Source organism: Arthrobacter sp. MDT2-3, assembly GCF_059090465.1.
In genome coordinates, this window is sequence record NZ_JBNHFS010000003.1 from 112,164 (window position 1) to 227,506 (window position 115,343).

Genomic DNA, 115,343 nt, shown 5'->3' on the forward strand with positions numbered 1-115,343 from the left:
GGGACGCGCACGTCCTTCAGCGTCAGCGGGTGGGTATCCGACGCGTTCCAGCCCACCTTGTTGTAGGGCTTTTCCGCCTTGAAGCCGGGGGTGTCCGTGGGCACCAGGATGGTGGAGATGTCCTTCTGGACGCTGCCGTCCGCGCGTTCCTTCTGGCCGGTGACGGCGGTGACGGTGACCAGTCGGGTGATGTCCGTACCGGAGTTGGTGATGAACTCCTTGTTGCCGTTGACCACCCAGTTCCCACCCTCACGCCGGGCGTGGGTCTTGGTGCCGCCCGCGTCCGATCCTGCTTCCGGCTCCGTCAGGCCGAAGCCGGCGAGCGCCTCGCCGGTTGCCAGCATGGGCAACCACTCCTGCTTCTGCTCCTCGGTGCCGAAGCGGTAGACCGGCATGGCGCCCAGGGAGACACCCGCCTCCAGGGTGATCGCGACGGACTGGTCCACCCGGCCCAGCTGCTCCAGTGCGAGGGCAAGGGCGAAGTAGTCGCCGCCCATCCCGCCGAACTCCTCGGGGAAGGGCAGGCCAAACAGCCCCATCTCCGCCATCTGCTTCACTACCTCGTACGGGAAGCTGTGCTCCTCGTCGTGCTTGGCCGAGACCGGGGCGACGACGTTGTCCGCGAAGTCCCGGACGGTGTCGCTGAGGTCCTGGTATTCCTCGCTGAGTTCAAAACCTGTCATGTCTAGGCTCCTTTGCCCTGGGGTGAATCGGTGCTTGCAGTGTTGACGCTGCCGTCGGGGCCGCCGCCACTGTGGGCGGCGGTTCGGGGCGGACTGTCGTTGGAAACATTGGTGGGATGCGGATGAATCGTGGCCAGGACCTGGCCGACTTTCACCAGGTCTCCCGGCCGGGCGTTGAGGTGGACCGTCCCGTCCAGGGGGGCCGGCAACTGGTGCTCCATCTTCATCGCCTCCACCGAAACCAGCACCTGCCCGGCCGTGACAGTGTCACCGTCGCTGACCGGAACGGATACCACCGTTCCCGGCATCGGCGAGCGCACCGCCGGATCCGCGGCGTCCTCCTCCCGGTGGATGGCTGCAAGGACCCGCTCAAGCCGCGCCTCCCGGTTCAATACCTCGAGCCGGCAGGACCAGCCCTCATTGCCCAGGAACAGTTCGGCAGGTACCCCAACGACCGGGGAATCACGCGTCGGGACCACCGGGCCGCGGAACACCGGTGCGATGGCGTACGTCGTGGCCCGGCCGTCGAGGGTCAGCACAGCCTGCCGGCGGGACAGGAACTCGAGCCGCGCCGGACGCGAGGGGCCCTTGTCTACGGCCACAAGGAACGTTCCGTCGGAGGCAGTGCCGCCAGCCGCGGAGCCGCTGATGCGCACCAATGCCACCCCGCCGTCGGGAGTCCCCACATTGATGCGGCGGGGTGCCGCTGCTCCCAGCCGCCAACCATTGCGCGCGTGCCAGGGTCCGGTCGGCAGGGGTGTGTTGGTCTGTTCCTCCGCGGAAAGACTGAAGAGTGCTGCCGCTACCAGTTCAGCCTTGGCGACCTGGCGGAACGCAAGATCCGGAAGAGTGCGTTCGATCAGGCCGGTATCGAGCCGGCCGGCGCGGACGTCGGGATCGTTGATCAGCAGCCGCAAATACTCCACGTTGGTTTCCAGTCCCAGCGCCGTATACCCGGCGAGCGCGCCGTCGAGGGTAGCCAGGGCAGCCGCGCGGTCCTCTCCCCAGGCGATGACCTTGGACATCATGGGGTCGTAGCTGGACGAGAGCACCAGCCCTTCCACCAGGGACGAGTCCACCCGCACTGTCCCGTGGGCGGCGGATACCAACGACCGTGCCGGCGTGCCCGGCACGGCGGGCCGGCCGGGCAGTTCGTCCAGCAGGAGCACTGTCCCCGTGGACGGAAGGAAGTTCTTTTCGGGCACCTCGGCATAGACCCGCGCCTCCACGGCATGGCCCGTAAGTTCGACGTCGGCCTGCCGGACGGTGAGTTCCTCGCCGGCGGCGATCCGCACCTGCCATTCGACGAGGTCGATGCCGGTCACCATTTCCGTCACGGGGTGCTCCACCTGCAGCCTGGTGTTCATCTCCATGAAGTAGAACTCCTCCGGCGAATCATCGGAGACGAGGAACTCCACTGTTCCGGCGCCGCTGTAATTCACGCTGCGGGCGGCGTTACAGGCGGCCTCGCCGATGCGGGCGCGGATCGCACCACCCTCCGCCAGTGATTCGAGCAGCGGCGATGGTGCCTCTTCGATGACCTTTTGGTGGCGCCGCTGCAGCGAGCATTCACGCTCGCCGAGGTGGATGACGTTGCCGTGGTTGTCCGCAAGCACCTGCACCTCGATGTGCCGCGGGGTGGACACCAGGCGTTCCAGGAACAGTGTGTCGTCGCCGAAGGCGCTCGCCGCCACCCGCCGGGCCGTGGCCAGCGTAGTCTCGAGGTCCTCCGGCCTTTCCACCACATGCATGCCCTTGCCGCCGCCACCCGCGGAAGGTTTGATCAGGAGCGGAAAGCCAACGGCGGCGGCGGCTTGTACCAGCTGCCCGTCGCTCATTCCCGGTTGCGCTACCCCGGGCACCACGGGGACGCCGTAACCGGCCACGTGGTTCTTGGACCGGATCTTGTCCCCCATCATGTCCAGGGCCTCTACTCCGGGGCCGATGAAGGTGACGCCCGCCTGGTCCAGGGCACGGGCAAAGTCCACGTTTTCGCTCAGGAAGCCGTAGCCCGGGTGCACGGCTTCGGCTCCGGTCTTGCGGCACGCCTCAAGGATGGCCTCAATCTTGAGGTAGCTCTCCGTAGCAGCGGCGGGGCCGATACGCACTGCTGTGTCTGCTTCGCGCACGTGCCGGGCGCCGGCGTCGGCATCGCTGTAAACGGCGACGGAGCGGATGCCCAGGGCGCGGAGGGTGCGGATGACGCGGCAGGCGATCTCGCCGCGGTTGGCCACCAGGACTGTGCTGAACAGGGGCTGGTGCCCTGGGGCTGCGGCGGCAGCCGTCTCCTGCCGGGTGGCGGGCGATAGGGGAAGGGTCATTGCGGGCTCACATCCTGAAGAGGCCGAAGGAGGTTTCCGGCAGCGGCGTGCGGGACACCACGTCCAGCGCCAGGCCAAGGACAGTGCGGGTGTCGGCGGGATCGATCACGCCGTCGTCCCACAGCCTGGCCGTGGAGTAGTAGGGGCTGCCCTGGTCCTCGTACTGCCGCCGGATGGGCGCCTTGAAGGCTTCCTCGTCCTCGGCTGACCACTCCTGCCCGGCTGCCTCGTACTGGTCACGCTTCACCGTGGCAAGGACGCTGGAGGCCTGGTTGCCGCCCATCACCGAAATCCGGGCGGCCGGCCACATCCACAGGAACCGCGGCGAATAGGCGCGGCCGCACATGGAATAGTTGCCGGCGCCGAAGGAGCCGCCGATCACCACTGTCAGCTTTGGTACCCGCGCCGTGGCCACGGCGGTGACCATTTTCGCGCCGTTCTTGGCGATACCGCCCTGCTCCGAGTCCCTGCCCACCATGAACCCGGAGATGTTCTGCAGGAATACCAGCGGAATGCCGCGCTGGTCGCAGAGCTCGATGAAGTGGGCCCCTTTGAGGGAAGACTCGCTGAACAGCACACCGTTGTTGGCCACGATACCTACCGGGTGCCCGTGCAGCCTGGCGAAGCCCGTCACCAGGGTGGTGCCGTACTCCTTCTTGAATTCGTGGAACCGGCTGCCGTCCACCAGCCTGGCGATCACTTCGTGGACGTCGTAGGGGGCATTGACATCAGTGGGTACCGCCCCGTAGACCTCCGCCGGGTCTGCGGCCGGTTCGACGGCGGGTTCCACCTCCCATGCCGGCGGCGCCGGGGGTGGCAGCGTAGCCACGATGTCCCGGATGATCTGCAGGGCATGTTCGTCATTTTCGGCGAGGTGGTCGGTCACGCCGGAGATCCTTGAGTGCACCTCCCCGCCACCGAGCTCTTCCGGGCTGACGATCTCTCCGATCGCGGCCTTCACGAGCGGCGGCCCGCCAAGGAAGATCGTTCCCTGGTTCCGGACGATAACGGTTTCATCGCTCATGGCCGGAACATAAGCGCCACCCGCGGTACAGGACCCCATAACCGAGGCGATCTGGGGGATCTTGGCGGCCGAGAGCCTGGCCTGGTTATAGAAGATTCGGCCGAAGTGGTCCCTGTCCGGAAAGACCTCATCCTGCTTGGGCAGGAATGCTCCGCCGGAGTCCACCAGGTAGATACAGGGCAGCCGGTTCTCAAGGGCAACCTCCTGGGCCCGCAGGTGCTTCTTCACCGTCATCGGATAGTACGTTCCGCCCTTGACCGTGGCGTCGTTGGAGATCACCAGCACGTGGCGGCCGTGAACCAGCCCGATCCCGGCAATGACGCCGGCGCCGGGTGCTTCGTCGTTGTACATGCCATTGGCGGCCAGCGGTGCAATCTCAAGGAACGGGCTGCCGTCATCCAGCAGCTGGTCAATGCGCTCGCGGGGCAGGAGTTTGCCCCTGGCCATGTGGCGTTCCCTTGATTTTTCCGGTCCGCCCAGCGCGGCGTCGGCCAGCCTTTTCCGCAGCTCGTCGGCGAGCGACAGCTGGGCGGTACGGTTCGAGGCAAAAGCCTCGGCTGTAGCGTCGAGCCGGGTGGCAAGGGTCTCCATTGACGGTCCGTTCCTGTTCCGATCCGAGCCGCCAAAAGCCAACTCGGTTAGCGCCCAATAACTGAAAATCAGGTTAGTCTGTATTAACTGTGAAGTCCAACACATACCGCCCTGGCTAGGTCTGCGGGTGCGAGGAGGAATTGTGGCCAGCACTAACGCCACGCGGACGGCCGGGCGCGGCTCCCCGCTTGAGCACGCCACCGCGGCGGAACCCGCTCCCCCTGCGCCCCGGGTCCCGGCCTCCCAGCGCAGCTCATCAACCCAAGGCGGTTCTTCAACCCAGCGCAGCTCATCAACCCAACGCGGTTCTTCAACCCAGCGCAGCTCATCAACCCAACGAGGCCAGGCGAAGGAGAACCGGCGGCAGGCCCTGCTGTCTGCCGCGGCTTCGCTCTTCGCCGTCAACGGGTTCAACCGTGTGTCCCTCGAGGACCTCGGAGCGGCGGCAGGAGTAAGCGGCCCGGCTGTCTACCGTCATTTTCCCGGGAAGCAGGCGGTCCTCGCCGACCTCCTGGTGACCGTAAGCCAGGAACTCCTCGACGGCGGCCGCGAGGTGGTGGCCCGCAATCCCGATCCTGCATCCGCCCTGCGTTGCCTGGTGGAGTTCCAGGTGGACTTCGCCCTGGGCAAGCCTGACGTTATCCGGGTACAGGACCGGGATTTCAACAACCTGTCCGAAGCGGACCAGGCGGCTGTGCGGACCCTGCAGCTGAGTTATGTCGAGGCCTGGGTGGATGTCCTTGCAAGGCTGCATCCGGACACGGAGATCACGGAGCTCCGGATGCGCGCACATGCCACGTTCGGGCTCATCAATTCGACACCCCACTCGGTGCGCAGCCACGGCCGGAAGATGGCCGCTCAATCCGCCCGTCCCCTGCTCGAGAGCATGGCCCTGGCCGCGCTGCTGGTGGACGCCCCTGAAGCCTCCCCCTAGTGCTCGGGTTTTTGTCCAGATATGCAGGGATAAACCGTTCGGAACCCTGCATACCTGGACAAAAACTCCCTGGGTTAGACCATTGTGAGGACCATACCGGGTTCCGCGAGGATGGCGCCCACGTCCGCAAGGAAGCGTGACCCCTGCTCCCCGTCCACCAGGCGATGGTCAAAGGACAGGCTCAGCGTGAGCACCTGGCGCAGGGCTACCTCGCCCTGGTACTCCCACGGCATGTTCCGCACGGCCCCCAGCGCAAGGATCGCGGCCTCCCCCGGGTTGAGGATGGGGGTGCCGGCATCGATCCCGAAGACGCCGATGTTGGTGATCGAGATGGTTCCCCCGGACAGGTCGGCCGGCGTGGTCTTGCCGGAGCGGGCTGTCTCGGTGAGTTGGGCCAGCGCCTCGGCGAGCTGCAGCAGGGACAGCGAGTCTGCGTCCTTGATGTTGGGAACGGTCAGTCCCCGTGGTGTTGCAGCGGCGATGCCCAGGTTTACGTAGTTGAACGTCACGATCTCCTGGTTCACCTCGTCCCAGCGCGAGTTGAGGGCCGGGTTCCGCCGCAGGGCGATGAGCACAGCTTTTGCCGCCAAGGTGAGCGGGGTCAGCTTGTGCCCGCTGAATTCGCGGTTGCCCTTCAGCTTGGCCAGCAGCTCCATGGCCGGAGTGACATCCACGGTCAGGAACTCGGTGACATGCGGTGCTGTGAAGGCGCTCGCCACCATGGCGGCCGCCGTGAACTTCCGCACGCCCTTGATGGGCATCCGGGTTTCCCGCTCCCCCTGACGGGCCTGAACCCCGGCCGGCGCTGCTTCAGGTGCTGCGCCGCCGGAACGGCCATCGAGAAAGTGTTGGACGTCCTCACGGGTGATCAGGCCCTCCGGCCCCGTCCCTGCCACCAGGGCCAGATCTACACCCAGGTCCTTGGCGAGCTTACGCACGGGCGGAGTGGACCGCGGGCGCGTTTCGGCAGGCTCGACCCCCGGGGTCCGGGCCTCGACGGGCGTGGCCACGACAGGCTTCGTTTCGACGGGCTCAGCCACCGGGAAACGGGGTGCACGGGAGTCAACCACCGCACGGAGGTTGCGGAGGCGCCGCGCCGGCCGGGCGGAACTTTCGACGACGGCGCCGTACCCCACCAGGTTAGGTTGCCTCTCGGCCTCCTGCGCCGCCTGCGCCCCCGGTCCCGGCGCCGGGGCTGCCGGGAACGAAGCAGGGGCGCCCGGCCCTGGCGAGGGGGTCGCGGCGTCGTCCGATACTTCGAACGAAACGATGGGCTTGCCCACCTCCACGATGGTGCCGGGCTGTTCGTGAAGTTCCCGGATGACCCCTGCGAAAGGGGACGGGAGCTCCACCACGGCCTTGGCGGTTTCCACCTCGGCGATCACCTGGTTGAGGCTGACGGTATCCCCTACCCCAACCTTCCAGCTGAGGATTTCCGATTCAGTAAGCCCTTCGCCCAGGTCCGGGAGCCGGAATTCCTTGATCATGGTGGCGCTCATCCTTCCAGCCCGCTGAGGGAGTTCGGCCGGCCGAGGGCACGGTCCACGCCGTCAAGGATGCGGTCCAGGCCCGGCAGGTGGTGCATTTCAAGCTTGGAGTACGGATACGGGATGTCGAAGCCGGTCACCCGGACAGGGGCCGCCTCGAGGTAGTAGAAGCACCGCTCGGTGATGCTGGCCGCCACCTCCGCGCCGATTCCTCCGGACTGGCCGGCCTCGTGCGTCACCACCAGGCGGCCGGTCTTGCGGACCGAGGCCACGACGGTCTCGTAGTCCACTGGTGCCAGCGAGCGCAGGTCGATGACCTCGATGGAAATCCCTTCGTCTTCGGCTGCCAGGGCAGCGTCCCGGGCGGTCTTGACCAGGGGGCCGTAAGCCACCAAAGTGACATCGGTGCCTTCGGCCAGAACCCTCGCCTGACCCATGGGCACTGCGGAGAGCGGATCAAGGGACTCGTCTACCTCGCCCTTGTCGTGATAGCGGCGCTTAGGCTCGAAGTACAGGACAGGATCGTCGCAGGAAATGGCCTGCTGGATCACGGTATGGGCGTCCTGCGGGTTCGAGACTGTCACCACGCGCAGGCCGGAGGTGTGGGTGAAGTAGGCTTCCGGGGATTCCGAATGGTGCTCCGGTGAACCGATGCCGCCGCCGAACGGGACCCTGATGGTAATGGGCATTCTAACCGCCCCGCGTGTCCGGTAGTGGAGCTTGGCCACCTGGCTGACGATCTGGTCGAACGCCGGGTAGATAAAACCGTCGAACTGGATCTCCACAACGGGCCGGTAGCCGCGGTAAGCCAGTCCCACGGCCGTCCCCACGATTGCTGACTCTGCCAGTGGCGTGTCCACCACCCGGTGCTTGCCAAAGTCCTTCTGAAGGCCGTCCGTAATCCTGAAGACGCCACCCAGTGCACCGATGTCCTCGCCCAGGAGGACTACCTTGGGATCGTTCTCCAGGGACTTGCGAAGGCCGGCGTTTATTGCGCGGGCAAAGGTCATCTGGGTCATCAGCGTGCACCTTCTTCTGATACGGCTTCCGCGGGATCACCGAAGGAGGCCAGGTAACGGGCGTAATGGTCCTGCTGCCGGTCCAGCCACGAGTTGGGGGTGCTGTAGACGTGTTTGAAGACGTCCATCGGCTGCGGCTCCGGCATGGTGGTGCAGCCCGTGCGCATGTCCCGGGCTACGGCGTCGGCCTTGTCCTTGACCTGTTGTTTCAGCGCTGCCGTCAGCAGCCCCTTGCGGTCCAGGAGTGCCTCCACCCGGCTGATCGGATCCTTCGCTGCCCAGTCCTCCAGTTCGTTGGCGTCCCTGTAACGTGTGGGGTCATCGGCCGTGGTGTGCGGACCCATCCGGTAACTGACGGCCTCGATAAACGTGGGACCCCCGCCGCGCCGGGCCCGGTCCAGGGCCACCCTCGTTGCGGCCATCACGGCAAGGACGTCGTTGCCGTCAACCCGGAGGCTCGGGATGCCGAACCCGGCCGCCCTGTCTGCCAGTTGGATGTGCGATTGAAGCCGCACCGGTTCGGAAATAGCCCAGTGGTTGTTGGTGCAGAAGAACACCACCGGCACCTGGAAGCTTGCGGCAAAGACCATTGCCTCGTTGACATCACCCTCGCTGGTGGCTCCGTCGCCGAAGTACGTCACCGCCACGGAATCGGCGCCGTCGTTTTGGATGCCCATGGCATAACCGGTGGCATGCAGGGTCTGGGCTCCGATAATGATCTGTGGCGTGGCCATATTGATGGAGTACGGGTCCCAACCGGAGGAGGCGTTCCCGCGCCACACCCGGACGATGTCCGTCAGGTCCACTCCCCTGCAGTACGCAACACCGTTCTCGCGGTAGCTTGAGAACACAAAGTCGTCCGTACGGAGGGACCGGCCGGAGCCGACCTGGGCTGCTTCCTGCCCCAGCAGGGGCGGCCACAATGCGAGCTCACCCTGCCTCTGCAGGGCCGTGGCTTCGACGTCGATACGCCGGATGACGGTCATGTCCTCGAACAGCGCGCACAGCTGCTCGTCCGTGATGTCCTGTACCCAGGGGTCGAATTCGGGGTGGCTCACCCGTTCCCCCGACGGAGTAATCAGCTGGACGAGGCCTTTGCCCTGTCCGTGGATGTCCGCCTTGGCAGCAGCACTATGGGCACCTGTATTAGGGGCACCTGTGCCGTCCTGGCCCGTTTCGTCTGTAGACACGATAGCCGCACCTTCTTACGTCGTTGACCAGCGGCTCCGGGACTTGTGATCCCGCTGGCCGCCGGCCTGCCGGGCGCCGTTGCTCCGGATACTGTGACCCTACTCACAATGCTCATTGGGTACAACCACCACGGCTATCACTGAGCACAATGCTCTGTCGGACGGCTCATGACGGTGCTACCGTTGCGCATTATGCAAGCTCTGGATGGCACTGACACCCGCCTTTTGTCCGCCTTGGCGCAGGACCCACGGCGAACGGTTGTGGCGCTGGCCCAGAAGCTTGGCCTCTCCAGGAATACAGTGCAGGCGCGGATGGCCCAGCTGGAGAAAAAGCACGTCTTTCTTTCCTTCGAACGCAGGATCAATCCGGCAGCGCTCGGGTATCCGTTGATGGCATTCATTTCCGTCCATGTCCAGCAGCAAAAGCTTTCCCGGCTGGCCGCGGACTTGGCGGACGTCCCGGAAATCCTCGAAGGCTACGGGCTCACGGGCTCCGCCGACCTGCTGCTCAGGGTGGTGGCCCTGGATGCCGAAGACCTCTTCCGCATTAACGGAAAAATCCTCGCCTGCGACGGCGTGGACCGGACAGACACCGCCCTGGCGATGGGTGAACTCATTCCCTTCCGGGTGCAGCCCCTGCTAGACCGGGGCCCGCAGGGCACCTGAGCGTGCCGGCAGCCGCCATGAAAGTACGACGGCGGCGGTGCGGGCTATAGGCTGTTGCAAGTTATTCACGGGGTTCGGAGGGCCCCGCAACCAGGCGGCGTCCAGCACGACGCCGGAAAGGCTCCATTTTTGAGCAATCCTCAGGAACCGTACCAGCAGGGGCAGCACCTGGATGCGCCGCAGCAGCTGCCCGGCCAGAGCGTGCCGGCTTACCAGGCTCCTGCCGGCTCCTACCCGGAACCCGGCCCATTCGGGCTGCCCGGCCAGCAGCCGCCAGTGAAAAGCCGCCGGAAACTCTGGATCATCCTGGCGGGCATCGGCGGCGTCCTGCTCCTGGTGGTCCTGGGCATCATCATCCTGGTCACCGTGGTGGGCAGCGCCACCAACCAGGCCAGGGGCCTTGCTGACAGTTTTACCAAGCTGGTCATCAGCGGCCAGAGCTCGCAGGCCTACGATGAGTACCTCGACCCCGCACTGAAGGAACAGCTGTCCAAGGAAGCGTTCATTACTGGAGTGGGAACGCTGGAGATGAACGACCAGTGCAAGCCGTCCTACAACGACCTCCAGGTGAGCACAGAAAACGGAGTCAAGACCGCGGACGTGGCGGGTGTTATCAGCTGCGAAGGCAAGGAAGTGGATCTGGCGTACCGCTTTGAAGGCACGGACGACCTCAAAATGACCAACATCAAGCTGCGGCCCAAGGCCTAGCTTCCTCAGGCCGGTTGCGCGCTGCCGTTCCGTAAGACCAGCCATGCAGACACAAAAGAGCCCCGGCGCCGCAACGCCGAGGCTCTTTCTGTAGTGGCAGGTGACTGGTGCGCGGGGGCCTAGTGGTTCACTGCCTTCTCTGCCCCGACTCCCGTGAGGGACCGGACTTCCATTTCGGCCTGCTTGGCGGGATCTTCGTGCTTCTTGTCCAGGACGGTTCCGAGCCAGCCCAGGAAGAACGCCAGCGGAATGGACACGATGCCGGGGTTGCTCAGCGGGAACAGCGCAAAGTTGGCGTCCTTGATCATCGAGGTTGCGCCGCCGGAGACAACCGGCGAGAAGATGATCAGGACAATCGCGGCGCCGAGTCCGCCGTACATGCTCCAGACGGCGCCCTGCGTGGTGAACTTCCGCCAGAACAGGGAGTAGACGATCGTGGGCAGGTTGGCGGAGGCGGCGACGGCGAACGCGAGCGCTACGAGGAACGCCACGTTCTGCCCGTTGGCGAGGATCCCGCCCAGGATGGCCAGGATGCCGATGACCACCACGGTGCGCCGGGCCACCTTGACTTCGGTGTCGGCGTCGGCCTTGCCTTTGGAAATGACACTTGCGTAGATGTCGTGGGCAAAGGACGCGGCCGCGGTGATGGTCAGGCCCGCTACGACGGCGAGGATGGTGGCGAAGGCCACGGCCGAGATGAAGCCCAGCAGAAGCGGACCGCCCAGGTAGAAGGCCAGCAGCGGGGCTGCGGCATTCACGCCGCCAGGTGCGCTCCGGATGGTTTCGGGGCCGACGAGTGCGGCTGCACCGTAGCCGAGCACCAGCGTGAAGAGGTAGAAGAGGCCGATCAGCCAGATGGCCCACACCACAGACTTGCGGGCTTCCTTGGCCGTGGGGACGGTGTAGAAGCGCATCAGGACGTGCGGCAGGGCGGCGGTGCCCAAGACCAGCGCGAGGCCCAGGGACATAAAGTCGAGCTTGGAGGTGTCCGTCTTGCCGTACTGCAGGCCCGGGTTGAGGACGGCCGGGTTGTTGGCCGTTTCCACTGCCGCGCCGAGCAGGCTGGAGAGGTTGAAGCCGTAGATTGCCAGGACCCAGAGGGTCATGACGGCGGCTCCGGCGATGAGCAGGACTGCCTTGATGATCTGCACCCAGGTGGTGCCCTTCATGCCGCCGATCAGGACGTACATGATCATCAGGCCGCCGACGACGATAATCACCAACGCCTGGCCGCCCCAGTCGCTGATGCCCAGCAGCAGCGAGACCAGGCTTCCGGCGCCGGCCATCTGCGCCAGGAGGTAGAAGAAGCAGACGGCGAGGGTGGAGATGGCGGCCGCGATGCGGACGGGCCGCTGCTGGAGGCGGAAGGACAGCACATCCGCCATGGTGAACTTGCCCGTATTACGGAGAAGTTCGGCAACGAGCAGCAGCGCCACGAGCCAGGCCACCAGGAAGCCGATGGAGTACATAAAACCGTCGTAGCCGTTGACGGCGATGGCGCCGGTGATACCCAGGAACGAGGCGGCCGAGAGGTAGTCCCCCGCGATGGCGGTACCGTTCTGCGAGCCGGTGAAGGAGCGGCCGGCCGCGTAATAGTCAGCTGCGGTTTTGTTGTTCCGGCTGGCGCGGAAAACAATCACCATGGTCACGGCGACGAACAGGCCGAAAATGCCCATGTTCAGCAGGGTGCTGTCCTTGAGGGCGGCGACGTCCACCGCTGTGGCGATCCCGATCATTTGTTTACCCCGCCCACTCGGTTGCCGTCCTTATCAAATTCGTGCCCTTCGATCTCGTCGCGGATTTCAGCGGCGATGGGATCCAGCCGCCGGTTGGAGTAGCTGACGTACCAGCTGGTGATCGCAAACGTCGAGACGAACTGGAGCAGGCCCAGGATCAGGCCAACGTTGATGTTGCCCCAGACCTTGGTGGACATAAAGCCCACGGCGTAGTCCGCCAGCAGGACGTAAGCGAAGTACCACAGCAGGAATGCGACTGCCATGGGGAAGACAAAGCTGCGGTGACGCTTGCGCAGTTCCTGGAACTGCTGGGTCGACTGGACCTGTTCAAAGTCCACGGACGCCGCTGCGTCCGGAGTATGGGCATCGTTACCCATCGTTCCTCCTCGTTGAGACTTGCCTGAACACACCCAACGGCGTGCCCGGTAAAAGGGGTACCGCAAATGTGACTGCAATCACTCTGCTTTCTGCCGGGCACCAAATTCCAGAGCCTACCGGTGGGCGGTCGCTCAACGGTCGGGATGCTGCGACAAACGGCACCCGCAGCTACGCTGGGCACCATGCCGGACTCCCCCCTCCTGACCGCCGCGGCTGTTGCCGTGATCGCCATGGCCGTCGCCGTCGTCGTCGGTCTGGGGCTCAAGGTGCTGCGCTCCTTCAGGGACCTCGGCACGGACGCCGAACGCGCCACTTACCACACCCTGCACGCCGCGTCCCAGGCCGGGCAGCATCTCCGGCGCGGGCTCAATCCCGCAGGCGCGGCTAAAGCCAGCCGCCAGCTGCGCACGCTGCTGGCCTGCGAGGCATTCGCCATCACCGACACCACCGGGGTTCTTGCCTGGGATGGCGCGGGAGAGGAGCTGAAGCCCGAGTTGATGCGCCTGGCCGAAGGGGTGCTGGCGGGCGGGCGGACTGCGGTGCTTCCAGCAGGGCGCCCCACGGGGCCAGGCGGCGCTCCACGGGACGGTACCGGCGGCCCTCTCGCCGCGGTGATCGCCCCGGTGCGGGCCGGGACGCGCGTCGTGGGCGCCGTCGCTGCCTTCGCGCCGTCGGCGGGTGCGGGACTGGTCCGGGCCACCGGCGAGGTGGCCGACTGGGTGGCCGTGCAGGTGGAGCTCGCGGAGCTGGACGCATCCCGGACCCTGCTGATGGAGGCGGAAGTACGGGCACTCCGCGCCCAGATCAGCCCGCACTTCATCTACAACTCGCTCAACGCGATTGCCTCCTTCATCAACACCGATCCCGCCCGCGCCCGGGAACTGGTGGTGGAGTTCGCCGATTTCACCCGCTACTCCTTCCGCCGGCACGGCGACTTCACCACGCTCGCCGAGGAGCTTCGGTGCATCGACCGCTACCTCCTCCTGGAACGCGCCCGGTTCGGCGAGCGCGTCCAGGTCAGCCTGCGGGTGGCGCCGGAGGTGCTCAGCACCGTCATCCCCTTCCTCAGCCTGCAGCCGCTGGTGGAAAATGCCGTCCGGCATGGGCTGGAGGCCAAGGAAGGGCCTGGGCACATCAGCATCAGCGCGAACGACGCCGGCGCCTTCGCCGAAGTGACCATTGAAGACGACGGCGTGGGCATGGACCCGGCCCAGCTGCAGTCCGTACTGGCCGGCCACACCGACGGCGAGCACGTGGGCCTGCGGAACGTGGACGCCCGCCTCCGCCAGGTCTACGGCAACGACCATGGCCTGGTCATCGACACCGCCCCCGGGGAGGGAACGCTGATAAAAATGCGCGTCCCGAAGTCACAGCCGGGCAACGATGCCTGATGTGCGGAACTGATGAGGCGCCCTGGAGCTCGCCCTGATCCGGCTGCGGGCGGCGGAAGCTAACCTAGGAACATGATTAACGTCCTCGTCGTTGACGATGAGCTGCCCGCCGTTGAGGAACTGGCTTTCCTCCTGGGGCGGGACGACCGCATTGGCACCGTCCTCCGCGCCACCTCCGGCAGCGAGGCCCTCCGGGCTTTGGCAGCCGGTCCGGTGGACGCCGTATTCCTGGACATCCATATGCCGGCGGTGTCCGGGCTGGATATTGCGCGCGCCATCTCCGCCAGCAGGAATCCCCCTGCAGTGGTCTTTGTAACCGCGGACGAGGACCACGCGCTGAAGGCCTTCGAACTCGCCGCCGTGGACTACCTGCTCAAGCCGGTCCGGGCCGAACGGCTTGCACGATCGGTGGGACGGATCAGCGAACTGCGCGACGGCGGTACGGCGCCTGAGATGATCACCGTCGACCAAGGCGGTACCACCAGGATGATCAGGCGTGACGACGTCACATACGTACAGGCCCAAGGCGACTACGCAAGGCTGCACACCGCCGATGCGAGCTACCTGATCAGGGTGCCCCTGGCCGACCTCGAGCAGCAGTGGGCGGACGCCGGGTTCATCCGGACGCACCGCTCCTACCTCGTTGCCCTGAAGCATGTGACGTCCATGAAGCTGGCTGCGGACGGGCCCAGTGTCACCGTTGCAGGTGCCGGCCTTCCCATCAGCCGGCGCCACCTTCCAACGGTGCGGGAGAAGCTGGGCGCCACCCGGATCAGGCCGCACGCATGACGAGGGTTCGCGTCACTGCACCGCGCTCCGCGGCGCTTCCTCCGAGGGACAGCCGCGAAGCGGCGCAGGACTCCGAGGTGGGACAGGTCTTCGTCCGGTCCCTGATCCGTTCCCAGCTGCGGCTGGCCCTGGTAGTCGCCGGCGGTTTCCTGCTGATCCTTGGCGCATTTCCGCTGCTGCTGGCCGTGGTTCCCGGCCTGACGGAGACGCGTATAGCGGGTATCCCCTTCGACTGGATTCTCCTGGGGGCAGGCATCTACCCGCTGATCGGGCTGAGTGCCTGGCTGTACGTCCGGACTGCCACCCGCAATGAGGCGCGGTACCGGGACCTGGCTAAGGACCAGTGACGGAACCATGAATCCAGGCGTGGCCGTAGCCGCGCTCGCAGTGGTGTCCGTGGCCACCGCTGTCATCGGCTTCTATGGCCTGCGGATCTCGCGGACCACGGGCGATTTCTATGTTGCTTCCCGGACTGTCCGGCCCTGGTGGAATGCCTCGGCCATCGGCGGCGAGTACCTCTCTGCGGCAAGCTTCCTCGGGGTTGCCGGCCTCATCCTGTTGTCCGGGACGGACGCCCTGTGGTTTCCGGTGGGCTACACCGCCGGCTACTTGATGCTGTTGCTCTTTGTTGCGGCCCCGCTGCGGCGCTCCGGTGCGTACACAATTCCCGACTTTACTGAGGCCAGGCTGGATTCCCGGGCTGTCCGGAAGGTCACCAGCCTGGTGGTGGTGCTGGTGGGCTGGCTGTACATTGTGCCGCAGCTCCACGGCGCCGCTTTGACCATCCGGATCACCACCGGGTTGCCGTCCTGGGTGGGATCGGTGGCTGTGGTGATTGTTGTGTGCCTGACGGTGGTTGCCGGCGGCATGCGTTCGATCACCTTTGTCCAGGCTTTCCAGTACTGGCTCAAGCTCACGGCCTTGGCGGTTCCCATCCTGTTCATCATCTTTATGCTGGCTGGAAACGGGACTCCTGCCCTGTCTCCGCCTGCCGTGAACCCCACGAATCTTGCCCCCGCCGGGCTGTACCAGAACGTGTCGTTGCTGGTGGCCCTGCTCTTCGGCACCCTCGGGCTGCCCCACGTGCTGGTCCGCTTCTACACCAACCCGGACGGGCAGTCTGCCCGACGGACAACGCTGATTGTCCTGGGCCTGCTGTCCGTGTTTTACCTGTTTCCCACCGCCTATGGACTTGTGGGCAGGATGTTTGCGCCCGGACTCGCCCGCGCCAACCAGGCCGATGCCATGGTGCTGCTGCTCCCCGGCGAACTGGTGGGCGGTGCCGCCGGCGATCTGCTGTCAGCCTGTGTGGTGGCGGGCGCCTTTGCCGCCTTCCTCTCCACCACGTCCGGCTTGGTGGTATCCCTTGCCGGCGTCATCAGCCAGGACGTCCTGGGCGCCGGGGTTGGCGGCTTCCGGCTGGCGGCGGTGATCTCCATCGTGGTGCCCCTGGGGTTCGCCCTCATGACGGATTCGCTGGCCCTGGCCGGAAGTGTGGGTTTGGTTTTCGCGTTCACCGCGTCCACTGTCTGCCCGGTGCTGCTGCTCGGCATCTGGTGGCGGGGACTGACAGACGCCGGCGCCATCGCCGGGATGGTGACGGGCGGCGTTCTCTGCGGCGGCGCGATGATTGCGGGCTCCGTAGCGGGCGCCAACAACCTCGCGCCCTGGCTGGCCCAGCCTGCAGCATGGACAGTGCCGGCGGCCTTCGCAGTGATGGTCCTGGTTTCCCGCGCCACTGTTCAGCGGGTCCCGAAGACCATGCCCCGGGTGATGACCCGCCTCCACACTCCGGAACGGCCACTCGCCACCGAAAGATGACCCCGCGATAGTTCTCCCCCGACACCGCCGGTGGGAGCCTGAAGACGGGTCAGTCGATGGCTGCCATCAGCTCAACCACACGGTCCAGGAAGGCGTCCACCTGGGTTTCCTCGTACCCCTCCCGGCCAACGGCGGGACGGAAAACTGCGCGGCGGATGTTGTCGACGCTGAGCGGCTTGTCCTGTTCGAGATAGGCGATGAGTTCGTGGCACAGCCGGTCGACGTCGGCCGTGTTGTAGCTCCGCACTTTCTTCTTCGCCGGACGGCGGAAGCGGTCGCCGTCCGGGCGGTGCAGCCGGCCGCGGAGGATGCCGGACAGGTTCCCAATCTCCCGCAGCCAGGCTTCCTCACCGTGGGCAGCGATCAGCTCGTCCCGCTCGCGGCGGGCGAAGGCGTCTTCGAGGCGGTCCAGTGCTGCGTCCACGACGGCAGCGGAGTAACCGCCTTTAACGGGGTCGAAGGAAACTGCCCTGACAACGGCACTGGTGACAGGCTGCGCCGCAGCCTCCGGGGTTTCAAGGGACACCCGCGCCCGCTGCAGGAACTGGTCCACCTGCTTGGCGTTATAGCCGTAATCGCTGCGCTGCACGCGCTCAAAGGACGCAGGGATTTGCCGATGAATGTCCAATGCCACTTTTGATTCCTTCGATGCTCTTCAAGCCGTTACTCTGCACCAGTCTATTGGCGCCTGGGCCCGGCGGGGGTTGTGTGTCAGGCCCCGGAAACGAGCCCATACAGGACAAAGGCTGCCGGGGCTGCAAAAACGATGGAGTCCAGCCGGTCCATCACGCCGCCATGTCCCGGCAGGATACTGCTCATGTCCTTGACGCCCAGTTCGCGTTTCACCATCGACTCGGCCAGGTCACCTGCCGTGGAAGCCGCCACCAACCCCACCGCCAAAACCACGCCCACCCACCAGGGCTTGTCCAGCACAAAGAGGCTCGCAAGGATGCCGATCAGTATCGCGCCGCCGATGGAACCGGCAAATCCTTCCCAGGATTTCTTTGGGCTGATCTTGGGCGCCATCGGATGCTTGCCCAGGGAGGCGCCCACCAGGTACCCGAAGGTGTCGTTGGACACCACCAGCAGCAGCATCACCGCCACCTGCCATGCTCCGTCCGGAATTGTTCCTCCCGGCCAAAGGCCCAACGGAGTAGCGCCGCCCGAAGCGTGCAGCGGGAGCGCCGCGAAGCTGATGAAGAACGGCACCCAGCCCAACGTGAAGACACCTGCGAAGATGCTGTTGGCCGAGCCCGCAGCGCTTTCGATGGAACGCCACAACAGCACTGCCACCGAACTTAGCAGCATCGCAAAGAGCAGGCTTTCGATCCCGCCGAGGTAGGCGGCAAATGGCATGGCCACTGTTCCGGTCATGACCGGAACAATGGGCATCCTGGTGCCGTTCGCCTCCAGGGCGCGGTAAATTTCCCACACCCCAAAAACAGCGAACGAAGTGGTGACCGCAACAAATCCGAGCGGGAGGAACAGCAGTCCGCCGAGCACTGCGAAGAGCATGGCCAGACCCACCACCACCGCGGCCGGAAGGTTCCGGCCGGCCTTCGGCGTGGGGTTGGTCCTGGGCTGCTTCCCCCGTGTGCGCGCCCGTTGTGCCGGGGCCTGCTCTGCCTGGCCCATCAGACTTCGAGCAGCTCTGCTTCCTTGCGCTTGAGCAGCTCGTCGATGCCGTCCACGTGCGCCTTGGTGAGGCCGTCCAGTTCCTTTTCGGCGCGGGTGCCCTCATCCTCGCCGGCCTCGCCGTCCTTGACCAGCTTGTCCAGGGTTTCCTTGGCCTTGCGGCGGATGTTGCGGATGGAGACCTTGGCGTCCTCACCCTTGGTCTTGACGATCTTGACGTACTCCTTGCGGCGTTCCTTCGTCAGCTCGGGAATGGTGATCCGGATGACGTTGCCGTCGTTGGACGGGTTGGCGCCGACTTCGGAGTCGCTGAGCGCCCGTTCAATGTCGCGCAGGGCGGTCTTGTCGAACGGGGTGATGAGGATGGTGCGGGCGTCCGGGATGGCGAAGGACGCGAGCTGCTGCAGCGGGGTCGGGGAACCGTAGTATTCCACCAGGACCTTGTTGTAGAGTCCGGGGTTTGCGCGGCCGGTACGGACGGCAGCGAAGTCTTCCTTGGCTACCTCAACGGCCTTGTCCATCTTTTCTTCGGCTTCGAGCAAGGTTTCTTCGATCACGGTCTCTCCTGACGATTCTGGTGCAGTCCGGGACGCCGGGTCCATGCACAAACGTGGTTCTCTGTTGCTGCTTCCGCCCCTGGTCCCGAAAGGCAGGGGCGGAACTGTCCTGAAAACATCCTAGCCGTAGCTAGGCGGTAACCAGGGTGCCCAGCTTTTCGCCCAGGATGGCCCGGGTAACGTTGCCTTCACCCTCCATGCCAAAGACCACCATCGAGAGATTATTGTCCTTGCACATGGTCATCGCCGTCTGGTCCATCACGCGGATGTCGCGGCGGAGGGCATCGTCATAGCTGAGGGTTTCGAGCCGCTCGGCGGAGGGGTCCTTCTTCGGATCTGCCGTGTAGACGGCGTCCACACCGCTCTTGGCCATCAGGACGACGTCGGCATGGACTTCAAGTGCACGCTGGGCGGCAACGGTGTCGGTGGAGAAGTACGGCAGGCCGGCCCCGGCGCCGAAGATGACCACGCGGCCCTTTTCCATGTGCCGGATGGCGCGGCGGGGAATGTAGGCTTCGGCTACCTGCCCCATGGTGATGGCGCTCTGGACGCGGGTTTCGACGCCGGCCTGCTCCAGGAAGTCCTGCAGGGCCAGGCAGTTCATCACCGTTCCGAGCATGCCCATGTAGTCGGCCCTTGAGCGGTCCATGCCGCTCTGGGAGAGTTCTGCCCCGCGGAAGAAGTTGCCGCCGCCAACCACGATCGCCACTTCCACCTGGGGGACGGCGGCCGCGATCTGCTTGGCGACATCGCGGACAGTTTCCGGGTCGACACCAAGCTTCCCGCCGCCGAAGACCTCGCCGGAAAGCTTCAGGAGGACCCGGCGTCGACTTTTCTCTGGCTGGATTACAGTGTTGACGGCTTCCATGATGCCTTCCCGTTGGTGAGTCTGAAAAAAGGTTATCCTGCTGGGGCCAATGCTCGGAACCGGCCCCGTGCATGCAAAAGGGGCGGCCACCGAAGTGGCCACCCCCTTGCAGTTTCGACTAGGAGCCGACGCGGAAACGCGTGAACGCGGTTCCCTTGACACCGGCCTCTTCGAGGACCTGTGCCACGGACTTCTTGGCGTCCTTCGCGAATGCCTGGTCAACCAGGACCTCACCCTTGTAGAAGCCGGTCACGCGGCCTTCGACGATCTTGGTGAGTGCGGCTTCGGGCTTGCCCTCGGCCTTGGCGGTCTCTTCGGCGATGCGGCGCTCGGACTCAACCAGCTCCGACGGAACGTCGTCGCGGGTCAGGTAGTTCGGTGCCATGGCAGCAATGTGGACTGCAACATCGTGGGCGGCAGTGGCAGCGGTTTCGCCTTCACCGTCAACGGCGAACAGCACGCCAACCTGGGCCGGGAGGTCCTTGGAGGTCTTGTGCAGGTAAGCGTCAACCGTTGCGCCCTCGACGCGGGAGATGCGGCGTACAACAACCTTCTCACCCAGGACAGCGCCTTCTTCGACGACGGCCTCGGAGAGCGGCTTGCCGTCAACTTCGGTGGCGAGCAGGGTCTCGAGGTCGGCTGCGCCGGACTCAACGGCAACGGCCAGGACCTTGTCAGCCAGCTGGATGAACTTGTCAGCCTTGGCCACGAAGTCGGTCTCGCAGTTGACCTCGATCATAACGCCGACGCCGTTGCTGACCTTTGCGGCCACCAGGCCTTCAGCGGTGGAGCGGCCCTCGCGCTTGGTAGCACCCTTGAGGCCCTTGATGCGGATGATTTCGATGGCCTTCTCGGCGTCACCGTTGGCTTCGTCAAGAGCCTTCTTGACATCCATCATGCCGGCGCCGGTGCGCTCGCGCAGGGCCTTGATGTCCGCGGCAGTGTAGTTCGCCATGTGAACCCCTCTGTCTAGAAATTTGTTGTGGTGTACGGACCGACAGGACAGCAGCCCACGTGGTGGGCCGCCATCCTGTCAGCAGCTCCGGCACCGCAGGCGGCGCCGGAGAATCCGGATTTACTTGTGTTACTTGGCGTCTTCAGCCGGAGCAGCGTCTTCTGCTGGAGCAGCTGCCTCGGCAGCAGCCGGTGCTTCAGCTTCCTCGGCGGGAGCAGCGGGAGCAGCAGCTTCTTCAGCCTTGCTGCCTTCGAGGAGCTCGCGCTCCCACTCGGCCAGCGGCTCTTCCGGAGCTTCGGTGGTGCCGGTGGCGCGGTTGTTGCGGGCGATGAGGCCTTCGGCAACGGCGTCGGCAACAACGCGGGTCAGGAGGTTCACGGAGCGGATGGCGTCATCGTTGCCCGGGATCGGGAAGTCGACCTCGTCCGGATCGCAGTTGGTGTCCAGGATGGCGACAACGGGGATGTTCAGCTTCTTGGCCTCGTCAACGGCGAGGTGCTCCTTCTTGGTGTCCACGATCCACAGCACGGAGGGTGCCTTGGTGAGGTTGCGGATACCGCCGAGGTTGGACTCGAGCTTGGTGAGTTCACGCTTGAGGAGCAGGAGCTCCTTCTTGGTGTACGCGGAGCCGGCGACGTCGTCGAAGTCGATCTCTTCGAGTTCCTTCATGCGCTGGATGCGCTTGGCGACCGTCTGGAAGTTGGTCAGCATACCGCCGAGCCAACGCTGATTCACGTAGGGCTGGCCGACGCGGGTTGCCTGCTCGGCAATCGCTTCCTGGGCCTGCTTCTTGGTGCCGACGAAGAGGACGGTGCCGCCGTGTGCAACGGTGGCCTTCACGAACTCGTAGGCGCGGTCGATGTAGGACAGCGACTGCTGAAGGTCGATGATGTAGATGCCGTTGCGCTCGGTGAAGATGAAGCGCTTCATCTTCGGGTTCCAACGGCGGGTCTGGTGTCCAAAGTGGACGCCGCTGTCAAGCAGCTGGCGCATAGTTACGACGGGCATGCCGACGCTCCTTCCGGCAGGTCATTCATGAGAAAGCCCCAAGGCTTCTTACCCTGCCAATAGTTGACGGTTGATTAGCGTGGCCCGGGCGGGCCGTGCTCCTGGCATCCATCGCGCTTCTCATCAGCACCCGGGGGCGCTGACCGCAAGAAGCATGATCCTCCACTGGAGGGCTGGATGCGCGTAGTCAGCTGCCGCTCCCCCACACTCCTGAATGAGACGTGCCGACGCAAACCCGGACAGGGGCGTATACCGTTGGAAAAACCGTTGGGATAGCCGCCGGACGGAAAGCGTTGAGGGCGCAGCAAACTGCTCCATCAAGTGTACTACAGGCGCCCGTACCCGGAGGACAGCAACGACCCCGGCCGGCAGCCTTATCCACATAGGCCAACCTGCCCCTGCCGGCCCTTTTCGAACCGGCGCAGGCTGGGCATATGACACCACCGGCACTGCTTGCAGCCCTGCTCCTGCTGCCCGCTTCACTTACCCCCACCGGGGAGACGCTGGCCTTCGCTCCGGTACCCACGCGCACGGAGGCGGCACCCTCCTGGCAGTGGCCGCTCTCCCCCCGCCCGCCCATTGTGCGGGACTTCGACCCGCCGCCCAAGCCATGGCTCAGCGGCCACCGCGGCGTGGACCTGGGAACAGCGTCCGACGGCATCCAGGTCACCTCGCCGGCGGCGGGCACCGTGAGCTTCGTGGGAATTGTGGTGGACCGGCCGGTCATTACCATCGACCATGGCAACGGCCTTCGCAGCAGCTTTGAACCGGTAGAGAGCAGCCTCGCGGCCGGCAGCGCGGTGGGCGCGGGCCAGACGATCGGCACGGTCCTCCCCGGCCATTGCCCTGCCGCTTCGTGCGTTCACTGGGGCGTTCGGCGCGGCGAGGACTACGTGAATCCGCTGCAGTTTGTGATGGACCTGCGGCCATCCATCCTGCTGCCGCTCGGAGCGCCGCCATAGGACCCGGACAGTGCAGGCGGGACCGGATGGAAGCGCCTCAGACGATGGCGGAGATACCGGTGATCGCCCGGCCGGTCACCAGGGTGTTGATTTCATGCGTCCCCTCATAGGAATAGATGGCTTCGGCGTCGGCGAAGATCTTGGCCATTTCGAAATCGGTCACGATGCCGTTGCCGCCCAGGAGGTTCCGGCCGATAGCCACGCTTTCACGCATCCTTGCGGTGGTGAAGGCTTTCGCCAGGGCGGACTGCTCGTCCTTGGCCGTGCCGGCGTCCTCCAGCTGGGACAACCTCACCATCATGCCCATGGAACTGACGGCGTTGCCCAGGATCTGCACCAGCTGGCTTTGGACGAGCTGGAAGGAGGCCAGCGGCCGGCCGAACTGGTGACGCTCGACGGCATAGCGCCGGGCTACATCGAAGGCGGCCAGCTGCTGCCCCACGGCCTGCCAGGCGACACCGAGGCGAGTGACTTTCAGGACTTTGTTGACGTCCCGGAAACTGTTGGCGTGGGCGAGCTTGCAGAAGTCAGGCACCACCACATTGTCCAGCGTGATGTCGGCGTTTTGGACGGTGCGGAGTGCAATTTTGTTCTCGATCTTCTCCGCACTGAAACCCTCCAGCGTGGTGTCTACCAGGAAGCCCTTGACCTTGTTATCGTCCAGGTCCCGCGCATAGATGACTACCCAGTCCGAGAAGGTGGCGTTCCCAATCCAGCGCTTGGCGCCGTTCAGGATCCACGTTTCACCTTCGCGGCGTGCCGTAGTCCGTGTTCCGCCGGCCACGTCGGAGCCTCCGAGGGGCTCGGTCAGGCCAAAGGCGCCGATCTTCTTGAGCGCGTAGATGTCCGGCAGCCACGCGTCCTTCTGCTCCTGGGAGGCCAGCGCTTCGATGGAACCGGTGAAGAGACCGTCGTGGACGCCCATGAAGGTGGAGATGGACGCATCAGCGCGCGTCACCTCGGCGTGCATCAGGCCCGCAAACAGGTTGGAGTGGCCCTGCCTGCGCACCGGACTGACCAGGTCGATGTCCGCCAGCTTCGGAATCAGGTCCATGGGAAATTCGCCGCGGTTCCAGAAGTCAACAGCGATGGGACGGACCTCGCGGGCCAGGAAATCCCGGACCTCTGCCAGCCGGTCCTGCTCCTTTCCGCTCAGCAACTGCTCGAAGGAATAGAAGTCGCCATCGGCGTAGGGAAGGTTGTTGAGGTCGGCGGCAGGAGTGGACATGGTTACCTCGCAGGTGATCAGCGGTGATCGGGGCTCTCCGGAAGGAGCACCGTATGTTACTGCTCAGTAACATACCTCAGATCGGAGGCTTAGGAAACAAGAACCTGCTCGCGCTCAAATGCCCCAAGCGGAAACACGTCGCTGTCCTTCTTGGCGTCGCTGGGAAGTGGTTTGCCCACAAGGGCAACGGCACATGCCCGCCCCCTGCCTCTTTGGCTCGGCAGGAGCTGCCCGACGAGGGGCGGTGGCCCGATACGTCCAGAAAGTTAACGACCGGCCAACGTCGCGCTAAGACCCATCATCGGCTGCTTCGCCGGCCGCTATCCGCTCAGCAGTGACCCGGTATGCCTGCTCGATGTAGTCCTCCAGATCCCTGGCAGCTACGCGCCAGGTACGGTGGACGCCGATCTGCAACCCCCGCAACTCACCCGCGGTCAACAGTTGGCGGACAGTCGGCTCACGGATAGCCAACTCCTCGGCTACCTGCTCAACCGTCAGGAACCTCGAGCGCTTCGGCATTACTTCATTAGTTACAGTCATCAGGCCACCATAACCAAGGTCAGGGGGCCTTGGAACTACTCGGCACCATCACCGATTCGGGCGTCAGGCGACAGAGGTAGTTCCATGAACTCATACAACTCCCGCCATGCGTTATCCAGGCGCATCTCAGCCAGGACGACCTCTTCCTTGCCTGCAGCCGTGCCGCGCTGCCGCAACTCTTGGAGCTCGTTGTACAACGCCTCCACCTGGTCCAACCGCTTTTTAAACTCCATGTCAGCCATCGCAAAAGACTAACTGACAAGCCCGTGAGAGTGCGCGTCGTGCCGGTGCTGTCTTACACAGGCAGTCTTATGAAGCTACAGGCAGTCTCAGGAAGCGCGAGGCAGTATTCCAACCGAAGCGCTGTTTGCCGTTCTTAGCGTCCAAGGGCAAAAGAGCCCTGCTTCCCTTCTTTACAAGGGAAGCAGGGCTCTTTTGAGGTAGGGCTACTCGGACTTGAACCGAGGACCTTAGGATTATGAGTCCCGCGCTCTAACCAGCTGAGCTATAGCCCCCTATGCCCTTGCTGGTCTCCGAGAAGGGGATGTGCCTGCAGGGCAGAATTACTCTAGCAAATCCCGGAAAGCGTTCAGACCACTTTGTCCTCGAAGCGCGCGCCCCGGTACAGGTCTTCGAAGGTCTGCAGGGTCCCCTCGATGCTGTGGGGTTCCACCATCTGCCGGCTGACCTGGCCCATGGCGGCGCGCTGGTCGGCCGGCAGCTCAAGAATCATGGTGATCTTTTTGGCGAGGTCATCGCTGTCGTTCGGGGTGAACAGGTACCCGTTCTCGCCGTCGCGCACCAGGTGCGGCAATGCCATGGCGTCCGCGAGCACAACCGGCGTCGAGGCGGACATCGCCTCCAGGGTTACCAGGGACTGCAGCTCTGCCGTCCCGGGCATGCAGAAGAGGTCGGCCCTAATATACGTCTTCCTCAGGTCCTCGTCGCTGATCAGGCCCAGGAACTTCACCCTGTCCCCCAGCCCGAGGCGCTGGACGAGGTTTTCGAGGGAGGAACGGACCTCGCCGCCGCCCACGATATCAAGGTGCACGTTCAGCTCGGGCGGTGTTTTGCTGATGGCCTGGATCAGCACATCCACATGCTTTTCCTCGGCGAGGCGGCCGGCAAACACGACGGTGGGGTGGGGGTGCGGTTCGATGTGCTCGCCGGGCTGGAGTTCGTAGGCGGCCGAATCGATGCCGTTGGAGAGCGGGAGGACCTTGCGGAGGAAGGCGTGCTGGTGCATGGCCTTGGCCGCGAGCGGGGTGGGCGTGGTGACTACGTCAGCCCGCCCCATGACTTTGCCCATGTCCTTCCAGGAGATCCGTCCGATGATGTTTTTGAACCACTGCGGAAACGGCAGGAACGGGTTGAGGTTCTCCGGCATGAAGTGGTTCGTGGCGACGATCCGGATGCCCCGCTTGGCGGCCTCGTACAGGACATGCTCGCCGATCATGTAGTGGCTTTGGATGTGGACGACGTCGGGTTTGACCCGGTCAAAAAGGAGGCTGATCTCCTTCTTGATTTCCCACGGGAAGCACAGGCGGAAGTACTCATGGGTGGGGGCGGCGTGCGAGCGGAGGCGGTGCACGGTGGCCTCTGACCGGAACTCGGTGAAGCTCTTCCCGTTGTCCGCACGGCAGGCCAGCACGTGTACGTTGTGGCCCCGGCCCGTCATTCCCTTGGCCAGGCGGTAGCCGAACTGCGCGGCCCCGTTGATGTGGGGCGGGTAGGTGTCCGCGGCGATCAGGATGGTCAGAGGTTGCTGGTCTGCGGGCGTGGTCACGTGGAGAACTCCTGATGGTCACGGTGCGGACAGTGGCACTGACAGCACGGTTGGCCGCTGGCATGGCGCCGGGGCTTCGTGTAGTTGCTGGCGAAGGGACTAGTGGGACGGCCTGCCCGCGGCCTTCCGAGCGTCTTTTTTGCGCTTGGTGACCTCGGGGTGGTGCCGGGACAGGGCTATGACTCCCACGATAGCAAGGGATGCCGCCGTTCCCATCGCAATGGCCATGACGGCGTGGACATCGGGGCGGAGTTCGCCGAGGATGACAATGCCGATGGCTATCCCCACAAGGGGATCGATCACCGTGAGTCCTGCGATCACCAGGTCCGGCGGTCCCGCGGAGTAGGCGTTTTGGACAAACCATGACCCCAGCCCACCCGCAGCAATAAGGGCCACCACGGAGTACCACTGCACGTTCAGCAGGAACAGCCCGTTGGGGTCGAGCAGGTGCTTGCCGATGATCCGGGTGAGGACGGCCACGAATCCGAAGAGGACGCCGGCGCCCAGGATGTAGACGAAAGCGTTGATCCGGTGCTTGAACATTACGGCCAACGTGCCGAAGAGTCCGACAGCGAGGGCGAGCAGCAGCACAATGGTGAGTTCGGCCTCGAGGCTTACATGGTGGTTTTCCTGGGTGACGTTGACGGCCAGGAGGACAAAGAGCGCAGAGCCCGTCACACACGCGGCGATGGCCACCACGGTTGCCCGGTTGATGGTGAGGTCCTGGTCCTTGGCGTTGATGACGGTTGTGATGACGAGCGCGATGGCGCCGATTGGCTGGACTACGGTGAGCGGGGCGGACACGAGGGCCACCGCGTTCATGGCCATGCCCGCACACAGCAGCAGGAGGCCGAAGACCCAGCGCGGGTTCCGAAGGAGGCGGAGGAAACCATTCGAGCTAAGTGCCAGGCCGCCGGTGTCGGCTTTGACGGCGCTTCCCTGGCGCTGGGCTCCAAGGGCAAGGCAGAAGGCTCCAAGCAGCGCAAGCACAACGGCCACCCACACCATCAGGCGGTCCCGCCGTCGTGATGCTGCTGCATCCTGCCTTTGCGCAGGATGGCCCAGAAATAGTTGTAGGCGGCGATCCAGTGGCCGATCAGGCCAAGGCCCAGCACTATCCACGCGGCCACGAACAACTCATCCGAAAATGGGGTGTCCAGCCGGGACAGGACCAGCATCGGCGTGCCCAGGAGCAGCAGCCCGGTGCGCACCTTGCCCACTACGCTGACGGGAAGGTCCGGATGGCCGCCGAAGAAGGACAGGGTGAGGACCAGCAGCACGGCGTCCGGAATCACCAGCGCGGCCAGGTACAACCAATGCACGACTCCGGCAATCACCAGGGTGACGGCGACGGCGATCAGCGCCAGCCGGTCGGCAATGGGATCGAGGACCCTGCCGAGCTTGGAGGCCTGATCGAAGCGCCGGGCGACGTAACCATCAATCCAGTCGGTGCTTGCCATCACGGCGAGCACCACCACACCGGCGCCGTATTCCTTTTGGGCCAGGACCAGCCAGACAAAGAGCGGCACCCCCATGAACCGTACGACTGTCAGCAGGTTGGGGATGGTGAATACGCGGTCGTGATCCACCTGGGGGCGTCCGGGACGGGAGCCGGCACCGATGAACTTCACGCCGTCCCCCTTTCCTTCCTGCTGCCCTTCGGGCGCGGACTCATGATTTCTGCCTGTGCCCCTGCAACGCGCTGCCCGGCGCCAGCGCCGTCGAAAAGGCCGCTGCTAGTAGGTCCGAAGGAGCTTGCGGACCAGGACTACGAACACGGTACCGGCGGCCGCGAGGACAGCCAGTGGTTTCCACCGGCTGCCCAGGCCTCCTGAGGACTCCGACAGAGCTGCCAGCCGGTGCCCGGCAAGATCCTTGCCCCGGACCGCGAGAACCTGGCCCTGGCGGAGTTTGCCCTGAGCGGCAGCCAGCAGGAACTGCGCCTGGGTTTTGACGTCGAGCTCTTCGCCGAGGTCGTCGCGGACCTCGGTGAGGTGGTGGCGGCGCTGGTTCAGGCGGCGGGCGAGTTCCGGCTCGGATGCCTGCGGGAATTCCTGGTTGTGCTCCGCCGCCTTTGCTTCCTTTTCCGCCTTGGCTTTCGCGGCGGCCTCCGCCTTGGCCGCTTTGGCAGCTTTGGCTTCGGGGCTCTGCGGATCGAGGATTGCGGGGTTGAAGGCCGAACCCTCCTTCGCGATACCGATGTCGTGCTTAATGCCCCGGATGGTTTCCTCGGGCAGCAGGGGCATGGCCTTCTTGAACTTGCGCATGCCAATCAGTCCGCCGATGAGTGCTATCAGCAGGAATGCTGCGGATACCAGGAGGGCGGCCAGCCACGCGGGCATGATGGTGGCCAGGCCCATGATGGCGGCAACAATGAGTCCGACCACAAGGAAGAGGAGGAAGACCAGGGCCACGGCGAGGAAAGCTGCGGCAACCCCGACCTGGATGCCCTTGCGCTTGAGCTCTATTTTCGCGAAAGCGACTTCGTCGTTCAGCTGGCGGGGCGCCAACCGGAAAAGGAGTTTAAGCGTCCTGGGCAGCGCAGCGATACGCAATCCCTGGCTGGTCCGCCCGCTGTGACGTCCGCTCATCGGTTCCGCCTTACTGTTTCATGGTCGATTCGGCTTCCATGTGCTGCGGGACGTGCAGCTGCACAGTCCCCGGCACCAAAACTATCATTCAGGTTAAGGGCGAACCTCCGGGCTTACCGGACGGCGCGGCCTACAACGCTGCAGAATTCCTGCCTGCCCCGGCCTAGGATTGATATCCGTGACCATCCCCAGCAATCCGGGCGATCTGTTGAGCCGCCGACGGAAACTCCTGTACATCCTCCTTCTCGGCGCCCTGACGGCCTTGGGTCCGTTCACGATCGACCTCTACCTTCCTGCCTTTCCCGCGCTGGAAGCGAGCCTGGGCGTAACCGAGGCCCAGGTCCAGCTGACCTTGGCCGGGACCACCGTGGGCTTTGCCATTGGCCAGTTGGTGGTAGGCCCATTCAGCGACAAGTTCGGCCGCAGGAACCCGCTGATCCTGGCCACCGCCCTCCACATTGCAGCGTCGCTCGGCGCCGCCCTGTCCCCGGACATCACCACCTTGGGCATTTTCCGCGTCCTCATGGGCGTGGGCGCCGCCGGCGGAGGCGTCGTGGCCATGGCTATGGTGCGGGACCTATTTTCCGGCTATGCCTTGGTCAAGATGTTTTCCCGCATGTCCCTGGTCAGCGGGCTGGCACCGATCCTTGCCCCCGTCATCGGCTCACAGCTGCTCCTGGTGATGCCGTGGCCGGGGATCTTTGTGTTCCTCGCCGCCTACGGCACTTTGGTCATCGTGGCCGCCCTGTTCCTGGTGCGCGAGACGCTGCCGCCGGAAAAGCGCCAGCAGAGCGGATTGACGGCGCGCCAGCGCTACCGGATCCTCTTCAGCGACAGGATCTTTGTTGGGCTGCTCATGGTGGCTGGCCTGAATTTCGGCGGCCTGTTCACGTACCTTTCGGCATCACCCTTCCTGTTCCAGGACGTTTTCGGTTTTTCAGCCCAGGAGTACGGCCTGCTCTTCGGCATCAATTCACTGGGCATCGTTGCAGGCATCCAGACGAGCTCGCGCCTCATCCGGCGGGTACCGCCACAATGGATCGTGGCGGGCGCCACGGCCTGGATGTTCGTTATGGCCATGCTGATCGTGGTGTTCGACCAGCTGGGATTCGGGCTCTGGGGCGTGTTGGTGCCGCTGTGGTTCTACATCATGGGCACCGGCTTCATGTTCCCCTGCGTGCAGGTGCTGGCACTCGCCGGGCATTCCGCCCAGGCCGGCACTGCCGCCTCCCTGCTCGGTTTCTCAACCTTCATGATGGCCGGGCTCATCTCCCCTGTCGTTGGCTGGCTGGGCATCACCAGTGCCGCTCCCATGGGCGCCGTCCAGGGAGCCTGCATCCTGCTCGCCATCGCGGCCCTGTGGCTTGTGGTCCGGCCGCGCACCGTGCCATCGATCCACTGACGCCATGAAGCAGAGTGCAGGGCGCAAGCCGCACCGGAACCGCCGGGGACTTTTCCTGGGGGCGGTGCTGGGCACCGTCGCCGGTTATTTCGCGGGCCGTGCCCTGGGCAACCCGGCGATGGGAATTGTACTGGGCATGGTGGCGGGATCTGCCTTGCTGTACCGCGTCAACCCCGGGCCGTGGAACCGGCCCTGATTCCTCCCGCCCGGGCCGCCACGGCGCTTCCCGCACGGTGCTGCCCGCACGCCTGAGCCATGGCCCCGGCGTCTGCCGCTGTGGACCTGTCACGGGATAAAATGGTGTCCGTGCCCAGCTGGCAGGATCATCCGCCACGTCCGGCCACGTGGCAACGGTGCGATACCGGCATACTGCCACTGTGGTGGGACCGGTTGTGTGCCCAGAGCGGCGAGCAGTCCGCAGCCCTCTACGCGGCAGGACTCTTCACTGAGGACCGCCGCCGGCCCATCGCCCAGTGGTACAACCCCGCCTTCGCAGCGGCCCTGCTGGTGGCTCCTGAAACCTCCCCGGAATGGCCTGTGCAGCGCTTCGGCATCTTCTACGCGCCGCCGGACACCGGCTTCGTCCGCGTCCATTCCGCGCCCCATGAGTGGAACCCGCGCCAGCCGCGGAAGTCGCCCACCGAAAAGGAGGCGTTCCTCGCCGCGATCGCCGAGGCCGAGCGGTTCCTTCAGGTAGAAATGGACTTCGTCTAGGTAAAGAAAAATCCCCGTCCCTCCGGTGGAGGAACAGGGATTTTTCTGTTGGCTCCTCCTGCTGGACTTGAACCAGCAACCCTTCGATTAACAGTCGAATGCTCTGCCAATTGAGCTAAGGAGGAATGAAGCAGGTATGACATTAGCAAAGGATTCGCACCAAAGTGAAATCGGCGGTTTTGCGGGCAGATTTACGGTTTCGAGGGCAAAAAAATCCCCGTTCCGGAGGCCCGGAACGGGGATTGTGCGCTCCTCCTGCTGGACTTGAACCAGCAACCCTTCGATTAACAGTCGAATGCTCTGCCAATTGAGCTAAGGAGGAATGAAGCGGGTATTAGCCTAGCAAACACCCCTGCTGGAAGCGAAATCGGGAACAGCAGGGGTGCGGCCTAGGCATCAGAGCGCAGGGCACGGCGTTCCATTTCCAGCATCATGAGCTCTCGGTTGAGCCGCTGGTACGTTTCCGGATCTGCGGCCGGGTCCAGCCGTTGGAGCTGGCCCATCTTCTCGGCCTTGACCCGGGTGATCTGGAGCTCGAAAAGCCGCGACAGGATGTCCCGGCAGTATTTCTGCACTGCTTCCTCCGTGCTGGCAGGCAACGGCACCACGGCCAGTTCAGAGACCAGCGGCCGCAGCGGCTCGGGGACCTCGTGCATCACGTGCTCCACCCAGCGCACGGGGTCAGCGGTGAGGGCAGGGTCGGTGGCCCGCATGGCGTCATGGACCGCCTGGAAGGCCGGGGTAGCGAAACGGGCCGCGGCGAAGCGTTCCCAGATTCCGCCGGCAAGCAGAGCCGGCTCCTGCAGTGCAACCTCCAGCGCCTGCCGCTCCATGGAAGCCACCGGATCGCGCGGGTCCGGGCGGTGGAAGGACGGGACAGCGCCCGACGGCGGCCCGGCAGCTACCCCGGGGCCGCCCGGTTGGGCGGCGCCTGAGGGAGTCCGGGGACCGGGGGCGGGAGACCCGCCCTGGTCGCCACGCTTCGCTGCGTTCTTGACTTCTGCCGTGACCAGGCGCAGCACCTCGTTGGGGTCCGGCATTCCCAGCCAGCCCGTGAGCGCCTGGCAGTAGCCAGTGCGGGTGGAAGCGTCCCGGATGGCGGCGACCACCGGAACTGAAGCCTTCAGTCCCTGCACGCGGCCTTCCACGGTGTCCAGGTTGAACTGCTTCAGCGTGGTGCGGATGGCGAATTCAAAGAGCGGACGCCGGGACTGCACCAGCGCGTGTACTGCATCATCACCCTTGCTTTGGCGCAGGTCGCATGGATCGGCCCCCGAGGGCTCCACAGCCACAAATGTCTGCGCGGTGAAGCGCTGGTCCTCTTCAAAGGCGCGCAGGGCTGCCTTCTGGCCGGCGGCGTCGCCGTCGAAGGTGAAGATCACCTCTCCCCCGGTGCCGTCATCCGAAAGCAGCCTGCGGGCAATCCTGATGTGCTCGGTGCCGAACGCGGTGCCGCAGGTGGCCACCGCCGTCGGAATCCCCGCCAGGTGGCAGGCCATAACGTCCGTGTAGCCCTCCACCACCACCAGCTGCCGGTCCTTGGCGATGTTGCGCTTCGCGAGGTCAATCCCGTACAGCACCTGGGATTTCTTGTACAAGGTGGTCTCGGGCGTGTTCAGGTACTTGGGGCCCTGGTCGTCCTCGTAGAGCTTGCGGGCACCGAAACCAATGGTGTCCCCCGCGATGTCCCGGATGGGCCAGATCAGGCGGCCACGAAACCGGTCATAAATACCCCGGTTTCCTTCAGAAAACATGCCGGTGAGCTTCAGCTCGGCGTCCGTGAAGCCCCGGCCACGGAGGTGCTTGAGCAGCGCATCCCAGCCTTGCGGTGCGTAACCCACGCCGAACTGTTCAGCGGCAGCACGGTCGAACCCGCGGCCGTGCAGGAAGGTCCGGGCCTCCGCGGCGCCGGGTGTCAGAAGCTGCGCCTGGAAAAATTCGTCGGCGATTTTGTGGGCATCCAGCAGCCGCTGCCGCCGCCCCACTTCTTCCCGGCTGGGACCGGTCCCGCCGTCCTCGTACCGGAGCTCATAGCCAATCCGGGAAGCCAGTTTTTCCACGGCCTCCTGGAAGGAGCTGTGGTCCTGCTTCTGGACGAAGGCAATGACGTCGCCGTCCTCGCCGCAGCCGAAGCAGTGGTAGCGGCCCACCTGGGGCCGGACAGTAAAGGACGGCGAGCGCTCGTCATGGAACGGGCAGAGGCCCTTGAAGGTGCCCAGCCCGGCGCCCTTGAGCGTGACGTAGCCGTCAACTACTTCCTTGATGTCCGTGCGCTGGCGTACTTCGTCGATATCTTCACGTTTGATCAGCCCAGGCACAGAGCCATCCTAGCCCCGGGGTACGACGGCGACCGGCGCCCTGTTGCGCACCTCACCACAGCGACGGAAGGCTTCCCACCAGCCGTTCGTACATGGCCAGCGCCGAGCCGTCAGTGAGTGACGCCACCTGGTCGATCACTACGCGAAGGCGAGCGCCGTCGTCGGGCGCGTCCCGCCAGTCAGCAGCGAACATCGGCTCAAGGTGCCGGTCGCCGGTGGCGCTCAGCGCTGTGACCAGGGCGTGCAGTACTTCGCGCTGGCGTTCGTAGATGGGCTGGCGGTGCTCGGTGGTCATCACAAAGGTGGTGGCCAGGCCCTTCATGACGGCGATCTCCATAACGGTCTCGTCCGGCACCATGAGCTGGGCGTTGTACCGGGTGAGGTTCTCCGGACCGTAAACGGCACGGGTGGTTTCCAGGGCGCTCTGGCAGAACCGGCCGATCAACTGGCTGGTCATGTTCTTCAGGGCCGCCATGGACTTGCGGCTCCCGTCCGCTTCGCGCACCCACACGTCCGTGGCCTCCAGCCGCGCCAGGGCAGCATCGATGGCGGCGGGATCATTGTGCGGCAGGTACCACTGCTTGGCGTACCCCACTACCCGGGCACGGTGGTCCGGGTTATCCATCCAACGGAGCTGGAAGTGCCCGGCGACGATCGCGTCCTCGACGTCGTGGACCGAATAGGAAATGTCATCGGCGAGGTCCATCACCTGGGCCTCCAGGCAGGACCGGCGTTCGGGGGCACCTTCCCGGATCCAGTTGAAGATGGGCAGGTCGTCCTCATAGGCGCCGAACTTGCTGGTGCGCTGCCCGTGGATCACCGGGGCTTCCAGCGCGGACCAGGGGTACTTCGCTGCGGCGTCAAGGCTGGCCCTGGTGAGATTCAGCCCGGCCGGCTGATCGTCTGCCGTCAGCACCTTGGGTTCCAGGCGCGTCAGCAACCGGAGGGTCTGGGCGTTGCCTTCGAAGCCGCCGATGGCATGCGCCACCTCGTTCAAGGCGGATTCCCCGTTATGGCCGAACGGCGGGTGGCCCAGGTCGTGGCTCAGGCAGGCCGTGTCCACCACGTCCGGGTCGCAACCGAGGGCGCGGCCCAGCTCGCGGCCCACTTGGGCCACCTCGAGGCTGTGGGTGAGGCGCGTCCGAACGAAGTCGTCGGTGTCCGGCGCCACCACCTGTGTCTTGGCGCCCAGCCTGCGGAGGGCAGAAGAATGCAGCACCCGCGCGCGGTCACGCTCAAAGTCGGAACGGTAAACGCTTTTGGGCGGTTCCTCCACCCAGCGGGCAGAATCATGGCTGTCGTAGCCCGGCAGCACCGGTGCGCTGGTCCTGGTCTCAGCCACCGGAGACGTCCAGTTCCGCAGCGGAGATGTCCCTCGACTGGTCCGCGTTCAGCGCCCGGGATTCCAGCCAGTCCTTGGGCAGGGCCGGCTTCTTTGGCGATCCTGCGCGGCCGCGGGGACCTTCGGCGTCACCTCCCGGGTATGGCGAGTCGAGGTCAAGTTCGGCCAGGGTGTCCCGCAGCACCTGGAGGCTGGTCACCAGCGCCAGCCGGGTCCGCAGTTCGCCGCCCACCACGTAGCCCTTGAAGTACCAGGCGATGTGTTTGCGGATCTCGCGCAACGCCTTGCCCTCGTCGCCGAAGGTTTCCACCATGAGCTCGGCGTGGCGGTACACCCCCTCCGCCACCTGGCGCAGGTTTGGGCGGAAGCGCGTGTCGCTGCCTTCGAACGCGGCCTGCAGGTCGCCGAACAGCCAGGGCCGGCCCTGGCAGCCGCGGCCCACCACCACGCCGTCAACACCTGTTTCGCGCACCATCCGCACCGCGTCTTCGGCAGACCAGATGTCGCCGTTGCCGAGCACCGGAATGTCGGGCAGCGCCTCGCGAAGGCGCGCGATCGCGGACCAGTCGGCCTGTCCGGAGTAGAACTGCGCTGCCGTCCTGCCGTGGAGGGCGACGGCGGCAACGCCGGAATCGCGTGCGATCCGGCCGGCGTCGAGGTACGTGAGGTGGTCCTCGTCGATGCCCTTGCGCATCTTGATGGTCAGCGGGACATTGCCCTTGGAGGCTTCCTTGACGGCGGTCTGCACGATCGAGGTGAAGAGGTCAATCTTCCAGGGCAGGGCCGAGCCGCCGCCGCGCCGGGTCACCTTGGGAACGGGGCAGCCGAAGTTCAGGTCGATGTGGTCCGCCCGGTCTTCCTCCACCAGCATCCGCACGGCTTGGCCCACCGTCACCGGGTCCACACCGTACAGCTGGACGGAACGCACCTTCTCGTCGTCGTCGTGCGAAATAATCCGCAGGGATTCTGGCGTCCGCTCCACCAATGCGCGGGAGGTGACCATCTCCGCCACGTACATGCCGCCGCCGTATTCGCGGCAGAGCCTGCGAAAAGCCGAGTTGGTGATGCCGGCCATGGGCGCCAGGATCACCGGGGTGTCCACGGTGATGGGGCCCAGCTTCAGGGGCGGGAGTTCCAGCCTGGGTGCGGGAGTAGTTGCTGCAACAGTCACCTATCCATTGTTGCAAAGCCGGGCAAATCGGGAATCTCAGCAGTTCCGGCCCGTCCCCGGGCAGCCGGTGCCGTCAGTCGCGCTCCGCCGCCCTGCGGCCCCGCCTTGTCTGCAGGGCCGCCGCGGCGAGCGTCCCCGTATCGTTGACATCGTCCGGGTTGACGGCGGGATGTGCGGCGGCACTGCCCGAACGTACAGCACCGGCCGAACGTACAGCGCTGGCCGCACTGGCGCTGTCGTCTATTCCCGCTGCGTCTGTTCCTGCTGTGTCCGTTCCTGCTGTGTCTGTTCCGCTGGCCCCGGACCCCGGAAGCTCCCCTCCCCGTGAACCGGTCGCCTTAACTACCAGCACCGCAATCAGGGTGGTGACCGGGATCGCCAGGACCAGGCCGATGGAACCGACCAAGGTCCTGATGACCTCTTCCGACAGCTCCGCGCTGGTGAGTGTGTCAGCGAGCGGGCGGTCGTAGAGCATCACGATGATAAGGATCGGCAGGGCCGCGCCGGCGTAGGCGAAGGCGATGGTGTAGACAGTGGAGGCGATGTGGTCGCGCCCGATGCGCATTGCTGAGGTGAACAGCTTCCGGGCGCTGCTTCCGGGCGCCAGCTCGTACAGCTCCCAGACGGCGGAGGACTGCGTGATGGTCACATCGTTGAGCACACCGAGCCCGGAGATGATGAGCCCGCACAGGATCACGCCCGAGATGGAGATGTTGGCCGAGGTGTTCACCAGGGTGGTCGCTTCGTGGTTGCCCACCCCCGCGAGGTTTGCGGCGCCGGTGGCCCAGGCGGCCAGGAGCGCCGTGATCCCCAGCCCGAACATGGTGCCCAGGAGGGCGGTGGAGGTCCGGGCCGAGAAACCGTGGGCGAAGTACAGGACCCCGATCATAATCACCGTGGATCCCACCAGGGCAAGCAGCAGCGGCGGCTTCCCCTCCACCAGGCCGGGAAGCATAAAGCTGGCCAGCACGAAGTAGGCGCCCACGAGTCCGATCAGTGCCCGCAGGCCCCGCCAGCGGGCCACCGCGATGACCACCGCAGCATAGACAAGTGCGAGCAGGACTATGGGCAGGGTTCGGACGAAGTCAACAAAAATAAAGGCCGGCGAACCTTGGGACGCTGAAGCGCCCTGGGCGTTGGACAGGTTTAGGTAGCGGATCTGGTCGCCGGGCTTGACCCCGTGCGACTTCGCGACGTCCGGGTTGATGACCACCTTGACGGGGCTTCCGCCCTGATCCGGTTCCGTGAAAGCGAACGTGCAGTCTGATCCCTGCTGGGTTTGGCCCTGCTGGCTTTGGCTCTGTTCGGCCGGAGGCTGCTGGCCTTGCTGGGCCACACCCTGCATGCAGTTTTCGGTGACCACGCTTTGGATGGTGCCGGTGTCGAACGTGACACCGGGCGCAGCCGAGTACGGGTTGGCCAAGGAGACTCCCTCCTTGCTCCCGGAGGGCCACAGCATTGCCATGCCGGCCAGGGTCAGGAGGGTCAGTGGAATCAGCACCGCCGCGAGGATGCGGTTTGCCTTCCGGCGCGCGGCCATCGCCTGGGGTGTCGGCTCCGAATGACCTGTAGAAGCGTGGGAATGACCGGACCCCATCAGCAGTAGAACCTCATACGTTGAACTCTACGTCCGGCACCATAGGGTTGATAAATGGATCGCCAGAACCGGGAGGAACGTGGCATGGCCAACGGCAGCACCGAGGAGAATCACAGTTCTGACACAGCACGAATGCCCGCCGAAACGGCCCCCCAGGCCGTCCTCAGCGTGCTCCCGTCGTCCGGGCCCACCCTCGGGGTTGCCCTGGTGCTGCACGGCGGAAAATCGCACAGCCGCGAGCCGGTGGAGGCCCGCCACCTAAGCCCAGCCAGGATGGTCCCCTTCGCACGGCACCTGCACCGGGCCGGCAGAAAGCATGGCCTTGCGGTTTGGTCCTTGCGCAACAGCGTGCGCGGCTGGAACGGGGCTGACATGACGCCGCTGCAGGACGCGCGCTGGGCCTTGCAGCAGATCAGCAGCCAGCATCCCGGCGTTCCCGTGTTTCTGGTAGGCCATTCGATGGGCGGGCTGACCGCGGTCTGCGCTGCCGACCACCCGCGGGTGGAAGCAGTTGTGGCCCTGGCGCCTTGGCTCAGCCCCGGGACTCCGGTTTCTGCAGTGGCCGGGCGGAAGGTGCTGGTAGTCCACGGCACCATCGACAGGTGGACCAGCCCGTCGGCGTCGCTCGCGTTTTCCCGGCGCGCCGCTGGCGATGCTGAATCCATGCAGTACGTCGCACTGAAAGGCGCCGGGCATTTTATGTTCCGCAAGATCCGGCTGTGGCACACACTCTCCACCGGGTTTGTCCTGAAAGCCTTCGGTGAATCAACCGGGGCTGCGGTCCCACTGCCACGGGGGTTTGAGCAGCTGCTGCCGGCATCGTCGGTTCAGGTGACCCTGTGAGTCCTTTCCCTTGGGGGGACTTTACCGCGGCCCTGCCGTGGACTGCGCTGACCGTCGTCGCGGTCCTCACGGTAACGTACGCCGTGGCAGTCCGGCAGGGGCGGCACTCGGTGATGGACGTGGCCTGGGGTCCCGGATTCGTGGCGGTTGCCGCGGTGTCCTGGTTCCTTTCCGCCGGGGAAGGCGATGACGCCAGGGCCCTGCTGCTCCTGCTGCTGACCGCAGTGTGGGGGTTGAGGCTGGGCGCCCATATCGGCTGGCGCGCCCGCGACGGCCACGAGGACCCGCGATACCAGGCCTTGCTAAGCGCTGCTCCCGGCAGCAGGGATATATATGCGCTGCGGCGGGTCTACCTGCCGCAGGGGTTGGTGATGTTCTTCGTTTCCCTGCCGGTCCAGGTTGGTATGTTCGCCACGGGCGGTTTGGGCTGGCTTGCCGTCCTGGGCGTCCTGCTCTGGCTCACCGGGTTCTTTTTTGAAACGGTGGGCGACTGGCAACTGCAGCAGTTCAAACGGGACCCGCGCCGGCGCGGAACTGTCCTGGACACCGGCCTGTGGCGCCTGACCCGGCACCCCAACTACTTCGGCGACGCCGCCGTATGGACGGGCTTGTTCCTGATCGCCGCCGACTCATGGCCAGGAATCCTCACCGTCCTCTCACCTGCATTGATGGTCTGGACGTTGGCGGCGAAGACGGGCAAGCCGCTGGCGGAGCAGGCGATGTCCGGGCGGCCTGGGTACCGCGAGTATGTCGAGGCGACCAGCAGCTTCCTCCCCTGGCCGCCCAAGCGAAACTGACGCACGCAGGTGACCCGCAGCTACAGTCCCCGCGTACTGGAGACGTTAACTGCGGGTCACTTGGGCACTGCCTAGTCCGAGACGACCAGGGTTTCCGGTCCGGCGAGGCGGGCCTTGCCGCCTGCCAGCAGGGGTTCGACGGCGGCGCGGAGGGCCGTCATCGAATCGTCCAGTTCCAGCATCACCGGGTGCTGGTACGCAATCAGGGCGAGCATGTCCCGGACTGCCTCCGCGGCGTCGTCCGGGGCGAGGGCGGGCTCGTGGCCGACGAAGACGTCCGTGGGCGTTTCCGGCCCGGCATCCTCCTGGTTTGGTGCCGCGTCAGGGTTTGCCGGCGCCGCGTAGCTGACCGCAAAGGCACGGATCCGGCCCTTCTTGCTTGGGGTCACCCCGGCACCAAAAGCGGATTCCGGCCGGGCGCGCAGCACGATGGCGCCATGGGCACCGGTGAGGTCATCCAGGAACAGCCGCTGCACCTGGCCCACGGACAGTACGCCCGGGGAATCCCAGCCGTGGATCGCCGTGTAGTAGCGGCCCACAACGTCCGTGAGTTCCACGGAGCCGGTGGCCAGGTCCATCACGACGTCGGAGCCGGCATTTTCGTCGTTGGCAGGCCCGCCGCCGTCGTTATCCGCCGGGAACACCGGAAGCCGGAGGGCGCCCGGTTCAACTACCACCAGCCGGGAGCGCTGGATGGGCGAAAGGCCGAAGTGCTCGGCGAAGGCGGCACCCGGGGTGCCCGGCTCCACCTTCGCGCGGAGCCTGGACACGCCCGACGCCGACTGCCCGGCTTCCCGGCGCAGCATGGTCAGGAGCGTCGCGCCGATGCCGGAGCGCCGGTGGTCCCGCGCCACCTCGATGTAGGTCCAGAGCCGTTCCGGGTGCAGGGACGCCTCGTAGACGACGCCCGCCGCGACCGGGATTCCGACGCCGTCCACCACGTCCTCGGCCACGATGCAGCGCCGCCATGGCGTGCCGCTGCTCCCGTCCGATGAGAGCGCCAGCGCACCGCGGAACTGCCTGGCCTGGTACGTTTCGGGGTCGCCCCAGATCTCCAGGAGGGCCAGGTCGTCACCTTCGCGCCATTCGCGGTATTCGATGGCCACTGCTAGGCGCCGATCAGGCGTGCGGCCAGGTAGCCCTCCACCTTGTCCAGGGAAACGCGTTCCTGGCTCATGGTGTCCCGCTCGCGGATTGTCACGGCCTGGTCCTCAAGGGTGTCGAAGTCCACGGTGATGCAGAACGGGGTACCGATTTCGTCCTGGCGGCGGTAGCGGCGGCCAATGGCGCCGGCATCGTCGAAGTCGATGTTCCAGTTCTTTCGCAGCTGCGCGCCGAGGTCCTTGGCCTTCGGTGACAGGTCCTCGTTGCGGCTCAGCGGCAGCACGGCGGCCTTGACCGGGGCCAGGCGCGGATCCAGCTTCAGGACGGTGCGGACGTCCACGCCGCCCTTGGCGTTGGGGGCCTCGTCCTCGGTGTAAGCGTCCACCAGGAACGCCATGAAGGAGCGGGTAAGGCCGGCGGCGGGCTCAATGACGTAGGGGGTGTAGCGCTCGTTCGTGGCCTGGTTGAAGTAGCTCAGGTCCTGGCCGGAGGCCTTGGCGTGGGTGGAGAGGTCGAAGTCGGTGCGGTTGGCGATGCCTTCCAGCTCGCCCCATTCCGAACCCTGGAAGCCAAAGCGGTACTCGATGTCCGTGGTGCCCTTGGAGTAGTGGCTTAGCTTTTCCTGCGGGTGCTCGAAGAAGCGCAGGTTTTCCTCGCGGATACCCAGGCCGGTGTACCAGGACATGCGCTCCTTCATCCAGTACTGGTGCCATTCCTCATCGGTGCCGGGCTCGACGAAGAACTCCATTTCCATCTGCTCGAACTCGCGGGTGCGGAAAATGAAGTTGCCGGGCGTGATCTCGTTGCGGAAGGACTTGCCGATCTGGCCGATGCCGAACGGCGGCTTCTTGCGCGAGGTGGTGAGGACGTTGTTGAAGTTCACGAAGATGCCCTGGGCCGTTTCCGGGCGCAGGTAGTGCATGCCTTCCTCGCTGGCCACCGGGCCCAGGAAGGTCTTGAGGAGGCCGCTGAATTCCTGCGGCTCGGTCCATTCACCGCGGGTACCGCAGTTGGCGCAGGCGATGTCCTTCAGGCCGTTCTCGGCGGGGCGGCCCTTCTTTTCCTCGTACTCTTCCTCGAGGTGGTCCGCGCGGTAGCGCTTGTGGCAGGAAAGGCATTCCACCAGCGGGTCGGAGAAGACCTCAACGTGGCCGGAGGCTTCCCACACCTGGCGGGGCAGAATAACGGAGGAGTCAAGGCCCACCACGTCCTCGCGGCCGCGGACCATGGACTGCCACCACTGGCGCTTAATGTTTTCCTTCAGCTCGGCGCCGAGGGGCCCGTAGTCCCAGGCAGAGCGCGAACCTCCGTAGATCTCACCGGCCTGGAACACAAAGCCCCTCCGCTTGGAGAGGGAAATGACCTGGTCGAGAACGGATTTTGCTGCCATGGGGTAACTCCAATTTCTACAGGGCCGCTGGGTGCGGTCCGCGGTTTTCAGGCCCCGGGCAAGCCGGAGGCACATGACCGCTGGCTGCCGCGGGGGCGGATGAAGGAAAGATGCGAAAAAGCTGCGTGTCCTAGCCTACCGGTGCCTACCTGCGGAGCGCGCCCCGCGGCCAGGGCAGGGTTGCCAGGATGATGGCGGCCAGCGTCAGGATGGTGCCGAGCACTGTAGCCGGGGCAACCACGGTCCCCGGCGCCGGCAGGATCACGTCCAGGGCAAGCGAGCCGAGCAGCTGCCCGGCGATCATGCCCAGGCCCGTGACCAGGACGCCCAGGCTGCGGACCAGCAGCGCGCCCAGGCCGATGAACACACATCCCATCGGGCCGCCAACGTAGTACCACCACTCCCCCGGCAGCGGGTTGCCTGCGCCAACCACGGCCAGTTTGATAGCGTACGCCGTCCAGAGAACCACCGAACCGGCCACGAAATTGACCAGGGTGGCGGCGATCGGTGTGCCGTAGTGAACGGTGGCTGTTCCGTTCATGGCCTGCTGGAAGCTCATCAGGAACCCGGCAGCGACGGGGAGCAGGAGCGGAAGCAGCAGGTCCGCCGGCCCGCCGTCGGACCCTGTTCCGGGCCCGGCGCCCGCGGCGAACCGCGGGGACACGGCCCAGGCTACGGCGGCAATGGTGAGCAGGCAGCCGACGATCCGGATCCCGGTGACTGGCTTCCGGCCCGCCGGCCCAATCCCCAGCCGATCCACGAGCAGCCCGCTGACGGTCTGCCCGGTGACTGTGGCAACGGTGAAGAGGGCCACGCCGAGGATGCCCACCGTAAAGGACTGCGCAAAGACGAACAGCGCCCCAATGCCGCCGGCGAGGACGTAGATCCGGGGGAAGGCCCGGCTGCGGACGGCCGGCAGGATGCTGGCCAGGCCGGCGCGGCCGCGCGGCAGGAGCAGCGAGATCAGGATCATCACCACGAGCCCTGTGCTGAAGCTCACCACGGAAGCGGCGATGCCGTCGTTCAACCGGGCGCCCAGGGCACCGTTAATCCGGCCCTGCAGGGGAATAGCCAGGCCTGCGCCCACCGCCAGGGGAAGGCCTGCAAGCAGCGGCAGGCGATGGGTGGAGGTCACTGAATCCACCTTACGTCAGGCATTATTGCTTCATGAGCAACCGTGTTGAAGACATCCCCATCCGCGACAGCATGATCCGCCTTGGCCAGCTGCTCAAGCTCGCCAGCCTGGTGGAAGACGGCGTTGAGGCGGCGGACCTCATCAAGAACGGGCTCGTCAAGGTCAACGGGGAGATCGACGACCGCCGCGGCCGCCAGCTGCACAATGGCGATACCGTCACGGTCAACGGGCACACGGTCCGGGTGGTGGCACCCGAGGCAGGTTAACCTGCCGGCCCGCACCCGTCGTCGTCCGCTTACTTTTTGAGGACTTCGTGCGTGAGGAATTCACCTACGTGGCCGATCTCCTGCTGGTTGATCCCGTGCCACATGCCCGTGTACAGGACCTTGGTGAGTTTGACGTGCTTGCGGACCCAGCCCATTGTGTAATCGACCTTGTCCGGGGTGATCACTGGGTCCTGCTGGTCCCGGCCCCAGAACATGGGAATGGTGCCGTCCAGTTCGGAGTCCCTGAAGCTGGGGTCGTCGCCTGCGTCCACCACAAAGCCTGAGAGCCCGACGACGGCCGCGAAGTCGGTGGGCCGCTGCCGCAGGAGCGTAGTGGCCATGGCCATTCCCATTGAGAAGCCGAGCAGGGAAACCGAAGGATGCCCCACCTTGATGGTGTCGATCCAGTCCAGCACAAAGGACGACGCCGCCTTAACCCGCTCCAGCGAGTAGTCAATGGACGCCGTCAACGGGAACCAGGTGAACCCCGGGCCCATCGCGATGGGAGCCCGCAAAGAGGCGACGGCGAAGTCACCGGGCAGCAGGTCAGCCAGACTGAGCAGGTCCTGTTCGTTGGCGCCGTAGCCGTGCAGCAGTACCAGCAGCGGCTTGCCGTCGCGCTGGTCCTCCTGATGCGACCACAGAACAACAGGGGCAGGAAATACTTCGGCTTCAGTCATGGTTTCCATTGTTACAGCTACCGAAAGGTAACAACCTACGTTCGCGTAGCCAGTGAAGCGGAAGGCAGGATAGGACCGTGACTGACACAAGCGCCATTCAATCCCCCACTGCCCGCGCCGGATCCCACCCCTGGACCCGCTACGTGGCAATGGGCGATTCCTTTACGGAGGGCATTGGCGACCCCGAGCCCTCGCGCCCCGGCGGCTACCGCGGCTGGGCGGACCGGGTGGCGGAGGAACTGGGCCGTACGCAGCCCGACTTCGCCTACGCGAACCTGGCCGTGCGCGGCAGGTTGCTGCAGCAGATTGTGGACCAGCAGCTTGCCCCCTGCCTGTCGTTGAAGCCGGACCTCGTCACCCTCTCGGCCGGCGGCAATGACCTGCTGCGCCCGGGCGGCGACCCTGACGCCCTGGCTGAAAAGCTCGACTCGGTGGTGCAGATCCTGGCCATGGGCGGTGCAACGGTGGTCCTCTTCAACGGACCGGATACCGGCTCCTCGGTGCTGGGCAGGATCCGCAGCAAGGTGGCCATCTACAATGAAAACCTGCGTACCGTGGCTGCCCGGCATGATGCCGTTATCGCCGACATGTGGTCGCTGCGGCAACTCAGCGACCCGCAGATGTGGGACCGGGACCGGCTGCACTTCTCCCCCCTTGGCCACCATACGATCGCGGCCATGGTGCTGGACTCGCTGAACGTGGAGCACACGCTGGAGCCGCTGCAACCCAAACCGCTGCCGCCCCGCACCTGGCGCGAGGCGCGCTCCGGGGACCTGGTGTGGGCCCGCGAGTACTTTGTGCCGTGGGTACTGCGCAGGCTGCGCCACCAGTCCTCGGGGGACGGGATCACCGCAAAGCGTCCGACGCCGGGTCCCATCTTTGGGCCGGGCGTCCCGCTGGGATCCGGCGAGGGTCCGCTGGGGACTGCTGAGCCTGCCCGGCGCTAGCACCAGGCCATGATTTCCGGGCGATGCTTCCGGGCAGGCGGCGGGTCGCCTGGTGCGGGGCAGCCTGATGCTGGCAAGGACTAGCTGGCGATGAACATGGAACCGGACGCGGTAGTGCGGCACCGGCTTTCCTCCCAGCTGCTCCGGGAACCAGGTGCCCCCTCGCCGGAGGCCGCCCTGCGCAACCTGCTGGCCGTGCAGGCACAGGAATATCCCTACGCCAGGTGGAGCCTCGCCCAGCGTGTATCACGCAGTGTTGATCCGCCGGTGACAGCCGCGGACATCGAGAGCACAGTGGCCGATGGCCGGATCCTGCGCACTCATATCCTTCGCCCCACTTGGCATTTCGTCCACCGGGACGACCTCCGCTGGCTGTCAGCCCTCTCTGCTCCACGGCTCCACCAGGCCAACGCGGGGACGTACCGTCTCACCGGAATCGATGCAGCAACTGCCGCCCGGGCCGGGGAGGTGCTGGCCGGGGCTCTGGCGGGCGGCAACCACCTCACGCGCGAGCAACTCGCCGCAAAACTGCAGGACGCGGGGTTTCCGGCGAAAGGCCTGAGGCTTGCCTACCTGATCATGCACGCCGAAGTCAGCGGACTCCTGGTCAGCGGCACGCCGGTTCGGAGCCCCGGCGGTGCCCTGAAGCAGACTTATGCCCTCTTTAATGAGCGGGTTCCGGCCGGCAGGCAACCGGCGCCGACCCGCGAGGAGGCGCTGAGTGAACTGGCCTTCCGCTATTTCTCCAGCCGCGGCCCCGCCACCATCAGGGACTGCGCCGACTGGTCAAAGCTGACCATGGCGGACGTCCGAAAGGGACTACAGGTGGCCAGGGATGCACGGCTCAATGCGCTGACCGCCACCGTGATTGACGGCGTCGAGCATTACTCCGCTGCCGACCAGCCCGATCCGGGGACGCAGGCCGGCCGGGCTACCGTCCAGGGTCCACGGATAGACCTGGTCCAGTGCTACGACGAATACATCATGGGCTATTCCGCCACCCGGCATTACATGGGCGGCGGAGCTCCCGCATTTCCTTTCGAAGGACAACCGATGCACGTGGTGCTGCTGGACGGGCGGATGGCCGGCTCCTGGCGGCATACGCTGCTTCCCGGGCGGTGTGAGCTGGATATCCGGCTCTCCAAATCCGACGACCGGCCAGGTTCCCCGCTGGCAGCCGCAGTGCAGGAAGCAGTGGACCGGTACGGCGCATTCACGGGGCTCCCGGCCGTCCGCGTGAACTACGGGGCTAAGCTGGAAGGACACACATGAGAGGCACGGCACCGTGAGCAACTTGTTTTTCTGGATCATCATTTTGTCATTCCTGATCCCGATGGCCATGCGGATGTACCGGAAGTCTGTCGCCCGCAGGAACCACGAGCAAAGCTTTACCGGGCGCTACCCCGAGCAGTTCCCGGGCAGCGGCCAGTTCCCCGGTTCGGCCGGTCCGCAGAGCAAACAGCCCCGGGACGGTTACACCCAGCAGGACTATTTCAGCGGCGGATTCCGCGAACTCGACCGGCCCCAGCCGCTGCCGCCCATCCAGCCGGTTCCGCCCATGGACCAGCAGTTTCCGCCGTACGGGCAGCCCCAGCCGGAACAACCCCGGCAGGGGCAACCCCAGGCCCCGCAGCAGCCCGCGTCACCTGCCACTCCCCCGCCGCCGTCGGCCCCGCAGGGCTACCGCGCCCGCAAGCTCGCCGAACTGGATGAGAAGTACAGCAACGGGGAACTTTCCGTGGAGGAGTACATGACCCGCCGCGGCGAGATCATGAACGGCTGACCTGAGTCAGTCCACCTGCGTCAGTCCACCTGCGGAAAGCCCAGGTCGATGACGGACGTCGCGGGGTCCGGCCAGCGCGTGGTGACCACTTTGCCTCTGGTGTAGAACCGGATGCTGTCCGGCCCGTACATGTGTGTGTCGCCAAACAGGGAGTTCTTCCAGCCACCGAAGGAGAAAGTCCCCACCGGCACCGGGATGGGCACGTTGACGCCCACCATCCCTGCCTCCACGTCGAACTCAAATTGGCGGGCGGCGCCGCCGTCGCGGGTGAAGATGGCAACCCCGTTGCCGAACTCGTTGTCGTTGACCAGGCGGACCGCATCGCTGTAGGTATCCACCCGGACCACGGACAGGACGGGGCCAAAGATTTCGTCGTCGTACACCTTCATGCCCGGCTTAACGTGGTCCACCAGGCTGACTCCGATGAAGAACCCGCCTGAATCGAACTGCTGCGAGCGGCCATCAACAACCACCGTGGCGCCCTCGTTTTCGGCACCTGCCACGTAGGAGGCCACCCTCTCCCGGTGTTCGGCGGTGATCAGCGGGCCCATCTGTGATGCCGGGTCGGTGCCTGGGCCGATGGTCAGGGTAGCCATCCGGCTCTGGATGGCCGCCACGAGGTCGTCGGCGATGGCGCCGACGGCGACGAGAACGCTGACCGCCATGCAGCGCTCGCCTGCCGAGCCGTAGGCAGCCGAAATTGCGGCGTCGGCCGCCATGTCCAGGTCCGCGTCCGGCAGGACCACCATGTGGTTCTTGGCCCCGCCCAGGGCCTGGACCCGCTTGCCGTGGTCCGCAGCACGCTTGTAAATCGATTGCGCGATGGGCGTTGAGCCCACGAAGCTGACGGCTTTGACGTCCGGGTGTTCGAGCAGGACGTCCACCGCTTCTTTGTCGCCCTGCACCACGTTCAGCACACCGGCCGGCAGTCCCGCTTCGGCGAAGACTTCCGCGATGAACACGGCGGAGGATGGATCCTTTTCACTGGGTTTCAGGAGCACGGTGTTCCCGCATGCCAGGGCGCTGCCGATCATCCAGAGCGGCACCATGGCCGGGAAGTTGAACGGGGTGATGCAGGCCACGACGCCCACGGGCTGCCGGACGGAATGGACGTCCACGCCGCTGGAAACCTGCTCGGAGCGTTCCCCCTTGAGCATGTGGGACAGCCCCGTGGCGAACTCAATGTTCTCGAGCCCGCGGGAAATCTCCCCTTCGGCGTCGGAGAGTACTTTGCCGTGCTCACTGGTCAGGATGGCGGCCAGCTCGGACTTGCGCTGGGTCAGGATTTCGCGGACGCGGAAGAAGATATTGGTCCGTTTGGCCAGGCTCGTTGCCCGCCAGGCCGGCAGCGCAGCCGAGGCGGCGGCAATGGCTTCTTCCACCCGGGCAGCGGAAGCCAGTGCCACCTGCTTTTCCTGCTCTCCGGTAGCAGGGTTGTAGACGGGGCCGAAGCGCTCGGCATCGGCAACGCGACTGCCGTTGATGTAATGCGGAATGGTGTGCATGGAGGTCTCTCTTCTACTTTGCTGGATCCAGGGAACCGTCGGCGAGCTTGATGATCATGGAGCAGTCCTTGCCGGACTCGCCCGCATCGATGAGGCGCTGGTACAGCTGCTGAACGTGCTTGCCGATTTCGAGCGGCGTGCCGGTGTCCTCGGCAGCACTGATGGCCAGGCCGATGTCCTTGTTCGCCAGCTCAGCGGTAAACGTGGGCGCGAAGTCATTGTTGGATGCAGCGGTGGGGACCACGCCGGGAACGGGGTACCAGGTGCGCAGGGCCCAGCTGTCGCCGGATGAGACGGAGGCGATGTCCCAGAACACCTTCTTGTCCAGGCCCAGCCGGTCCGCCAGCACGGCGCCCTCGGCAGTGGAGGCCAGGTTGATCAGGAGCATCAGGTTGTTGCAGATTTTGGCTGCCTGGCCGGTGGTGGCTCCGCCGGTAGGGATGATGTTGGCTGCCATCGGCTCGATGTAGCGCGTGGCGTCGGCCACAGCATCCGCCTCACCCCCCACCATAAACGTGAGCGTTCCTGCCTTGGCACCGCTCATCCCGCCCGAGACAGGGGCGTCAACGAAGCGGAAGCCGGCGGCAGCAGCGGCGTCGTGCAATTCTCTGGCGGCGGCGATATCGATCGTGGAGGAATCGACCAGGAGTGTGCGCGCATCCGCATGCGCCAGCACCCCGTCCGTGCCCAGGTAGACAGCCTTGGCATGCTCGCCCTTGGGGAGCATGGTGAAGACGACGTCGGCGTCCGCCACTGCCTCGGCGATGCTCCCAACCGGCTTCACCCCGCCCGCCTCCGCAGCGGCGAGAGCAGCCGGGTTGAGGTCGAATCCCCGAACGTCGTGACCCGCCTTTGCGAGGTTTCCCGACATGGAACCCCCCATGTTTCCCAAACCAATCCAACCGACTACCGCCATGGCCTAAGCTCCTTTGCTATGCCTCCGGCGAGGGCAGCCGGAAGGTCTGTGTCCACCATCACACCCTGCTAGAGTGCAATCAAGGGGAAAAATTACAGATGGCATGTGCACTGATGCACACGAAGGAAAGGGCACCGAGTGGCGCGGCTTCCGAGTCCGGACGACTTGCTGATTTTGCTCACGGTGGCCCGCCTTGGGCGCTTCAACGCCGTCGCGGAAACGATGGGCACCACCCACACCACCATTTCCCGCCGGATCCTCGCCCTCGACAAGCAACTCGGCGGGCGCACCCTGGAGCGCAGCCCGCACGGCTGGGAACTGACGGAGCTGGGGGCTTCGGCCGTGGCCGCGGCGGAAACGATCGAAGAAACGCTGGGGTCGTTGGCTGCCGTTACGGGCCAGGACCGGGACGCTCTGTCCGGAATGGTGCGCCTCAGCACCTCCGACGGTTTCGGCGCCGAATTCGTTACCCCTGCACTGGTCCGCCTCCAGCAGCGGCACCCCATGCTGAATGTGGAGATGCTCAGTGCCACGCGCAAGGTCAGCCAGAACCGCTCGGGCGTGGACCTGGAAGTGGTGGTGGGCCGCACTGACGTGAGCAACGCGCAGGCCATCTTCCTGACCAACTACTTCCTCCGGCTCTACGCCAGCCCGGCCTACGCCGCCAAGCGGGGCCTGCCGGAAACGCCCGACGGCGTGGGACAGCACGGCTTCGTCTCTTACGTTGAGTCGGCACTCCAGGTTGCCGAACTGGGCCACCGGTCCTCGCAGCTGCCCATGCCGAAGTCCAGCTTCCAGGCGACGAGCATCTTTGCCCAGGTGGAGGCGGTGCGCCGCGGCGCGGGCATCGGTTTGCTTCCAAACTTTATGGTGGCGCGGAATCCGGAGTTCGTTCCGGTGCTCCCCGACGCCTTCCAGCGCCAGGTGCCCATCTGGGCCGTGGCCCGGCCCGAATCGCTGCGGTCCGCCCGGGTGCAGGCCGTGATCGCTGCGCTGAAGGAAGAAGTTGCCGAACGCCAGGACTTGCTGGCTGCCTAGATTTTGCCCGTCAGGTGCCGTTTCTTCAGGCTTGGAAGAGCCGTCTCACAACTTGCCCTGCGGCCAGCGCATCGAGGCCTTCGTTGATTTCATCAAGGGGCCGGGTGTCGGTGTGCAGCAGCTCAACGGGAAGCCTGCCCTCCCGCCAGTACCCAAGGTACAGGGGGATGTCGCGGCCCGGAACGGCGTCGCCCATATACGAGCCCAGCAGCCGTTTGCCCGCCCCGGCGAACTGGAGCGCGGGCACCGTCAGTTCCGCCGTCGGGTGCGGCAGCCCCACAGAGACCACGGCGCCGCCACGCGTCACGCGCTCGAGGCACGATGCGATGACCCGGGCTGACCCCACAGCTTCGATGGCGGTGTCCACGCCGTCACCGGAGGCCTCCTGGATCAGGCGGGGAGCCTCGTCCGGTGTCCCCACGGCGGTTGCCCCGCACTTCCGGGCGAGGCCGTGCTTGCCGGCGTTCGGATCGATGGCAATCACGGAGGAGGCACCAGCGAGCGCCGCGGCCATGACGGCCGAAAGCCCCACGGCGCCGAGTCCGAAGACAGCGACGGACTGGCCTTGCTGGACGGCCGCCGTGTTGAGGACAGCTCCCATCCCGGTGAGCACGGCGCAACCGAACATTGCCGCAACAGTGTCGGGGACGTCGTCGTCGATGACCACCACCGATTCCCTGGCCACCACCGCGTAATCGGCGAAGGCCGAAACCCCGAGATGGTGGTTAATCCGCTCCCCTGCGGGCGTCCGCAGCAGGGCCTCACCATGCAGCAGGTCCCCCGACCCGTTGACTTCCGCTGCGCGGTGGCAGAGAGCCGGACGGCCCGCCCGGCACGCCCGGCAGTCACCACAGCTGGGGACGAAGACGAGGACCACATGGTCCCCGGGGGAAACGTCCGTGACACCTTCACCCACCGCGGCAACCCGCCCAACAGCTTCATGTCCCAGTGCCATGGGAAGGGGCCTGACGCGGGAGCCGTCCACCACGGACAGGTCCGAGTGGCACAGGCTCGAGTAGGTGATGGTGATGCCCAACTCACCTGCGCGGGGTTCCGGCCGGTCAAGCTCCTCGACCCGAAGGGGATGCGCTTCGGTGTAGCTGGTGCCGGACGGGACGGTGGAGTAAAGGACGGCTGCTTTCATGGGAGATCCTGACTTCGTCGAAGGCGCTGACGCCCAACTGCCCGGGCCTGCGGGGTCGCGGGTCCGGGCAGTTGGTGCTTTTTGGCTCTGGTGGTGACAGTGACTATTTCTTGCCGGAAGCGAGCAAGTCCGCGGTGCCCTGGGCGTCGGCTGCGTCCACGTCGTGGAGCGAGATGCCGCGGGTCTCCTTGAGGAAGAACACGGCGATGGCGGTCACGATGCAGGCTCCCAGCAGGTACAGCGCCACCGGAGTGGAGGACTTGAAGCTATTGAGCAGCGAGGTGGCGATGATCGGTGCCAGTGAACCGGCGACGATGGAGGTCACCTGATAGCCCAGGGAAACGCCGGAGTACCGCATCCGGGTGGGGAACATCTCGGCCATGATGGACGGCTGGCCCGCGTACATCAGCGCGTGGAACAGCAGGCCGATGGTGATGGCGGCCAGGATGACGATGTCGTTGCCGGTGTCCATCATGGGAAAGGCGAAGAAGCCCCAGGTGCCGCCGAGGATGGCGCCTGCCATGTAGACCGGCCGCCGGCCGAACGCGTCCGACATCTTGCCGACGAGCGGGACGGCGCAGAAGTGGATGAAGTGCGCCACGAGCAGGAGCAGGAGGATGCGGGAGGTGTCGGTCTGGACGACGATCTTCAGGTAGGTGATGGAGAACGTCACCACCAGGTAGTACAGGATGTTCTCGGCAAAACGCAGGCCCATGGCGGTAAAGACGCCGCGCGGGTAGCGGCGGAAGACTTCGGCAACACCGTAGCCCTTCTTCTCCACCGTGACTTCCTTGCGGGCTTCAATGAAGATCGGCGCATCCTGGACTTTGGTGCGGATGTAGTAGCCAACGATCACGATGACGGCAGAGAGCCAGAAAGCGACGCGCCAGCCCCAGCCAAGGAATGCTTCCTGGGAAAGCGTGGCCGAAAGGGTGAACAACACGCCGGTGGCCAGGAGGTTGCCCATCGGTACCGCCGACTGTGGCCAGCTGGACCAGAACCCGCGGGACTTGTTGGGGCTGTGCTCGGCAACCAGCAGTACGGCGCCGCCCCATTCACCGCCGACGGCGAAGCCCTGCACGAAGCGCAGGAACACCAGGAGGGCCGGAGCCCAGTAGCCGATCTGGGCGAAGGTAGGCAGGCAGCCCATCAGGAAAGTGGCAACGCCCACCAGGATGATGCTCAGCTGCAGCAACTGCTTGCGGCCGAACTTGTCACCGAAGTGGCCAAAGACGATGCCGCCGATGGGGCGGGCCACGAAGCCTACGGCATAGGTAACGAAGGCGGCGATGATGCCGTCCAGTTCGGTCCCTGAATTGGGGAAGAACATTTTGCCGAACACCAGGGTGGCGGCGGAGGCATAGAGGAAAAACTCGTACCACTCAACAACGGTGCCGGCCATGGAGGCCGTAACGACTTTCTTCAGGCCTGAGGCCTTAACGTCGGTTTCCTCTGGCCGCCGTGCGGCGGAGCTTTCCGTACTCATTTATGAACTCCTTCGGCGTCGTCTTCGACACCACTGGGACAGGCTGTGGCGGATACAGGTGATTTTGGCCACGAACCACCGGGTCCCATTGAGTATGGTCTGCCTCCACGCCCAGCTCAACGGCGAATCATGCAGAGCCCATCTGCATTTATGCACATATTCTGGCTTTTGCTTGTGGCGTTATGCCGAAAGGTGTTGCCGGAGCTGCGATCCCAGCTGGCCGATCTCGGTGAGGAATCCGTCGTGCCCGATAGGCGCCTCGATGAGGTGGACGTCCACCTCTCCGGGAAGCGCCCGCGCCAGCTCCCGTGACTGGGAGGGAAAGTAGAGCCGGTCCGAGTCCACGGCGGCGACAAAAAAGCGCGCACTGACACTGGACAGGGTCTGGGCGAGCGACCCCCGTCCCCGGCAGATGTCGTGGCTCATCAGCGCCTCGGTGATCGCGATGTAGCTGTTGGCGTCGAAGCGCTGGACCAGTTTGGTGCCCTGATGATCCAGGTAGCTCTCCACCTGGTAGCGCCCGCGGGCTGCCAGCTGCTCGCCCTGAAGCGGCGATTCGGGCGCCTGCGGCGCGCGTCCGAACCGTCCGTCCAGCTCCACCGGGGAGCGGTAGGTGATGTGGGCGATGCGCCGGGCCAGGGCCAGGCCTTCCTCGGGAGCGGGTCCGTTGTAGTAGTCACCGCCGTTGAAGTTGGCGTCCTGCCGGATGGCGAGGGTCTGCGCCTGGGCAAAGGCGATCTGCTCGGCGGTACTTGCGGCGCCCACGGCAATCACAGCACAGCGCCGCACCCGCTCCGGATACGTGACAGCCCATTCCAGCGCCCGCGCCCCGCCCATTGAGCCGCCCAGCACGGCAAACCAGCTCTCGATCCCCAACTGGTCGGCCAGCCGGGCCTCCGCCACAGTGCTGTCCCGCAGGGTCACCAGCGGAAAACGCGAGCCCCAGGGCGTTCCGTCCGGAGCAAGCGACGACGGCCCCGTGGACCCATAGCAGCCGCCCACTATGTTGATGGACACCACGAAAAAACGGTTGGTGTCCACCGGCGCGCCCGGCCCGGCGAGTTGTTCCCACCAGCCGGGTTCTTCTGTGTCGCCGCGGGTTACGTGGGTGCTGCCGGTCAGAGCGTGTTCAATGAGGACGGCGTTGCTGCCGTCCTCATTGAGTGTGCCCCAGGTTTCGTAGGCCAGGGTGACGTCCGGCAGGTATCCGCCGGCTTCCAGCTTCAGTCCCCCGATGGAGGCATAGCGGACAATCCCGTGTTCGGGGACGGTAGTACGGGTGACGGTAACCGTCATGGCAAGACCTCTTCTACGCGCTTGCCCGCCGTCGAATGACCGGCAGGCCAGGTCTTCACCCGGGGCACCCCACCGCGGAAGGAGGGTTGCCGGCCAGCAAGCCGGGGCTGTCACTGGCACTCATGACCTGGTTCGAGTGTACGAAACAGGCCCTGCCTGCCGCCAAGAGTGTGACTGGTTGTGACTTCCCCGGCCCGCCGCCGCGCTGGTGCCCTGGGTACGGCTAGGCGCCAGTGGCCTCCTTGGCCGCCCGGAAGCCGGCCTCGAGGTCCGCCAGGATGTCATCGATGTGCTCGATCCCCACTGACAGCCGCACCAGGCCGGGATTCACGCCGGCAACCACCTGCTGCTCCGGCGAGAGCTGGCTGTGGGTGGTCGACGCCGGATGGATCACCAGGGAACGGACGTCACCGATGTTTGCCACATGGGAGTGCAGCTCCAAGGCGTCCACAAAGCGCTTGCCCGCCTCGGCGCCGCCAGCGAGGTTGAACGACACGATCGCGCCGGTACCCTTGGGTCCGTACTTGCGTCCGCGCTCGTACCAGGGGCTGGACGGCAGCCCGGCGTAGGCGACGGATTCGACGTCGTCACGCGTTTCCAGCCATTGGGCAACGTCCAAGGCATTGGCGACGTGACGTTCCACCCTCAGGCTCAGCGTCTCCAGTCCCTGGGCGATAAGGAAGGCGTTGAAGGGCGACACTGCCGAGCCAAGGTCGCGCAGCAGCTGCACCCGGGCTTTCAAAATGTATGACAGGTTGGCACCCAGGGCACCGTCAGCGCCGAGGTCGCGGGCATACACCAACCCGTTGTAGGTGGGGTCCGGGGTGTTGAAGCCGGGGAATTTCGCAGGGTCCTTGCCGAAGTCGAAATTTCCGGAGTCCACGATGACGCCGGCGATGGCGGAACCATGGCCGCCCAGGTATTTGGTGGCCGAGTGCACCACAACGTCAGCACCCCATTCCAGCGGCCGGATCAGGTACGGGGTGGAGAGGGTGTTGTCCACAATCAGGGGCACGCCGGCCTCGTGCGCAACTTGGGACACGCCTTCGATGTCCAGGACGTCCTGCCGCGGGTTGGAGACAACCTCGCCGAAGAACAGCTTGGTGTTGGGCTGCACTGCAGCGCGCCACTGGTCCAGGTTGTCCGGGTCCGCCACAAACGTGACGGAGATGCCAAACTTCTTCAGGGTGTGGGCGAAGAGGTTGTAGGTGCCGCCGTAAAGGCTCGGACTGGCCACGATGTGGTCCCCCGACTCGGCAATATTCAGCACCGCAAAAGTTTCAGCGGCCTGGCCGGAACTGAGCAGCAGGGCTCCCAGGCCGCCTTCGAGGCTGGCGATCCGCTGTTCCACTGCTTCCTGCGTGGGATTGCCGATCCTGGTATAGATGGGCGCCAGCTCGGCAAGCGCGAAACGGTTCGCGGCGCTTTCAGCGCTGGGGAAAACAAAGGACGTGGTTTGGTAAATGGGGAGGGCACGGGCACCCGTCGCAGCGTCCGGCTCCTGTCCTGCGTGGATCTGGCGGGTTTCGAAAGACCATCCGTTAGACATTCAAGGCTCCTTTGACATGGGCCCGGCATGCTCGAAGCACCGCGGGCCGCGCTTGCCATCCGGCCATTGCCGGACAGCCAGGTCCTCACCCGGGGCACCCCACCGCGGATGGAGGGTTGCCGGCCAGCGAGCCGGGGCTTGGCGCTGGCGCTCATAACCTGGGCCCAGTCTAGGAACTCCACGTGCCCGTCGCCACGAGTGTGACCGGTTGTGACTTCCCGCCCTGTTGCTGGACGACACTTTTTGACGGGGTGGAGCCAGGAGGCGCACATGTTGATTTCCCAAGGTTCCGCAGAAGATGCGCAGGATTGAGCGAAGGTTGACCCTTTGCCGCCAATCCCCCGTTAGATTTGAGCCGGGAACACGTCACCTCGCCTTTCTTCTTCCACCCAAAGGACCACATTCAGTTGCCCCAATTCTCTCGCCTGGCACGTCGCACCGTCCTGCTCTCCGCCGTCGCCCTCTGCTCAGGCGCGGTGGCAGCCGGTCCCTGGCTGGCGTCCGCAGCGCACGCCGCTCCTTCCGCTGCTGCGGGTGAAAGCGGCCGCTACCTTGTCCAATTCGCTCCGGGCAAGGACGTCGCGGCGGAGGTGACGGCCCTCCGCGCCCAGGGAATTGGCGTCAACAGAACTTTTACCAAGGCAGTGAAGGGCGCTGCTATCGAAGCCAGCCCGGGGCAGGCTGCCGCCCTGCTCCGCTCGGGCCGGGCCGCAACGGTGGAGCCGGACCACGCTGTCACAGTATCCGAGGTGCAGCGCAACGCGCCGTGGGGCCTCGACCGGATCGATCAACAGGCACTGCCGCTCTCCGGCTCCTACACACCTGCCGCCTCCGGACAGGGTGTCAACGTATACGTTGTGGACACCGGGATCCTCGCTTCTCATGCTGATTTCGGCGGCCGGGTCAGCGCTGGATGGACAGCAAAGGCTGACGGCCTGGGATCAAGCGACTGCAACGGCCACGGCACGCACGTGGCAGGAGTCATCGGCGGCGCCGTCCATGGCGTGGCCAAATCCGCCACCCTTATTCCGGTGCGGGCACTCGAATGTGATGGCTCCGGCGTCTACTCGGACATCATCGCAGGGCTCGACTGGGTTGCCGGTCAGCACCGACCTGGCACCCCGGCCGTAGTCAACCTGAGTATCGGCGGACCCACCAGCAGCGTGCTCGATGCAGCAGTCCAGGCCATCATCACCAACGGCCTTCCGGCCGTTGTTTCAGCCGGGAACAACGCCGTTGACGCTTGCACGGCTTCTCCAGCCCGTACGCCCTCCGCCGTCACAGTAGCGGCAAGCGATTCCTTCGACAGGCAGGCCTCCTTCTCAAATTTCGGCAAATGCGTGGACCTCTACGCGCCCGGTGTAGGCATCCGCTCCGCCTGGCACACTTCCACGACGGCCACGGCGTCACTCGGTGGAACGTCCATGGCTACTCCGCACGTGGCTGGTGCTGCCGCCCTCCTCTTATCCGGCAATCCTCTTTTAACACCCACGCAAGTGACCGATCGGCTCGTCTCGTCCGCGATCGGAGGAATCATTGCAGGAACTGGAAGTGGAACGCCGAACCGTCTGCTGCACACCGCATCAGCTTCAGCCAACAACTTTTCGGTGGGGGGCGCGATCGGGGCCAAATACAACTCAATGGGTGGACCGGCGTCGCAGCTGGGCGCGGCCACCAGTCAGGAACAATCGGTCCAAGGCGGGGCGCAGCAACAGTTCCAACATGGGATTATTTTCTGGTCGCCGGCAGGTGGGGCACACCCGCTATGGGGTGCCATTGTGCAGAAGTGGTACAACGGCCATGACGCGGGCTACCCCATCCGGGACGAGGAGCCTCTGGGCGGCGGAGCAATAGCCCAGCACTTCACGAATGGAACGATGTACTACACACCGCAAATTGGCCTCCACTACATCGGCGCCGGAATCCGGGAGGCCTGGTGGAATAAGGGCGGCCAGACCGGAGTCGCCGGTTACCCTGTGTCCGATGAGAACCGCTGGCTTGAGGGCGGTGCGGTCCAGACTTTCCAGGGTGGAACCTTTTACTTCACACCTCAATATGGAACCAGGCTGTTGCAGGGAGCCATCCGCTGGGAATATGAGCGGAGGGGAGGCTACTCCTTCATTGGACGCCCGGTCACCGACGAGTACTCCTTGAATACGTCCACTCGCGCCCAGCGCTTCGAAAACGGCACCATCTACTGGTCTAACGGGAGCATACGGACCGAAAGGTTCTGAGTGTCGGCTTGTTGTGGGTGCGAATTTGAGCACGGCTGACATCACAAAGCCCAGTAAGGCTTACCTTAGCTGAGAGCCCGATCACAAAGTGCCAAGATGTTGCCATGCGCATGGATCACGTCTCTTACGCCTGTGAACACGATGGCCTGGCTGCCACCACCGAACGTATTTCCTCTGCCCTCGGCGTTGAGGCAGTGAAAGGCGGAGTACACCCGCGGTTCGGAACCCGGAATATGATCATCCCGCTCGCGGGACACAAGTACCTCGAAGTCGTCGAGGTCCTGGACCACCCCGCTTCCGACAAGGCTCCTTTCGGGCAGGCAGTGCGTGCACGGTCTGCGGCCGGGGGCGGTTGGATGGGCTGGTGCGTGGAGGTTGACGACCTCGTCCCCTTTGAAGAACGGCTCGGTCGCTCCGCGGTCAACGGAAACCGCAAGTTTCCTGACGGCCGCGAACTGGTCTGGAAGCAGATCGGTATCCTCGGCTTAATTGCCGACCCGCAGGTTCCGTACATGCTCAAGTGGGAGGGCGACCCGTCGCTGCACCCGTCCAACGCCTATGAGAGCAACGTTAAGATGAGCTGCCTGACCATTGCAGGCTCGGCAGCAAGGGTTACCGAGTGGCTGGGCGAGCCGGTGGAGAAACCGCTCGAAGATGTTGCCGTGGAGTGGGTGGCACCGCACGGGACCCCCGGGATCCTTTCGGTGACGTTCGAGACCTCCAGTGGAGCTGTCACCATCTAATCCTGCTTCATAGTCCCGGGCAGGACTGCCCGGGCCTCGGCTTGGGGCTAAGCGCCCTTCGAAGCTTCGGCCGCCATCAGCTTGTGACAACGGCGTCACCTGCCGATGGCGGCCGAATCCATTTCCATCAGCGCTCTCCGGAATGTCGTACCCGCTTGTCATGATTGGTCTATGGGGAAAGCGGCGGTGGCGAAGGCGTTTGAGCACATCAATGCCGCTCTTGCTGTGCTCAATGCCGAAGCGGAGGGGATGGGTTTCGAGCCATTCTCGGAGGCTGACCCGTTGGTTGGTCTTGCCGATGGTTGCCTGGACATCCTCGCCGGGGCGCGGGTGGCGGAGGCTGGGTTCGCGGGTTTGAAGGCGCGGGCCGCCGCGAATTATGCAGACACCGCGCAGGCCATCGCGCCGCGGGACGCACCGGAACAGGCGCTGGAAATGGCTGTGGCCGCGGAAATCGGCGCCCTCCTGGTCCTTGGTCCCCGAGCAGCCGGTGCGTTCCTGGCCGCTTCCTACGCCCTGACCAAGGAGTTGCCGCTGACATTGTCGGCACTGCAGTCGGGGACGATCTCCTGGCAGCACGCACTGGTTATGGTGGATGAAACGGCCGGCCTTGACCCGGCCGGGGCTGCCGCCTTGGAGGACCACTTCCTGGACCCGGACACACCGGGACCGGCCGCCGCGGCAATGATCGGGGAAATGCCGGCGTACCGGTTCAAAACCAAGGCCCGGACCTGGCGGGAACGCCACCACGCCGAGTCCATCGAAAAACGCCACGCCAAGGGCATCGCGGACCGGCGGGTGGAATACCGGCCTGATCAGGACGGAATGGCCTGGCTCTCCGCCTACCTGCCCGCAGACCAGGCGCTGGCGGGCTGGAACAAGCTCACCGCCGACGCAAGGGGACTACAGGGCCCGGAAGAAACCCGGACCCTCACCCAGCTGCGCACGGACCTCTACGGCAACCTGCTCCTCGGCGGAACAACCAACGGCGGTCCCGACACGGAGGCAGGAACAAATGCCGGCCCGTCATCGTCGATTTGCGCGCAGGTGCTGGTCACCGTGCCCGTGTTCTCACTGCTGGGCCTCACCGACGAACCCGCGATGCTCGACGGGTACGGACCCATCCCGCCGTCGATGGCGCGGCAGCTGGCCGCAAATGGTGCGGGTTCGTTCTACCGGGTACTGGTGGATCCGCGGGACGGCGCGCCGCTGGAAATCGGCCGCACCAGCTACCGCCTTACCAAAGCCATGAAAAAGGCACTGCAGCTCAGGGACGGCAAATGCACTTTCCCCGGCTGCAACAACCCATCCCTGGACAATGAGGCAGACCATCTTCAGGCCTGGCAACACGGCGGCCATACGGGCATCAGCAACCTGGCGCAACTCTGCCCCAAACATCACCGCCTCAAACATGCCACCGGCTGGACACCCACCCAAGCCACCAAAAACCAACCACCCGGCTGGACCTCACCCACCGGCCGCCACTACAAAGCCGAACACCACGACTGGGAACCACCCCACTGGCCAGATTCTGCCGCGCCAGAGAGCATCCGCGCCTTTGATGACCTCCTGGAACTATGGCCCACATCCGATGACCCGTCAGAGCTGTGGCCACCGCCCGACAACCCTTCAGACTTAAAGCCTGCGCCAGACGGTTCCTTCCACGGGCCGCTGTCCGATGACGTGCAGATCGCACATGCCGGGCAGAGGGTGCCGGGCGGATAAGAGCTCTGACACGGGATGAACTTCCGCCGACCCAACCCTTCCTGCGTCAGCTTGGCTGTGGCAGTTGCACTGCTTCAACTCGCCTGTAGCAGCCGGGCCACATCAGGCCGGCCTCGTCAGCCGGGCCGCATCAGGCCGGCCTCGTCAGCTGGGCCGCCCTACCCCAGCCCCACTGCCTTGCCGAACAGGCTGAAGCCAACGAACGCCACTATGTCCAGCAATGCATGGGCAACGACCAGGGGCATCACACGCCGCGTGCGGGTGTACAGCCACGCGAAAACGATGCCCATCACCACGTTGCCGATGAATGGACCGAACCCTTGGTACAGGTGATACGTGCCGCGCAGCAGCGAACTCACCATGATGGACAGCGGAATGCTCCAGCCGAACTTCCCGAAGCGGTTCAACAGATAGCCCACCACGATGACTTCCTCCACCACAGCATGGCGCATTGCGGACAGGATCAGTACCGGGACCGTCCACCAGTACGCGTCCAGTGCACTCGGGATGATGGCCGTCGTGATTCCGAGAGCCCTGCCCGCGGCATAGAGGCCAAGCGAGGGAATGCCGATCAGCGCGGCCAGCCCCAATCCCTGAAGAATGTCCCGCCCGGGCCGCTCGAAGTTGAATCCGAGCTTGCGGAATGCCGAACCAGCGTTGCTGCCGTCGCCCGAGGAAGCCTGCCGTTGGTCAGTGAGGAAGTAAATCACCAGCAGCACCGGCACCAGCGCAAAGGTGATGTCCAGCAGTTGGTACGTCAGGTCGAAGTACTCGCGGGTACTCTGCGACCGGTTGAGTGTGGATGTGCCTTCCGCCAGCGGCGCGCGGGTCATCTTGTCCAGGAGCTGCACCACCGAGTACACGGCGGACTGGCCCAAGGACAGGCCCAAGACAATCCAGACTTCTATCCGCAGGCGACGGCGGGAGGGAACCAGCATGTACCCATCTTGCCTGCAGTTTCTGGATCCGGCCTGATTGCCCAGCGGTGTCCGGCCGGCAGGGGCGCCTTCCGCGCCGGATGGCTTCAATCCCGGCTGCAACCGGCGTCAGCCGGCGGCGACGATCACTTCCGTGCCGTTGGCCTCAAACGCCGCCTTATCGTGCTCCGAGATTCCCGCATCCGTGATCAAGCGGGTGAAGTTGTAGCCGTCCATGGTGGCAAAGGCGCGCACCCCAACTTTCGACGAGTCAGCCAGCACGTAGGAGACACGCGCGCGGCTGGCGAGCAATGCGTTCACCGATGCCTCCCCCTCCCCCGTATTGGTTGGCCCAACTTCGGGATCGATGCCGTTGACGCCGATGAAGGCGATGTCCAGCACCACTTTCTGCATAATGATGTCCGTGTACGGCCCCACCAGTTCGTAGGACCGCGGATTGAGGATCCCGCCGGTGACCATGACTTTGATGTTCGGCCGCACCGCCAACTGGCCGGCGATGTTGATGGCGTTGGTAACCACGGTGAGGGTGGGCTGGTTGGAAGGTGCGTTGAGGTCCTCGCGGGTGGCCAGGATCTGTGCCAGCGCGGTGCTGGTGGTGCCACCACAAAGCCCGATCACGGCGCCGGGAGCAATGAGCGCAGAGGCCGCCTGGGCAATCTGCTCCTTGGCCTCGGCGTGGTCGTCGCGGTTGTACCGGCCCGGCAGGTCATAGGCCAACGCACCCGTCGTGGCACCACCCCGGGTCCTGGTGAGCAGCCGGCGCTTTGCCAGGCTGTCCAGGTCGCGCCGGGCGGTGGCCGGGGACACGTTGAGGGTGCTGACGATCTCTTCGACCTCCACCTGGCCGGTCCTGGCCAGGAGATCAAGTATGGCTGTCAATCGGTCAGTGCGGGTCATGCAAGGGCCTCCAGCTACTCCTGCCATCGGGTAAGATGACGCTTTCTGATCATAACAGAACCCTAATGATCAACTAACGTCAGTTTGCCGCTGGATTACCTGGCCCTCCTACCGGCCCGCCAAACAGCGTATGTCAGGGGCATGCCCGGACGGTAAGCAAGGTGGGTAGCCGACGGCGCATTGAGCAGGTGAAGGTCCGCCCGGTGCCCGACGGCAATTGAACCCACCGCGCGTTCGCCGTCGGCGTCGTTTCCCTTGTCCTTGTGCAGTGCAAGGGCGCCGCTGTAGGTCGCCGCCCGAACAGCTTCATGGACACTGAGGCCCATCTGCAGCACAGCGGTGGTGACGCAATACGCCATCGAGCTGGTGTAGGACGTGCCCGGGTTGCAGTTGGAGGCCAGCGCCACCTGGACGCCGGCGTCAAGCAGCGCCCGTGCGGGGGCAAGGGGCTGGCGTGTTGAAAGATCGCAGGCGGGCAGGCAGGTTGCCACGGTGCCCGTCACACCGGTTCCGGAAGCGGCATCCCACCCGCTCCAGGTTCCGGCCAGGGCGTGGACATCCTTATCCGCGAGGTAATTCACGTGGTCCACGCTCGCAGCTCCCAGTTCGACGGCGAGCTGCACGCCCGGGCCTTCACCCAGCTGGTTTCCGTGGACGCGGAGGCCCAGGCCCGCGTCGCGGCAGGCCAGCAGGACCCGCCGCGATTGTTCAGCGGTGAAGGCCCCCTCCTCGCAAAATACGTCGGCCCACTGCACATAGGGCCGGGCGGCGGCGAGCATTGGGCCGCATACGAGGTCGGTGTACTCGTCCGCGTCCTGTCCGGCAGGGACCAGGTGCGCTCCGAGGTACGTCACCTGGTCGGCCACGGTGGAGGCGATGCGCGCGCTACGGGTCTCGTGTTCAACGTCCAGGCCGTAGCCCGTCTTCGTCTCGATGTAAGTGGTTCCCTGCGAAACGGCTTCGTCAATGCGGGACAGCGCCAGGCGGGTGAGGTCAAAATCGGAGGTGGCACGGGTGGCGTTCATGGTGACGGCGATGCCCCCGGCAGAGTACGACTCCCCCGCCATCCGCGCCTCGAACTCCGCCGTCCGGTCACCGGCGAACAGCAGGTGGGTATGGGAGTCGACCCAGCCCGGAAGCATGGTTCGGCCGCCCGCGTCCACGGCGTCATCGGCAGCGGGAGCATCCGCAGCGGCGCCGATCCACGAAATCCGCTCGCCCTCCACCACCACTGCGGCGTCCCGCAGGACCCGGCGCTCCAGGTCCTGCGTCATCAGTTCGGCGATATTGGTGATCAGCGTACTCATACGACCATTCTTCAGCGCCGGACTGACCAGCGGGTGGCCGCAAGCGCCGCAGCTGTCCGGGATGCCGGACCATCGTCAGTTGCCTGGGCAACGCTGCCGGCGGATCCGAGACCGCCGAGGATCTGCCCAGCGGCGAGCTCCGCCATGGCAGACGACGTCTGGAAGCCGTAGCCACCCTGGCCGGCGAGCCAGTAGAAGCCGGGGGCTTCGGCGTCGAAGCCGGCCACGGGGACACCGTCGGCCGCTTCCGTCCGCAAACCGGTCCATGCCCGGCGGACTTCCGTGATGCCCAGCGTGGTCCACTGGTTGAGCCGGGCCACCAGGCGCTCCACGTCTCCCGGGCGTGGCTTGGCATCTTCTGGACCGCTCGGCACCGATTCGGACGGGGAGATCAGCACGTCGTCACCCTCGCGCCGGAAGTAGAACGTGTTGTCAGCAGCGGCCACCATGGGGCTTTGCGCCGGCAGGGGACGTTCGACGGCGGCAATGGCCGCGGTGCGCCGGTACGGCTGCAGCCCGAGCTTCTCCACTCCGCTGATCACAGCCAACTCGTCCGCCCAGGCGCCGGCCGCGTTGACCAGGACGCTGGCTTCGAATGCCTCCATCCCTGCCCCCACCTGCCAGCCGGAGCCAAGGCGCTGCGCAGAGTGGACCCGCGCGCCCGTGATGATGTCCACCCCGGCTGCAAGCGCCCGCTGGCGGTGGTCCGCGAGCAGCAGGGGTGCGTTACAGCCAAAGGATCCGGTGTCCAGCCCTGCAGCGGTGAACGACTCCGGGACCAGTGCCGGGCAGAGTTCCAGCGCCTCGGCAGGGGTGATGGAACGCATGTGGCCGCTGGCTTCCGCTGCCACCGCCTCCTCGGTCCCGATCAGCATAAAGCTGCGGGGCGTTAGCACTGGTTCGGGCAGCGCGGCATCACGGGCTGCGATCAGTTCCAGGGTGCGGACCGTCAGTTCCTGGACCACGGGCGGGCCGTAGCTGGGGATGAGCTGGCGGGCTGAGCGGGAGGAGGTGTGGTACGCCAGCTCCTGCTCAGCCTCCACCAACGCCACGCTGCAGGTGCCCGCCAGCGCCGAGGCCAGGGAAAGCCCGGCGATTCCTCCGCCGACGATGAGGACGTCATAGTGTGCTGCCATGGCACCATCCTTGCAGAGTTAGGGGCGGGCGGTGCCTGCCGTCACGCTGCCACCTCGGCACGGCTGGCCACGAAGGCACGCACGCAGGCTTCGACGTCGTCTGCCGAATGCGCAGCCGAAAGCTGCACGCGGATCCTGGCCGCCCCGCGCGGAACCACGGGAAAGCTGAAAGCGGTGACGAAGACGCCGTGCTGCAGCATCCGGTCAGCCACCTTCGCGGCCAGGACGGCGTCGCCGAACATCACCGGGACGATGGCATGCTCGCCGGGGAGGAGGTCGAACCCCTCCTCTGTCATGCGGCGGCGGAACAGTGCGGCGTTGTCAAAAAGCGTGCGCCGCAGCTCCGCCGAGTTCTCCACCAGGTCCAGTGCCTTGATGGTGGCGGCGACGATAGCCGGGGCCAGGGAGTTGGAAAAGAGGTAGGGACGGGCCTTCTGCCGCAGCATGGCCACCACCTCTGCGCGGCCGGATACATATCCCCCTGATGCCCCGCCCAGTGCTTTGCCGAAGGTCCCGGTATAAATATCCACCCGCTGCGACACGCCTGCATGCTCGGGTGTGCCTGCGCCGGTTGCGCCCATGAAGCCGACGGCGTGGGAGTCGTCCACCATGACCAGTGCGTCATGCTTCTCGGCGAGGTCGCAGATGGCCTCCAGCGGCGCCAGGTACCCGTCCATGGAGAAGACCCCGTCAGTGACGATGATCTTGCGGCGGGCACCCTTCGCCTCAACGAGCTTGGCCTCGAGGTCAGCCATATCCTGGTTGGCGTACCGGTAACGCTGTGCCTTGCACAGGCGGATGCCGTCAATGATGGAGGCGTGGTTCAGGGCGTCGGAGATGACGGCGTCTTCCGGGCCGAAAAGGGATTCAAAGACGCCGCCGTTGGCGTCGAAGCAGCTGGAGAACAGGATGGTGTCCTCGGTTCCGAGGAACCGTGAGACGCGGGCTTCGAGCTCGAGGTGCAGGTCCTGGGTGCCGCAGATGAACCGTACGCTGGCCATGCCGAAGCCGCGTTCGTCCATGGCCCCCTTCGCTGCGCTGATGATTTCAGGATGGTCCGCCAGGCCCAGGTAGTTGTTGGCGCAGAAGTTCAGCACTGTGGCACCCTGCTGGCCGATGAGGCCGGCGGTGATGTGGCTGGACTGGGGCGAGTTGATGCTGCGCTCGGTTTTGAAGAGCCCCGCAGTACGGATGTCCTCCAGCTCGGTGCCCAGCTGTTCCTTGATCGAGGTGTACATGGTGTTCCTTAGAGTTGGGTCCAGTCGAGGACAACTTTTCCGCCTGCGCCGCTGCGGGCCAGGTCGAAGCCTTTTTCCCACTGGGCGGCAGGGAGCGTATCGGTGACGACGGCGGAGATGCCCGCGTGCAGCACGGGGTTGGACGACAGCATGGCGCTCATCGCGTACCAGGTCTCGTACATTTCCCGGCCGTAGATGCCCTTGAGCGTGAGCATGTGGGTCACTACTTTGCCCCAGTCAATAGTGATGTCCTGGCTGGGCAGCCCCAGCATGGCGATCCGGCCGCCGTGATTCATGTTGTCGATCATCTCCGGCAGGGCTGTGGGGTGGCCGGACATTTCCATCCCGATGTCGAAACCTTCACGCATCCCCAGCTCCCGCTGGGCTTCCCGCACGCGGGTGGTGGAGACATCAATGGCAAGGTCTGCGCCAAGCTGCCGGGCCAGGTCCAGCCTTGGCCGCGAGACGTCCGTGATGGCGATCTTGCGGGCCCCGGCGTGGCGGGCGACGGCGATGGCCATCAGCCCGATGGGGCCAGCACCGGTAATGAGCACGTCCTCCCCCACCAACGGGAAACTGAGGGCCGTGTGCACGGCATTGCCGAAGGGATCGAAGATGGCGCCGAGCTCAGGAGTAACAGAAGGATCGTGATGGACCCAGACGTTGGTTTCCGGGATCACCACGTACTCCGCGAACGCGCCGTCGCGCTGCACGCCCACACTGACGGTGTGGATGCACATCTGGCGCCGGCCCGCGCGGCAGTTACGACAAATTCCGCAGACCACGTGGCCTTCGCCGGAGACACGGTCGCCCACTTTGACGTCACGGACGTCCTCGCCGACTTCGACTACTTCGCCGTAGAACTCATGGCCGGGGATGAGGGGAGCTTCGATGATCCCCTGCGCCCAAAAATCCCAGGACTGGATGTGGAGGTCGGTGCCGCAGATGCCGGTGGTCATAACCCGGATTTTCACGTCCGCGGGCCCTGCTACCGGGTCCGGGCGGTCCACCAGCTCGAAGCCGGCCTGTGGGCCGGCCTTGTACAAAGCCTTCATCGGCTTCCTCACTCTTTGTGCGTCGTTGGCAGGTCTTGCCCTCCTCATTACAGCGAGGAAAAAGCTTTAGCACAACAGCGAAGTTCTCAATCGACGATGTAGGAAGAGCTAACGGATAGACTGGTTCCGTGGAGATACACCAGCTTGAAATCCTGCGCGAACTGGGCGCCCTGGGAAGCGTCAAGGCGGTGGCGGATACCCTGATGGTTACCCCCTCCGCCGTCTCCCAGCAGCTGGCCCTGCTGCAGCGGAAAGTCGATGTTCCACTCACCCGCAAGGAGGGCCGCAACCTCGTGCTCACAGAGGCGGGGCAGGTCCTGGCCGACGCCGGGGCCGCCGTGGTCAGCGCGATGGCGGACGCCCGTGATGCCATCGGCAATTACCACGGCTCCGCGGCGGGCCGGGTAACCCTTTGCGGGTTCCACAGCGCGGGCCAGGCGGTGTTCGCACCGCTGGCCAGGATCCTGGACGCCCCGGACCAGCCGCGGATCGAGCTCTCGGATGAGGACGTGGCCCAGCAGGACTTCCCCGCCCTGACGGCACGCTACGACCTGGTCCTTGCCCACCGGATGGACCACAGCCCGCGGTGGCCCGCGGAGCGGGTGACGGTGATTCCGCTGGCCCACGAACCGCTGGATGTGGCCTTGCCTGCGGGCCACCCCCTCGCCCGGAAAGCGGCCGTGACGGCGGACGACGTCGGCGGCGAGGCGTGGGTGACCAGCCACACCGGTTACTCCCCCGCGGATGTGTTGTCCGCCGTCGCCGCTGTTTCCAGCCGCGAACTGAACATCGTGCACCGGATCAATGACTACTCCACTGTGGCGGCGCTGGTGGCCGCGGGCGGAGTAGTGGGGCTGCTCCCCAGGTACACCGCAGGACCGGTTCTCAACCCTGACATTGTGCTGCGGCCCCTTGAGGGGATCAGCACACGCCGCCGGATTGACTTGTTGGCGCGGCCCGAGAACCTGAAGCGCCGTTCCGTCACGACAGTCGCCGAAGCACTGCAGGGCATCATGGCGGGGCTGGTGAAGCAGGGCTGACCCAACTGGGTAGCACTAAGTGCCGTTTTGAGCGTCCAAAACGACACTTGCCGCTACCTACTTTGAGTGGCCCTTGCCGTGGCCGTTGCCACGGCCCAGTCCGGGGCGGTCACCGCCCTCAAAGATCCGCTCCGCCGTGACCTGGTCCCCATTTTTCACACCGGAGATCCGGACAATGTCACCGGTGGCGATGTCCTCGATAGACCCCGCTGCCGGCTTGGGCCGCTTGCCGCCGTCGGCAGTTTCCGGGGTGCTGTCCGCCGGCGGCACCTGCGTAATTTTCGTTTCGGCGTTGACGGTGTAGGCCTGCGAGTAGCCGTCCTCGCTCTTGACGGTGATGGAGGTACCGCTCACGGCCTCCACCGTGCCGCGCTGGCCCAGTTCTGTCGCGAACGTTCCGTCGGCCTTCTTGACCACGCTTTCCCCGTGCAGGTGCTGCGGGCGCTGGGCCTTGTCCGGCTTGTCGGACCCCTGGGCATGGTCCGGTTTGTCGGACCCCTGGGCATGGTCCGGTTTGTCGGACCCCTGGGCATGGTCCGGTTTGTCGGACCCCTGGGCCTTCTCCGGCTTGTTGTGCCCTTGGGCCTTATCCGAATTCCCCGGGGCCGAGGACGACGGCGGGGACGGGTCGGCGGCCCAGGCAAAGGCGATGCCGGTGCCCGTCAGCGCGAGTGCCACCGCACCTGCAAGCGCGGCCTTGCGGAATTTCAACGGTTCCCGGACGGACATACCCATACCTCCCACAGCGACGGCAGGGCCTGTTTTCCCGTAAAGCGGCGCCCTGGAGCTTCAGTGTAGGGCCGGCGTGAACCGCCGCACACGAGTACTCCGCGGCATGTGGAAAGTGAGTACTACTTAAACCACAACCGGGCCGCAGCTAACGCGCGAATTCGGGATTCACGGCGGTGAAGTGCGGCCCGGCCGGGGAAGAGGGGCTAGACGGGGAGGAGTGGCTAGACGGTAACGCCCAGCTTGTCCAGGATCAGCTCGCGGACGCGGGCCGCGTCAGCCTGGCCGCGGGTTGCTTTCATCACGCCGCCCACGATGGCCCCGATGGCCTGGACCTTGCCGCCACGGATCTTGTCCGCAACATCAGGCTGCGCGGCCAGGGCGGCGTCGATGGCTTCGAGCAGCGGACCGTCGTCCGAAACCACGGCCAGGCCGCGCTTCTCCACGATCTCCGCCGGGCTGCCCTCTCCGGCCAGGACGCCGTCCAACACCTCCGAAGCCATCTTGTTGTTGATCTTGCCTTCTTCCACCATGCGTGCCAGCTCCACGATGGTGGCGGGCTGGACGCCAAGCTGGCCAGGGTCGACGTCGGCGTTCTTGGCGCGGCCCACGATCTCACCCATCCACCACTTGCGGGCAACGGAAGCGGACGCACCGGCGGCGATGGTTTCCTCGATCTCGTCCATCACTCCGGCGTTCACGACGTCCCGGAATTCGAGGTCCGAGTAGCCCCAGTCGGCCTGCAGGCGCTTGCGGCGGGCAGCCGGCGGCTCAGGCAGAGTGGCCCGAAGTTCCTCGACCCACTCCCGCGACGGAACCACGGGAACCAGGTCAGGTTCCGGGAAGTAGCGGTAGTCATCGGCGTCGGACTTGGCCCGGCCGGAGGTGGTGGTGCGGGTGTCCTCGTGCCAGTGGCGGGTCTCCTGGACAACGGGCTCGCCGGCATCCAGCACGGCGGCATGCCGCTGGATCTCGTAACGGACGGCGTGCTCCACAGCGCGCAGCGAGTTCACGTTCTTGGTTTCGGAACGGATGCCGAAACGTTCACGGCCGTGGGGACGCAGCGAGACGTTGGCGTCGCAGCGGACGTTGCCGCGTTCCATCTTCGCATCGGACACACCCAGGTTCTTGACGATCTCGCGCACCGCTGCCACGTAGGCCTTGGCGAGTTCCGGAGCACGCGAACCGGCGCCCTCGATGGGCTTGGTGACGATTTCCACCAGCGGCACGCCGGCACGGTTGTAATCCACCAGCGAGAAGTCGGCGCCCTGGATACGGCCCGTCGCGCCGCCCATGTGGGTCAGCTTGCCGGCGTCCTCTTCCATGTGGGCGCGCTCGATCTCCACGCGGAACACGGTGCCGTCGGAGAGTTCGATGTCCAGGTAGCCGTCGTAGGCAATGGGTTCGTCGTACTGCGAGGTCTGGAAGTTCTTGGGGGTGTCCGGGTAGAAGTAGTTCTTCCGGGCGAAGCGGCAGGACTCGGCGATCTTGCAGTTGAGGGCAAGGCCAATCTTGATGGAGGACTCGATCGCAGCCTTGTTGACCACCGGCAGGACGCCGGGCATGCCCAAGTCAACTTCATTGACGTTGGTGTTGGGCTCATCGCCGAAGACGTTGGGGGCGGAGGAGAACATCTTGGTCTTGGTGTTGAGCTCCACGTGGACCTCGAACCCCAGGACGGGATCGTACTTCTCCATGGCCTCTTCGAAGCTCAGGATTGCGTCAGTGTTCATTATTTTGTCTCCTTGGCTTCAACGAGCTCGCCCAGTTTCGGGGCCTGGGCCAGCAGCGGACCGCCCCACTTGGCCTCAAGCAGCGACTCCAGGACGGCGCCCACCCGGTACAGGCGTGCGTCCTCCCGTGCGGGGGCGAGCAGCTGGATGCCGACGGGCAGCCCGTCCTCGTCCGCCAGGCCGCCGGGCAGGGACAGGCCCGGGACTCCGGCCAGGTTGGCCGGGATGGTGGCGACGTCGTTGAGGTACATGGCCAGGGGGTCGTCCAGCTTCTCGCCAAGGCGGAAGGCCGTGGTGGGGGCGGTGGGTGAAATCAGCACATCGGCCACGGTGAAGGCGGCATCGAAGTCGCGCTGCACCAGGGTGCGGACCTTCTGCGCGGAACCGTAGTAGGCGTCGTAGTAGCCGGCGGACAGCGCGTAGGTGCCCAGGATGATGCGGCGCTTGACTTCGTCGCCAAAGCCTGCGGCGCGGGTGGCGCCCATGACACGTTCGATGGTCATGGGGCCGTCCTCGGGAAGGACGCGCAGGCCATACCGGACGCCGTCGAACTTGGCGAGGTTGGAGGACGCCTCGGAGGGCATGATCAGGTAGTAGGCGCCCAGGGCGTACTGGAAGTTGGGGCAGGAGACCTCAACGATTTCCGCGCCGGCCTCCTTGAGGAGCTCCAGGGAGTCATTGAAGCGGTTTTCGACGCCGGCCTGGTAGCCCTCGCCGTGGAGTTCCTTGATGATGCCGATCCGCATGCCCTCAACGCTGCCGGTTTTGGCCGCGGCCACGAGGTCTGCCAGCGGGTCCGGAAGGGAGGTGGAGTCGCGGGGATCGTGCCCGCCGATGACCTCGTGCAGGAGGGCCGAGTCCAGGACCGTCCGCGAAACCGGGCCGATCTGGTCCAGCGAGGACGCCATGGCGATGGCGCCGTAGCGGGAAACGCTGCCGTAGGTCGGCTTCACGCCCACGGTGCCGGTGACTGCCCCGGGCTGGCGGATGGACCCGCCGGTGTCGGTACCAAGGGCGAGAGGTGCTTCGAAAGCCGCGACGGCGGCAGCGGAGCCACCGCCGGAGCCGCCCGGGATCCGGTCCAGGTCCCAGGGATTGCGAGTGGGCCCGTAGGCGGAATGTTCAGTGGAGGAGCCCATGGCGAACTCGTCCAGGTTGGTCTTGCCCAGGATGGGCATCTTCGCGGCGCGGAGGCGCTCCACCACAGTGGCGTCGTAGGGGCTGTGCCAGCCCTCGAGGATTTTGGAGCCTGCCGTGGTGGGCTGGCCCACCGTGACAATGAGGTCCTTGACGGCGATGGGGACGCCGGCGAGGACATGGAGGGATTCAGCCTCCGCACCGCCCGCAGCACGGATGGCGTCCACCTCGGCCGCGACGGCGAGCGCTTCCTCGGCGTTGACGTGCAGGAAGGCGTTCACGCCGCGTTCCCCGCCGTCAACAGCAGCGATCCGGTCCAGGTACGCCTGGGTGACCTCGACGGAGGTGACCTCACCGGCGGCCAGCTTTTCTGCCAGCCGGGCGGCGGAGAGGCGGATGAGTTCGTTGTTGTCAGTCATGCTTATGCCTCATCCAGGATTGCCGGGACCTTGAAACGGTTTTCGTCGGAGTCCGGTGCGCCGGAGAGCGCCTGTTCCGCGGTGAAGGTGTGGCCCACAACGTCCTCGCGGAATACGTTGTTCAGCGGGATGGGGTGGGACGTCGCCGGGACGTCGTCACCGGCAGCCTGGCTCACGGACTTGACCGAATCAACGATGACCGCGAGTTCTCCGGCCATCCTGTCCAGCTCTTGGGCACTCATCTCAATGTGAGCGAGCCGCGCGAGATGCGCAACGTCGTCACGGTTGATCGCAGCCATGGATCTCCCCTGCAAAGTTTGAATTGATTTCCGATCCATTCTAGTGGGGAAACGATGATGCCCGTCTGACGGCCCCCAGCGGGCGTCAGACGGGCACCTTCATACCGGCCAGCGCCCACGAGGGGCAGCAGCACGGCAGCTACAGACTAACCGATTCCGATGGCTCCGGTCAGCATGCCAATTCCCAGCATGACCAGGGACACCACGGCGCTGCGCCACAGCACCTTCTTGTGGTGATCGCCGAGGTCAACCTTGGCAAGCGACACCAGGAGCAGGATTGCGGGAACCAGTGGGCTCTGCATGTGGAACGGCTGGCCGGTGATGGAGGCGCGGGCCATCTCGGCGGCGCTGATGCCGTAGTGGCCGGCGGTCTCGCTCAGGACGGGGAGAACGCCGAAGTAGAAGGCATCATTGCTCATAAAGAACGTCATGGGGATGCTGAGGACGCCGGTGATGACCGCCAGGAACGGTCCCATGGACGTGGGGATGATCTGCACCAGCCACGCGGACATGGCTTCCACCATGCCGGTGCCGGTGAGCACGCCGGTCAGGACTGCCGCGGCCATGACCATGCTGACCACGGCCACGATCGACGGTGCGTGGGCCACGATCTGGGTGGCCTGGTCCTTGACGTTGGGGAAGTTCACCAGCAGTGCGATGGCGGAACCCACCATAAAGACATACGGCAGGGGCACGAGGTCGGCGATGAGCATGCCCATGACGGCTACGGTCAGGCCCAGGTTGAACCACTGCAGCTTGGGGCGCAGGGTCTTGCGGTTCGGGTCCAGGGCGGTGTCCGCCATGGCGGTGTCGCTGTCGTCCACCAGGTCCTCGGTGCGTTCGAGCACCGCTACACCTGAGGGGCTTGCACCATCGACGGCGGGACCCCCGGTTACGGGAACCGGTGAGGTACCGCGGCGCAAACCATTGCGCGCACCGCCGGCGGAAGCGCCGCCGTCGAACCCTTCAGCGGTAAAAGGCTCTGCCGTAGACGGCGCTTCCCAGATGTCCGGGGCCGTGGCGCGGAGGCGGTTGCGCTCCTGCAGGCCAAGCAGCCAGGCGAAGGCCAGGACGACGGCGATACCGGCGAGGAGGGAGGGAAGCATCGGTACAAAGACATCATTGACGTCGATCTTCAGGGCGCTGGCGGCGCGGGCGGTGGGGCCGCCCCACGGCACGATGTTCATGGTGCCGTTGGCCAGGCCGGCCACGCAGGTAAGCACCACGGGGCTCATCTTCAACCGGAGGTAGATGGGCAGCATGGCCGCGGTGGTGAGGATGAACGTTGTGGAGCCGTCGCCGTCGAGGGACACGGCGGCCGCGAGGATGGCGGTACCCAGCACTACCTTGGCGGGGTCGTTGCCCAGCTTGCGGAGGATAAACCGGACCAGCGGGTCAAAAAGCCCCACGTCGATCATCAGCCCGAAGTAGATGATGGCGAACATCAGCAGGGCTGCTGTTGAGGTCATGGCCTTCATCGAGTCCATCACCATGTCGCCAATGCCAAGGCCGGCACCGGCGAAAAGACCAAAAACTGTAGGGACGATGATCAACGCCAGCACTGGCGTCAACTTCTTCGTCATGATCAGCACCATGAATACCGCGATCATTGCGAATCCAAGTAATACCAGCACGGCCGGCTCCTTCTTTGTGAACAGCGGCACAGCGTTGTGACGCGTGCTACAGACTGTAGAGTGGCCGCCGTCACGGCTGTGCCTTTGGCTCAATTGATTGGCATACTGCTTATTGCGAGCATTTTGCTCATTCTGCTCACAGCACCCGCAGGCCCCGGCGGCCCACCCGCATCAAGGAGGATCATGCAGCGTTCCAGCCCCCGCGCGCCGCTGCGGTTCTCCACCCAGACGCTCCTGCTCCAACTTGCGGTGGTCCTCCTGGTGGTTCTGCTCAGCGCCGGCGTCCACGCCTGGTTGACCTATGACAGGGTGGGCAGCGAGGCGGAGAACCAGGCGCTGACGCTCGCACGGACGGTGGCCTCGGACCCCACGGTGCGGGCAGACGTGCTGGCGATCAGTGAACAGGCCGGCACTCCCCCGGCTGCCGAACTGGCCGCCGGGCCGCTGATGGCGTCGGCCGAAGCAGCACGGACCCGGACCGGCGCCCTGTTTGTGGTCATCACCGACGAAACGGGCCTTCGGCTGGCGCATCCCGACCCGCAGCGGCTCGGCGAACGTGTGAGTACGGATCCGTCCGAGGCCCTGTCCGGCCGCGAGGTCACCACCAGGAACACCGGGACGCTCGGCCCGTCGGCCGGGGCCAAGGTGCCCGTCTACGCTCCGGGAAGTACCACTGTGGTGGGCGAGGTCAGTGTGGGCTACTCGATGGAGACAGTAGGCCAGAGCGTGGCGCGCGACATCGGCCCGGTTGCCCTCACCGCCACAGGTGCCCTCATCGCCGGCGTCCTGGGATCCTTCCTGCTGCGCCGCCGCCTCCAGCGCCTCACCCTGGGCCTGGAACCGGAGGAGATCAGCAGCCTGGTCCACGACCAGGTGGCAGTTCTCCAAGGCGTGGACGACGGCGTGATCGGCGTTTCGGCCGACGGCCGGATCAGTGTGTTCAACGCCGCAGCGCAGCGGCTGCTGGATTTGCCGGACCTGACGGGAACCGCCTGGGAGGAGGCGCCGGTACCGGACCAGCTGAAGTCCCTGACCCGGCCCGGCCCCGCCGCAGATACCGCCCTGGAACTGGTGGCCGGCGGTCGGGTATTGGTGGCCAACGCCCGCAAGGCACTCCACCGGCGTGAGGACCTGGGCTGGGTGGTGATGCTCCGCGACCGGACGGAACTGCAGCAGCTCACCCGGCAGCTGGACGCCGTGGGCACCATGTCCACCGCGCTGCGGGCACAGCGCCATGAGTTCGCCAACCAGCTGCACACCATCGCCGGGTTCATGAGCATCGGAGAGCACCAGCAGGCACGCGAGTACCTTGCGCGGCTGGCGGCGACGGGACCGCTGAAGTTCCCGGTAGACCAGGCCGAGCTGCTTCAGGACCCTTACCTCCAGGCCTTCGTGGGCGCGAAGGGGGTGGAGGCCGACGAGCGGGGCGTGGCCTTGCGCATCGGACCGGAAACCCTGGTACGCGGCCAGGTCACCGACGCCCAGGACGTTACCACCGTACTGGGCAACCTGATCGATAACGCAGTCAACGCCGCCGTTGCGGGCTCAGCTCCGGAGCGCTGGGTTGAACTGGAAGTCATGGATGACCCGGGCGACGACGGCGGCACCCTCCACGTGGTGGTCGCGGACTCTGGCGATGGGCTGGCCGAGGGTACGGATGCGGAAGCCGTTTTCGCCGAGGGGTTCACCACCGCTTCCGGTCCCGTCCGTGCAGGCGGCGGCCAGGGCTTCGGGCTGGCGCTGGCGCGGCAGCTGGCCCGGCGACGCGGCGGCGACGTTAAACTGCTGGATCCGGGCACCCGCGGCGGGCCTGGAGCCGTCTTTATGGCCACGCTCCCCGGCACAACAGCCGGAATCAGAAATGCAGAACAGACGGACGCAGGGCTGAAGGACGCGGCCGGAAAGGACCACGATGGCTGAGGACTTTCGGGTGCTGATCGTGGATGACGACTTCCACGTCGCGAAGCTGCACGCCGCCTATGTGGATTCGGTGGCGGGCTTCCTCGCGCTGGCACCGGTGGGAACGGCGTCGCTCGCGCTCCAGGCCATCCACAGCCTACGGCCGGACCTGGTGCTGCTGGACGTCTATCTCCCGGACGCCTCCGGCTTGGACCTGCTGCAGCAACTGGATGTGGACACCGTGATCCTCAGCGCGGCCTCAGACGCTGCCTCCATCCGGGTGGCGTTCCGCCGCGGCGCACTGGGCTACCTGCTGAAGCCGTTCACGTCCGAGTCACTCTCTCAGCAGCTGCGCTCCTATGCACGCTACCGGCGCCTGCTGGGCCAGCCCGGCGCCCTGGACCAGGATGCGGTGGAGCGGGCCAAGCGCGCCCTGATCCCCGGCGACGTCACGCCGTCGTCAAAGCCCCGTTCGGCGACGGAAGCAGCGGTGCTTGAATCGCTGGTGCCGGGTGAGCAGTATTCGGCGGCGGAAGTGGCCGGCCGGGTGGGTGTTTCCCGGGCCACGGCGCAGCGGTACCTGTCCTCGCTGGCCGACGACGGCGCAGTGGATATCCAGCTTCGCTACGGGACCACCGGCAGGCCGGAGCACCGCTACGGCCTGCCGGTGGTCCCGTAACCCGAAGGGTACAGAGCTAGCTGGCGCTCTTCTGCGCCACGAGCTCGATTTCCACCAGCATCTCCGGATCCAGGAACGGAAGGACATGGACCAGGGACAGGGTGGGCCGGATGTCGCCGAACACCTCGCCGTGGGCCCGCCCCGCTTCTTCCCACTGGCTGATGTCCGTCAGGTACAGCTTGGACTGCACCACGTCCTCGAAACCGAAGCCGGCGTCCGCGAGGACCTTGCCGAGCTTCTGCAGGATGAACTGGGTCTGCGTGTAGAAGTCATTGCCCACGATGCCATCCTCGCCGCTTGCGGCGGTGGCGGAAATGTAGAGGGTGTTGTCCACCTGGACCGCCCGGGAGTAGCCGAGGGTCTGTTCCCAAACGGAGCCGGTGCCGAAGGTTTTGCGCATGGTGGGCCTTTCGAAGCTGGAGTGAGTCGGCACCACTTTAGGGCGGCTACAGGTCCAGCCGGTAAACCAGCAGTTTTATGTCAGTGCCGGGCACGAACCAGTCCCGTTCCGGGACCCTGGCGAACCCGGTTTTGTTGTACAGGCCGCGGGCGCTTTCCCAGGTGCTCCCGGTAGTCAGGGACACGCCCTTGACCCCGTCCAGTTCCCTGGCGTGTTCAAGAATGGCCGCCATCATGGCCTTGCCGGCACCGCTGCGCTGCACGGCCGGGTCCACCACCAGCATGCGGAACTCCAGCTCATCGTGCAGGGCGATGTCCGCGTAGGGCTCGCCGGCGCGGGCAAGCGTGACGGACCCGACCACCTGCCCTGCCCGTTCGGCCACCCACACGGTTGCCTGGCCTGCCCGCAGTGCAACGTCCTGGACTTTGCGCATGTAGGGGTGGTCGGCGTCGTCAAAGTACCCGGCGGCCAGGTAGGAATCCCTGGTGATGCGGGCAACGGCGTCGAAATCGGTTTCGACGGCGGGACGGACAGTTATCTGCGAATGCACCCGTCAATGGTAGTGCTACCAGCCAGTAGCAGTGCGCAAAACGGGGGTTTCCGTGACTGAACTATCACGCCGGGCCCGGCAAGCGGGCCAGGACCGGCAGATGCCGCTGTCAGAGGGGGAACTTGCCGGACAACTCCAGGCTCGCCGCGCAGGTCCAGGCGTCCAGGCGTTCCTGGTCGCTGGGCCCGCCGTCGAGCGGACTGGTCAGCCGGGGGCGGCGGACCCAGCAGCCGGCTTCCTCGGCGATCAGGGCCCCGGCTGCAAAATCGTGCTCGTTCAGCCCCCGCTCGCCGAACGCGTCGTGGGTGCCGTCCGCCACCAGGCACAGGTCCAAAGCGGCTGACCCCAGCCTGCGGACGTCCGCAAAACCCTCCAGCAGTTCGGCGAACTGGGCGGCCTGCTCCGAGCGGACCTGCGGGTCGTAGTTGAACCCGGTTGCGAGGATCTGGCCCTTGCGCCCGGGGACCGGCCCCTGGAGCCGGGTCAGGGCGCCGTATTCCTCCAGCCACGCACCCTCGCCGCGGGCGGCGTAGTACACGCGCCCCAACGCAGGGGCATTCACGACGCCGGCCAGCCAGACGCCGTCGGCATCGGCCACTGCCACCGAGGTGCCGTAGTAGACGATATTGCGGATGAAGTTGGTGGTGCCGTCCAGCGGGTCGATGGACCAGCGGTAGCCGGTGGCCGCCGCCGGCCTGGTGGTTCCGTGCTCTTCACCGGTGATGCTGTCGTTGGGACGGGACGCGGAAATGACGTCCCGGACCGCGTGCTCTGCGGCGACGTCGAAGGCGGTGACCCAATCGCCGGCGTCGCCCTTGTTGCTGGCCTGAAGTGCCTCGGCGCTGCGGCCGGCCAGGACTCCGGCGCCGGCGGCGGCAGCCCGTTTGGCTACCTCCAGCAACCCGGCGGGCGATACCTGGGCACCGGCTCCCTGAACGCCGCTTCCAGGATTACCGCCGCTCACGGAGTTGCCTCCGCCGCGGCTCCGTCTGCCGTGTCTCCCAGTGCTGCCGTGTCTCCCAGTGCTGCCGGACCGCCGGCCAGGAGTAGCCGGAAGCCGTCCTCGTCCAGGACTGGAACGCCAAGCTGCTCTGCCTTGTCCAGCTTGGTGCCGGCGTTCTCGCCAGCCACCACGTAGCTGGTGTTCCTGGAGACGGAACCTGAGGCCTTGCCGCCCCTGATGAGGATGGCTTCCTTCGCCTCGTCCCGGCTGAAGTTCGGCAGTGAGCCGGTGACCACCACTGTCAGCCCGTCCAGCGTGCGGGGCACGGATTCGTCCCGCTCGTCTTCCATCCTGACGCCGGCTGCGGCCCACCGGTCGATAATTTCCAAGTGCCAGTCCTCGGCGAACCATTCCTTCAGCGCGGCGGCGATGGTAGGTCCCACACCGTCCACGTGGGCCAGTTCCTCCTCCGATGCCTTCCGGATCGCGTCCATGGTGCCGAAGGCCGTGGCCAGCGCACGGGAGGCACGCGGCCCAACGTGGCGGATGGACAGCGCCACCAGCACCCGCCACAAGGGCTGGGTCTTAGCCTTCTCGAGTTCGCGGAAAAGCTTCTCCGTGGTGGCGGTGGGCTTGGACGGCGATTTCGCAGTGCCCTTGCTGTAGAAGTACGGCACCAGCTCGTATTCCCCGGTGGCCACACCCTTGGAACGCTTTTCACGCTGGATCCTCACCTCGGCCAGCAGCTCCGGGGTGAGGTCGAACAGTGCCGCCTCGGTGGTCAGCGGCGGCACCTCAGGTTCCGCCGGTTGGGTCAGGGCGATGGCCGCTTCCCAGCCGAGGGCTTCAATGTCGAAAGCACCGCGGCCGGCGAGGTGGAACACCCGCTCGCGCAGTTGGGAAGGGCAGGACTTTGAGTTGGGGCAGCGGATGTCCACATCGCCCTCCTTGGCCGGGGCCAGGGGCGTGCCGCAGGAAGGGCATTCGGTGGGCATCACGAAGTCGCGGACCGGAGGATCCTGCTGGTCGCGCAGGGCCAGGACCGGGCCCACGATTTCCGGGATGACATCGCCCGCCTTGCGCAGGACGACGATGTCGCCGATTTTCACGCCCTTGGCCTTGACCACGTCCTGGTTGTGCAGGGTGGCCATCTCCACCGTGGAGCCGGCGACTTTGACGGGCTCCATCATGCCGAAGGGCGTGACGCGTCCGGTGCGGCCCACGTTGACCTGGATGTCCAGGAGCTTGGTGTGGACTTCCTCGGGCGGGTATTTGTAGGCGACGGCCCACCGGGGCACGCGGGTGGTGTAGCCGAGGGCACGCTGGGTGGCGAAATCATCAACCTTGACCACGATGCCGTCAATCTCGTGCAGCAGTTTGTGGCGCTTGTCCCCGTACCGTTTGATGAAGCCAAGGACCTCGTCCAGGCTCCCCAGCACTTCGGAATAGGGGCTGACCGGCAGGCCCCAGTCCCTCAGTAAGTCGTAGGTTTCGGACTGGCTGCGCGCCTGGAGTCCTTCACGGGCACCGATGCCGTGAACGAACATCTTTAGGGGCCGCTTGGCCGTCTCGGCCGGGTCCTTCTGGCGGAGTGAACCGGCTGCGGCGTTGCGGGGGTTGGCCAGGGGCGCTTTGCCGGCTTCGATCAGGGCTTCATTGAACTCAGCGAACGCCTGCGACGGGATAAACACCTCGCCCCTGATTTCCATCTCCGCAGGAAACCCCTGCCCGCTCAACTCCTGCGGGATCTCCTGGATGGTGAGCACGTTGTGGGTGATGTCCTCGCCGGTGGTGCCGTCACCACGGGTAGCGGCGCGCACCAGTTTGCCATCCCGGTACAGCAGGTTGACCGCGAGGCCGTCGATCTTCAGTTCGGTCAGCCACGCCGGCTGCTGCGAGCCGTCGCCGAGTTTGGCGATGCCGGCCGATGCTTTGGTGAGCCAGGCCTCGAGTTCCTCGAGGGAGAAGACATCCTCGAGGCTGTACATCCGCTGCAGGTGCTCCACGGCGGCGAAGGCCGCGGAGACTTCCCCTCCCACTTCCTGGGTGGGTGAGTCGTTGGACACCAACTCCGGATGTAGGGCCTCAATCTCCTCCAGCCGCCGGAAGAGTTCGTCGAACTCGGCGTCGGAGACCAGGGGTGTGTCCTCCTGGTAATACGCGAACCGGTACTTCCGGACGAGGTCGACGAGGTTTTCGTATTCCTCGCGGACCGACTCACTGGGGATGGCTTCCGGTTCGCCGGGGGCGGCGGTCCGGGTGGCGGTCTGTTTTAAGGGGCCTGGTCCTGTGCTCACAGACCTATCTTGCCCTACCCCGGCAGCTTGACGCTGGCAGCAGGGCTGCCTGGCATTGGGGACGCCGTCGATGCCTGGACAGGTCAGTGCGCTCCGACGCGCTGCCTGCCCCACCACGTGAAGGCGGCGCTGGCCACGCCCACCAGCAGGACGCCGGCGGTGATCGGCAAGAGTTCCGGACCACCCGGGCCCCGGCCGTCCGCAGGGGAAACGGCAGCCACCTGCGTCGCCTTGGCCGATTTCGTGACCGGGGTGTTCCAGTTCGAGGCGCTGGTGGGGCCGGTCGACGGCGAGGGGCCGGCGCTCGGTGTGGAGTCTTCGGGGGCAGCCTGGGCCGGGTCAGCCTCTTCCGGCGCCGGAGCAGCGGAAAGGGCGGCTGGAGCGGGAACCACTTCGGGCGGCACAGCAGGCGCGGCAGGCTGCTCCGGTGCAGGGGCTGCGGGCTGGGCGGGCGGGGGTGCCGGCTCCTTTGCCTTCCGCGGCCGCTCAGTCTCCGCGGGGCTCGAATCTTCCCCGAGGACAGGCAGGGAGAGAATCAGCTGGCACTCGGCGGGAGCCTGCCTGGAAGATGGTGTGGCGGCAGGCGTTGGATCCGGAGAATCAGCTGCTGCCGGGCCCCCTGGAAAGAGGCCCACCGAGATCGCCAAAACCGTTGCTGATGCCGACGCCGAGGCAATGCGGAGGACCTGTGCGGACGGGGTCATTGCTACCTTTCGATGCGCGCAGTCCCCCCACCGCGGCTTTCTGGTGTTCCCGGTAGTCTTCTACACCGCGCTGCAGGGCCGCAAATCCTCCGGCCCCGCGGCCCTGCAGTTGCCTGCGCGTCAGTCCCTGTCTTCGGGCGGCAATGCCACCTGGATTTTGCGCGCCTTTCCGCGGCCCACCACGTACCCCCGGCCGGGGATGAAATCCGGGCTGACCCTGCCCAAGGACGTGTTCAAAAGGCTGTCGCCCTCGATATCGCCAGGGTTCAGCAGCAGTCCCCGGCGGCCCGATTTGAAGGGCTGCGCCAAAGACCAGGCCGAGGACCAGGTGGAGGTTTCGGATTCCCCGATGACCCACTGGTCGGCCTTGATGGATGCGGTGACCAATTGGCCCACCCCGGATTCGGCCAGGGTGTCCGTGAACTCCGTCAGCCCCTCGATGAAGATCCCCAGCGCGCCCGGGTTCCCGGAGGAATGCTCCACCAGGTCTTCCACCACCTCAGCCACGTCGTCGGCACCCACTACCGAGCGGTTCCAGATGGGCAAGGAGGCGACGGCGGACCGCCGGGCCCCGATGTAGATAAGCTCCGTCCCGGGGTTGGACCGGCGGAGGGCGTAGGCGAGGGTCACGAGTGCCACGGTCCGGCCTGCACCGGGCGGGCCGGCGAGGAGCAGCGGGCCCCTTGCCATGATCCCGGCCGGCTGGAGCGTTTCGTCGTCCACACCAATGACGGGCACGTCGGGACCGCCTGCAGGAAGGACGTCCAGGTCCACCTGGTCCGGCAACCGGTCAATGCCGGGAGCGGCATCCAGGCCCTGCCGCAGCATCGCTTCACTGAGCTTGTGCACCTCCCGCGCCTGCAGGGCAAGGTTGGAGTTCCCGCCCAGGACGGCGAGCTGGACTTCCAGGCCGTCCAGCAAGCCCCGGCCGGGCGGCGATCCGGCCCCAAGCACATCCCGGGGGACGTCCAAGGAAATGTAGTCGTCCTCCGAGGACAGGCGCAGCACCAGGCGGCGCTGGATGGAAGCCAGCAGGGAGGCAGGGACCGCATTGGGCCTGTCCCCCGTGACCACCAGGTGGATGCCCAGGGCCCGGCCGTCCGTGGCCAGCTGGAGGAAGATGTCCCACAGTGCGGACAGCCGGCTGTGTTCGTACAGGTCCCGGAAGGCGGACATCCCGTCCACCAGGACAAAGATCCGCTTCTCCCCGGGCCTGTTGGCAAGCTTCCGATACTCCACGATGGTGGACGCACGCACCTCTGCGAAGGCCGCCGAGCGCTGCTCGGCGATGTCCTGCAGCAGGCGCAGCAGGCGCCCGACGCGTTCGACGTCGTCGCCACTGATGATCTCTCCAACGTGGGGCAGCTCCTCAAGCATCCGCAGCCCCGAGGATCCGCAGTCGATCCCGTAGACGTGGACAGGTCCGCCCCGGGGGGTTACCGCGGCGGCAATGGCAATACCCCGGAGGGCTGCCGATTTGCCTGATCCGCCCGTACCGTAGATGGCCATATTGCCGTCCTTGTCCGGTTCGTAGAAGACGGTGGGCTGGTCCTGGCGGACGGGGTCATCTGCCACCCCAAGAAGCAGTTGTTCGTCCGTGCGGGGGTTGGGCAGCCTGGAGAAGTCGTAGGTCTTGGCCAGCTCGTCCAGCCAGGGTTTGCGCGGCGGGCGGATGGCGAGTGAATCGGCGGCACGAACGATGGTGGCGGTCATCCTGGCGATATCATTGGGGCCGGCCGGCCCCTCAACTTCCGGCTTTTCCGAGGCGGGTGCCTCCCAGCTGGATCCGGAGCCGAAGGCCATTTCCACCACGTCGATTTGAGGCCGCTGGGGCCTGTCCGTGGTCCAGCCGCCGGCGTAGCCGGTCTGGAAGCCCTGGATCCGGCCGGGTCCGGTCTTCGCCGCGCCACGGCCCGGAATGGAGGGGTCGAAGTAAGCCGCATCGGGGACGCCGAGGATATCCGTGGCGTCGTCCTCGTCCGCCATCCGCAGCGCCACCCGGAGGTTGGTGTTAGCCCGCAGGCTGTCCTTGATCACACCGGCCGGCCGCTGGGTGGCCAGGATGAGGTGCAGGCCCAGGGACCGCCCGCGTGCTGCAACATCCACCACGCCATCCACGAACTCCGGAACCTCATTGGCGAGCGCCGCGAATTCGTCCACGATGATGATCAGGTACGGCGGCGCTTCCGGATCCGCCTCGCGCTGCAGTGCCAGCAGGTCCTTGGCCTTCTTGCGGTTCAGCAGCTGCTCGCGGTGATGGAGTTCGGCGCGGAGCGAGGTGAGGGCGCGGCGGACCAGGTGCGGCGAAAGGTCCGTTACCAGCCCCACGGTGTGGGGCAGGTTGATGCAGTCCGCGAACGCCGCTCCGCCTTTATAGTCAACGAACAGGAAACTGACCCTGTCCGGGCTGTAGGCAGCCGCCATGCCCATCACCCACGACTGCAGGAACTCGGACTTGCCGGCGCCGGTGGTTCCGCCCACCAGGGCGTGCGGGCCCTCGTTCTTCAGGTCCAGGTAGAGCGGCTCAATACCCTTGGAGCCCACCAGGGCGCGCAGTGACCCGTTGTCCTTGCGGTTGGCCACGGCGCTGGCGTGCACTGAGTTGTTTTCCGTCCAGCGCTCGGCAATGGCCTGGGGGTTGTCCAGGAAGTCCTTGCCGATCAGCGTGGCATAGGAGACGGCGCGCGGGAGGTCGGAATCGTCGGTGACGGGCTTGCCCACGTCCACCACCGGAGTCAGCATCCGGGCCAGCTGGGCGGCAAGCTCCGCATCCACGCTTTCGCAGCTGACGGGATAGGTGTGGCGGCCAAGGCGCACCTGCCCGGTGGTGGTGCCGTGCTCGCCGTCCACCGCCATGAAGTCGCGGCAGGCAGCAGGCAGTGCCTGGATGCTGGCGGCAACCCAGAGCACGTGGACGCCGGCGTCGGGTCCGCGTTCGGCAAGCCGGGTGAGCCGCCCCCGGTCCACGGGGGCGTCGTCCTCCACAATGACGAGCACCGCAGGAACCACTGGCTCCTCCACCTCGTGCTTGGCCGGGTCCAGCCCCGGGCGAAGGTCCGGACCGGCCCGTTTCGCGGCAGCCTCCCTGGCCTCCACCAGGTCCTCGAGCCGGGCCACCAGGGATGCGCCGCCGGCAGAACCGGCAGCAAGGTGGTCACCGGACAGGGGGCTGTGCCCGGAACCTACGTGCGGGAGCCACTGCAGCCAGTTCCAGCGTTCCCGGGACTGGGCGGACGTGACGGCTGTGAGCACCACTTCGGCCGGCGAGTGCAAGCCGGCAAGCTGGAGCACCATGCCGCGTGCCACGTCGTCCACCAGCCCGCGGGCACCGGCGATGCCCAGCGAGCCGGCCGTCCTGAACTGGGACACCACCGGAACGCCCTCGATGTCCCGGAACTGTTTGAGGCAGTCCTGGATTTCGCGGGCGTACTCCGCCTCGGTGTCATTGTTCGGCGGTTCCTCCATGTGGATGCGCGAGGGGGCAGTACCCAGGCCAAAACGCAGGCCCAGGAACCCCTGGTGCTCGGGCCGGTGGGTCCAGAGCAGCGGACCCAGTTTGTAAATGGCGTCAACGGTGTCGCTGACGGAAGGTGCTTCCTGCAGCCGGACGGCGCGTTCCACGTGCTGGAGTTCGGTGATGTCCTCCCGGAATGCGGCCATGGAAGCGCGGAAGTGCTTGAGCTGTTCCTTCTGCTGGCGCCGGGTCCGCATCTTCTGGTCCACATAGTGGCCCAGGACAAACAGCGGCATCATCATCATGAACAGCACCGAGAGCGGGTTGCTGGTAACGGCGAAGATCACGGCGCCCATCAGCAGCGGAGCGATCATCATGATGTACGGGAACGGGTTGTCTTCCGGACGCTTCGGACCTGCCGGCAGCACGCGTTTGGGTTCCTCAAACCGGGGAACGACGCGCGGTGACCGGTTGAAGTCCACCAGGGGCGACGTCGGCGCTGCCGCCCGGTTATGGCCCAGCGGAACCACAGTGATGGTGGTGTCGCCCAGGGTCACGGTATCCGAGGAGTTGAGCGTGGCACGCGTCACCGCAAGGCCATCCATCAGCAGCCCGTTCGCCGAGTTCGTGTCCACGATTTCCACGGTCTCCCCTACCGTGATGCGGGCGTGGCGTTTGGACGTCAGCGGATCCGTCAGCCGGATGTCCACGTCCCGGTCCCGGCCGATGTAGCTGGTACCGGAAGGCAGCGGAAATTCGCTGCCGACGTCGGGGCCTGAGAGGACGCGAAGGGTGGCGGCCGCCGGGCCGCGGTTCGCCCCCGGAGCGCCGAAGCGCTCGCTGACCTGCGCCAGTGACACCACGGAGCCGGGCCGCAGCCCGGATTCAAGGAGGTTCTCCTCGCGGGCGAGGATGTTGCCGCGCAAGCCGCCGCCCACAAACGCTTCTTCGATGCGCAGCGAGAGGTTCTCCGGCGGCGGTGTTCCCTTGCGGGCAGGGTCCGCCACCCACAGCACTGTTGCCACATCGGCCACCGTCGCGAGGCCGTCGACGGTGATGGCGAGGTCCTTGGCCTCGGCCGGATCTCGGCGGAGTGTCAGCCGGATCCTCATCCTTCGTCCACGCCCCTCATCTTCTCGAGGAGGTACAGGTCATCGGCCGTGACGAGGTGCGAGGTGACGGCGTGTTCCACGAGCCGGGCGCGTCGGTTGGTGGCAAGCTTCCCGCCGCCTCCCCGCAGGCCTGCGACGCCCACCCGGTCCAGCTTGTCGCACACATTGTCGAGTTTGCGGTTAAAGCGCGTCAGCGCCCAGCCGAGCGTCTTGGCGGCCGCGGCCGAGGATGGAATGGCGCTGAACCCGGTCCCCTCGCGCCGGAGCATGGGTTCGGCGAGCGCTACGATGAGCGCCTTTTGCGAGTCGGTGAACACCACCGGACCGATGGTGGTATCGCCGTTGCTGTCCTCGTCCCGCGCCTCCTGGCGGAAGGACGGCGTTTTCAGGTGCACGGCGAATTCGTAGGTGGTGGGCCCTGCCGTGAAGATGATGTTGGTGTGGCTGAAGACCAGCGGGATCCGGGCACCGGGCGAGAGCCACGCCTGCATGCCGCCCGAACCGTCCGCCACAGTGGCCGAGAGCATGCTGCCCACGTTGCTGAGCCACCAGATTCCGTCGTAGCGGGCCACCTGCAGGAACTGCCGGTGCAGGTACGGGTTGTCGTCCACCTCAAGGTCGCCTTCACGGCCAATGTTGAAGACGTCCTCGTCCGATGGCTCGTACCACTCACCACAGAAATCTATTGCCAGATCCCCCATTTTCCGTGCCTCCTCGTCGGGCAGAACTTTGCGTATCGTTGTCATGCTGCTGATTGTGCTGCTGCTGTTTGTGCTGTTCCCGCTTCCGCTGTTTGCCCGGAAGGGCGGCGGCTCATCTGCCGGTGCAGGCGATGGAGCCCGCTTCCAGCGGGGAGAAGGCCCCATCCGAGCGGACGATCATCACCTGGACGCAGGTCTCCCCCGACGGATTGGTTTTCACCCGCACCGGAGGCTGCGCGACGGACTGGTATTCCCCGCCGCCGCCGATGGTGTAGACCCGCCATTTGTAGGTGTCGCCCTCTTTGGGCTGCGGGTTAACCCAGGTGAAGGAGGCGTCTCCGTCGCCGCCCACGGTTCCGGTGAGGCCTTCCACGTCCGGTACGGTGCCGTTGTCCAGGGCATCGGCGGGCGGCCTGCTGGCTTCCTGGCTTTGAACTGCCTTGGGTTCCTCCGGTGCGGCGTTGGCCATCACGATGCCCACCACCGCAGCGAGGGCCAGGAGGGTTCCGCCGGCCGCGGCCAGCCACAGGTTGCGCTTTCCGTGGTCCGCGCCGGGAGCCGGAGCCTCTGCCGGTTGCCCGCTGCGTGCCGGGCGGTGGACGGTGGTGTCTGCAACGTCAGCACCGCCCAGGGGGCCGGCGTCGGGAGCCTTCCCGTGGGCGGCTGCCGTGGTGCTGCCGGAAGCACCGCGCAGGACTGTGGACTGTGCCCCCTCCTGGGGCCGGGGTGAGGGAACAAACGGAGCCACGGGCGCCAGGGCGGCGGGCGGGGTAAACCGCGGCGGCGGGGCTTCCGCTGCCGGGGCTTCCGGCCACGTGCGTGCCGGGAAGGTGGGGGCACTGCCCGTCCCCTCAGGATCGATGGCCGCGATGCTCCGGACGCGGGTTTCCTCGAAGCCGTCGTCCGGGTGGCTGTCCTCCTGGTGCGGCTCCTCGAGGACTTCGAAGGGCGTTACCGAGAGGTTGAGCTCAGCCTGGATGCGCTGCAGGGCCAAGGCGAAGGCGTGCGCGGACGAGTAGCGGGACTGAGGGGACTTGGCCATGGCCGTGGACAGGGCCAGTTCCAGCGATTCGGGGACGTCGGCCCGGCCCAGCTGCGGCACCGGGATGTTGCTGATCCGGTTGATCAGCTCGCGCTGGGAGTTGTCCGCGCCCGGCATCACAAAAGGCGACCGGCCGGCCAGCAGGGTGTACAGCGTTGCGCCGAGGGCCCACACGTCCACCATGACGCCGTCCACATTGCCGCCGGAGAACTGTTCCGGCGGGGACCAGGGAATGGACATCCCGGACTCGTCGTCGCTGTCGCCGGCGAGGGTTCCGGAAATCCCAAAGTCGGTCAGGGCCGGACGGTTGTAGTCAGTCACCAGGATATTGGCGGGCTTGATGTCGCGGTGGGCGATGCCCGCGCGGTGGGCTGTTTCGACGGCGGACGCCACCTGGATGCCGACCGCCAGCACTTCGTCCACACTGAACCGCTGCCGCCGGTACCGCACGTCCAGGCTGGGCCGGGAACAGTACTCCATGGCCAGGTAGGAATGCCCGGAGTCGGTCACCTCAGCTTCAAAGATGGTGACGATGTAGGGATGGGAGGACAGCTGGGCCATCAGGTTGGCTTCGGACTCGAAGCGGCGGCGGGCGCCCTCGGTTTTCAAGTCCGAGAGCAGCACCTTGACGGCCACCTTGCGCCGGGGCCTGTCCTGCTCATAGAGGTAGACGTCGGAGAACCCGCCGGAACCGAGCAGGCTGATATACGTGAATCCCGGAATGTGGGGCGGCGGCGCAGGCGGCCGTTTGGAACTCAAGGAATCTCCTCAAAGCGCAGCGAGATGTTCTCTCCCAGTTCTGCGATATCACCGTCAAGCAGGATGGCCATCTCGTTCTGGGCCAGGCGGCGCGGGGCCTGGCCTTCCCGGACCAGGACGGTTCCATTGGTGGCCTTCAGGTCGCAGAGCATCACGTGCCAGCCTTCAAGCCGGACTTCGACGTGTGAGCGGGAAATGTCTCCGCCGGGGCTGGCAACCTGGACCAGCCGGGGCATCACCCCACCCTGGACGCGGGAAACCGATGGCTGCCGGCCGATCACCAGCGACTGGTCAAGGTCCACCAGTTCTCCGGTGGAGATGCGCATCCGTCCCAGGCGGGGGCGCGCAACCTGGACGGCGTCCGGTAGCAGTGCAGCGCCGCAGGTGGCGCAGTGGGCGCTGGTGGGTGGATTCGCGTGGTTCTGCGGGCAGACCCGGGCGAGGACCAGGGGCCCTGAGGAAGCATCAATCACTGCCGCTGCAGGACGGGAGGACATTCCCGGCAGTTGGCTTTTTATGACCGTCTGCCCGTCGTGGTCTGTGTCGTCGCCGATCACGGCCTGCGGCGCTGGTTTCGCGGACCCTCTCTCACCAACCGCGGGGACTGCAGCCAGCGTCGGCGACAGCGCTGCCGGTGCTGCTGACAGGGCTGCTGGTTCTGGTGACGGCGCTGCCGGTGCTGGTGACAGGACTGCCGGTACAGGTGACGGCGCTGCCGATACGGGAAGGGGTGGCAGGGCTGCTGCCGGTGCCGGTTGGCTGTCCGGTCCGCCTGTCCGCCACGGCACGGAATCGATAAGGCCACCGGCAGGGGATGGCGGGGAAGGTTTGCCGTGTTCGCCGGCGGCAGGAACGGATGCGGCAGGGGCCCCGGCTGCCGCCGCCACCTGGTCCACTCCCTCCTCCGGCGGGTTGCTTCCCTGCCCGGAAGGCGCGGAGTCAGTGGCGTCTGCCGGTGGCGCCGCCTCCTCCACGGCTTCCTCGCCAGAGTCAGCGTCAGGATCTTCGCGCACCGCGGCATCTTCGATATGGCGTATGACGGTCCGCTCCCACAGGTGGTCGTAGGAGCTGGTCACGTCGCTGGCCGGGGCCGTGCCGGCCGACCCTGTGACACCGTCGGAAGAGCTGCCCTCCTGCACTGCCTTGGCTTCCGAACCTGTGGCGCCGTGGGATGCGGTGCCGTCCGACCCTGTGGCGCCGTCGGATGCTGCGCCGGCGGAAGCCGTCACGCCATCGGCTGCCCCGGGTTCCTCGAAATCCTCATCAATCACCGCGTAGACCGTCTCAGCCGAGGCGCCGTGCTCGGGTGCGACGGTTAGCTCTGGAAGATTTGCGGCTTCCCCTTGTTCCGCAGGTTCAGGTGCCGGCTGGGGCTCCTGTTGAATCCTGGCTTCCAGCTGAGGCTGGACTTCCTGCTGAGGCTGGAGTTCCTGCTCAGGCTGGACCGAGACATCGTCGCCCGAGGCTTTAACGGCTACGGCTTCAAGCGCTACGGCGCCGGTGGTGGCAGCGGCACCTTGAGTTCCGGGCTCTTCCGGAAGCAGCAGGGACTGCAGCAGTACCACCCCTTCGGTCAGCGGCAGCTCCGGGAGGCCGTCATGCGCGGTGCCTCCGGCAGCCGGAATCGTCAGATGGCACAGTCCGGGCAACGCGAGGCGCCGTTCGGTCCAAGTGGTGACGTCCCGGCCGCTAAGCTCCACCACGCCGTCGGGAGAGTGCACTGTCACGTCCAGGTCCCCGCGCAGGAACACGCGAAGGGGGCCGGTGAAGTCGAGAAGGCCGAACGAAGGGATGTTCGCCAGGGATCCCCCGCGGCTGTTCGTCACTGCATGCAGTACCTCGTGCACCTCCGGTCGGGTTGCCAGCAGGTCCCAGAGTGCAGCAACCAGGGCGGGCGGGGTGTCCGGTCCCAGGAGGACGGCGGTGCGGGAGCGGACAATACCGAGCCAGGTCCCGGGAAGGTAACTGGTCCCGGGAAGGTAGCTAGTGGCTGCCATCGCCCGGGTCCCCGCTTTCGCTGGCAGGGGCGGAATCCGGCGCGGGCTGCGCTGATGGCGGGACTGGTGGTGGCGCGGCTGCTGGTGATTGGGCCGCCTGCTGGGCCGGCTGCGACCGGGGCAGCGTCACTTCGTCCTCGGCTGCGTCCGGGCGCGGGGCTGTAGCGGCTACACCGGCGTCGTTCAGCACGTTCCGGGCGTCCACCACGATCGCCGTGACGTTGTCCCTGCCGCCGCTGCGGAGGGAGGCCTGGATCAGTTCATCCACGGCGTCCTGAGGATGGCCCACGGTGCTGAGGATCCGGAAGATATGCTCGTCCGTCAGCTCGCCGGTCAGCCCGTCGGAGCAGATGAGGATGCGGTCCCCCTCCTCCACCGGCAGAAGCCAGTAGTCCGCTTCCGTCTCGTCACCGGTACCCAGCGCCCGCGTCACCACATGCCGCCGCGGATGGACGGTAGCCTGCTCCGCAGTAATCTCCCCGGCGTCCACAAGCTCCTGGACCTCCGAGTGGTCCACGCTGATCTGTTCGAACTTTCCTTGGCTCAGGCGGTAGGTCCGGGAGTCCCCGATGTTCATGACCAGCCAGTAGGGCATCCCCATCTGCTCCACAATGACTGCACCGGCCAGGGTGGTGCCGGCCCGGGCACCGGTGGCCTCGCGGATGGAGCTGTCCGCCCGGACCAGGTACTCCTGAAGGACGGCTGCCGTGACGCTCCGCTCGCCCGTGGCGAGCTGGGGAATTGCGGCGAGGGCGCGGACACACATTCCGCTGGCTATCTCGCCGGCTTCGTGGCCGCCCATCCCGTCCGCCACGGCGAATACAGGGTCAGAGGCGATGTAGGAATCCTCGTTCAGCTCGCGGCGGAGTCCCCGGTCCGTCCCGTAACCGACGCTCAGGCTTGGCCCTGCCCCCGGTTCGACGCTGGAGGGAACGCTTGCGGGTTGTTGGTTCATGCCTGTCCTAGGTAAAAAGTGCGGTCCCCAAAATGGACACTGGATCCCGGGGTCACAAATGCGGGGACTCCCGGCTGGAGTGGCGTGCGGTGTCCGTCGGGGGTGGTCACGGCGCTGCCGTTGGTCGAATTCCGGTCCGTCACCCAGATACCGGCTCCGTCCGTCAGCAGATGGAGGTGGGTCTTTGAAATGGAGCGGCCAGGGTCGTCGACGGCGAGCAGCTGGGCCTGCTGTTCGCCCGACTGGCCCACGGGGTTCCGGCCGACCAGCACGCTGCGGTCCAGCTGGAAGTCGCGGCCGTCGTCCAGCCGGATACGGAGAACTGCTACGGGCGCAGGGGCGGCCGCTCCCGGGCGGACCTGGGTGCTGTCAACGTCCTCGTCCGGATGGTGGTGCCGGGCCAGCGGTGCGGAATCATGAAGTCCAGTGGGCTGCTGCGGGGCCTGGAACTGCGGGACGTGGGGCTGCGGTGCCTGGGGAGTTCCTGCAGGGCTGGACACCGGCACGTGCTGAACACGGGTGTGGGCCGGCTGGGCATCAATCACCTTCGGTCCGTTGGCACCGGCCACCGGCGATAACACCTGCTGCACAGGCGGAAGATTCATGGGCGCAAAGCTGTAGGGACCCTGGATTCCGCCGGTGGTGACCGGGTTTCGCCCGGCCTTGACGTCAAAGGCCAGCGTTTTGGCTGCGGCATCGTGCCACCCACGCAATGTGCCGTTTTTGTCCCAGGTGTTCGAAACCACCACCAGCACCGCCCAGACCGCGCCCGCCAGCACCAGCGGGGCGAGGATCAGCAGGGCCGCCTCGAACCATGTGAAGACCACCACGAGGACCGCGACGAGCAGCGCCAGGATGATGCCTGCACCCGTGATCAAGCCACGCAGGAAAACGGCACCGGCACCTGGGGCGTAGCCGTCATTGTCGGCGCTGCGGATCCCCATGAGCAGGTTCCCGGGGGTTTTGCCCGTCCGGGCTTCCATGCCCATCACAGCCACCAGGTAGACAAGGGTGAGTCCCAGGCCAATGCTGCCGAACAGCACCAGGGACGCGGTGTCGTAGATGATGAACCCGCCGCTTCGGGTACGCGTTATTCCGGCGAAGCCAAGGGCAAACGTCACTACCAGCACTGCCAGGGGCGGCAGCCAGTCGATGACGGCAGCGCCAAGCCGCTTGCCCGGCGTCGCCGGAACAAGCTGAAGATTGACTGCCATTCCCGTTCCTCCCCCTGGACCGGATCCCACCTGCACGATGGACCCGCCGGCGCTCCCCTGGCCCGTGCCCGCATTCACGATGCCCACAGCCTGAAGCGCCCGGGGCATTTCCACTACCGGGATAGTACCGGGAATCCCGGACGGGCGCGCGGCGGCAGGCGGTGCTTGCGGGTCCGGCAGCGGCTCAGCCCTGCCGAGGCTGCGCGCTGCCCGGTTGGGCAGCGGCGCCCCGCAGGCAGTGCAAAAAGCGGCTCCGGCGCGGACCAGTTGCCGGCAGTGCGGGCAGCGCACTGTGACGTCCGTCACTGGGTCCTGCGTCTCTGCATTTTAGATTCTTGCGTCGGGGCCTCCGGCGCTGGCACTTCGCCTGTGGCACTGCCGAAAGGACGACGGCGGCCAGTTCCCCTAAGCAACGGCAGGACCGGCAGTGCCAGCCTGGTCCCGCGGAGGTTAAGGACATACCGGGCGTCGGCGAGCAGTGAGCGGGGAGAGAACTTCGCCTGCTGCCGGCGCCAGAACCCCACGGCGGACGCCATTTCTTGCAGCGAACCGTCAACAATTGTCCAGTATTCGCGGACCTCGTCCTCGCTGGGCTGGCCGGCGCCAAAGATCGATGCGTCGGCGCGCCGCGCGAGCATGGTGGTGGTACCGCCACTGGACGGGAATGCCTCGGCGAGCACTTCGGCGCTTTCGCGGCGCGTTGCACGGGTATCGACGGCGGCTCCCATGTCGGTGGCAAGGCTCACCACCTCATTCCAGCCTCCGCCAACCCGCTGCGCGGGGTCGCCGTCCCTGAAACGGGCCTTCCGTCGTCGTGATTTCATCAGGGCAATCAGCAACAGCGGCAGGGCGAGGATCGACAGCGGGATCAGGGCAATGCCCAGCGCGCCCAGCAGGGCTCCCCAGAACAGCCAGGGGTTGTTCTTTTTTTGGTCCGCGTCCAAGGCATCGGGCGAGGAGTCCGGCGGCAGGTCAGCGGGTTCCTGCGGCGGTGGCGGCGGCTGCAGGACCTGCGGCTTGGGCTTGGACTTGTTTTCCGGGTCCGGCGGAATGGGGACGTTGTCCTTGGGCGGAGTGGGGTCGAAGCTGACCCAGCCCACCCGGTCAAATGCAACCTCCACCCAGGCGTGCACGTTCTTGCCGGTGATCTTCACCTCGCCCGCCCCGTTTTCGGGGCTGGTGGGATCCGGATAGAAGCCCATCACCACGCGGGACGGAATGCCCAGGTGGCGCAGCATCAGGGACATCGCCACGGAGTACTGTTCATCGTCGCCGAGCATCTGCTTTGCCGTCAGCAGGTTCCTCATCCGGGCCGAACCGTGGCCTGAGACGCTGGGCAGCTGGCCTTCACTGACCAGTCCGTTGCTGAAGGCGCCCGTCTTCTGGAAGTGGGCTTCGATCTGGCGTACGCGGTCAATGGCGGTGGGGGCATCTGCTGACAAGTCGTTGGCCTGCGATCCCACCACTGGCGGAACCTCAACGGCCTCGGGAAGGGACACCGGCGCGAAGTCGTACTGCGTCAGCTGCCCGTGTTCGAGCTTGACCGGATCGGACACTTGGACGCTGTACGAATCGCCCCGGGACAAGCCGTTGATGGTGACGGCAGTATCGGTACCGGAGTTGAAGTACAGGCCCTGGGCTGCCGCGGAACCGCTCCGGTCAAAGCTGAGGCCTGTGGTCTTCCGGCCGCCGGGAACGAAGAAGCCCTGGTAGTCCTCGATGGTGATGCCAATGGAGTACTCGTTGGTGGGAACCGCAGCGGAGGTGTCAGCGAGGGTGTTGATGGACTGGGTATCCCCCACCTTGCTGAAGTTGCCGGAGCCGTTGGGGTCCATGGTGTAGTTGGTGCCGTTGAAGGCGTCCAGGGCCCCCAGCCTTACCCGGGCGTCGCGCGGAAGCCCCTTGACCACAAAGAGGGTGTCATCCTTCTTGTCCTTGACGAATGTCCGGAAACTCGCCAAGGGGGTGATGTAGTCCTTGGGATCGAAGGGCGGGACCACCACGTTCCGGAGGACTTTCCGGTCTCCCCCGGCAGTCACAAGCGGGGCGGCAAGGGCGGTGACTGCCACGCTGACGGCGATGACGCCGGCTGCCATTCCCAGCCTGCGGATTTTTGCCCCCCGGAGCGTGGCGGAATCCGCCTGGGGGTTGTTGACCGCGACTTTCCCGGACGTGTTTCTCCGCAGGGCATCCCGGCGGAACGTTGCCCAGGCGATTCCGAGGACAGTCAGGCCGATGCCGCGTTCGAGGGTGAGGAAGGCTGCGTTCGTGCTGAAGGCGATACCCGTCACGAAGAGGACCAGTACCGGGATCAGCGGGAGGTAGGGGCTCCTGGCCCGCCAGGTCAGGACCGCCGCCACGAGCCCGGCGACCAGGGAACCCAGGAACGGGACAATGAGGACACCACCCGCTGTCCCCACCGGAACGCCGACAGTCAGCATGTCCTTCCAGGCGAACACGATGCCCAAAAGAAGGGTTCGGAGCGAGTCCAGGGTGGGGACAAAGCCGGCGATGGCCGAGTCCGGCACCGCCAGCAACGTCCCGAAGACGAGGTAGGCGCCGAGGACAAGGGCGGTGGTGATAAGCAGCCCAAGGCGCAGGTGGGCATTGAGGACGCCGATGGCCAGGCCCAGGATGATGCCGCCGAAGCCGGACAGGAGGTAGTAGGGATCACCGCCGAAGCTGAGCCCGAACCCAAGCAGGCCCAGCCCCAGGAGCACGGTCAGGGCGCCGGCGTCGAGCAGGAAATGCCAGAGTGGCTGGCCGTCTGCAAAAGCCGATTCCGGCGCGTTGCGCGATGGCTGCCGCGCGGACGGCGTGCGTGGGCGCAAGCCTGGTGCCGAGGTCATGCTGCCGCCTTCCGCAGGACGATGCCGAGATCGTCGAGGTCGCCCAGGGTGAGCACTGTCAGGTCGGCGATGTTGGCCCTGCTGGATGCCGCGCCGGCCTCGACACGGACGGCGAGGCTGCGGACCCCGGGCGGAACGGACGCGGCGGCGGACCGGAGCTGGGTGGCGGTGACGTTGCTGCCAACAACAAAGAAGACCACCGAGGCGTTGGGAACGGTGTCAGCCAACGTCCTGGCGAGGTCGACGGCCGTGCGGCGCATGGGTGCTCCAACGATCCTGGTCATGTCATCGAGCATGGTCCGGCCGGTTTCGCAACGCAGCGGGCCTCTCTGGGTGAGGACGTCCAGTTCACGCTGCTCGCGGATTGCCTGGCGTCCAATGGAGGCAGCCGCGGAGACGGCCATCTCGAACTCCGCCTCCGACGCATATTCGTCAGTGTTAATGGATAGCGAGACGGCAAGGTGCGCGCGGCGGGTCTCTTCGAACTGGCGGACCATCAGCTTGTTGGTCCGTGCTGTTGTTTTCCAGTGGATGTGCCTCCTGTCATCGCCGGGAACATAGTCCCGCAGCGCATGGAAGGACACATCGGCGCTGGATAGTTCAGTGGTGGGCATGCCTTCCAGGTCCCGGATGAAACCGGCGGCGGAACCGGCAAGGGCAACGGTCCGGGGGTGGACAAAGAGGTCCCCCGGTTCAGTCCACAGGACCTGCCGGCGCAGGAGGTGCAACGGGTCGGCCCGCACCGAGCGCACAGGCCCGACAACGATCACGGCGCGGCGTGCGGTGGGGATGGTGAAGAGGTCCTCATGGACCTGCTGCGGCTTCATGCGGGGCAGGTGGAAGACGGCAGTGACGCCGCCCACCGGCAGCTCCACCGCTGCCGGCAGCAGAGGGCGGTTGGAGGTGTTGGTAACAGCGATGCTGCCCACGGCGCTGTCGCCCACGGCAACGCGGGTCCGGGCGAGGTCCAGGACCACGGCGTAGGTGGAACGGCCGAGGATGAATCCCACAGCGATCACAAACATCACAAAGGCTGCAACCGCTGCTGCTTTTGCTTCCTGCCACCCGTAGGCCTGTCCGGTTATCCAGAGCAGGACGGCGGTGGCAAGGACTGACCAGCCCAGAACACTGACCACCGAAAGTACCGGCCACGCGTACTTCAGCCAGGCCGCGCGGGCAGCACGCCATGCCGGTGCCAGGGCGAGTCCTGCAGTTGTGCCGGCCTCGCCCCAGACGGACGAGGGGTGCAGGGCTGTGGGGCGGCCGTTCCTGCGGAAGGGTTGCTTGAGATGCTCCGCGATCCGGGTCAACGGGGTGCCGCTGGACATATGTGTGCCTTCGTTGTTGCGCTGGGTTGGGTTGTGCCGGTGGGGGGTGCGGCGTCAGGCGCTGGCCCGCTGCTGGGGAGCAGCGACGTCCGCCAGGATGCGGGTCAAAACGGCGTCTGCAGTGGCTCCGGAGAACTCGGCTTCGGGGTCCATCACAAAGCGGTGGGTCCACACCACCGGTGCAAGTTCCTTGATGTCGTCGGGAAGGACGAAGTTGCGTCCCTGGGCTGCTGCCCACACCTTCGCGGCCCGGACCATGGCCAGTGCGCCCCGCACCGAGACTCCAAGCCGGGTTTCGGGCGCGCTGCGGGTCTCTTCGCAGAGCCGGGAGATGTACTCGAGGACCGCTGTGTCCACGTGCGCCGTTGCGGCCAGGTCCGCCATGTCCGCGATTGCCTGGGTGGTGATGACGGCCGAAAGCTCCTTGGATCGGTCCTTCAGGTTGGATCCGCCCAGGAGCCGGACGGTGGAGGCGTGGTCCGGGTAGCCGATGGAGGTCTTGATCAGGAAGCGGTCCAGCTGCGCTTCCGGCAAACGGTAGGTGCCCGCCTGTTCGATGGGGTTCTGCGTAGCCATCACCATGAACGGGCGTCCGGCGGAGTAGGTGACGCCGTCAACGGTGACCCGGGATTCCTCCATGACCTCCAGCAGTGCCGACTGGGTTTTGGGCGACGCGCGGTTGATTTCGTCGGCCAGGACGATGTTGTTGAAGATCGGGCCCTTGTGGAACTCGAACTTCTGCGTCTTCTGGTCGTAGATGGTCACACCGGTGACGTCCGAGGGCAGCAGGTCAGGGGTGAACTGGATGCGGTTGTTGGAGCCCTGCACCGTGGCTGCCAGTGCCCGGGCCAGGGAGGTCTTGCCGGTGCCGGGGGCATCTTCGAACAGGACGTGCCCCTCGGCAAGCATGGCGGTGAAGGTCAGCCGGATGACGTGTTCCTTGCCCAGCACGGCCTGGCCGACGTTGGCAACAAGCTTCTCGAAGGTGCCTGCAAACCATTCGGCCTGCTCGGTGGTCATGGTCATGGAGTAAGTCCTTTTCAGTCTTGGTGGTGCTCGAAGTGGGGTCGGTATGCCTAGCGTTGCGGCATGCCCGCGGGCGGACCCTGGCCGTCCCGGTTGGTGGTGTCGTGCCGGACATAGTTACCGGCGGCAGGGCCGGTGGTCAGGTGGTACCAGATGCCCGAGGGGTTCTCGGACGTCTTGTACCAGACCACGTAGAAGTCCGATTGCGATGGGGTGTTCTCCGGCAGCCACTTGCCGCCGCCGACGCAGGACGACGGGTTTCCCGCCCGGAAGCTGTCGACGCCATACCCCGGCTCGGTGCAGCTGCGCACCGGTGTGGCGGTGATGGTCCAGGACGTGGGGACCGGGGGCGGTGGTTCTGCCCCGCTGCGGGAGGTATCGCTGCCAATGCGACCGGCCTGGCCGCCGCTGATGGCGCGAACCTCAAGCTTGTGGGTCTCACTGAAGCCGACACTCTTGGAGAAGGAACGCTGCTGGGTGTCCTGCCACGGTCCGTTGTCCAGGCTGTACTGGTAACCCGTTACGGCACGGCCGTTTCCGTCCGGCTGGTTCCACGTCCAGGAGACTGTTTTGTCTCCAACGCCGCTGCTGTTGCTGCCGGTGACATTGGGAGCGAAGGCGAGGCCATATGGATTGACGGAGTTGGACGGAGCGCTTGCGTCACCTGCAGCAGAACTGCGGGAAGAAACCGCCCAGACCACAACCGCTGTATTCGTTCCATTTTGGGCGGGCACCACACCTCCACCGGCAGGAATGCTGCCGGTTCCACCCCCTGAGGTCAGGCTGTAGCGGTAGGTGACTTCCCCGGCGGTGGAGCCGTTCCGCTGCGCATCCGTTAGCTGGGAGAAGCGCACATCGATCTTGCCGCCATTGCCGCTTGTTTCCACCAGTGATGCCGTGGGAGCGGCCACGGTTCCGGGCTTGCCTACGGCCCGGATGGCCGCTGACTGCGCGCTGGTCCCGCTGGTTCCGGCCTTGTTGGTGGCGGAAACCGTGAAGGTGTAATTGGCCTCGGAGTTGTCCACCGTGACGTTCTGCGAGGTGCCGGCCACCTGCTGGCTGGACACCACCGCGCCGCCGCGGAGGGTGGTGAGGGTGTAGGCCGAGACGGCGTCGCCGTTGTTGTTTGGTGCCGTCCACGTGACCTTCAGCTGGCTTTGCGCACCAAGGGAACCCGCTTGGGAAGCCGCGGGGGCTGCAGGCGTTGCCGGCACGCCGGCCGGCACTTCGGCAGCCGAGTACGGGCTCCACTCGGACGGCTCCTTGGCATCGTTGCGTGCCAGGACCCGGACTTTGTAGGAGACGCCGTTCTGCAGGCCCTTCCAGACGTAGCTGACAGCGGTCAGGTTCTGGATCTGTGCGTTTTGGCCGGCCGGCGGCGGAGAGATCTCCAGGTCGTAGGACTTGACGGGTGATCCCTTGCTGGCCGGTGCGGTCCAGTTGACGGACAGTTCCTTGTCCCCGAACTTCAGCGACGGGGCCAGCGGGGTATCGGGTTTCACGTCCGGACGCACCTCTGCTGAGGCGGGTGAACGGTCCGATTCGCCGAACTCATTGGTGGCCGTCACCTGGAAGTGGTACTTGGTGTTGTTCACCAGGCCGTTGAGGGTGCAGGTATTGGCCGGGCAGTCATGCTGGAACCCGCCCTCGCCGTAGACGGTGTACTTGGTGATGGGCGAACCACGGTCCGCCGGGGCGGACCAGGTGAGAAGTGCCGTCTGGTCCCCCACGCTCTGCGCCTGGGGGGTGGCGGGGGCCTGCGGCTTGTCCTTGACCGTGAGCCGGACGCGGGCGGTAGCCTGCCGGGACGGATCCTCCGTCTTGTCGGACACCGTGTAGGACACCACCATCGTTCCCGTGAAGCCGGGCGCGGGGGTCACTGTCACGGAATCACCGTTCACCTCAACGTTGCCGCTGCCCGTTTCGGCACCGGCCGCGATGATCTTCAGCGCGGTTTCCGGGAACGGGTTTGCGTCGTTGGCCAGGACATTGACCGTCACGGGCTTGCCCGCAGCCGCATTGGGTTCCAGGTCGTCGTTGGCCACCGGCTTCGGCCGGTTCGAAGCGGTCACCGCCAACTGGTACGTTGCGGTGGCTTCGAGACCGCGCGGGTCCCTGGCCTTGACCTGGACGGCAGCGGTGGTTCCGGTGCCGCTGGAATCGGCAGCCGAGACCTTCAGGGTTTTGCCGTCGACGCTGGCGTTGAATCCAGCGGGCGAACCGCCCACCAGTTCGTACTTCATCCTCTCGACGTCGTCGCCGTCCGGGTCCGAGGTCAGCTTCCCGAGGTCCGTGCTGGCGGAGTCGCCCTTTGGGATATCCACGCTGGCCCCCAGCAGCTCCGGCGGGTTGTTTTTGTTGGGATCCGGCATCACCTTGGTGCGGATGCTGAGCGTGGACTTCAGCCCGGCAGGATCATCGGGCCCGGTTCCGTCCGTCACCTCAAAGGTGAGTGAACCCGGGCCCACGTAGTCCGTGCCGGCCGAGTACTTCAGGCCAGTGCCGTCACCGGTCACCGGGTCCCCGCCGTCGGCACCAATGAGTTTGATCCGGTCAGCCTGGGTCAAGCGCGGGGAGCGGCCTTCCCGGACCTTGACCCATTCGTCGAGGTCAACGTCCACGGACTGGCCGGCGACAACCTCGATGACCTCGTCCTTGGCCAGGGTGGGAAGCTGCTGGCCGAGGCCCGGTACCCAGATGACCGCCGTCGACTGCTGGCCGTCCACGTCCTCCACGGTGTACGGAATGAGCTGTGGCTGCTCGGTGAGGTCCACGATCATGGTGCCTTCGGCGCCGGGCCGGGCGGTGGTGGCCCCGGTGCTGATCTTGAGGTTCTCGCCCACGCCGTCGGGGTCCTCGTCGTTTTTCAGGACGGGGACGTCGACGGCGGTCTTCCCCATGGTCTGGGCTGACGTCACCCTGTCATCGCGGGCGATGGGGGCCTTGAGGGGTACCTCGTTGTCCACCACGACGCGAATGGCGGCCTGCGCGGAAGCGTCCCTGTCGTCGGCGACGGTGTAGCGCACATTGACGGTTCCGGCTTCACCCGGCGCCAGCAGGATAATCCGGCCGCTCGTCCTGCTGACGGTTGCCTGGAGGGCAGCGTCAGCTTCGATGCCGTCCGTGAGGATGCGGATCAGGTCTCCGTCGGGATCGGTGTCGTTCCCGGTGGCATCGACGGCGATCTGGCGCCCCGGGCGTACCCGAACTTCGTCGTCCACAGGCGTTGGTTTCTGGTTGATGTCGCCGCGGGGAGCGATGCCGACAGTGACTGTTCCGGTATTGACGGCCCCCTGCCGGTCCACCACTTTGTAGCGGAACGTGTCCGTGCCGGCGCCGTCACCGGCAGCGGTGAAGTCGATGAAGTTGCTGCCAACGGTCGCCGTGCCCATGGCGGGAGTGCTGTCGATGCCGGTCAGCTGCACGGAGTCGCCGTCGGGGTCAATGCCGTCCAGCGGGACGGGAATCCGGACAGTGCCGGCGGCCACCACCCGGGCAGTGAGGTTGCGCGGCTGCGGGCGCGAGTTCTCGGCGCCTTCCAGTGGCAGGATATGGATGGTCACCGCCGCGGCGCTCTTCTGGCCCTGCGGGTCGACGGCGTTGTAGATGGCACGGACTGTCTTGGGCTGGCTGCCGGCGATGAACCGAAGGGTGTTCTCCGAGACGAAGCTTTTCCCGTCCAAAGGATCCACGCCCTGGGGCAAGACCGGATCGACCGTGAGTTCCTGGCCCTGCGGGTGGATGTCGTTGTCCAGCACCGGAATGGTGACGACGTCGTTGACGCGGACGTTCACCTCGTCCGGCTTCGGCTGGGGTGCTTCCACCACGGCGGGCGCCGGGACCGGCACCACGGAGACGCTGCCGGTGGCCGACTTCTTCCCGTTGGACATCGTGTATTCGAAGAGAATCGGGTCCCTGGTTCCCAGGATGTCGGTGATGCGCAGGACGCTGTGGTTGATCACGCTGACGGACGCCGTCGAATTTTCCGGCAGCTTCACGGACTGCAGGACCAGCACACCGCCGGAAGGATCGGAGTCGTTGGCCAGCGGATCCAGCAGCACGCTGCCGCCCGTGGGCATCAGTGCGACGTCGTGGACGGCAACCGGGTTGCCGGTATCGTCGCCGGATTCCACGTCAACGCGGATCAGGCCCTGGCTGCTTTGCGGACCGTTGCTGGCAATGTACGTCAGGTAGACGGGGCCGGGGGTGGTGCTGCGGAACGTAAAGGTGCCGCCGTCGGTCACAGGGCCCAGTTCAGCGGGGCCGTTGGCTTCCACCTGGGCCAGGCGGAGGGCTCCTCCATTGGGGTCCACATCGTTTTTCAACGGCGAGATGACCAGGTCCTGGCCCACCACGGCGGTGACGTGGTCGGCGTTGACTACCGGCGCCAACGCTCCGGGCGGCTGGACGTTGACCACGACTTTTCCGGTGACGGTGGCGCGGCCGTCCCAGATGGTGACTTCCACGTTCTTTTTGCCGGCCGTTGCACCGGAGTCCTGGAAGGTCAGCAGGCCGTCGCGGCGGACCTTCACCTGGTCCTGGTCGTTGTCAGCCTTGGCGTCGAGGAGGACCAGGTCATCGCCGTCAGGGTCGATCCAGTCGGTGAGGATGTTCTGGCTGACGGTCTTGCCCTGTTCCACCAGCATGGTGGTGGTGTCGCCGCGCTTGAACTGCGGCGGTTTGTTCTCCTCCGGAGCCGCCACGCTGAGGGTCACCTGGCCGGCGGCGGAGAGGCCGCGCCCGTCCGAGGCGTTGTAGCTGAACGTCTCGGTCCCCGGTTTGGCGTCGGCCGGGACGGAGATTTGGAAGGCGGTGCCGCCGTAGATGTTTTCCAGCGTTCCGGTTTGGGGACCGGTATCCGCCAAGGCGGCGGTGAGGACGTCGCCGTCGGGGTCGGAATCATTGTCCAGGACGCTGAGGATGGTGGTTCGTCCGGGGCGCACGCCGACGGCGTCGGGCTTGGTTTCCGGGGGACGGTTGGGTTTGGTGCGGTCCGGCAGGACGTTGATGGTGTTGTTGTCCGCCGATTCCTGGTCCTGCTCGTCGGATTCGTTCTTGGGTGGAATGACGTCGTCCCAGTTGTTCACCAGCTGCATGTTCTGGTTCACCAGCCATACGTTGCCCGAGTTCACGTCGTTCAGGACCACCAGGTCCCGGTTCACCCGGAAAACATACGACGGCGACGCACTCGCCTTGGGCACGTCCACGTTCTTGTCATCAGCGTCGTTCGTGCAGTCACGGACGTACTTGTTGGCACCGGACCAGGCCGCGTGGACACACCCGCCCAACTGGACGGGCGCGGCCGGGATACCTTCGCCGTCGAACGCCACCGTTTTCGCCGTGCCGCCATCGAGGGGCTGCTTCAGCAGCGCCTTCTGTGTGGAGATGGCTACAAAGTCACTGGCGGGACCGCCCTGCTGCAACTTGGCCTCGCGGGCGTCGTCCAGCTGCAGTCGCTTACCGCCTGGCAGGATGAGCTTTCCCGCGGCCGCATCGAGGACAACCGGCTTATCCCCCACCACGGCCAACTGCAGGTCACCCGAGCCCTTCAACTCGCCCCAGGTTTCAGACTCCGAGGACGTGACACCACCGTTGGTGTCAACACCGGTTACCGTCACCACGCCTGACTTTGGATCGGCCGAGTAGATCCGGTCATCCTCCCCCACCGCCGAAACGGTGCCCTCAGAGCCCACCAGCACCGGCTCGGTGGCTTCCTCGTCAAAACCGTTGACCGTGGACGGCGACACCGCCCACACCTTGCCCGATGCCGCGTCCGTCACCGAAATCACCTCGGAGCCGAAACTCACCTCAGCCGCACCAGGCAGCTGCTTGTCCCCACCCAGACGCATGGTGGCCGGCGACACCTGGTTCAGGGTTGAACCGGCCTCGTCATCCACAAACACGTCCCCGGCATCCTGGAGGATGTCGAAGGTGGTGGACGCCGGAGTCACAGCACCGTCCAGGACCCGGGACGGATAGTTCAGCCGGCCCACCGCATTCTTGGACTTGGACACCACCCAAACGCCGCCGTCATTCAGCTCCACCTCAGTGGTTTTGAATCCGGGATACAACACAGCACCAGTGACCACAACAGCCACGGCGGCGCCGAACGCCGTTCCGTTGACAAACTTCTTGTGGCGCCGTTTCAGCCCAAGTTTCCCCAGCAGACTTGTCACAGCTTGTTTGTTCCCTCAATAGTGCAGCCGCCCCAGCGGCGGGCTGTCCCAAGGCCCGAAAGGGGCCCGGTTTTCACGGCAAGCCTACCGAACTGGCGGCCGGGCCGCGATGGGGACATCTGCCCCACGGGGAGCCGGGTTGTCAGCATCGGGGCGCGCCAAGGGCAGCCGGGTTGGGCAGTGTGGTGTGGCCCGCGATGACGAACCGCCCAACATTCCTGCTCGAGCCCGGTTCAACCCGCCACCACTGCAAAATGCCGGTCCCGGACCAGTTGTCGCTTTGTTCGATGAAGCACTTCACCACGATCCGGTCCTGCGTGACTTTGTAGAACCAGGGCGGAACGTCTCCGGACCGGCCATCGCAGTCGAAATAGGGGTTCGGCCGGTAATTGGATCCACCCTGGGTGAAAGTACAGGTCCGTTCAAAATTGGGATCCGACGTTTTGATGCTCGTCTCCCATTGGCCGATTCTTCCGGACCGGGCGCTGGCCTGGGCAACAGGGCCCCCCGCCCCCAAGGAGTTGAAAGTTTGAACCTGGATGGTCACCGTTTCCTCGTACCCTGTGGTGTTCACTGTCCTGCTGCCGGAGGGCACGGCGTCTTCCCAGCCACGGCCACCGACGTTGATCCTGGTCTGCGCCACGTCATTGGTGTTGGTGGAGGGAGACGACCAGCTAAGGGTTACCGATTTCTGGTTGATCGCGCCGTCCTGCCCGGAGGCTGAAGGACTGCCCGGGGAGCCGTAGGGAGTCGCTCTGCCCGGCGCGCTCGCGTTCGAGCTGGGAGCCGCCGTGGAGTGGGCGATCACGGTGATGCCGACCTCGGTTCCGTTTGCGAATCCGCCAAGCGTTTGGCCAGGCCGGATGGGTCCGCTGGAGCCGTTCGTGGCGTTGTAGCTGTAGCTGACTTCTTCCCGGCTGGACCCGTTCCGTTCGGCGTCAGTAAGCTCCCGGAAGCTGACGGTGACCTGCCGGCCGGGGCCGTCAGTGTTCGCGGGTGTGGCAGTGACGCCGGTGACCTGGCCGAGTTTGCCGGTCGCACGGCGGGGAGCCGAGGCCGGGCTTACCGCGCCTTTGCCTGCTTTGTTGTCAGCCTGGACGGTGAAGGTGTAACCCGTTTCGGAGTTCTGCGCCCGGAACACCGCCGTGCGGGTGGTACCCGCCACGGTCTGGGTTTGTGGGGCTGCCCCGCCTCCGCTCATGGTGACGTAGTAGTTGCGGATGGGGTCGCCGTTGGTATCCGGTTCAGCCCAGTCCACCCGGATCTGGTTTTCGCTGCCTACGGCCGAGGCAACCGCCGTAGTGGGCGCCGCAGGTGCCCCCGGCACCCCGGCAGGGTTGTCCTCCACGGAGTAGATGCCCCATTCGGAGGGTCCCAGCTCGTTCACTGCCTGCGCCCGGACCCTGTACTTGATGCCGTTGGAGAGGCCGGACCAGGTGTACGTGTGTCCCGCCACCTCGTTCTTCACCGCTACGCCGGACGAAGGCGGAGGGGAAATCTCGAGGTTGTAGTGCTTGACCGCTGAACCTTCTGTTTTCGCAGCTGGCCAGTTGATGACCATGTTCTTGTCCCCAGCCTTGACCGTGGGAGCCTCGGGTGGTGACGGCTTTTCATCGGGCCGGATTTCGTTCGAAGCCGCCGACACCGGTGACTTGCCTACCTCGTTCTCGGCAAGGACGGTAAAGACGTACTTGACGTCGTTGGTCAGTCCGGAAAGGGTGCAGGTGGTAGTGGAGCATTCCTGGGAAAAGCCGTTTGTTCCTTCCACCCGATAACCGGTGATGGCGGCGCCATTGTCCGACGGCGGCGCCCATTTGAGGACGGCCGTGCGGCTTCGGACGTCGGTGGCTGAGGGGGCAGACGGGGCGTCAGGAACATCCCGGACGGTGAGCCGCAGGCGCCCTGTGGCCTGGCGGGATGCGTCGCCGGTTTTGTCCACCATGGTGTAGCGGACCACCATGACGCCCTTGAATCCCTTGCCCGGGGTGACGGTGACTGAATCACCGTCGAATGTTGGCTGTCCTTCGGATGACCCGGTCTCAACGGCCACATCGACGATTTTCAGCGGCGAATCGTTGAAGGGGTTCGCATCGTTGCCCAGGACATTGACAGTTTCTCTCTTGCCGGCGTTTGCCTTGTCCACGGCGTCGTCATTGGCTACGGGCATTGGCCTGTTGGAGGCGACGTGCCGCACGGTAACGGCTGCCTGCACCGCGGGGGACCTGCCGTCCGTGACCTTTACGGGAATGCTCCCGGAGAAGCCTGCGGCGACGGATGTCTCCGCCCGGACCTTAAGGATTGCACCCTCAACATCGCCTTGGAACCCCGAGGGTAGTTGGCCGTCGAGGCTGAAGCTGAGGCTGTCCTTGTCCTGTTCATCGACGTCCTCGGCCAGCGGGCGGAGATCCAGTTCAGCGGTTTCGGCCTCCGGGACGTCGAGCGTGGCACCGCTGAAGGTGGGCGGGTGGTTGGCGTTCGGGTCCGGAATGACCTTCGTCATGATGACCAGTGTCGACTTGAGTCCATCAGGGTCGTCCGGACCGTTGCCGTCCGTGACTTCGAAAGTCAAGGACCCCGGGCCCACGTAATCTGTTAGCGCCGCATACCGCAGGGCTGTGCCGTCATCTGCAATGACGTTCTCGGGAGACGCGCCCTGGACACGCACGGAATCCGCCACCGTGATGCGTGGCCGCTTGCCGTCACGCACGCGTACGTACTCGTTAAGGTCCAGGGTGATGTCCTTGCCGGCCATCACCTCCACGGTGTCATTCCTGGCAAGGGTGGGGTGCTGGGCGCCTTGGCCGGGGACCCACAGCACGGCTGTGGAGCTCAATCCGTCGAGGTCGGTCACCGTGTAGGGAATTAGCTGGTCCCGCGGAGTAAGGGTCACCACGACGTTTCCCGCACCGCCGTCGCGGGCATTGGGGTTGCCGTCGGGTAGAGAAATTTTCAGCTCTGTTGCTACGCCATCCGCGTCGGAGTCGTTTTTCAGGACGGAGACGTCCACAGCGCTCTTGCCCAGCGTCTCGGACAGGGTCACCCTGTCATCCTTGGCTTCGGGCCGCTTCAGCTCCGCGTCAGGGCTGATGAGGACTCTGATCGCGGCCTTCGCTGTGAGCTTTTTGTCGTCCTGGATTCCATAGCCGATGCTCTCGTTTCCGGCCGTGGATGGTGCCGTGAAGAGTACTTTTGAGTCTTCCGTTGCTTCCACCCGCAGCTCCGGCCGGGCCTCGAAGGTGTCGGCCAGCAGGGCGATGGGATCGCCGTCGGGGTCGGAGTCGTTGGCCAGAGCTGCCACCGCGACGTTTCGTCCCGGCCGGACGTCAATGCGGTCCTCGACGGCGATGGGTTTTTGGTTGTTGGCTCCCGGCGGGGCGATGCCCACAATCACTGTTCCGGTGTTTTCCGCACCAATCCGGTCGCGGACCCGGTAGGTGAAGGTGTCTGTTCCTGCGGCGTTGCCGGCTGCAGTGAATTCAAGGTAGCCATCCCGTACGGTGGCCGTCCCCATGCCCGCTGCCTTGTCAATGCCTATCAACTGCACTGAGTCACCGTTCGCATCGATGCCGTCCAGCGGGACGTTGATCTTGACGTTCATTCCGGAGACCACGCGGGCGGTCAGGTTGCGCGGCTCGGGCCGCGAATTGCGCTCGTCATCGCGGGCTTGGATTCGTATGGTTACCTGCTGGGAGTCCACCTGCCCCGACTCGTTACGCACCTTATAGATGGCGTAGACGGTCTTGGAACTTTCGCCGGCGATGAAGCGCAGCGTGTCTCCGGCGACGAACATCCGGCCGTCCAGTTCGTCGGGCTGCTGTGCCAGTTCGGGATCGAGGGTGAGCTTGCCGCCATTGTGGTCGGTGTCGTTATCGAGGACAGGTATGGTGACCACATCGCCGGCCCGTACCGTCGCTTCATCCGGTTTGGCCTGCGGGGGCTGGAGCTTGGCGGGCGCAGGCACCACCACTATGGCGATCTCGCCCACGGCGGAGGACCGCCCGTTCGAGATGGTGTACTTCAGGGTCAACTGGCCCTCGACGCGGATGTCAGTGACACGGACCACCGAATGGTCGAGCACGGAGACGCTGACCGGCAGCCCAGCGTCGACAGCGACGGATTGCACCACCAGGACGCCGCCGGACGGGTCGGAGTCGTTGCCCAGGACATCCACCAGGACGCTGCCGCCGGTAGGAAGCAATGCTGTGTCCCGCACCGCGACCGGCGCGCCTTCCTTGTTGCCGGGTACGACGTCGACCCGCACCAGCTGCTGCGCGCTGGCCGGCCCGTTGGTCACGAGGTAGGTGACATAGTGCGCGCCGACAGCGCCCGAGTTGAACGTGAAGGTCTGCTGATCGGCTCCGATGGCTGAGGTGGCCTGCTCGTCGGTGGTTGCCTGGGCCAGGCGGAGGGCTCCGCCTTGCGGGTCAACGTCGTTCTTGAGCGGCGTGATTACTGTGTCGGTTCCGGCAACGGCGATGACGTGGTCGGCGTTGGCGACCGGGGGCAGCGCCCCCGGCGCCCGGATGTCAACGGTGATCTTTCCTTCGGTGGCGTCTGTCCCGTCCGAGATCCTGACGGTGAGGACTTTTTTGCCGGGCGCTGTGCCGGAGTCCTGGAAGGTCAGCTGGCCGTCGGGCCGGATCCGGACCTGGTCCAGCGGGTCAGGGCTGGAAACAGACTCGGCGAACAGATCGTCTCCGTCGGGGTCCATCCAGTTGGTGAGGATGTTTTGCGTCAGTGATTTGCCCTGCTGAACGACGAGGATGGTTTCGCGGTTGGGCTTTGGCTGGGGGCCGGAGTTTTCCCCAAGCGGCACCACGCGGAGTGAAACATCCGCTGGGGCCGACAATCCCCGACCGTCGTCAACGGTGTATTGGAAGGTGCCGGCGCCCGTCTTGTCAGCAGGGACGGAGATCTGGAAGCCGGTGTCGCCGTAGATGGTGGCCAGTGCGCCCACTGCTACGTCGGCTGGAGGACGCAGGGTGAGAATATCGCCGTCGGGGTCCGTGTCGTTGTCCAGGACCGGCAGGATGGTGGTTTTTCCGGCACGAACACCGAAGGCATCCGGTTTGGCTGTTGGCGGGCTGTTGGGTTTGGTACGGTCCGGCAGGACTGTCTGCTGGACCTCGTCCGCGGAGTCTTTGTCGGCGTCGTCCGAGGTTTCCTTGGGTGGAATGACGTCGTCCCAGTTGTTCACCAGCTGCATGTTCTGGTTCACCAGCCATACGTTGCCCGAGTTCACGTCGTTCAGGACCACCAGGTCCCGGTTCACCCGGAAAACATACGACGGCGACGCACTCGCCTTGGGCACGTCCACGTTCTTGTCATCAGCGTCGTTCGTGCAGTCACGGACGTACTTGTTGGCACCGGACCAGGCCGCGTGGACACACCCGCCCAACTGGACGGGCGCGGCCGGGATACCTTCGCCGTCGAACGCCACCGTTTTCGCCGTGCCGCCGTCGAGGGGCTGCTTCAGCAGCGCCTTCTGTGTGGAGATGGCTACAAAGTCACTGGCGGGACCGCCCTGCTGCAACTTGGCCTCGCGGGCGTTGTCCAGCTGCAGTCGCTTACCGCCTGGCAGGATGAGCTTTCCCGCGGCCGCATCGAGGACAACCGGCTTATCCCCCACCACGGCCAACTGCAGGTCACCCGAGCCCTTCAACTCGCCCCAGGTTTCAGACTCCGAGGACGTGACACCACCGTTGGTGTCAACACCGGTTACCGTCACCACGCCTGACTTTGGATCGGCCGAGTAGATCCGGTCATCCTCCCCCACCGCCGAAACGGTGCCGTCAGAGCCCACCAGCACCGGCTCGGTGGCTTCCTCGTCAAAACCGTTGACCGTGGACGGCGACACCGCCCACACCTTGCCCGATGCCGCGTCCGTCACCGAAATCACCTCGGAGCCAAAACTCACCTCAGCCGCACCAGGCAGCTGCTTGTCCCCGCCCAGGCGCATGGTGGCCGGCGACACCTGGTTCAGGGTTGAACCGGCCTCGTCATCCACAAACACGTCCCCGGCATCCTGGAGGATGTCGAAGGTGGTGGACGCCGGAGTCACAGCACCGTCCAGGACCCGGGACGGATAGTTCAGCCGGCCCACGGCATTCTTGGACTTGGACACCACCCAAACGCCGCCGTCATTCAGCTCCACCTCAGTGGTCTTAAACCCTGGATAGACCACCGCCCCAACCACCAGCACGGCGAGAGCCAACCCGAGAACGGTGCCGCTGAAAAGACGCGATTGTAGGAGCGGACGGCGAGGCGCCAGCGTGGTTGAGGCGCTTTTTGCGCGCGCTCGTCCGCGAAAATCCATGGAACGGTTCCCCCAGGTAGATCCCGGCAACGGCCGGGCTTCCGGCGTTCACAGCCGGGCACAACAAATATAACTGAATAAACCAACAAGTGGATAAATACGCCGCTTAGTCCAGGACGAGGCCCTTGCCGAGCCCGCGGGTGAGGCGCACCGGCCGGATTTCGCCGAAACCGCGGACGTTCTCGGGTGGCTGCGGCACCATCACAAACCGTTCGTCGTGCTCCAGGGCGGAGGCAGTCATTGAGTCCACGAGCACCGTGCCCGGGTCCGCCAGCGTGGTCAGCCGGGCCGCCAGGTTCACAGTGGGCCCGTAAATATCGCCGAGCCGGGACAGGATCCGGCCCCAGACCATCGCCACCCGGGCTTCCGGCAGGATCTCGTCCTCGGTAAAGGCCTGGGCCAGCGCCAAGGAGATTTCGGCGCCGGCCGCGGGCGTTTCCGCGATGTAGAGGACTTCGTCACCCACGGTCTTGACCAGGCGGCCACCGCCAATAGAGATGATTTCCGCGCACTTGTTTTCAAACCGCTGGACCAGCCGGGCCAGGGTCTTTTCGTTCATCCGGCGGGACAGGCTGGTGTAGGAAACCAGGTCCGCGAAGCCGACGGCACGTGCCAGGGGCAACGGGGCGTCGTCCTCGTCGCCTTCGCGGCCTTCTTCACTGGCCTGCAGGCCGGCTTCGGCGCGGACGGCGAGCCGCTGGACGCCGGCGTTGAGCTGGCGGCGCCAGGAGTAGACCAGCATTTCCTCCAGCGCATCCACCAGCGCCGGGAGCTCATTCACCAGGCGCTTGCGGGCAACGGCATCGCTGACGCCCTGTTCGTGCACCATGTCTTCCACCAAGGCCTCGATCTGCCAGACCACCATGCGGTCCGTCATTTGGCCGATGGAGCGGGTGACGGAAATGGCTGCTTCCTCCGTCAGCTTCCCTGAACGGACCAGGTCCACCACGTTGGAGAGTGCTGCCTGGTCACGCTCCGTGAAGGCAACATCCTCGTCGCCGAAGTTGGGAAACCCCAGGGCACGCCAAAGTTTGCGCGCCGACAGCAGGGACAGCCCCGCACCGGCGGCGACTTCACGACGGCGGAGCTTGCGTTCCCCGCCCAGCAGGCGGGCTTCCAGGGCTTTCATGGCCAGCCTTTCGGCGGACATGGTGCCGGTGGCCGGGTGGGCGTCAGCGGCAGGAGTGGGCTCGATGGATTCGACACGTTCCTGCTGGTGCTCATCGTTCATCTGGTCCACCTTCTCTCATTTCCCACGGCAAAGCCCCGGCGGGGTAATCCGTCGTTCCGCCCGACTGGGCATCGTCCTCGTCCGGCAGGTCCTCGATGGCATCGAGGATGAAGTCCCGGAACCTGGCCACTTCCGGCACATCCCGGAAAGTAACCACTCCCTGGTGTCCGATTTCCAAGGATATATTCCCCGAACGGAAGAGGCGTTGCAGGACCGACTCATGGACAGTCAGGTTTCGGACCGACGCCAGGTTCACCTGCTGGTCCTGCCGCTTCCACATACCGGACCTGGCCACCATCCTCCTGCTGGTCAGCGTATAGCGGGTCCCGTGCCACCGCAGGAGCCGGGGCAGGCAGAAGCCCAGCCACACCGAAGCAGCCGCGAGGATGCAGCCCGTCACGAGCCAAGGTGTCCAACGGCCGGAAAGAACGGGAACTGCCCGCCCGGCTTCGCCGCGGATCACCCAGGCCGATAAATAGGCCGCAATTGCCGGCGAGAAGATAAAGGCAGCCGCGGCACCTGCGAGTTTCCTCGGCTGCGGGCGGGTGGTGACAATCACCTGTTCGCCCGGGACAAGGCTTTTACGCATAACCGCCTTGGCCGGAGGCGTCCGGGGAGGTCCACGGCCTCAGGTGAACCACGTCCCCGGCGGTGACAACGTGCTCGCGGGAGTCGCGGTCCACCACCAGCAGAGACCCGTAGTCGTCGAGCCGGGACGCGTGGCCGATAATTTCGTGGTCCCCCGGAAGCTGGGCCCGCACCTGCTTGCCCAGGGTGACCATGGCCGCCTCAACCCGCTTGTGCAGTGAGGTGCCGCCTGCCATCCCTGCCGCCGGGTCGCCGTCGGCATTGCAGAAGCTGCGGTACAGGACAGCAAACTTCGAAAGGTAGCTTTTCAGGAGCAGGGTCCGGTCCACCGTGCTTGCGTCCTCCAGCATCACGGAGGTGGCAGTGGGGACAGGAAGGTCCGCTGCACCGAGGGTGACGTTCAGGCCGGTTCCCAGGATGACGGGCGGCACGGAACCGTCCACCATGGGACCAAGTTGCGCCAGGATGCCGGCGATCTTCCTGCCCCGCACCAACACGTCGTTGGGCCACTTCAGTTCGGCGGGGATACCGGCCGTTTCCAGGAGGGTTTCCCGCAGGGCCAGGGCGGCAACCAGGGACAACCAGGAATAGGTCTGCGTGGGGAGCGGCCGCCCCTCTGCGTTGGCGGGCCGCAGGACAACGGAAACGGAGATGGAGCTCAGCGGCGGCGCTTCCCAGTGCCGGTCCAGCCGGCCGCGCGCGGCCGTCTGATACTCGGCAGTGAGCACGGACAGGTCGGGCCAGGCAGCAGGCTCGACGGTGACGGAGCGAAGGAGGTCAGCGTTGGTGGACCCGGTGGAGTCCACTACCTCCAGCCGGGGGATGCCGGTGGCGGACAGGAAGTCCTGATCCGCCAGGTCCCTCCGGTTCAGGGGCGTACCGGGGGTATGTGCGTCATCCATAGCTAAATCCTACCGAGCTAAATCCTCCCGGGACGCGCAGTGCTGCCGCCTACAGGAAGATGTCCGGAACGAGCCGGTCCTCCGGTGCTCCCAGGCTGTAGGGGCGGAAGTCCTGCACGCCGACTGCCGCAAGCACCTCTTCATCGGTGTAGAAGTTGCCGCTGGCGGCAGCGCCGGGGCGAAGATTGGCGCCGGTTAATACGGCGTGGGCGGCATCGGCCATGATTTGCGGCCCACGGGCGGCCTGGACCATGCGCTCGCCGCGGGGCATGTTGCGGATGGCTGCTGTGTCGATCAGGGTGCATGGCCACAGTGAGTTGACGCTGATACCGTCGCCCTTCAGCTCCTCGGCGAGCCCGAGGGTGGTCAGGCTCATCCCGTACTTCGCCATGGTGTAGGCCAAGTGCTTACCGGCCCAGTGCGGATCAAGGTTCAGCGGGGGTGAAAGCGTGAGGATGTGACCGCCTGCGGAGGCGCGCAGCGCCGGCAATGCAAGCTTGGACAGCAGGAACGTCCCGCGGACATTGATGTCCTGCATAAGGTCGTACTTTTTCATGTCCACGGCATCAGTGCCGGACAGGTCAATGGCCGAGGCGTTGTTTATAACGACGTCGATGCCCCCAAAGCGGTCCATGGCCGCGGAAACGGCTCCCGCCACGTCCTCGTCACGCCGGACGTCGCCAACCAACGGAAGTGCCTGGCCGCCGGCCGCCTCCAACTGTTCGGCAGCCGTGTAGACGGTGCCTTCAAGTTTCGGATGCGGCTCCCCGGTCTTGGCCAGCAGCACAATGTTGGCGCCGTCCCGGGCCGCCCTGGTGGCGATGGCCAGGCCGATACCGCGGCTTCCGCCGGAGATCAGGATGGTGCGGCCACGGAGGGTACCGGTGGGCTGGTAGGGGCTTGCAGGCGATCCCGAAGCGTCGTTGCTCAAAGTCATAAAAACCACTGTAACCCAGTTATGTTACTCGTGAGTAACATAGTGCGGCGGGTGCCGGCACGGCAGAAAATTGTAGGTTTTCTACAGCGGCCGGCGTCAGAAGCGTCACTAGACTAGCCAGCAGGGTTCGTTTTTTGTGTGGATGCTACTTAACTCCCGCATCAGACCTGCCACGAAGGACAGCGCCACAGGACCAATCTGCTACAGAGCCGGAGATATTTTGATGAGCCACGATCTGACAACGACAGCGGGAAAGATCGCCGATTTCCGCGACCGCCAGGCCCGTGCCGAACAGCCCTCCGGCCCCGAAGCGATTGAAAAGCAGCACGCCCGCGGCAAGAACACTGCCCGGGAACGCATCGCCCTCCTGCTGGATGAAGACTCATTCGTGGAATTCGATGCCTTGGCCGTGCACCGCTCCACTGCATTCGGCATGGAAAAGAAGAAGCCGCTGGGCGACGGCCTGGTCTCCGGGTACGGCACCGTGGACGGGCGCCCGGTAGCCGTCTACAGCCAGGACTTCTCCGTTTATGGCGGCTCCCTCAGCCAGGTCAACGGCGAAAAGATCGTCAAGGTGCAGGAGTTCGCGCTCCGCAACGGCTGCCCCGTGGTGGGCATCCTCGACGGCGGCGGAGCCCGCATCCAGGAGGGCGTGGCCTCGCTGGCCATGTTTGCCGATATCTTCCGCAACAACGTCCACGCCTCAGGGGTGGTGCCGCAGATCTCCCTGATCATGGGCCCCTCCGCCGGCGGTGCGGCCTACTCCCCCGCCCTCACCGACTACGTAGTGATGGTGGACAAAACCTCGCACATGTTCATCACCGGCCCGGACGTCATCAAGACCGTCACCGGCGAGGACGTGGACATGGAAACCCTGGGCGGCGCACGCCAGCACAACGCCACCACCGGCACCTCCACCTACCTTGCCTCGGACGAAGCCGACGCCATCGAATTCGTGCGTGAACTGCTCGACTTCCTGCCCTCCAACAACCTCTCCGAGGCACCCGTGCTGGACCACCAGCAGGAGCTGGAGGTCGACGACGACGACCTCGCCCTGGACACGCTGATCCCGGATTCGGCGAACCAGCCCTACGACATGCGCAGCGTTGTTGAGCAGATCGTGGACGACGCCCACTTCCTGGAGATGCAGGCACTGTACGCGCCCAACGTGATGATCGGATACGGCCGGGTGGAGGGCCACACGGTGGGGATCGTGGCCAACCAGCCCCTGCAGTTCGCCGGCACACTGGACATCGCCGCCTCCGAAAAGGCCGCCCGCTTTGTCCGCCACTGCGACGCGTTCAACATCCCCATCATCACCCTGGTGGACGTTCCCGGGTTCCTGCCCGGCAAGGACCAGGAATTCCAGGGCATCATCCGCCGCGGCGCCAAGCTCCTGTATGCCTACGCCGAGGCCACCGTGCCCAAGCTCACCGTGATCACCCGCAAGGCCTACGGCGGCGCCTACATCGTGATGGGCTCCAAGAAGCTGGGCGCCGACCTGAACCTGGCGTGGCCCACCGCACAGATCGGCGTGATGGGCGCACAGGGAGCCGTTAACATCCTTTACCGCCGCGACCTCGCAGCCGTTGCCGAAGCCGGCGGAAACGTCGAAGCGCGGCGGGCCGAAGTGATCCGGCAGTACGAGGAAGAGCTCCTGAACCCGTACCAGGCAGCCGAACTGGGCTATGTCGACGCCGTCATCGCACCCTCCGAAACCAGGACCCAG

The 115,343-nt window shown here is 65.7% G+C and carries 91 protein-coding genes, 3 tRNA genes and 2 riboswitches (2 of these 96 cut by a window edge); of the genes, 25 read left to right on the forward strand and 69 right to left on the reverse strand.

All coding sequences use genetic code 11. The features are described 5' to 3' along the window. The 3 genes in view from AC5RUQ_RS10585 to AC5RUQ_RS10595 are tightly spaced (at most 7 nt apart) and all read right to left on the reverse strand, a layout consistent with a single transcriptional unit that may run on beyond the window. Positions 1-683: the 5' portion of an acyl-CoA dehydrogenase family protein gene (locus AC5RUQ_RS10585; RefSeq protein ID WP_493947290.1), read on the reverse strand. Its footprint begins 481 nt before the window's first position; the window shows 683 of its 1,164 coding nt (coding positions 1-683); it begins with the start codon at positions 681-683; its stop codon lies off the left edge, out of view. A gap of 2 nt (positions 684-685) precedes the next feature. Continuing rightward, positions 686-3,004: an acetyl/propionyl/methylcrotonyl-CoA carboxylase subunit alpha gene (locus AC5RUQ_RS10590; protein ID WP_493947291.1), complete on the reverse strand. Its 2,319-nt coding sequence runs from the start codon at positions 3,002-3,004 to the stop codon at positions 686-688. Positions 3,005-3,011: 7 nt separating this feature from the next. After that, the gene (locus AC5RUQ_RS10595) at positions 3,012-4,619 is read right to left on the reverse strand and encodes a carboxyl transferase domain-containing protein (protein WP_493947292.1); all 1,608 of its coding nucleotides are present in this window, start codon (positions 4,617-4,619) and stop codon (positions 3,012-3,014) included. 142 nt (positions 4,620-4,761) lie between these two features. Here AC5RUQ_RS10595 and AC5RUQ_RS10600 point away from each other — a divergent pair, with 142 nt between their 5' ends. Next, positions 4,762-5,553, forward strand: a complete 792-nt coding sequence (locus AC5RUQ_RS10600; protein ID WP_493947293.1) for an SACE_7040 family transcriptional regulator — start codon at positions 4,762-4,764, stop codon at positions 5,551-5,553. Between the two features lie 74 nt (positions 5,554-5,627). Here AC5RUQ_RS10600 and AC5RUQ_RS10605 read toward each other — a convergent pair whose 3' ends face one another. From AC5RUQ_RS10605 to pdhA, 3 genes are read right to left on the reverse strand one after another with little or no spacing between them, the layout of a single operon-like run. Next, a complete protein-coding gene (locus AC5RUQ_RS10605) occupies positions 5,628-7,052 on the reverse strand; it encodes a dihydrolipoamide acetyltransferase family protein (protein WP_493947294.1) in 1,425 nt (474 codons plus the stop codon). Further along, positions 7,049-8,059: an alpha-ketoacid dehydrogenase subunit beta gene (locus AC5RUQ_RS10610; RefSeq protein ID WP_493947295.1), complete on the reverse strand. Its 1,011-nt coding sequence runs from the start codon at positions 8,057-8,059 to the stop codon at positions 7,049-7,051. The genes AC5RUQ_RS10605 and AC5RUQ_RS10610 overlap by 4 nt, the downstream gene beginning before the upstream one ends. Then, positions 8,059-9,171 (reverse strand): pyruvate dehydrogenase (acetyl-transferring) E1 component subunit alpha, encoded by a 1,113-nt coding sequence (gene pdhA / locus AC5RUQ_RS10615; RefSeq protein ID WP_493947696.1) that lies wholly within the window; start codon positions 9,169-9,171, stop codon positions 8,059-8,061. The genes AC5RUQ_RS10610 and pdhA overlap by 1 nt, the downstream gene beginning before the upstream one ends. 270 nt (positions 9,172-9,441) lie before the next feature. Here pdhA and AC5RUQ_RS10620 point away from each other — a divergent pair, with 270 nt between their 5' ends. After that, on the forward strand, positions 9,442-9,915 hold the full coding sequence (locus AC5RUQ_RS10620; protein ID WP_493947296.1) for an Lrp/AsnC family transcriptional regulator: 474 nt from the start codon (positions 9,442-9,444) through the stop codon (positions 9,913-9,915). Between the two features lie 129 nt (positions 9,916-10,044). Beyond that, positions 10,045-10,623, forward strand: coding sequence for a hypothetical protein (locus AC5RUQ_RS10625; RefSeq protein WP_493947297.1), 579 nt, complete (start codon positions 10,045-10,047; stop codon positions 10,621-10,623). A gap of 119 nt (positions 10,624-10,742) precedes the next feature. On the opposite strand, the gene AC5RUQ_RS10630 is transcribed toward AC5RUQ_RS10625, so the two are convergent. Together AC5RUQ_RS10630 and AC5RUQ_RS10635 are read right to left on the reverse strand one after the other, a co-directional pair. Further along, positions 10,743-12,359, reverse strand: a complete 1,617-nt coding sequence (locus tag AC5RUQ_RS10630) for a monocarboxylic acid transporter (protein ID WP_493947298.1) — start codon at positions 12,357-12,359, stop codon at positions 10,743-10,745. Next, positions 12,356-12,736 (reverse strand): DUF485 domain-containing protein, encoded by a 381-nt coding sequence (locus AC5RUQ_RS10635; protein ID WP_163164424.1) that lies wholly within the window; start codon positions 12,734-12,736, stop codon positions 12,356-12,358. The genes AC5RUQ_RS10630 and AC5RUQ_RS10635 overlap by 4 nt, the downstream gene beginning before the upstream one ends. A 183-nt stretch (positions 12,737-12,919) precedes the next feature. Between AC5RUQ_RS10635 and AC5RUQ_RS10640 the strand changes: the two genes are divergently transcribed. From AC5RUQ_RS10640 to AC5RUQ_RS10655, 4 genes are all read left to right on the forward strand, one after another. Further along, on the forward strand, positions 12,920-14,128 hold the full coding sequence (locus tag AC5RUQ_RS10640; protein ID WP_493947299.1) for a sensor histidine kinase: 1,209 nt from the start codon (positions 12,920-12,922) through the stop codon (positions 14,126-14,128). A gap of 72 nt (positions 14,129-14,200) precedes the next feature. Next, positions 14,201-14,917 carry a LytR/AlgR family response regulator transcription factor gene (locus AC5RUQ_RS10645; protein ID WP_163164420.1) on the forward strand — a complete coding sequence of 239 codons (717 nt, stop codon included), beginning with the start codon at positions 14,201-14,203 and terminating at the stop codon, positions 14,915-14,917. Further along, positions 14,914-15,264 (forward strand): DUF485 domain-containing protein, encoded by a 351-nt coding sequence (locus AC5RUQ_RS10650; RefSeq protein WP_163164418.1) that lies wholly within the window; start codon positions 14,914-14,916, stop codon positions 15,262-15,264. The genes AC5RUQ_RS10645 and AC5RUQ_RS10650 overlap by 4 nt, the downstream gene beginning before the upstream one ends. Positions 15,265-15,271: 7 nt before the next feature. Next, the gene (locus tag AC5RUQ_RS10655; protein WP_493947300.1) at positions 15,272-16,738 is read left to right on the forward strand and encodes a sodium/solute symporter; all 1,467 of its coding nucleotides are present in this window, start codon (positions 15,272-15,274) and stop codon (positions 16,736-16,738) included. A 49-nt stretch (positions 16,739-16,787) separates the two neighbouring features. Here the strand turns inward: AC5RUQ_RS10655 and AC5RUQ_RS10660 are convergent, their stop codons facing one another. The 6 genes from AC5RUQ_RS10660 to rpsB form a co-directional block, all read right to left on the reverse strand. Then, positions 16,788-17,372 carry a DivIVA domain-containing protein gene (locus AC5RUQ_RS10660; RefSeq protein WP_493947301.1) on the reverse strand — a complete coding sequence of 195 codons (585 nt, stop codon included), beginning with the start codon at positions 17,370-17,372 and terminating at the stop codon, positions 16,788-16,790. A gap of 77 nt (positions 17,373-17,449) precedes the next feature. Then, on the reverse strand, positions 17,450-18,373 hold the full coding sequence (locus AC5RUQ_RS10665) for a phosphatidate cytidylyltransferase (protein WP_493947302.1): 924 nt from the start codon (positions 18,371-18,373) through the stop codon (positions 17,450-17,452). Next, positions 18,373-18,930 carry a ribosome recycling factor gene (gene frr / locus AC5RUQ_RS10670; RefSeq protein ID WP_163164410.1) on the reverse strand — a complete coding sequence of 186 codons (558 nt, stop codon included), beginning with the start codon at positions 18,928-18,930 and terminating at the stop codon, positions 18,373-18,375. Before frr ends, AC5RUQ_RS10665 begins: the two co-directional genes overlap by 1 nt. 130 nt (positions 18,931-19,060) lie before the next feature. Then, positions 19,061-19,798, reverse strand: coding sequence for a UMP kinase (gene pyrH / locus AC5RUQ_RS10675; protein WP_163164408.1), 738 nt, complete (start codon positions 19,796-19,798; stop codon positions 19,061-19,063). A gap of 118 nt (positions 19,799-19,916) precedes the next feature. Further along, complete coding sequence (tsf, locus tag AC5RUQ_RS10680; RefSeq protein WP_493947303.1) at positions 19,917-20,753, reverse strand: translation elongation factor Ts; 837 nt, start codon at positions 20,751-20,753, stop codon at positions 19,917-19,919. A gap of 129 nt (positions 20,754-20,882) precedes the next feature. Further along, on the reverse strand, positions 20,883-21,761 hold the full coding sequence (gene rpsB, locus AC5RUQ_RS10685) for a 30S ribosomal protein S2 (protein WP_493947304.1): 879 nt from the start codon (positions 21,759-21,761) through the stop codon (positions 20,883-20,885). A 434-nt stretch (positions 21,762-22,195) separates the two neighbouring features. Between rpsB and AC5RUQ_RS10690 the strand changes: the two genes are divergently transcribed. Beyond that, on the forward strand, positions 22,196-22,723 hold the full coding sequence (locus AC5RUQ_RS10690) for a M23 family metallopeptidase (protein ID WP_493947305.1): 528 nt from the start codon (positions 22,196-22,198) through the stop codon (positions 22,721-22,723). Between the two features lie 37 nt (positions 22,724-22,760). Here the strand turns inward: AC5RUQ_RS10690 and AC5RUQ_RS10695 are convergent, their stop codons facing one another. The 8 genes from AC5RUQ_RS10695 to AC5RUQ_RS10730 all read right to left on the reverse strand — a co-directional run bounded on the left by AC5RUQ_RS10695 (position 22,761) and on the right by AC5RUQ_RS10730 (position 28,868). Beyond that, positions 22,761-23,951: an acyl-CoA dehydrogenase family protein gene (locus AC5RUQ_RS10695; RefSeq protein ID WP_493947306.1), complete on the reverse strand. Its 1,191-nt coding sequence runs from the start codon at positions 23,949-23,951 to the stop codon at positions 22,761-22,763. A 288-nt stretch (positions 23,952-24,239) separates the two neighbouring features. Further along, positions 24,240-24,491 carry a helix-turn-helix domain-containing protein gene (locus tag AC5RUQ_RS10700; RefSeq protein ID WP_493947307.1) on the reverse strand — a complete coding sequence of 84 codons (252 nt, stop codon included), beginning with the start codon at positions 24,489-24,491 and terminating at the stop codon, positions 24,240-24,242. Positions 24,492-24,526: 35 nt separating this feature from the next. Further along, on the reverse strand, positions 24,527-24,733 hold the full coding sequence (locus tag AC5RUQ_RS10705; RefSeq protein WP_493947308.1) for a hypothetical protein: 207 nt from the start codon (positions 24,731-24,733) through the stop codon (positions 24,527-24,529). 199 nt (positions 24,734-24,932) lie between these two features. After that, positions 24,933-25,006, reverse strand: a tRNA-Ile gene (locus AC5RUQ_RS10710). Positions 25,007-25,080: 74 nt separating this feature from the next. After that, the gene (locus AC5RUQ_RS10715; protein WP_493947309.1) at positions 25,081-26,277 is read right to left on the reverse strand and encodes a glycosyltransferase; all 1,197 of its coding nucleotides are present in this window, start codon (positions 26,275-26,277) and stop codon (positions 25,081-25,083) included. 99 nt (positions 26,278-26,376) lie between these two features. Continuing rightward, a complete protein-coding gene (locus tag AC5RUQ_RS10720) occupies positions 26,377-27,285 on the reverse strand; it encodes a DMT family transporter (RefSeq protein WP_493947310.1) in 909 nt (302 codons plus the stop codon). Continuing rightward, entirely contained in the window at positions 27,285-27,908 is a 624-nt protein-coding gene (locus AC5RUQ_RS10725; RefSeq protein ID WP_493947311.1) for a CDP-alcohol phosphatidyltransferase family protein, read from the reverse strand. Before AC5RUQ_RS10725 ends, AC5RUQ_RS10720 begins: the two co-directional genes overlap by 1 nt. Before the next feature lie 105 nt (positions 27,909-28,013). Continuing rightward, positions 28,014-28,868 carry a phage holin family protein gene (locus tag AC5RUQ_RS10730; protein ID WP_493947312.1) on the reverse strand — a complete coding sequence of 285 codons (855 nt, stop codon included), beginning with the start codon at positions 28,866-28,868 and terminating at the stop codon, positions 28,014-28,016. Between the two features lie 178 nt (positions 28,869-29,046). Here AC5RUQ_RS10730 and AC5RUQ_RS10735 point away from each other — a divergent pair, with 178 nt between their 5' ends. The 3 genes from AC5RUQ_RS10735 to AC5RUQ_RS10745 all read left to right on the forward strand — a co-directional run bounded on the left by AC5RUQ_RS10735 (position 29,047) and on the right by AC5RUQ_RS10745 (position 30,984). After that, on the forward strand, positions 29,047-30,270 hold the full coding sequence (locus AC5RUQ_RS10735) for a multidrug effflux MFS transporter (protein ID WP_493947313.1): 1,224 nt from the start codon (positions 29,047-29,049) through the stop codon (positions 30,268-30,270). A gap of 4 nt (positions 30,271-30,274) precedes the next feature. After that, on the forward strand, positions 30,275-30,466 hold the full coding sequence (locus AC5RUQ_RS10740) for a hypothetical protein (RefSeq protein WP_493947314.1): 192 nt from the start codon (positions 30,275-30,277) through the stop codon (positions 30,464-30,466). A gap of 110 nt (positions 30,467-30,576) precedes the next feature. Then, entirely contained in the window at positions 30,577-30,984 is a 408-nt protein-coding gene (locus AC5RUQ_RS10745; RefSeq protein WP_493947315.1) for a hypothetical protein, read from the forward strand. 49 nt (positions 30,985-31,033) lie between these two features. On the opposite strand, the gene AC5RUQ_RS10750 is transcribed toward AC5RUQ_RS10745, so the two are convergent. The 6 genes from AC5RUQ_RS10750 to AC5RUQ_RS10775 all read right to left on the reverse strand — a co-directional run bounded on the left by AC5RUQ_RS10750 (position 31,034) and on the right by AC5RUQ_RS10775 (position 37,355). Next, a tRNA-Asn gene (locus tag AC5RUQ_RS10750) sits at positions 31,034-31,109 on the reverse strand. A gap of 124 nt (positions 31,110-31,233) precedes the next feature. Beyond that, a tRNA-Asn gene (locus AC5RUQ_RS10755) sits at positions 31,234-31,306 on the reverse strand. Positions 31,307-31,373: 67 nt separating this feature from the next. Continuing rightward, a complete protein-coding gene (gene dnaG, locus AC5RUQ_RS10760) occupies positions 31,374-33,302 on the reverse strand; it encodes a DNA primase (RefSeq protein ID WP_493947316.1) in 1,929 nt (642 codons plus the stop codon). Positions 33,303-33,354: 52 nt separating this feature from the next. Next, the gene (locus tag AC5RUQ_RS10765; RefSeq protein ID WP_493947317.1) at positions 33,355-34,644 is read right to left on the reverse strand and encodes a deoxyguanosinetriphosphate triphosphohydrolase; all 1,290 of its coding nucleotides are present in this window, start codon (positions 34,642-34,644) and stop codon (positions 33,355-33,357) included. Further along, positions 34,637-35,815 (reverse strand): tRNA dihydrouridine synthase DusB, encoded by a 1,179-nt coding sequence (gene dusB / locus AC5RUQ_RS10770; RefSeq protein WP_493947318.1) that lies wholly within the window; start codon positions 35,813-35,815, stop codon positions 34,637-34,639. Before dusB ends, AC5RUQ_RS10765 begins: the two co-directional genes overlap by 8 nt. A 73-nt stretch (positions 35,816-35,888) precedes the next feature. After that, positions 35,889-37,355 carry a YibE/F family protein gene (locus AC5RUQ_RS10775; RefSeq protein ID WP_493947319.1) on the reverse strand — a complete coding sequence of 489 codons (1,467 nt, stop codon included), beginning with the start codon at positions 37,353-37,355 and terminating at the stop codon, positions 35,889-35,891. Between the two features lie 189 nt (positions 37,356-37,544). Here AC5RUQ_RS10775 and AC5RUQ_RS10780 point away from each other — a divergent pair, with 189 nt between their 5' ends. Further along, positions 37,545-38,255: an alpha/beta hydrolase gene (locus AC5RUQ_RS10780; protein ID WP_493947697.1), complete on the forward strand. Its 711-nt coding sequence runs from the start codon at positions 37,545-37,547 to the stop codon at positions 38,253-38,255. Next, on the forward strand, positions 38,252-39,052 hold the full coding sequence (locus tag AC5RUQ_RS10785) for a DUF1295 domain-containing protein (RefSeq protein WP_493947320.1): 801 nt from the start codon (positions 38,252-38,254) through the stop codon (positions 39,050-39,052). The genes AC5RUQ_RS10780 and AC5RUQ_RS10785 overlap by 4 nt, the downstream gene beginning before the upstream one ends. A 71-nt stretch (positions 39,053-39,123) precedes the next feature. Here AC5RUQ_RS10785 and AC5RUQ_RS10790 read toward each other — a convergent pair whose 3' ends face one another. The 3 genes from AC5RUQ_RS10790 to AC5RUQ_RS10800 all read right to left on the reverse strand — a co-directional run bounded on the left by AC5RUQ_RS10790 (position 39,124) and on the right by AC5RUQ_RS10800 (position 42,681). Continuing rightward, on the reverse strand, positions 39,124-40,158 hold the full coding sequence (locus tag AC5RUQ_RS10790) for a GNAT family N-acetyltransferase (protein WP_493947321.1): 1,035 nt from the start codon (positions 40,156-40,158) through the stop codon (positions 39,124-39,126). A gap of 2 nt (positions 40,159-40,160) precedes the next feature. Continuing rightward, positions 40,161-41,546: a glycine--tRNA ligase gene (locus tag AC5RUQ_RS10795; RefSeq protein WP_493947322.1), complete on the reverse strand. Its 1,386-nt coding sequence runs from the start codon at positions 41,544-41,546 to the stop codon at positions 40,161-40,163. Positions 41,547-41,691: 145 nt separating this feature from the next. Then, positions 41,692-42,681 (reverse strand): DMT family transporter, encoded by a 990-nt coding sequence (locus AC5RUQ_RS10800; RefSeq protein WP_493947323.1) that lies wholly within the window; start codon positions 42,679-42,681, stop codon positions 41,692-41,694. Positions 42,682-42,713: 32 nt separating this feature from the next. Between AC5RUQ_RS10800 and AC5RUQ_RS10805 the strand changes: the two genes are divergently transcribed. Then, entirely contained in the window at positions 42,714-42,947 is a 234-nt protein-coding gene (locus AC5RUQ_RS10805; protein ID WP_493947324.1) for an RNA-binding S4 domain-containing protein, read from the forward strand. 29 nt (positions 42,948-42,976) lie between these two features. Here AC5RUQ_RS10805 and AC5RUQ_RS10810 read toward each other — a convergent pair whose 3' ends face one another. Then, positions 42,977-43,627, reverse strand: a complete 651-nt coding sequence (locus tag AC5RUQ_RS10810; RefSeq protein WP_493947325.1) for an alpha/beta hydrolase — start codon at positions 43,625-43,627, stop codon at positions 42,977-42,979. Between the two features lie 77 nt (positions 43,628-43,704). Between AC5RUQ_RS10810 and AC5RUQ_RS10815 the strand changes: the two genes are divergently transcribed. From AC5RUQ_RS10815 to AC5RUQ_RS10825, 3 genes are all read left to right on the forward strand, one after another. Then, positions 43,705-44,574: an SGNH/GDSL hydrolase family protein gene (locus AC5RUQ_RS10815; RefSeq protein ID WP_493947326.1), complete on the forward strand. Its 870-nt coding sequence runs from the start codon at positions 43,705-43,707 to the stop codon at positions 44,572-44,574. Between the two features lie 90 nt (positions 44,575-44,664). After that, complete coding sequence (locus tag AC5RUQ_RS10820) at positions 44,665-45,846, forward strand: winged helix DNA-binding domain-containing protein (RefSeq protein ID WP_493947327.1); 1,182 nt, start codon at positions 44,665-44,667, stop codon at positions 45,844-45,846. A 13-nt stretch (positions 45,847-45,859) separates the two neighbouring features. After that, the gene (locus tag AC5RUQ_RS10825) at positions 45,860-46,357 is read left to right on the forward strand and encodes a hypothetical protein (RefSeq protein WP_493947328.1); all 498 of its coding nucleotides are present in this window, start codon (positions 45,860-45,862) and stop codon (positions 46,355-46,357) included. Positions 46,358-46,377: 20 nt separating this feature from the next. On the opposite strand, the gene AC5RUQ_RS10830 is transcribed toward AC5RUQ_RS10825, so the two are convergent. Then, positions 46,378-47,862, reverse strand: a complete 1,485-nt coding sequence (locus AC5RUQ_RS10830; RefSeq protein WP_493947329.1) for a CoA-acylating methylmalonate-semialdehyde dehydrogenase — start codon at positions 47,860-47,862, stop codon at positions 46,378-46,380. Positions 47,863-47,875: 13 nt separating this feature from the next. Next, positions 47,876-48,778 carry a 3-hydroxyisobutyrate dehydrogenase gene (mmsB, locus tag AC5RUQ_RS10835; RefSeq protein ID WP_493947330.1) on the reverse strand — a complete coding sequence of 301 codons (903 nt, stop codon included), beginning with the start codon at positions 48,776-48,778 and terminating at the stop codon, positions 47,876-47,878. A gap of 138 nt (positions 48,779-48,916) precedes the next feature. Here mmsB and AC5RUQ_RS10840 point away from each other — a divergent pair, with 138 nt between their 5' ends. Then, positions 48,917-49,816, forward strand: a complete 900-nt coding sequence (locus AC5RUQ_RS10840; RefSeq protein WP_493947331.1) for a LysR family transcriptional regulator — start codon at positions 48,917-48,919, stop codon at positions 49,814-49,816. A 25-nt stretch (positions 49,817-49,841) separates the two neighbouring features. Here the strand turns inward: AC5RUQ_RS10840 and AC5RUQ_RS10845 are convergent, their stop codons facing one another. The 4 genes from AC5RUQ_RS10845 to AC5RUQ_RS10860 form a co-directional block, all read right to left on the reverse strand. After that, positions 49,842-50,960 (reverse strand): alcohol dehydrogenase catalytic domain-containing protein, encoded by a 1,119-nt coding sequence (locus AC5RUQ_RS10845; RefSeq protein ID WP_493947332.1) that lies wholly within the window; start codon positions 50,958-50,960, stop codon positions 49,842-49,844. A 103-nt stretch (positions 50,961-51,063) separates the two neighbouring features. Further along, positions 51,064-52,446: an MFS transporter gene (locus tag AC5RUQ_RS10850; protein ID WP_493947333.1), complete on the reverse strand. Its 1,383-nt coding sequence runs from the start codon at positions 52,444-52,446 to the stop codon at positions 51,064-51,066. Between the two features lie 180 nt (positions 52,447-52,626). After that, positions 52,627-53,742, reverse strand: a complete 1,116-nt coding sequence (gene metX / locus AC5RUQ_RS10855; protein WP_493947334.1) for a homoserine O-acetyltransferase MetX — start codon at positions 53,740-53,742, stop codon at positions 52,627-52,629. A 12-nt stretch (positions 53,743-53,754) separates the two neighbouring features. Further along, positions 53,755-53,870, reverse strand: a riboswitch (SAM riboswitch). Between the two features lie 95 nt (positions 53,871-53,965). Beyond that, positions 53,966-55,291, reverse strand: coding sequence for a bifunctional o-acetylhomoserine/o-acetylserine sulfhydrylase (locus tag AC5RUQ_RS10860; RefSeq protein WP_493947335.1), 1,326 nt, complete (start codon positions 55,289-55,291; stop codon positions 53,966-53,968). A gap of 43 nt (positions 55,292-55,334) precedes the next feature. Next, positions 55,335-55,450, reverse strand: a riboswitch (SAM riboswitch). A gap of 248 nt (positions 55,451-55,698) precedes the next feature. On the opposite strand from AC5RUQ_RS10860, the gene AC5RUQ_RS10865 reads away from it, so the two are divergent. From AC5RUQ_RS10865 to AC5RUQ_RS10875, 3 genes are all read left to right on the forward strand, one after another. Beyond that, on the forward strand, positions 55,699-57,525 hold the full coding sequence (locus AC5RUQ_RS10865; protein WP_493947336.1) for a S8 family serine peptidase: 1,827 nt from the start codon (positions 55,699-55,701) through the stop codon (positions 57,523-57,525). 104 nt (positions 57,526-57,629) lie between these two features. Further along, complete coding sequence (locus AC5RUQ_RS10870; RefSeq protein WP_461174410.1) at positions 57,630-58,268, forward strand: VOC family protein; 639 nt, start codon at positions 57,630-57,632, stop codon at positions 58,266-58,268. A 171-nt stretch (positions 58,269-58,439) separates the two neighbouring features. Beyond that, a complete protein-coding gene (locus AC5RUQ_RS10875; RefSeq protein WP_493947337.1) occupies positions 58,440-59,993 on the forward strand; it encodes an HNH endonuclease signature motif containing protein in 1,554 nt (517 codons plus the stop codon). Positions 59,994-60,151: 158 nt separating this feature from the next. On the opposite strand, the gene AC5RUQ_RS10880 is transcribed toward AC5RUQ_RS10875, so the two are convergent. From AC5RUQ_RS10880 to tdh, 6 genes are all read right to left on the reverse strand, one after another. Beyond that, on the reverse strand, positions 60,152-60,931 hold the full coding sequence (locus AC5RUQ_RS10880; RefSeq protein ID WP_493947338.1) for a CPBP family intramembrane glutamic endopeptidase: 780 nt from the start codon (positions 60,929-60,931) through the stop codon (positions 60,152-60,154). 108 nt (positions 60,932-61,039) lie between these two features. Continuing rightward, positions 61,040-61,828, reverse strand: a complete 789-nt coding sequence (locus AC5RUQ_RS10885; protein ID WP_493947339.1) for a DeoR/GlpR family DNA-binding transcription regulator — start codon at positions 61,826-61,828, stop codon at positions 61,040-61,042. Between the two features lie 95 nt (positions 61,829-61,923). Then, positions 61,924-63,135 (reverse strand): imidazolonepropionase, encoded by a 1,212-nt coding sequence (gene hutI / locus AC5RUQ_RS10890; RefSeq protein WP_493947340.1) that lies wholly within the window; start codon positions 63,133-63,135, stop codon positions 61,924-61,926. Positions 63,136-63,146: 11 nt separating this feature from the next. After that, a complete protein-coding gene (locus tag AC5RUQ_RS10895; RefSeq protein WP_493947341.1) occupies positions 63,147-64,271 on the reverse strand; it encodes an NAD(P)/FAD-dependent oxidoreductase in 1,125 nt (374 codons plus the stop codon). Positions 64,272-64,312: 41 nt separating this feature from the next. Continuing rightward, positions 64,313-65,509: a glycine C-acetyltransferase gene (locus AC5RUQ_RS10900; protein ID WP_493947342.1), complete on the reverse strand. Its 1,197-nt coding sequence runs from the start codon at positions 65,507-65,509 to the stop codon at positions 64,313-64,315. Positions 65,510-65,517: 8 nt separating this feature from the next. Further along, positions 65,518-66,564, reverse strand: a complete 1,047-nt coding sequence (gene tdh / locus AC5RUQ_RS10905) for an L-threonine 3-dehydrogenase (RefSeq protein ID WP_493947343.1) — start codon at positions 66,562-66,564, stop codon at positions 65,518-65,520. 128 nt (positions 66,565-66,692) lie between these two features. Here tdh and AC5RUQ_RS10910 point away from each other — a divergent pair, with 128 nt between their 5' ends. Continuing rightward, a complete protein-coding gene (locus AC5RUQ_RS10910; RefSeq protein WP_493947344.1) occupies positions 66,693-67,604 on the forward strand; it encodes a LysR family transcriptional regulator in 912 nt (303 codons plus the stop codon). A 57-nt stretch (positions 67,605-67,661) separates the two neighbouring features. On the opposite strand, the gene AC5RUQ_RS10915 is transcribed toward AC5RUQ_RS10910, so the two are convergent. From AC5RUQ_RS10915 to AC5RUQ_RS10935, 5 genes are all read right to left on the reverse strand, one after another. Continuing rightward, positions 67,662-68,333 (reverse strand): DUF5666 domain-containing protein, encoded by a 672-nt coding sequence (locus AC5RUQ_RS10915; RefSeq protein ID WP_493947345.1) that lies wholly within the window; start codon positions 68,331-68,333, stop codon positions 67,662-67,664. 224 nt (positions 68,334-68,557) lie between these two features. Further along, positions 68,558-70,066, reverse strand: coding sequence for an Asp-tRNA(Asn)/Glu-tRNA(Gln) amidotransferase subunit GatB (gene gatB, locus AC5RUQ_RS10920; protein WP_493947346.1), 1,509 nt, complete (start codon positions 70,064-70,066; stop codon positions 68,558-68,560). Beyond that, on the reverse strand, positions 70,066-71,622 hold the full coding sequence (gene gatA, locus AC5RUQ_RS10925; protein WP_493947347.1) for an Asp-tRNA(Asn)/Glu-tRNA(Gln) amidotransferase subunit GatA: 1,557 nt from the start codon (positions 71,620-71,622) through the stop codon (positions 70,066-70,068). Before gatA ends, gatB begins: the two co-directional genes overlap by 1 nt. Before the next feature lie 2 nt (positions 71,623-71,624). Beyond that, a complete protein-coding gene (gatC, locus tag AC5RUQ_RS10930) occupies positions 71,625-71,921 on the reverse strand; it encodes an Asp-tRNA(Asn)/Glu-tRNA(Gln) amidotransferase subunit GatC (RefSeq protein ID WP_163164358.1) in 297 nt (98 codons plus the stop codon). 146 nt (positions 71,922-72,067) lie between these two features. Continuing rightward, on the reverse strand, positions 72,068-73,555 hold the full coding sequence (locus tag AC5RUQ_RS10935; protein ID WP_493947348.1) for a CitMHS family transporter: 1,488 nt from the start codon (positions 73,553-73,555) through the stop codon (positions 72,068-72,070). A 183-nt stretch (positions 73,556-73,738) separates the two neighbouring features. On the opposite strand from AC5RUQ_RS10935, the gene AC5RUQ_RS10940 reads away from it, so the two are divergent. Together AC5RUQ_RS10940 and AC5RUQ_RS10945 are read left to right on the forward strand one after the other, a co-directional pair. Continuing rightward, on the forward strand, positions 73,739-75,475 hold the full coding sequence (locus tag AC5RUQ_RS10940) for a sensor histidine kinase (RefSeq protein ID WP_493947349.1): 1,737 nt from the start codon (positions 73,739-73,741) through the stop codon (positions 75,473-75,475). Beyond that, positions 75,468-76,133, forward strand: coding sequence for a response regulator (locus AC5RUQ_RS10945; RefSeq protein WP_493947350.1), 666 nt, complete (start codon positions 75,468-75,470; stop codon positions 76,131-76,133). Before AC5RUQ_RS10940 ends, AC5RUQ_RS10945 begins: the two co-directional genes overlap by 8 nt. Positions 76,134-76,149: 16 nt before the next feature. On the opposite strand, the gene AC5RUQ_RS10950 is transcribed toward AC5RUQ_RS10945, so the two are convergent. The 20 genes from AC5RUQ_RS10950 to AC5RUQ_RS11045 form a co-directional block, all read right to left on the reverse strand. After that, on the reverse strand, positions 76,150-76,533 hold the full coding sequence (locus AC5RUQ_RS10950; protein WP_493947351.1) for a RidA family protein: 384 nt from the start codon (positions 76,531-76,533) through the stop codon (positions 76,150-76,152). Positions 76,534-76,579: 46 nt separating this feature from the next. Then, positions 76,580-77,083 (reverse strand): GNAT family N-acetyltransferase, encoded by a 504-nt coding sequence (locus AC5RUQ_RS10955; protein ID WP_493947352.1) that lies wholly within the window; start codon positions 77,081-77,083, stop codon positions 76,580-76,582. A gap of 109 nt (positions 77,084-77,192) precedes the next feature. After that, a complete protein-coding gene (locus tag AC5RUQ_RS10960; protein WP_493947353.1) occupies positions 77,193-78,047 on the reverse strand; it encodes an inositol monophosphatase family protein in 855 nt (284 codons plus the stop codon). After that, positions 78,044-80,323, reverse strand: a complete 2,280-nt coding sequence (gene ligA, locus AC5RUQ_RS10965; RefSeq protein ID WP_493947354.1) for an NAD-dependent DNA ligase LigA — start codon at positions 80,321-80,323, stop codon at positions 78,044-78,046. The genes AC5RUQ_RS10960 and ligA overlap by 4 nt, the downstream gene beginning before the upstream one ends. 83 nt (positions 80,324-80,406) lie before the next feature. Beyond that, positions 80,407-81,027 (reverse strand): hypothetical protein, encoded by a 621-nt coding sequence (locus AC5RUQ_RS10970; protein ID WP_493947355.1) that lies wholly within the window; start codon positions 81,025-81,027, stop codon positions 80,407-80,409. Between the two features lie 120 nt (positions 81,028-81,147). Next, positions 81,148-85,593, reverse strand: coding sequence for a type VII secretion EssC family protein (locus tag AC5RUQ_RS10975; RefSeq protein WP_493947356.1), 4,446 nt, complete (start codon positions 85,591-85,593; stop codon positions 81,148-81,150). Then, on the reverse strand, positions 85,590-86,294 hold the full coding sequence (locus tag AC5RUQ_RS10980; RefSeq protein WP_493947698.1) for a hypothetical protein: 705 nt from the start codon (positions 86,292-86,294) through the stop codon (positions 85,590-85,592). The genes AC5RUQ_RS10975 and AC5RUQ_RS10980 overlap by 4 nt, the downstream gene beginning before the upstream one ends. Positions 86,295-86,406: 112 nt before the next feature. After that, positions 86,407-88,095: a serine/threonine-protein kinase gene (locus AC5RUQ_RS10985; RefSeq protein ID WP_493947357.1), complete on the reverse strand. Its 1,689-nt coding sequence runs from the start codon at positions 88,093-88,095 to the stop codon at positions 86,407-86,409. Then, positions 88,092-90,092, reverse strand: a complete 2,001-nt coding sequence (locus AC5RUQ_RS10990; protein WP_493947358.1) for an FHA domain-containing protein — start codon at positions 90,090-90,092, stop codon at positions 88,092-88,094. Before AC5RUQ_RS10990 ends, AC5RUQ_RS10985 begins: the two co-directional genes overlap by 4 nt. Further along, positions 90,079-91,047 carry a PP2C family protein-serine/threonine phosphatase gene (locus AC5RUQ_RS10995; protein ID WP_493947359.1) on the reverse strand — a complete coding sequence of 323 codons (969 nt, stop codon included), beginning with the start codon at positions 91,045-91,047 and terminating at the stop codon, positions 90,079-90,081. Before AC5RUQ_RS10995 ends, AC5RUQ_RS10990 begins: the two co-directional genes overlap by 14 nt. After that, positions 91,044-92,567 carry an RDD family protein gene (locus AC5RUQ_RS11000; RefSeq protein WP_493947360.1) on the reverse strand — a complete coding sequence of 508 codons (1,524 nt, stop codon included), beginning with the start codon at positions 92,565-92,567 and terminating at the stop codon, positions 91,044-91,046. Before AC5RUQ_RS11000 ends, AC5RUQ_RS10995 begins: the two co-directional genes overlap by 4 nt. Then, positions 92,564-95,110, reverse strand: a complete 2,547-nt coding sequence (locus tag AC5RUQ_RS11005; protein WP_493947361.1) for a transglutaminase TgpA family protein — start codon at positions 95,108-95,110, stop codon at positions 92,564-92,566. The genes AC5RUQ_RS11000 and AC5RUQ_RS11005 overlap by 4 nt, the downstream gene beginning before the upstream one ends. Beyond that, entirely contained in the window at positions 95,107-96,438 is a 1,332-nt protein-coding gene (locus AC5RUQ_RS11010; protein WP_493947362.1) for a DUF58 domain-containing protein, read from the reverse strand. The genes AC5RUQ_RS11005 and AC5RUQ_RS11010 overlap by 4 nt, the downstream gene beginning before the upstream one ends. Positions 96,439-96,492: 54 nt before the next feature. Beyond that, complete coding sequence (locus AC5RUQ_RS11015; RefSeq protein ID WP_493947363.1) at positions 96,493-97,464, reverse strand: AAA family ATPase; 972 nt, start codon at positions 97,462-97,464, stop codon at positions 96,493-96,495. 50 nt (positions 97,465-97,514) lie between these two features. Beyond that, complete coding sequence (locus tag AC5RUQ_RS11020) at positions 97,515-103,640, reverse strand: Ig-like domain-containing protein (RefSeq protein WP_493947364.1); 6,126 nt, start codon at positions 103,638-103,640, stop codon at positions 97,515-97,517. 142 nt (positions 103,641-103,782) lie between these two features. Beyond that, complete coding sequence (locus AC5RUQ_RS11025) at positions 103,783-109,956, reverse strand: Ig-like domain-containing protein (protein WP_493947365.1); 6,174 nt, start codon at positions 109,954-109,956, stop codon at positions 103,783-103,785. Positions 109,957-110,062: 106 nt separating this feature from the next. Further along, complete coding sequence (locus AC5RUQ_RS11030) at positions 110,063-111,187, reverse strand: adenylate/guanylate cyclase domain-containing protein (protein WP_493947366.1); 1,125 nt, start codon at positions 111,185-111,187, stop codon at positions 110,063-110,065. Beyond that, complete coding sequence (locus AC5RUQ_RS11035; RefSeq protein ID WP_493947367.1) at positions 111,177-111,776, reverse strand: PH domain-containing protein; 600 nt, start codon at positions 111,774-111,776, stop codon at positions 111,177-111,179. Before AC5RUQ_RS11035 ends, AC5RUQ_RS11030 begins: the two co-directional genes overlap by 11 nt. Continuing rightward, positions 111,769-112,677 carry a biotin--[acetyl-CoA-carboxylase] ligase gene (locus tag AC5RUQ_RS11040; RefSeq protein WP_493947368.1) on the reverse strand — a complete coding sequence of 303 codons (909 nt, stop codon included), beginning with the start codon at positions 112,675-112,677 and terminating at the stop codon, positions 111,769-111,771. The genes AC5RUQ_RS11035 and AC5RUQ_RS11040 overlap by 8 nt, the downstream gene beginning before the upstream one ends. A 49-nt stretch (positions 112,678-112,726) precedes the next feature. Then, positions 112,727-113,614 carry an SDR family oxidoreductase gene (locus tag AC5RUQ_RS11045; protein WP_493947369.1) on the reverse strand — a complete coding sequence of 296 codons (888 nt, stop codon included), beginning with the start codon at positions 113,612-113,614 and terminating at the stop codon, positions 112,727-112,729. A 223-nt stretch (positions 113,615-113,837) separates the two neighbouring features. Here AC5RUQ_RS11045 and AC5RUQ_RS11050 point away from each other — a divergent pair, with 223 nt between their 5' ends. Further along, positions 113,838-115,343: the 5' portion of an acyl-CoA carboxylase subunit beta gene (locus AC5RUQ_RS11050; protein ID WP_493947370.1), read on the forward strand. It continues 78 nt past the right edge of the window; the window shows 1,506 of its 1,584 coding nt (coding positions 1-1,506); its start codon is at positions 113,838-113,840; the stop codon falls past the right edge of the window.

Excerpts from the sequence above, each read along its gene's own strand:
- tdh (WP_493947343.1), bottom strand. The coding sequence starts at position 66,564 with ATGAAGGCTTTGTACAAGGCCGGCCCACAGGCCGGCTTCGAGCTGGTG.
- AC5RUQ_RS10850 (WP_493947333.1), bottom strand. The coding sequence starts at position 52,446 with ATGAGTACGGAAAGCTCCGCCGCACGGCGGCCAGAGGAAACCGACGTT.
- AC5RUQ_RS10860 (WP_493947335.1), bottom strand. The coding sequence starts at position 55,291 with ATGTCTAACGGATGGTCTTTCGAAACCCGCCAGATCCACGCAGGACAG.
- AC5RUQ_RS10880 (WP_493947338.1), bottom strand. The coding sequence starts at position 60,931 with ATGCTGGTTCCCTCCCGCCGTCGCCTGCGGATAGAAGTCTGGATTGTC.
- hutI (WP_493947340.1), bottom strand. The coding sequence starts at position 63,135 with ATGAGTACGCTGATCACCAATATCGCCGAACTGATGACGCAGGACCTG.
- AC5RUQ_RS10895 (WP_493947341.1), bottom strand. The coding sequence starts at position 64,271 with ATGGCAGCACACTATGACGTCCTCATCGTCGGCGGAGGAATCGCCGGG.
- AC5RUQ_RS10700 (WP_493947307.1), bottom strand. The coding sequence starts at position 24,491 with ATGACTGTAACTAATGAAGTAATGCCGAAGCGCTCGAGGTTCCTGACG.
- AC5RUQ_RS10945 (WP_493947350.1), top strand. The coding sequence starts at position 75,468 with ATGGCTGAGGACTTTCGGGTGCTGATCGTGGATGACGACTTCCACGTC.
- AC5RUQ_RS10950 (WP_493947351.1), bottom strand. The coding sequence starts at position 76,533 with ATGCGCAAAACCTTCGGCACCGGCTCCGTTTGGGAACAGACCCTCGGC.
- AC5RUQ_RS10845 (WP_493947332.1), bottom strand. The coding sequence starts at position 50,960 with ATGAAAGCAGCCGTCCTTTACTCCACCGTCCCGTCCGGCACCAGCTAC.
- AC5RUQ_RS10630 (WP_493947298.1), bottom strand. The coding sequence starts at position 12,359 with ATGATCGGGATCGCCACAGCGGTGGACGTCGCCGCCCTCAAGGACAGC.
- AC5RUQ_RS10795 (WP_493947322.1), bottom strand. The coding sequence starts at position 41,546 with ATGGCAGCAAAATCCGTTCTCGACCAGGTCATTTCCCTCTCCAAGCGG.
- AC5RUQ_RS10980 (WP_493947698.1), bottom strand. The coding sequence starts at position 86,294 with ATGGGGGATCTGGCAATAGATTTCTGTGGTGAGTGGTACGAGCCATCG.
- AC5RUQ_RS11025 (WP_493947365.1), bottom strand. The coding sequence starts at position 109,956 with ATGGATTTTCGCGGACGAGCGCGCGCAAAAAGCGCCTCAACCACGCTG.
- AC5RUQ_RS10975 (WP_493947356.1), bottom strand. The coding sequence starts at position 85,593 with ATGAGGATCCGGCTGACACTCCGCCGAGATCCGGCCGAGGCCAAGGAC.
- AC5RUQ_RS10900 (WP_493947342.1), bottom strand. The coding sequence starts at position 65,509 with ATGTACACCTCGATCAAGGAACAGCTGGGCACCGAGCTGGAGGACATC.
- AC5RUQ_RS11040 (WP_493947368.1), bottom strand. The coding sequence starts at position 112,677 with ATGGATGACGCACATACCCCCGGTACGCCCCTGAACCGGAGGGACCTG.
- rpsB (WP_493947304.1), bottom strand. The coding sequence starts at position 21,761 with ATGCCCGTCGTAACTATGCGCCAGCTGCTTGACAGCGGCGTCCACTTT.
- AC5RUQ_RS10590 (WP_493947291.1), bottom strand. The coding sequence starts at position 3,004 with ATGACCCTTCCCCTATCGCCCGCCACCCGGCAGGAGACGGCTGCCGCC.
- AC5RUQ_RS11010 (WP_493947362.1), bottom strand. The coding sequence starts at position 96,438 with ATGTCCAGCGGCACCCCGTTGACCCGGATCGCGGAGCATCTCAAGCAA.
- AC5RUQ_RS10820 (WP_493947327.1), top strand. The coding sequence starts at position 44,665 with ATGAACATGGAACCGGACGCGGTAGTGCGGCACCGGCTTTCCTCCCAG.
- AC5RUQ_RS10595 (WP_493947292.1), bottom strand. The coding sequence starts at position 4,619 with ATGGAGACCCTTGCCACCCGGCTCGACGCTACAGCCGAGGCTTTTGCC.
- AC5RUQ_RS11035 (WP_493947367.1), bottom strand. The coding sequence starts at position 111,776 with ATGCGTAAAAGCCTTGTCCCGGGCGAACAGGTGATTGTCACCACCCGC.
- AC5RUQ_RS10655 (WP_493947300.1), top strand. The coding sequence starts at position 15,272 with ATGAATCCAGGCGTGGCCGTAGCCGCGCTCGCAGTGGTGTCCGTGGCC.
- AC5RUQ_RS10665 (WP_493947302.1), bottom strand. The coding sequence starts at position 18,373 with ATGGGCCAGGCAGAGCAGGCCCCGGCACAACGGGCGCGCACACGGGGG.
- tsf (WP_493947303.1), bottom strand. The coding sequence starts at position 20,753 with ATGGCGAACTACACTGCCGCGGACATCAAGGCCCTGCGCGAGCGCACC.
- AC5RUQ_RS10775 (WP_493947319.1), bottom strand. The coding sequence starts at position 37,355 with ATGGCCGCGCGCCGGAAGGCAAACCGCATCCTCGCGGCGGTGCTGATT.
- AC5RUQ_RS10805 (WP_493947324.1), top strand. The coding sequence starts at position 42,714 with ATGAGCAACCGTGTTGAAGACATCCCCATCCGCGACAGCATGATCCGC.
- AC5RUQ_RS11045 (WP_493947369.1), bottom strand. The coding sequence starts at position 113,614 with ATGACTTTGAGCAACGACGCTTCGGGATCGCCTGCAAGCCCCTACCAG.
- AC5RUQ_RS10635 (WP_163164424.1), bottom strand. The coding sequence starts at position 12,736 with ATGGGTAACGATGCCCATACTCCGGACGCAGCGGCGTCCGTGGACTTT.
- AC5RUQ_RS10995 (WP_493947359.1), bottom strand. The coding sequence starts at position 91,047 with ATGAACCAACAACCCGCAAGCGTTCCCTCCAGCGTCGAACCGGGGGCA.
- pyrH (WP_163164408.1), bottom strand. The coding sequence starts at position 19,798 with ATGGAAGCCGTCAACACTGTAATCCAGCCAGAGAAAAGTCGACGCCGG.
- AC5RUQ_RS10640 (WP_493947299.1), top strand. The coding sequence starts at position 12,920 with ATGCCGGACTCCCCCCTCCTGACCGCCGCGGCTGTTGCCGTGATCGCC.
- AC5RUQ_RS10620 (WP_493947296.1), top strand. The coding sequence starts at position 9,442 with ATGCAAGCTCTGGATGGCACTGACACCCGCCTTTTGTCCGCCTTGGCG.
- AC5RUQ_RS10870 (WP_461174410.1), top strand. The coding sequence starts at position 57,630 with ATGCGCATGGATCACGTCTCTTACGCCTGTGAACACGATGGCCTGGCT.
- gatA (WP_493947347.1), bottom strand. The coding sequence starts at position 71,622 with ATGACTGACAACAACGAACTCATCCGCCTCTCCGCCGCCCGGCTGGCA.
- AC5RUQ_RS10650 (WP_163164418.1), top strand. The coding sequence starts at position 14,914 with ATGACGAGGGTTCGCGTCACTGCACCGCGCTCCGCGGCGCTTCCTCCG.
- AC5RUQ_RS11005 (WP_493947361.1), bottom strand. The coding sequence starts at position 95,110 with ATGACCTCGGCACCAGGCTTGCGCCCACGCACGCCGTCCGCGCGGCAG.
- AC5RUQ_RS11015 (WP_493947363.1), bottom strand. The coding sequence starts at position 97,464 with ATGACCATGACCACCGAGCAGGCCGAATGGTTTGCAGGCACCTTCGAG.
- AC5RUQ_RS10810 (WP_493947325.1), bottom strand. The coding sequence starts at position 43,627 with ATGACTGAAGCCGAAGTATTTCCTGCCCCTGTTGTTCTGTGGTCGCAT.
- AC5RUQ_RS10740 (WP_493947314.1), top strand. The coding sequence starts at position 30,275 with ATGAAGCAGAGTGCAGGGCGCAAGCCGCACCGGAACCGCCGGGGACTT.
- AC5RUQ_RS10705 (WP_493947308.1), bottom strand. The coding sequence starts at position 24,733 with ATGGCTGACATGGAGTTTAAAAAGCGGTTGGACCAGGTGGAGGCGTTG.
- AC5RUQ_RS10690 (WP_493947305.1), top strand. The coding sequence starts at position 22,196 with ATGACACCACCGGCACTGCTTGCAGCCCTGCTCCTGCTGCCCGCTTCA.
- AC5RUQ_RS10830 (WP_493947329.1), bottom strand. The coding sequence starts at position 47,862 with ATGCACACCATTCCGCATTACATCAACGGCAGTCGCGTTGCCGATGCC.
- AC5RUQ_RS10695 (WP_493947306.1), bottom strand. The coding sequence starts at position 23,951 with ATGTCCACTCCTGCCGCCGACCTCAACAACCTTCCCTACGCCGATGGC.
- AC5RUQ_RS10645 (WP_163164420.1), top strand. The coding sequence starts at position 14,201 with ATGATTAACGTCCTCGTCGTTGACGATGAGCTGCCCGCCGTTGAGGAA.
- mmsB (WP_493947330.1), bottom strand. The coding sequence starts at position 48,778 with ATGGCGGTAGTCGGTTGGATTGGTTTGGGAAACATGGGGGGTTCCATG.
- AC5RUQ_RS10875 (WP_493947337.1), top strand. The coding sequence starts at position 58,440 with ATGGGGAAAGCGGCGGTGGCGAAGGCGTTTGAGCACATCAATGCCGCT.
- AC5RUQ_RS10605 (WP_493947294.1), bottom strand. The coding sequence starts at position 7,052 with ATGAGCGCCACCATGATCAAGGAATTCCGGCTCCCGGACCTGGGCGAA.
- AC5RUQ_RS10970 (WP_493947355.1), bottom strand. The coding sequence starts at position 81,027 with ATGACCCCGTCCGCACAGGTCCTCCGCATTGCCTCGGCGTCGGCATCA.
- AC5RUQ_RS10780 (WP_493947697.1), top strand. The coding sequence starts at position 37,545 with ATGCCCGCCGAAACGGCCCCCCAGGCCGTCCTCAGCGTGCTCCCGTCG.
- AC5RUQ_RS10885 (WP_493947339.1), bottom strand. The coding sequence starts at position 61,828 with ATGACCCGCACTGACCGATTGACAGCCATACTTGATCTCCTGGCCAGG.
- gatC (WP_163164358.1), bottom strand. The coding sequence starts at position 71,921 with ATGGCTGCGATCAACCGTGACGACGTTGCGCATCTCGCGCGGCTCGCT.
- AC5RUQ_RS11030 (WP_493947366.1), bottom strand. The coding sequence starts at position 111,187 with ATGAACGATGAGCACCAGCAGGAACGTGTCGAATCCATCGAGCCCACT.
- AC5RUQ_RS10730 (WP_493947312.1), bottom strand. The coding sequence starts at position 28,868 with ATGAGCGGACGTCACAGCGGGCGGACCAGCCAGGGATTGCGTATCGCT.
- metX (WP_493947334.1), bottom strand. The coding sequence starts at position 53,742 with ATGACGGTTACCGTCACCCGTACTACCGTCCCCGAACACGGGATTGTC.
- gatB (WP_493947346.1), bottom strand. The coding sequence starts at position 70,066 with ATGAACACTGACGCAATCCTGAGCTTCGAAGAGGCCATGGAGAAGTAC.
- AC5RUQ_RS10720 (WP_493947310.1), bottom strand. The coding sequence starts at position 27,285 with ATGGTGTGGGTGGCCGTTGTGCTTGCGCTGCTTGGAGCCTTCTGCCTT.
- AC5RUQ_RS10915 (WP_493947345.1), bottom strand. The coding sequence starts at position 68,333 with ATGTCCGTCCGGGAACCGTTGAAATTCCGCAAGGCCGCGCTTGCAGGT.
- AC5RUQ_RS10610 (WP_493947295.1), bottom strand. The coding sequence starts at position 8,059 with ATGACCCAGATGACCTTTGCCCGCGCAATAAACGCCGGCCTTCGCAAG.
- AC5RUQ_RS10990 (WP_493947358.1), bottom strand. The coding sequence starts at position 90,092 with ATGGCAGCCACTAGCTACCTTCCCGGGACCAGTTACCTTCCCGGGACC.
- AC5RUQ_RS10940 (WP_493947349.1), top strand. The coding sequence starts at position 73,739 with ATGCAGCGTTCCAGCCCCCGCGCGCCGCTGCGGTTCTCCACCCAGACG.